A 115343-nucleotide genomic window follows, 5' to 3' on the forward strand; every position below is an offset into this window, starting at 1 on the left:
ATAACTTTGATAGAGAAAAATCTAACTTGATCATTGCCCATCCCTTGATGGTCTTTAATATTAACAATGTCAGATTTGCCGAGAGCAATCCGATATGCTTCTTCCAAGAGAAGAGCAGGATCCATAGCCTTTTCTAAGAAAACTGGATTTTTAGATAGTATTATATCTTTTAGTTTGATAAGTTCTTCCGTAACATTTGCATCGTTGTATTGCATGAGGTTGGCTTCATGTTTACAGCACGTGCATGTTTTTAGCGCATTAACTAACGGTTTAAACAACCCTTCGTGAATCATTTTTATAGTGAACGCTTGTTGTTTTTCCAGGGCGATATCAGCTTCTCTTAATTGTTTTGATGCTTCTTCTTTGCCATTGGCCTTACTTATTGGGATGTTGTTAAAATAAGGAAGCAAGAACTCAACCATCTGACGCTGACGTCGAACATACGCTATTTTGAGAGGAGCGTCAGCATAGAACACTTGCCATGTTTTTTGGCTTTGTACGGCTTTGGATGTTACATTCACTTGCACATGTTGAGGCAACAACAAAGTAGGATTGGCATCTAATATTTTTTTGGCGGACTCTATGTCATTGTCGATTACAGCTTGAACAAGATTAAGATAGCCAATTTCATTAGACTCCGCTCTAAAAAGCCCAAATGACGTGCTGGTCAGTGCTAGGCCAGCTAAGCTTTTGGCGTCATGGAGGTGACTACGTATGTATAATTTCATTTCATCGGGTAGTTGACTGAACTTATCTTCTGATCTTGATGGCTTTCTTCTTTTCATCTTATTTGGCTAATGTGATTCAATTTGATTTTGCATTTTATATTAACTACTACAGTAATTACTAGACTTATGGTGCAAATATTGATCATTTCTTGATTTTCGCATCATTTCTGTAAGGCCGGCATAATACTTTAATATCAAAATCCACCTTCAACTCCTCCACCCCGTCCTCCTATTTGCACCTATGGGGGTCAGGCCTTGAATCGTGAATCAACTTTTAATTGAAAATTCACAATTCAAGGCCTGACCCTCTAAGTCATTGCGAAATCTGGTGCTGCTTTTAAAAAATATAATTGATGACTTTGATTCACTATATATGAATAACATTTCCTAATGTTTGCTGATATTCTTAAAAATAAATCCAGTTTTGTATTAGCCGATTTCTTTGACCATGATAAGATGAAAGCCTTCTTGAAAGTGTCAATAGCCGTTAGGTTATCTCTTCTAATTTTTATCAGGAGCCATGATGATTCTGGATCATGTTGGAATAACTGTTTCTAATTATGAGAAATCCAAACAATTTTATACTCGGATTTTAACGCCTCTTGGCATCAAGGTTATTACTGAACAGGATGGATGGGTTGGATTGGGCAAAAATGGGAAACCTGAGTTTTGGTTTGGTCCAGGCAAAGATACAAAGTATTTTTCACATGTTGCGTTTATAGCGGAAACAAAAGCTGCTGTTGATCTTTTTTACAAAATAGCGATTGACGAAGGTGCCGTATGTAACGGAAAACCAAGCCTAAGACATGATTATTATCCTGGATATTATGGTGCTTTTATTATTGATCCTGATGGTCATTATATAGGTGCTATTATTCATAATTCATAACTTGGTTTTCGTAAAAATGTTGGGCTTGACCCATCATTAGGCCAAGCAAGCTGTGAAAATATCCGCCATTAATTTATCGTTGCTTTTTAGTCAACAATATTGGCTCTATACACCAAGGTATCCGCAGGTTGACGGTATAAGTAATTGCAAATCGCATCAAAATAGCACATGCACCAATGGGGTCAGGCCTTGAATTATGAATCAACTTTTAATTGAAAATTCACAATTTAAGGCCTGACCCTCAAAGTCGTGCTCAAAGTCGTGTAGTTTTTGTTCACTGAAACAACAAACTTCATTTTGAGTTCACTTCAATTAGGAAACATATTTGGTACCAAGTAGTTGGGCAATAACATGCAGCGAGTTATTAAAAAAATAATATTTTGTGAGTCTGCAAATAGTTCCTAAAGTAAATGGAAAACGTATAAATACTAATTTGAACTATACTCTAACTCAAGCATTGAATTTATAGGGAACTATTGATTTGAATAAATTTAAAATAATTAATAATGATGAATTGGAGAATTTCAAAAATATATGCAGTGATGAAGGTTATGACCCGGACGAATTTGAATTTAATGAACATAGTATTCAAATTCCTGACACATTCGGCTCAATTCATGGAAAAGTAACGATATCCAGAAAAGGTAAAAGCAAAACCTATGAAACAGGAAATGACAGTAGTTGGCACGCTGACTTTGAAAAGGATTTAAAAAATAATTTATTTAATTGAACAGAATTTGATGCGAGCAAAAAATTATAAAGAGAAATTATGGACAATCCAGAATATAAGATTCTTCTTAAAGAAAATTCTGAGAAAAAAAATGGATATTTTTGGTCATTACAAGAAGAAAATAAAGGAAAAACCATTGAGGGGTTAACTCCTTGGAAAGTTTATTTAAGCTTTTCTCTGAAAGAACTTCTCCTTTATAATTGGATAGATATATGCACTTCTTTTGATGAAGAAACCAGTATAGATAAGGAAGAAACCGAAGAAAGTGGCGTTATTCATGCAACATTGAATCTCGAGGATTGTATTAGTATCGAACCTTTTAAAAGTGGACGCAAACTTTTAATGTTTGGTACTAACAGCAAAATAAATGATTTTTACCTTCGTATAAATATAACTAAAAACTCAAATGAAATTGCGATAGGTACTGTTGAAGGATCTACAAGGGATTCAGAAGCATCTAAAGATTTTAGTGGCTCTATTAGTATTCGTCTTTTTTTAAAACCAAAACAATTTAATTATATATCTGATCTTATAAAAAATAATCGTTTGGAAAGGTTAGAATTAGTATTAGATGAACCGCAAGGGTTCTATTCATCAGCAAATTCAGATTTCATTAAGGTATTAACTAATTCAAAAGAGCATGAAATAATTATTCCAGACAATTGTAAAATAAACCCTCCACGATTGAGTAAAACTTATTTTTCAATAAGGGCTATCCGTCAGGATAAGATAACGGAAGAGCATGAAGAAAACAACCTACTTGATGATAGAAATGAGAATATCCAAGAATACAAACAGATTATTGAAAAAATATTGAAGAAGCTAGATCGAATTGAAAATGTATTGGCGTTCCCACTATGGATGATTTTTGTATTTTTAGGTTTTCTTCTATTCTTCAAGTAAAAATCGACTCTCTAAAGTCGAATTCGTTGGCCGAGAGAGTGGGATAGAACAGTTAAGAAAACCCCCGTTTTATCTACATGCCAAAACTACGTCATTGACTTACTTTTATTTAAGTTATATACTTTATTCATCAAAGAAAAATAAGAATAGCAATGATTTTTATTGAAACTCCAATTTTTACAGAAGACGTGAAAGAATTATTATCTGATGACGAGTATGCTGAGTTTCAAGAGTATCTTGCTGATAATCCTTTAGCTGGCGACGTGATTCAGCAAACCGGCGGACTACGGAAAGTTCGATGGTCATCTCAAGGCAAAGGAAAGCGAGGCGGTGTTAGAATTATTTATTATTATGTAACTCCTGCTTCACAAATAAGACTCTTACTTATTTATAAAAAAGGTATTCAAGATGATCTGACTGCAGATCAAAAGAAAATTTTACGACAATTAAATGAACGGTGGTAATCATGGATAAAAAATTATTTGAACGATTGTACGAAAGTATGATTCAGATGAACGAAATTATTGATGGTGAGCGCGTTCCTTCACGAGAGTTTGTTGTAGATGCTCTTCATGTAAAAGAGATAAGAAAAAAAACGGGATTAACTCAAGAAAAATTTTGTCATTTAATTGATGTGAATATTGGAACTTTAAGAAATTGGGAGCAAGGAAGGAGGGAGCCAACAGGTCCCGCAAAAGCACTTCTTCGCGCAATAAATAAAGATCCTGAGCATGTATTGGCGGCATTAGCTAGTTGAAAATGTATTTTACACCAATGGGGTCAGGCCTTGAATTGTGAATTTCAATTGAAGTTTGATGAATCTATTGACGCTTGGAATGGAATGAATTAAAAACATGTCAAGGAAAAGATAATTAATAGTCCAACATGGCAAGATCGCTACGAATAGAGTTTCCAGGAGCGTTGTATCATATCACCTCAAGAGGAGATGGTCAGGAACGTATCTACATTTCAGAGGAAGATAGGAATTTATTTTTAAACACATTTTCTGAGGTATGTTTCAGATGTACTTGGGTTTGTTACGCATACTGTCTCATGGATAATCATTACCATCTGTTAATAGAGACTCCAGCTGGAAATTTAAGTAAAGGGATGCAATTACTTAATGGTCTGTATACTCAAAGATTTAATCGAACCCACAATCGTGTGGGGCACGTTTTTCAAGGGCGATTCAAAGCAATATTAGTTGATAAAGAGAGTTATTTGCTTGAGTTAGCAAGATACATTGTATTAAATCCTGTACGCGCAAACATGGTTACTTCACCCCATGAATGGAAATGGAGTAGCTATCTCGCTACGACGTTAAAAGAGTCGAACCCCAATTGGTTGCATACAGATAAAATTCTTTGTTTATTTAGTGACGATGTGGCCGTGGCCATTGATAAATATCGAGAATTTGTAATTGAAGGAATAACGCGTAAGTCACCATGGAGTGATTTAAAAAAACAAATTTACCTGGGAAATGATGAGTTTATTAATGAGATGTTGAAGAAAATCGACCCTCAAATGAATCTAATAGATATCCCGAAAACCCAGTATGAAGCAGAAAGTTACACTTTAAAAGAGATAGAGCAAAAGACCAGTACAAGAAATGAAGGAATTCAAGTTGCGTACAAAAGTGGTCAATTTAGTTTAAAAGAAATTGGGGACTATTTTTGCTTGCATTATTCCAGTGTGAGTAAAATAGTCAAAAAATTACGACCATAGTTTTGAAAATTCACAATTCAAGGCCTGACCCTCTGAATATTACGGACTTCGCAGCGCATTTTAATCAAAAAATGAACTAGTTGCTGATAAATAGTGTATAATTTTACTATTTGATTCTAGAGAATAAGCACTAATGTTAGAGAAAGATTTACAAAACGCCCTAAAAAGACCCGAGGAATTTGAGCGAATTATAACGTCCATCCGTGACCTACGATGCGCCGCAGAACAATTTCCAAATTATGCTGATGAGTTAATTCGCCATGTGATACATGATCCTGAAGAATTTAATCGACTTATAGAAAATAACTATCAGCTCCGAGAGATTGCAAGACAATTTCCAAACCATGCTGATGAGTTAATCCGCCATGTATTAAATAGCCCTGAAGGATATAGACGACTTATAGAGCATAATATTGGATTTCGACTGGTCGCAGAACAGTTTCCACACCATGCAGAAGAGTTAATTAGTCGCGTTTTAAACGACTCTGACGAATTTAAGCGACTTATAGAGAACAACTCTGACCTCCGAGAAACTGCGGAACAATTCCCGAACCACGCTGAGGAATTAATTGAGCGAGTATTAAATGACCCTGAAGAATTTAAGCGGCTTATAGTGAATAACTATTGCCTTCAATTAACTGCGGAACAATTCCCGAACCATGCTGAAATATTAGGAAAAGAATCTCTGGAAGAAGCGCTATTGGCTTTAATCGAAGTATTAAGACAAAAGGACTTAAAGGAGTTGGGAAAAAATGCAAGAATCATGGGGCTTTTTAGAAGCAGGGAGACCACTACATTGCAAGAATTACCCCCGGAAATTGCTCAAAAGATTATCAAGGATACCAGAAGTTCAAGTCATATAAGTGATGAAGAGGCAGAAAAGAAAATTGAGGAAGAATATAATAACGGAGCTAGCAAAGCGTTGACGAAATGACAGATGTACTTTCTCTTCATTTGAATCAAGCTAAAAAAAATCCTTTGCTCCTCTGGGGCAGGTCTTGAACTTTGAATATAAAAATTTTTATTTGAGTTGAGTGCAATTCAAAATTCAAGGCCTGACCCCGAGGTACTGTGACCCCGAGGTACTGATAACCAGTTACCGTATTTTATCAAAATTATTAAATGCTTGTTTAACAGCATCAAGGCAATTGAGTATTTTGGGTTGACCGACATAAAGCGTCAGGAGCATTAGCATTTCAATGATTTCGGCTTTAGTCACACCTTGTAGCAAACAGTTTTCGGTATGCAAAGCAACTTCAAATTGAACCGTGTTGTCCGTTATAATCGATGCCAAAACCATAAGCTCTTTTTCACGCAGACTAAGTGTTGGTGTTTTTTTCCTGCCAAATTTCATGGATACCTTGACGTACAATAATATCGGCTAAATCGGGTGAGAAACTCTCAATATCCTTGAGCAAATCCATTGCTTTAGGAAGATAACGCTTCTTAATCGCCTCAATACCGCTCTCATAATCCTTTGACAAAGATTCCTTTTTCATACGGATATTCCTTTTAAAGATTGAAGGTAATATGTTACTGCTTTATTGAACTTCAAACTATAGTTGATTAAATTTAACAGGATAGGGCACTAAATAGGACCATTTAAATTTAATCAATGGTGGCAGATTTTTTGCTTCATTCCAAATTCACATTGCCGCTCCGCAATAAGGATTATGGGTGTCACATAACAAAGGACTCGTGAAATTTATATATTTAGTAATTTAGCAGCATTTAAGTAACTTATTTTCATTTTATCTTCATCAGCCAATTGTAGTGAATCCAACCATTGGCTTGCCTTCAAGTTATCTTCATAAGGATAGTCAACTGAGAACATGATTCTATCTACGCTAACTGTAGCAATTGCATGCATCAAAGATGGGGTATCAAAAAAACCACTTGTTGTTAAGAATATATTAGAATTCAGGTACTCTGTAATTGTCTTATTGCATTGCAATTTTTCAAGCCAACCTTCTTCTTCTAGTCGATGATCGAGTCGCCAAGCCCAAAATGCTAACATTTCCCCCATGTGTCCAATGATGATTTTAAGGTTTTGATACCTATCAAAAAGCCCTGACAGCATTAAGCGCAAAACATGTTCGGCCGTTTCAATATGAAATCCCCATGTTGAGCCATGTAATGCTTGATATGGTGAATAAGTAGCTACTCTTCCCTCAGGAATCCCTCTGGGGTGAATATAAACTGGGATGTTGTTATCATTAATGTAGCCCCAAAATTCGTCATAAGCATTGTCATCCAGGTATTTTGCAGAGGTATAGCCACTGCTATCATATCCATTAATTAGGCAGCCAACGATTTCTTGAACACCTTTGAGGCGTTCAAGCTCATTGATTGCAAGCTCTGGGGCGTAAGTAGGTATGCAGGCAAAGGCACGAAATCTACTTGGGGATTGAGTGACACAGTCTATTAAATAGTCATTCCACTTTTGGGCGCAAGATTCCAGTTGTGATGCTAGAGCTAATGATTGTAGCCCTGGAGTTGTTACGGAGAGTACTGATAAATCAATCCCTGCTTCATCCATACTATCAATTCTTAGCTTATGTATATCTTTTAGACGAACTAAGTTTTGACTAAACTCGGGATGGCTTTTGTGTTCTAAAATGAAGTCTCGTCCAGGAACAACAATAGCTTCTTCTAATGCAATTTTTTTCATCGCGAACCTAGTTCATCCATTAATATAGATAAGTCTAGTATATTATTTCTCGAAATGTTTGGCGTGCCAAAACTCTACACACCATTTGGATCAGGCCTACGCTTGCTTCATGATGGTGGGGTAAACTTAAGTTACACCATTTGTCTTATAATCAGTTGTCCTGTCTTTATTCTTGGGGAATTACTTTTTGTTTCGCTCGTTTCTCTGATAACAAAATTGCAAAAAATATCATTAAAGCACCAATGAAAAATTGGACAGTTAATTGCTCATGCAAATAAATTGCGGCAGTTATTGTTGCAAATACAGGTTCAAGAGAAAAAATAATTGCTGCTTTAGTCGAGCTAACATATTTTTGGAATTGGAGTTGCAGCAAAAAAGCAAAAATTGAAGCAAAGATACTGCAAAATAAAATAGCAACCCAAACATTACTTTGTAAGGGAATAGCAAGTTTTGTAGTAAATAAGCTGGCCACTCCTGCTAAGATACAAACAAAAATTGCTTGAATGAAAGTTAAGGAGATTGGTTGGTGAATCCGAGAGGCTTTGCCAGCGAATAAGATATAACCTGCAAAACAAAAGGCACACAATAAAACCCAGAGATCACCTTGATTAAATGTAAATCCATCAGCAAGCGTAATGAACCCAACACCAACCAAGGCAATTAAAGCGGCACTAATTACATAGATGGAAGGCCATTGTTTATTAAGGAACGACTCGAAAAGGGCAACTAATATAACTGACAGTCCAGTGATAAAACTCGCAGTCGAGGCAGCGGTGTAGCGTAAGCCGATGGTCTGGAATATCACTGTGCCAGCCAATAAGAGACCTAAAAATGTGCCATAAAATAGAGTTTGCTGATTGAACTTTATTTTTTGCCAAAAAATAAGGAGTAATAAGACGCTAGCAATACCAAAACGCCAAAACAAAAAATTAAATGGGGTTAGTGTTGCAACCGCATCCTTAATAAATGCAAAGGTCATTCCCCAAAACATTGTGGCTAAAAAGATTGCTCCAGTACCCAAGATAGATTTATTTGTATTCATAGTATTTAATACTCTTTTGTATGCTCGCAAATGCCGATGGGTATAAATTGGATCATTTTGACTTTTGTTGCAGTGAGTGGGCTGAAATACTGCTATTTTAATGATGGAATCAAAATGAAAAATTACCTATCGCTTTTTTTATTTTCTCACTATTCCCAATAATATCGAATGCTTTAACCATTGATCAGGTATCAATGGGGGCAGGCCCTTGAATTATGAATCAACTTTTAATTGAAAATTCACAATTCAAGGCCTGACCCTACATGTGTGATAGACACACCCGTTAATAGCAGGAATAATACGCTCAGCCAGTGCGGCATCATGACACACTGCCTGCTCTGGTGATTTTTCTTATTATCGTCAAAGCAACCATAATAGCCACACTAAGCGCCGCTGTCTGCAGGATCTCAAACGGCCATAAATTGTGTGAAGTGGGATCTGCTGAGACATCGATGAGAAGCCGCAACACGACAAATGCCATGAGTGCTGCCGGTACAAACGCAGCAATACGCCACCCTCCCTTCCATTTCCATATACCCAGTAAGGGTGTAATAATTCCCAGAATACCAATTGCTAACGTACTGAGCATGAAAATAAAGGCCAGCACCATGTCACCAAAAGATACCGGTGTATTCATCAGCCTCTTATAATTTTCTTTCTGCGCTGCAGCATCGAGTGCTCTCAATTGTGTTACCCAATCAGGCTTGATTTGAACTGTATTTTGTTGGTCGCTGCCGGTGACTTGTACGGGATAGGTAGCGACAACGGGAGTTTCTCCTAAAGAACCATCCCCTGCAAGGATTCTAACCTCGTCTACCTGCTCCCCAGGTTTGAACAGGAAAAACCAGCCAAGTGCCTCTCCGCTGCCCGGTGGGTAGAGACGGGAAGGATTACTCCCTGCAGATACCTCTTTACCCTGAAAATAGGGTCTGACCCAAATTTTAACGGGTTGGTCGGACTCATAGTGCAAGTGGAGATAAAAGTTCTGGTCTTTACCCAAGGTAACCACATTTCCAGGCGGATCAGTATCGATTACTTCTACCGTAGTTTTAGCAAACACATGAGTAGAAAAAGTCAGCCAAAATCCTAGAAATAAAAATAGAATCCCGACTAGCCTGTTGATACCAAATTCTCTTGCAATTCGTCGTTTCATCACACTCAGCTCTCCTACTGATAGGACTAGTCAAAAAACTCCATTTAAGGGCAGGGTGTAAAATGAATAAAATTTATGAGCATTACACCTCCACATTGGACAGTTGAATTGAGTCCCGGCTAAATCCTTGGTCTGCAAAACAAATGTTTCTGAACAAGCTTAAACTAAATTAACCTCCTTTTTCTATAGTGCATATAGGGTCATCACAAAGGTCAGGCCTTGAATTATGAATCAACTTTTAATTGAAAATTCACAATTCAAGGCCTGACCCTCTAAGTCCTAATTGAAAATTCACAATTCAAGGCCTGACCCTCTAAGTCCTAAGTCTTTAAGTCTTTAAATTTCTTTCCTAAGTCGAGACAGATTCAGTAATGCCCACTCTGCGCAACCAGCGTATTGTTCTAATCCAATGTTGAGCGATATAAGCTTGGTGTACTCAGTTAAAACTCCATTGATGCGAGATGTTTAGGCAGTATTAGCGTTTGACTAAACGGTGCTTTGGAGGCCTCATTTGCTTTTTGGGCCTCGAATGCTTCTCTTTGCACCTGGATATCCTGTTTAATATAATTAATTGGCTGTTCGTCACTATCATAGTTTACTTTAATTTCAGAATAGTCCAGCTCTAATTTTTCTTGGATTACGAACAAGATACGATATAGATCGCCGTCTTCGGCAAGATGTTTCTTACCCAAATTTTTTTTAAGTTTCTGCAGTAAATCGATTACCTTTGCCTTAGGTGAGGGTTCAAAGTCTACTTGAAGTATAGATCCATAGCATTCATCAAAGCTTTGGTTGTGCACACTAGCCAGCGCATTTTGTACTTCATCGCCATGGTTAGTTGCCCATCTGAATGAAAAAAAAACGTCCTATGGAGCCGCCCCAGACATAGGGTCGGCAAAATATTGATGAATATGCTCCAGAGTATTTAAATAGCAATTTTTTGGCTATCTCAAACGCGTCATTTTCTTTTTCTAATCTCTTCCATACAGTGCGCCAATATTGAATCGATTGACCTGACATTTTTCACCTTGACTATCAATTTTGAGCACAAATTGTACGGTTAAATTAAAAAATTGTCAAATGTGGCCGCGCGGGGCGAATTGCATTATGTTAATGGGGTCAGGCCTTGAATTGAAATTTAAGACCTGACCCCCTAATTCCTCCTTCAATCAATCAATTGGTAAACCTTCAAACTTAGCTAGAAGCTAATTTTGAAGTGACACAACACTATTACTAATGGTTTCGGAGGAGATCTCACTCGCGGTTTTATCTTTTAAAAACATTAACCGGTCTATTTGAGATCCTGGGTGTACAAAAGAGAGTAAATGTGCTTCTACCTCCTCTGGCTTAACCTTTAAGAGAGGGCTTCGAAATAATTGAAAGAAACCTTCTCTGGTATTTGCTACAGAGGAAGCATGTAGCATTAAGGATTTAAATTCTGGGCTCATTACCTCGGTTTTACCATCGTTTAGAATTAAGCATAGAGGATGAGTAGGATTGTTTCTTAAATCTTTTAAATAGCGAAGACTAGTGCCTTGAGGAGTCTCTTGTAAACGAGTAAGAACTTTACCTTTGCAGTAGGCACTTAGAATGCCAATAGTTAGAGAGGAGAAAGATTGCCCTGTAATTAGGTCATCCCAAAGTAATTCCATTAACTCTTCAGCTATTTTTTTCGAATCAATAGAGCTAAGCTTTTTCTCAATTACAGGATCTGATTTCCCACATCTTTTTGCCTTTTCATAAACCGAAATCGCTTTTGCTAAATTGAAAATCCCCCATTTTGTTTGAGAGTATATCTCAGCAGCTCTCAACATGGCTTGTGGATTTCCTAATTGAATTGCTTTTTCCAGAAGTATAAGTGCCTCTGAAAGCAACATATCAAATTGAGGTTTATTATTTTTGTACTTATTGTTGGCTGTATTTATGTTTATAATAGCTTTCATAAACATCGCATCTGCATCTTCTAATTCAATCGCTTGTTCTAAAAGCTTAAAACCATCAAGCTGATCAGCCTTGCTTACCTCAGTATTGGAGTCTTCTAGGAGCATGGTAGCGTACATAACCATCGCTTTTGTATTGCCAAGTTCGATAGCTTCAACAAGAAGAGTCAGCCTAATATCTGGATCAGGGGTACATAAAGCAGATAAATATTTAGCATTGGGATTGCTACTCGCTTGCAGCTCCATTTTACTAAAATTTTTTGGCACGTCATCATCAAAGAGTAACTCTAAAAACAAATCATGATTTGTATAATCTCCTTCTAATATTTGGCTAATAATAAGTTCCCATAATTGATCTGAGTTATAGTCAGATTTTTTCAGTATCATATCGATTCTCAGTGATTAATAAAAAGGAATGTAATTTAAATTTTCTGAATTACTTTTGTAAAGATAAATGTTAACTGAGATGGTATTTTAATTTGGCCTGGAAAAAACATAACATAAAACAAATTGGAATATAGGTGTCACAAAGAGGCCTAGTGTGAGAGATAATTAAATATTATTTTAATCATGTGGTTAGCCTGAGTCGCCTCGATTTTCGGACGAGATCTTTGAATTCCCAGAAGACCAATTGAGCGAGTGTAGCCTGTATTGGACGAAGTCGTAATACAGGATCTACTCCATCAAGCAATCTTCTTTCATGTAAATCTGAAATAATCATCTCGCTTAAGGAAGCAAAGCAAAATTCAAGACCTGACCCTATTGTTTTAATTTATAAATTTTAAGGTTTTTTTAAGCTTTACTTGTTATATTTGGTCCTGTTTTTATTCTATAACTAAGCCAAGGGACTAAGTAATGACCATTATAAAAAAAACAGCCGTATACCTTATGTGTTTCTGTTCTATGCCAGCCTTGGCCAGCTCCACAAATACAAGCTTATATGAAAAGATATACCAACTGTCCGCTAAGTTATGGTACGTTGAAACCTCATTAAATGAGGAACAAAAAAGAATGGTAGATACCTTGGCTAATCAAATTGATATGATCATCACTCTGCCTAATGAAGCAAGTTGTGGTACGCAACTCGAAGTATTTCAAGAAGCGAACAAATGGGCCTATAGCTCTAATGGTTTAGATTTGACTGCTTCAGAGGCAGAACAATTTGCTGGCCAGGTAAGCCAAAAATTTTGTCCTGCAGCATACCTTAAGGTATTTAAATCATCCTTTGAATTTGCTTACAAATCGACGGGACTTGATAAAACAAGATCTGAAGCACGCAAATTCGCGACGACAATGAGCGATTATGAAGCATCAAAATATTACTCCAAAAACAGCTTACAATGCTTTATTGACAATTATAACTATGCATACTCCAGCAGCGGCATGAATAAAACACGTACTGAGGCGATTAATTTTGCTAATCAGCAATGCCTCATCTAGAAAATATCTGACCACCAGTTTCGCTCTACGTTACTGGATTGTAGCGTTTAAAAAGGGTTACAGTTGCTGCCCTCCTACTCTGACAGGTTTCATTATTTCGTCCATTGCAGGGTTGGCCGTCAGGGCGGCACGGATTTTTTGAAAATCGCAACAGCTTGCTTTGGCAAATGCCTTGATGATGTCATCAGCATTCTGATTGTAATTATTGTCCTTGTTTTCAGCTATTTTTCTTTTGATTTCAATAATGGCATTGCTGATGTTTTCTTCTTTTGAAGGGTCGATATTCATCACAATGTCTCGTATGGTCTTGATCATCGCTGGAACGGATCTATCGGGATTTCTCAGCAATTCATCATTCTTTAATACCGTGTAGACCGCGAAGATATTTTCTTCTCTTTCATTCACAGGTATCTTCATGATACTGATAGTCACTTTATTTTTACTGGGTATAGTAAGGCTTTCTTGTTTGCTATCTTTGGGTTCAAACTGGACTATTCTTTCTGGTTTCCCTTTTTTTGTTTCAGCAACTTGTTTTGCCGCTTGTTCACGGTGTTCAATTGCTTTTTTGTCCTCATTTTTACCGCTTGCGAAAAAATCCCCCGATATTTTCTTAGCGGGTAAAGCATTTTCATCATAGGAAACCTTGCTTTTAGTATTATGTAACCAAGTTTTATCGCACTTTATTGTCACTTCACAACCAGCTAATTTAACTGCTTCCTCGTAATCGCCTGGTGCTTGAATGGTTTTAACATTAGCTGCGAAATTCGATTTAGTTAATTTTTCAGGAGAAAATGCCGCAAGTTCCTCATCAGTATAAGGAGAGGCCCATTAGGTTCTTTATGAACTAAAAAGGCTTCAATAGCTTCACAAAAAGAATTAATACTGGCTTCACAGGTATTATGTCTTCTTTTATTTCGATCGTTGGTGTCTTTAATGGCAAATGGATACCTTTTCGCATCCATTTCTGTTGCACCCTCATATCCTAAGTTATAGGTTTCTTGATGTATTTTAATTTCTTCCTGGACGTATTTAATTAACTTTTTACTTAATTGTTTAATATCTTCATCAGTAAAATTGTCGATTTTTAATTGCCTGGTATATTCAGCAATTAAATCTTCAATTGAAAGTAGTGTTTTTTGTTTCTCTTTTGCCACACTGCTAGGCGTACGATGAGAAGAATGTTTTAATTCCATTTCATTAAAATTTACATGATCCAATAATCGTAACTCAAGACATTGATTCAAAAGCGATTTTATAAATTCAGTTTGAGTTGCTTTATCCTTTTTTAACTGAGATACAAAGTTTCTTTCAAAAGGAGTGAGAACGCCTTTTATTGTATTTCCAATTTTTTCGGCACTAATGTCTTTTAATATGATTGGTTCAACATCTTGCTTAGCATAGGCGGCAAGCATCTTTTGGATAGCTACTCGTAAAATGGGATGACGGGGAACAACCCCAAAAGCATCATTATTTCCATCCACTTCTAAAGGTAATGGCAGTTTCATCAAATTAGCCAGATAGATCCTCTCTTTCGGGAAATTTTGTTGTCGGATATGGCCAATCATACCTAACGGCGGTTTGTCTGGCACAAGTCTTGTATCCCTATCAATCGCAGGAAGTAAATCAGTATCCAGGTAGTATCCTCCATAGTAATACAGGCTACAATATCGAATTAAATCACTAACGGCAGCCAAATTGCGATTTCCAATTGACTCTCTTAATAAGTTATATAAATAGGCATTTGTCTCTTTATCAGGGAAAATAGGGTCATTTTTAAGCTTGTCCAGCAATTCATTGATATTTTTTATTTTAATATGGAAGTTTCTCGCCTGCATGTGGATATCTAAAGTTTCTGCAGACAGAGGCACTTTTGAATCGGATTGGTGAGCTGATTGCTGATGTTCATTTTCAACTGTATTATTTTTTTTCCTGCTCGAATTATATTTATTCGGAAGCGACTTTAAATCTGCACGTCTTAGTGGTTTATTAATGTATTCTTCATTATCGGTCCAAATAATGGTTTCTTCAAAACCACTGCGAAAAGCAGCTGCCGATATCCCTAGTACGGTTGACAAATACTCAGGCTTAATTTCACCACCCACCCAGACATATTGAAACATCGGTGGAATGCTATTTGATGAAGTTATATTCCTGTCATGCTCTTTTTTCATAACAAATGATCTAAAACTATACATTTAGTAAGTATAATATATTTCTCAAGAAGCAAAGTGTTTCTCTTAATATCGGTAAATTTAGAATAAAATTTTTCTCGGAAACTTTATTTCTTTTCCAAAGCACATTTAAATCAACTTAAAAGCTTGTTCTGCAAATAAAATCTATGAACGTTATAAAAAAATGGGTTGAATAATATCTCGGTTCTTCCTAAATTCAAAAACTATGAAACCGTGCCTATCTTGGTGAATTTTATGCCGTACAACATAAACGAGTTATCATCAATGGGGACAGACTCGATTGGTTATTTCAGAATTTATTTAGGGTCTGGTGACATGTCAACAAACCCTGCAATGTATCCGATTTAAAGTATCAATGAATCGAGTCTGACGAGCGAGTACCTCATAAGTCAATCAGATATCTGTAGCATCAGTTTGACCCTAGAAATTCTCTCAATCTGCACACCCTATATTCAATATCAATATTGTGATTCAAATTTGGCGAACTGCTCTTCCAATTTCCATTGAAGTTTCGCTTTGGGGTTAAGATTAAGAAAGTTCTGGCACGTGGGCGTTGGCTGATCTGTTACTGATTTAATCAGGGTACATTCCCCATTCATTAAGGTGTATTGAGAATTTTGCCAAAGATTATCGCCGGGTAAAAAAGCAAAATACAGACTGTTTCGTGCTAACTTTTTTAGAGTGAGATAAGAAAGCTGTTGCTCTTCCGCAGCACGCTCGAATTGACGCGTTAAAGGTTCACGGCTTATTCCTTCATCATCAGTTGATAAACTTACAGGCACACCATTTTTTAAATATAAAGCCAAGGGATGATCTTTCCCTTTGATGCCTAAAATATAATCGTTACTGCTTAAATTGACTTCAACCATCACTTCTTTTTGTGCCATTTTATTTATTAATTCGGATGCATGATGTTCATATTCAATATCCACACCATGTCCAATTCGTTCTGCAGAAGCAGTTTCTACCGCTTCATAAATATGAAATGTAAGTCCTTCTGGTGCTACTAATTCAGGATTAAGTTCACCAGCATGTAGCGAAATATGGACATTAGGATAGAGTTGATGCAAAAAAGCCACCATTTGCATATGTAATCGATAGTCGCGCATTGCAATCGTACCATCTTCTGCTTGAACCAAATTAATGCCTACAATACGTGAATCTTGTGAAGCCGCTTCAAATCCCGCGAGTAATTGTGCAAAAACCATCTCTGGAGGTTGTTCCCTACGAACTTGATACAAATAACGAACTGTGATCTGACAACCTGCTTGTTCGTTATTCGTGCCGCATTGTTGTAATTCATTCTTTTTCGCTTCGTCCTTGTCCAAATTCTGGGAAATATGAGTCACTATTTGGTCAAAATTAGCACTTAATAATTGATTGCGCAGATTTTCTAAATTAGGATCCCACCCCTGTCGCTTCCCGAGTGCACTGGCTTCATTCCCATCGGGTGTCGTCATGATTTCTAAATAGAGTTCGTTTTGGGCCGCCGCGCGCTCAGTCATTTCAGCTAAAATTTCCCCTCCGTGCATTTTGGTAATGAGGCTAAATTTTCCAAAAGCATTAAAAAAATGATCATGTCCTGATTCATTGTTTATTTTGTCGAAATCGCACATCGACCATGCGTCAATCAAAGAATGGTATAATTTTTTATTCGCTATGGCGGTCATTAAATAATCTTCTGTATTGCATGAAGGATTGATAGACACCGACAAATTGTTTGTATCAATACATAAATTATCCATCTCTGCATAATGAATTAAATTTTCAGCGAATGATGAGCCGCTCGCGTGCATATGCAGATCTCCCCCTTTAGGCATATTCGTTAAAAATTTTTTTAATGTACTGGGAGTTGCTTTAATGGAGTCAAAATAAGCTTGAGTATTTTCTTCAGGGCTTGCGTACGCAATTTGGATTATTAATAAACAGAACAAACAAAGAAACTTATTCATATTAAGGTCAATATGTTTAAAATGAGGCCTATTTTTGCATGATAAAATCATTTGGTCAAATAAATTTGTTTAAAAAGGAAATAGGAAAATACACTGGGGTTGCTGTAGGGCCTCATGAGTTTACTTCACCAGCAAATGCTCTGATGAATCGATTGAGACTTGAGTTAATATTATGTTTTTAATTATTAATCAATTTCTAGGTAACGCTCAAGATGAGACGCTGGGTTTTGCAGCACAGCCCACACTCATCTCTTGAAATTTACTCAAGATTATCATTACATAGGCCTCTTGCGTCACAGCAGATTTTGTTGGAGTGCAAGGCATAAGTGTGCTGGGTACGATTCCCTTAGCGCAAAGCTTAACATAGAGCCAGTTTGTAACCTAAGGATGTATATCGCATGAAAGTAAGGAAATTGAACTACCCGCAATTTAAGCTTGAAAAACAAAAAATATTATCGCTCATGCGTGAGTGGCAAAAAACGGCCAACGAGTTTTTTGAGCAAAATTACTCTAGACTATCCAACTCAGATTTACATTACCATTGGCGTGAATCTGTGCGCGATATGATAATTTTTTTAGAAAAGGATATTCCAGAGAACGATGAGCGTAATTTTGAAAAAAATGATTTCGCATTTTTTATCGCCGAGGATGATGACATACAAGGTATTGCATTAGGAAGTGGCCCCCACACCTATCGAAGCAACTCTAACGAATTCTTTGGAATCAGGGGCACATTTTTTGAAATTGAAGAGATGATCATTTCTGCACCCTCTATGCTTTCTCGATGTTATTCTATAGAGGGGGAGGGAGCTCATAAAAGAATTGGAAAAGAATTGTTGAAAGCAGTAGTTGATCACGTCAGTACTCTAGATAATCCATATCCTATTTCAGCAAGACCGCATTATAATAATCGGACTGCACATGATTTCTTTGAAAAAAATCTTTTTGAGTTAGAATGCGGTTCTATCGGCCATAGTTATAGATTAAAAGTAGCCAATTTTGTAAATATCGATAAAAATATTCATCAAGAACTTATGGCGAATAAGAGTACGGTAGTTATCGAGGACTATGAGTCCCTATCATTAGTTCCTTTTTGAGAGAAAATTATCCAGCAGCCAGCCTGTACGCTGTATTGATTAATCAATGGTCCAAAATTAATACCAAAATAATTAACTCATGGTTGGGCATCTGGTGTTTTCGTCGGCTTGAGATGTGATAAAAAGCGCAATTAATTCTGATGACTTATAAATGGCTATGGTGAATTGTGTTCCGAGGAGGGCAGACCACATCCTTGTGGCAGTGCATCGTCCTTGATGCGTTCAAATTATCCTTATTAAGACATCCGCTGTCCTTCCTCGTACTGATTCAAGCATAGCGAATAATTTTAATGAGTCATACTCCAAATAGCGCATAATCATGTAAGAAATCTCTTAATTTGAGTTTGATGCCCTCAAATGGGCCCGAATTTCTTGCAAAAGAAATTGTTAAAAACCTCACAGTGATTGCCCAATATGCTCCGCATACTTTATCAAAGGCATTGAATGCAGCGATGAAAGCACCCAATGGTTCCACACTTATCAAAGAGGCACTGTTCGCTAAGAATAAGATGGGGTTAAAAATAATAGAACGTCATGCACCCCAATGCCTGACTCAGGTACATTAAATGATTCAAGATAATCCAGACAAACCTGTCGAAGGTCAGCAACCTCCCAGCATTGTCCCTACAAAAATGAGCTTCTGGGAACGGAACCGAATTTCGACCACTGGGCTGACTGCAACAGTGGTTGGAGTCACCTCATGGTTTGCGACCAAAAAATAAGCAAGTACTGCTTTTTTATTGAAATGAGAAAGGATTTCAATAAAAAATGAAATAGCTTATCGCCTCAATTCAACTGGCTAATGCAACTTACTGAATTTAAGTGTGATGGCCAAATAACCTATTCGGCGTTTTCCCTTTCTGGTATGGTTCTTTCGTTCAGCGTGATAATTAGCCCAGATTGAAGTACAACTCTTGGCGCTTTTGGACAGGGCTGTCTTTTTTTTATATTATTAACATCATATTGACCCATAAGTTCGAACGTGAAATTATTTCTAGACCAAATTTATACAATTCTTGCCGCGATGCGGGATGTTGCGACCGCACAAGGAAAGCAATCTCTAACGGACATACAAGCCAGATCAATTAAAGCACTATATAAATATGTTTTTTCCCACCAGGATATATTAGCTTTAAATAGCCTCCCTTCAATTAAACCGGAACAATTTCCCAATTATTTTTCTTCAGAAGTGATTGCTGAATATGCATTACGTTTTCTTACCATGGCGTCATTAATGGATGGGGAAATTGATCATGAAAAAATTAAAACCTTGTTCCAATATGCCAAAGCTGTCGATATTTATCCCCATTATTTACTGCAATTACAAAAAACTTTAGAGAATGATATCAATTGGTTAATCAGAGACATAACCCTTAAAAATCTTGAAAGCTTCGATTTATTTCCTAATTTACAAAGAGAGGAGGATATTGACAAATGGCTCTTTCCCTATCGTGAGCACCATGATCCTGCTTTAGTAGCCAGGTATGAGCGTTTACAGAAATTACCGAAGGATTCTTTTGGTTATGGGATTTGGAAGCAATTTAAAGACAATAAGTACTTCTTTCCAGGGGAAGCAGAGGGGGCAAATTATGCCTTTATTATGCCTCATGATTCACTGCATGTTTTAAGCGGATATGATACTACTCCTTTCGGCGAATTATTAGTTTCTACCTTTACATCAACCATGCTTGAAAAGAATGCGATGGAAGGACATATCATCCCTGTATTTTATTCTTTTTATTTGGGTATTAAAATTAATAATCTTGCCGGGGCATCACAATGCAAAATGAACCCGGAAGCGTTTTGGGAGGCCTGGTATCGAGGTTCGCAAATGCAAATTAATCTCTTTGCGCATGACTGGTCTTTATGGGAAGTTGCTGAAATACCATTAAGTACGCTTCGCCAAAAATATTGTGTATTACCCAAAACTATTGAATAAGGGTAGGGTAAGTAAGGTTGCAACATCACAAAATAAACGTCTGCATTGAACCAGTCTGTTTCAATAAATACTTATTAAGTCTGATTACTGGTCTTATCGTATCTTTGGTTTAGGAGCCTTTTGATCGTAGTGGTTTTGTTGGCGTGAGCTGATAAAAAGGGCAATAAATTCTGATGAATTTTAATGCCATGTTGAATTGTGTTCCGAGGAGGCAGACCACATCCTTGTGGTAGTGCATCGTCCTTGATGCGTTCAAATTATCCTTATTAAGACATCCGCTGTCCTTCCTCGTACTGATTCAAGCATAGCGAATAATTTTAATGAGTCATACTCAAAATAGCGCATAATCATGTAAGAAATCTCTTAATTTGAGTTCGAGGCTCTCAAATGGACTGCTCATTTTAATTAAGCTGAGGAGTGTTAAAGCAAGCGAGGCTGGGCTGAAAAGCCAGCAAATGCCTCTGATAACTAGCCTCATACTAATGCTCAGGATTGTGGGCTGGGCTTTTCAGACCAGCCTACGCTCGCAGTCTTCAATTAAAAATTGCAGACCGTTGCTACGCTTGCTTTGTTTAAATCAAAATCTTAGACATTTTGGCAAAAAACAAGCATTGATATTCAAGAATATCTGTAGTTACGCTACGCAGTCGTTTTAAATTGGAACAAGATGGATGGGTTCTGTGAAGAAGCCGCGAAACGTAGAAGTCATGCTTTTTTTCGTGGGTATGCCCTGGGTGCGATGCTCTTTAAGTTTTTTTTGCTATCAATTAGATTTATGATGTCATAAATGGCTACTGGCGGTGAAAAATAAAACCCTTGCATTTCATCGCATCCCTCGTCGAGTAAAAATCGTAATTGCTGGGCATTTTCGACCCCTTCAGCAACTACTTTTATATTTAAGCTCTTACATAATGCAATAATCGATTTAACAATGCCTGCATTTTCGCGGTCCTGAGGCAAACCATCAATAAAAAATTTATCTATTTTTATTTTATTAGGTTTGAATTGCTTTAAATATTGAAAGGAACTATAACCAATACCAAAATCATCAATAGCGAATGATAGACCCATTTTTCGCAGTGATTCTAGAACGTTTGTGGTATGCTTAAGATCGTTCATCAGCTGCGTTTCAGTTAATTCGATTTCCAGTAGAGTAGGATCCAAAGATAATTTCTCTAAAAGTAGTTGAACAAATTTTACAATATCGTATTCAATTAGAAATTGCCGAGCGGAGAAGTTAATCGACACAGGAACGTGCAAATGCTCAAATGGGAAATTTCGACAAACTTCAAGTAAAACCCATTCACCAATGTAAACAATCAAATCCGATTGCTCAGCTAATGGAAGAAACGATCCTGGTAACATCAATCCTTCATCAGGATTTTGCCATCGTAGCAATGCCTCCACTCCGACAATATTTCCTGATTTTAAATCTACCTTAGGCTGATAATAGAGTCTGAAATCGTTTTCAGTCAGAGACTTGCGTAACTTATTCTCAATCTCAATGGAGTGTGTGACAATTTTCTGCAATTTTGTAGAAAAATATTCCACAGAGTTGCCTCCTGAGGCTTTAGCATGATTAAGTGCTATATCTGCATTTTGCAAGAGCGATAAACAATCAGTTCCATCATAAGGATAAATACTTATTCCCATGCTAATTGTTAATACAATGGTTTGATGATTAATAAGCAAGGGTGTTTTAACAATCGCCCTTATTCGTTCAACCACTGGTGAAATATCTTCGGGTTGTTTCATGTTGCTTAATGCAAAAACGAACTGATCTCCACCAATATTTGCAATAATAGAGCATGAATCACTTAAGTATTCATTAAACTTGGCAGCGATATTCTTAATGACCGCGTCTCCAACATCAAATCCCATGGATTCATTGATTTTTTTGAATCGATCAAAATCAACCATGATGAGCGCAATTAACGATTTTCTATTTCTATTAATTTCAGTTTCTAGAAACTCTTCTAAACCTGAGCGATTGACTAATCCAGTCAATTTTTCATGGTGAATAAAATAGATCATTTGGTCTTTATTGAATTTATTCTGAATGAGGCTTCCCAGGACATTGGATACTTTTTCTAAAGCAAGAATTTGTTCATGAGTCAGTTTTTTTACTTTTTTTGAAAAAAACATCAGCACGCCAAGGGTTTGACCTTGATATGCCAGGGGCAAGCCAAATGCGCAATTTAATCCAGCTTTTACAGCAAGATCATCTCGAATATATTTTTTATGTTCAACATAATCTGTCACGAGAATTGGCAGATTATCTCTTATCACCTCTCCTTGAAGCCCTTCGTTGATATCAATTTTTAACTGATAAGATTTTTCATAAAATTCCCTGACTTCATCATGAAAACTATGCCAAATTTTAATGCAATATAATGAACTCGTTGATTGGTCGATTAACCAAACTTCACCTTCATCCCATTCAAATGATAAGCAGCTTATTCTTAATATTGCTTCGACAGCAACTTCTATACTTTTTTCATTATGAGCCACGCTCAAGATTTGATCATAAAGTAAGAGTTCTCGCTTTGCATTAAAAAAACCAGACAAATCAGTAATAAAACCCATAATACAATTTTTATTACCTTGTTTGTCATAAATCAGACTGGGTCTATCAGCGACGTAGACAATTGTTCCGTCAGGCATTTTAACCCTGTATTCGAATAATTTTTCATTTTCTTTCTTGTTCACGGTATCTCGTAATGCTTGAATTACATTTGCTTTGTCGTCTTCATGAATCGATTGAAACCATAAATTCGGATTTTGGTAGATCTCTTGACGAGAACGACCGAACAATTTTTCTGCTGCTGGATTAATATAGGTAATTTTTGCTAGATCAACGGAAAATTGATAGAAGGGAGTAGAAATCATTTCGATGTATTGAAGTATTAATTCAGGCGAACCCTTTAGTAGCTTCTCATACTCGTTAATTTTAGAAATTAACTCATCTCGCTCTGCAGCAATCTTCTCGAGTTGAGAGGACACTTCCTTTTTAAATAAGGCGGGTTTCATTTATGGAAACTCCTTTTAGCCATTGCTCAAAGATCATTATATAAATTAACCATAGCACAAAGAGTCAGCACGCTGTAAATTATTGACTATTCTTAAGCTTATCCTTTGATTAGATTGACAATTAATTTAACCATAACCTATCCAAGATACATCATCAGGCTCTGTCAAAAATTTTATAAAAGACACAGGCGGTCTTTGTTTAGGGAGTCGCGATGCGACAAGCTCATAAAACTGCCTCCAAGCAGGCACATATCCCTCATTTGCCTTTGCCTCAATCAATAAATGCGAGTCTATAGATAAATCACAGGTTATTGATACATCCCCGCGCTGCTGTATTGGAAATTTCTTAATTATTTTTTAGAAAAACTTCAATTAGAGTAGTACTCGATGAATTTCATTGAAATGCTTGACTGGGTGTTTAATTTGATGACACAATGTTTTTATCTTTGATATTTCTGTTATCTGAAATGCAACAAACACGCTTACAACAAATGATGATGATGCGCTGCCTGGACACTGTTGTCGAGGTTGGGCGGAATTATTTGTAAACGGCGCTATCAAACTAATCCTCTCAATACCAGTGTCCAGGTTTCGAGACACTCACTCTCAATCTTATAAAGCGCTCAAATTGAAATTTGGTGGTAAAAATTCAACTTAATATTTTTTGCTGCTGAATTTAAGCCCAAAAAACATCCATAAATCAACGCGGGTTAATTTGGGGAAAAATGAGGCAATTATCATGATCATAGAGGATATTCAGTCAAAAATTTTTAACGTAGAGTTTGTATTAAAATCATATATTCAACGTCATGTCAAAGGAGTCGCACCTAAATATACTTATGCTGGGGAGGTAGGGATAAATCCAGCTTTTCAACGGATTGAAGAGGTTGACAGTTTCCTTAGGTCTAATGAAAAACGAATATTTGCTTTGCGCGGTGATTTTGTTCTAGCGACTGGAGTGAAAAACGCAGAACAGCAACATGGTTATCAGGGGTTAAAAGAAACCTTTGAAGAATCACAATATTCCTATTTAAATTGGAGCGATCGATACGGACATCCTTCCCTTGCCATAGCAGATAATCATTACGATGGTACTGTTTTGTATGCGGGATTTATTTGTCAACGTCACGGGCACCTGGAAGTTTTTTTATCGTCGGGAAGATATAATCGTTGTAATCGAATTAACGAGGGAATCTTACCACTAACAGAAGAACAGATTTATGTTGTTGAGTCCTATTTAGCATTAAAATTTCAAAAAGCGTATGGAATTCAGAAGGTTGTATTTTTTGATACAACGCCAGAAGAGGATGATGTTGACTCATCTTTATTCTTTACAAATACGCCATACCCTAATGACAAAAAACCTAGGACATACACTCCATCATCAATCGCTAAAGCGGTTAAGATTTCACATGATGATTCATATTATCTAAAGGCCCAAAACTACATCAAACACAATATTCCTTCGATTAAACCCAAATACAGTTATCCTGGTGAAGGTTGCATCAATCCAGGGTATCAAGATATTACCAGTATTCAATATCCCTTACTTCCACAAGAAAAGCGAATCTGGGCTTTACGAAGTGATTTTATTTTGGCAACTGGTGTAAAAAATGCTTATGAGAAAGAATATGGATACACTGGTTTTAAGGACAGCTTTAATGAATCACTTCATTCATTTATCAATTGGAAGGATCGCTATGGACATCCCTCACTCACATTACCTGAAGGCAAGTATGACGGCTCTGCATTTTATGCAGGTTATATTTGTCAACGAGAGGGTTATTTGCAAGTCTACCTTGTATCTGGACGATTTGAACGCACGGATTTGAATGAGGAGCAAACTCGTATACTGGAGGCCTATATCGCAGCTCAGTTTCAGACAGCCTATGGCGAGCAAGATATTGTTTTTGATTATGGGGACTCAGAGATTCCAAGCTATCATGCTACTTTTTTTAGCGGAGGAACATTTGACAAAACTAATCCTCAACGACGTTACAATCAATCATTGATAAGGGATATTTTGCAGAATATCCCTGTGGCAGCAAATGATGATGAAGATAGATTGGAAGAGAACAAAGTATTTTCAGTTTAAGATAATTGAAAGTGCAGTGAAGCAGCTTGGAGAGTACTATTGATTTTGTCGGGCTAATTGTAGCCCGACGTTTTGGTCATAGGGCTGTCATTTTTTTGCAGTGAATGATCCTAGACCAAATGCACTTGCTAGCATTTCATCAGGACTTATATCTTCGGTTAGATCAGCGCTTCTTTCAAAAAATCCCAGTTTACGTGAGAGATTTGCATCAGATTTTTTAGTATGGCTACTTTCTTGATCGTGGTTCATCATTTTTGACTCAAATAATGCGAGCATTTTTCTGGAGTTGACATCATAGGGGTTCTTATTATTTTTTACAGGATAATCAAAGTTCTTATGCTGAGGATTGAGCTCAATAATTTTCTTAATTACCGCTACTGAAGGATGGTCCGGATCAGCTCCATGCTTAATTAAGGCGTCGATGAGTCTTGAATCACCGCCACGTAATAATAAATAAGCAATAGGGTTAACCGAGCAATACACTGGGACACCTAAGTAAGTTTTAAGGTAAAAGGTACTGTTGAAATCAACATGATGCTTTTTTAGTAGTTCCAGATTACTCAAGGTATTTTGATGAGTATAACTTCCCTGGATGGCATTAAAAATAAGCGACCAACCTTTGAATTTTGTAATTGAAAAGGGCAAAGTTACTGATCCTTGTACCATTTTTTTTAGACCATGCGTATTTCCTGAAAGCAATAACCTTCGAAATTTTTCATATTCTCTACAATATTGTATGTGTTCTCCTATGAGTTTTTCTGCTGCTTCAAAATGTTGGGCTCGAGCAAAAAGAATAGGTTTTTGGAAGCTGGTATTTTGAGTATTTACTCTATTTTGGAGTAGGCATTGAACAACAGCTGCTGCCGGCAAAGAATCACGGTTAGAAGCGGACAGTTGATTATCTATAGCGCGGTGCAATGGTGTTTTTTTCATATGGTGATCCGGTGCATCCAAATGGGCACCCAAATCAATCAGTTTTTGGACTACCCCAATATCTTTGCCATATTCACAGGCCAAACCTAGCATGGTATAGCCATGGTGATCAAAAGCATTAGCAGCCAGATAAACTAGTTTAGAAGAGTATTTTTCAGGTTGAAATGACATAAATTTTTCTGGCCAATTTTCCTTATCTTTGTAAGGAAAAAAAGACATAATTTCCCTCAGTTGATCGAGTTGTTCTGCGGAAAGTTTCTCGCGAGTGTCGATATAATTTCTTGAATTATTAAAATAATAACGCATGATAAAGTCCCTGTTCTTGTTTTTATTAGTTTGCGGGCATTATATACACAATTTTCATATTTTTTAATTTTTTTACTTCAAAGTTCGACCTTCGTCTGCTTATCTTTAAGTCTGCACGCTCAAAAAAAGAAACTGCTTTTTTGCTGTTTACGCAAAAAAACCTTATAAAACAGGGCTCTTTTCCCTCAAATAACAGCTATTTATCTGATGTTCAGAACCTGAATGTTGATGGGTCGAAGGATAGAAGCCGATAATCTCGGAAAAATTTCCCTAAAGATAAGTTAAATCATCGGGAGAGTAATGTTTTCAGCATCCATCTTTAGTCATTTGATTAACCCGAGTGATAGCTTCTAAAACTTACTGGCAAAGGGGCTACATGCGAAGAACTCGCTGACAGATTAAACGCCTAGTTCAGCTCAGAATGTTCGCAGTCCAGTAACCCTTGCAATTCAGCTAAAGCGGTTTTATCGTCAATTCGAATTAAAGTAACCCATGCGGCTTTAATCTTATTGTAAGTTAAGATGCGTTTGAGTAATTGTTTCTCTTTTTTCCTTTTTAGCAATAATGTCCTGTAATTGCTGTTGTTTTTTGTCGAGGGATTGATAGTAATTTATCGCATAAACCAACGTTGGATTATTTTGTTTTTCAGCCCATTGTTTGATAATGGCTAACCTGTTTTTTTGATAATCTACTAAGTCCTTATCATTGTTCTTTGCAGATAAATACTGCAGATAATACATATCCAGCTGGAAGGGATGTTTATATAATCCTTGCTTCATAATGGCTTGATAGAATTCTTGTTCAAATTGATAGATCTTGGAATTTAAATTGGTCATTTGATGCTGTTTTAAGCTTTGATTCCATGGCGCATTGATTACATTATTATAAAGATTCATCATACCATCCCAAGTTGACTCTAACTCATCTCCTTGTTCTTTAATTTGCTGTTCTAATTCAGAGATTTTCTTAGTTTGCCGCTCTATAGAAAGCCCCACAAATTTTTTCGCTTCTGGAAGAAGGGAAAGAATTTTAGTTTCATTGGCTTTGCTTAAACCAACAAATTGATCTAAATCTGGATTCTGGATTGATTGAAGTTCATTCTGATATTGGTTAAATATTTTTTGGATGGCTAGTTGATTAAAATTCGCAATACGCGAAGAAAACTGGTCCTTCATAAAATAATCGGCCCATAGCAATAGATAATAATCAGAAGTACTGATAGGGACATTTACGGTCATGTCGTCTAATATTGCTTGCTGATGCGCAGTAAATACATCGTTTGAGGGTTCTTTCAGTGGCTCACCAGTTAAGATGCTAATTCCCGTATACGCTTCCGTAAACGAACGTTCATAACCTTGATAAGTAGCTCCATCAGCATCGGCTGTGCACCCTGAAGCATAATGGTCTGGAGTTGCGGCAGTAAACCCACAAATTTTAGGGTTAGCACTGGGATAGCCATTTTTTAATTTAACCGATAATTGATGAAAGCCTCCGGAATAACATTGCGACATAGCAAACACAACGTGACGGCTTGGAACCTGTTCGAGCAGTGAGCGGAGTTCGTTTTTAGAGAGGCAGGCTTTATTAAAATCGTTCTCGTTAGTAAAGTTATTGATAAACGGTTTTTTATAGTGCCATAAATCGATGCAATTATTACTGTAGGGATTGGTACTTTTATCTTCAAAAAAACCATAAGGCATTCCATGGTCGCTAACAAAAAGGAATAAGTCCTCATTGGGTTTTAAGGAGCGGATTTTTGGGGATAAAAAATAAGTACTGACTTGTCCTTTTGTGGCACTCTGGTTGTTGGTAATGATACCCGTCAGCATGAGATCCGTTATATCGTATTTATCCTGCTTTGTATTCATTTTTTTATGAACATCTAAAGGTAGGGGCTGATGCAGTTCATTGTTTCCTGCTCCAAAAAAAAGGCTCACTCTGTCCTGACCATATTGATGCGCTAGGAACTCATAAAGAGTTTTTGTTTGTAGGTATTGTGAATAATGATTAAGCCCAGGATTATCACCACCAGAAAGAACCAGAATTTGACTGGCAGTATTTCCAACAATGACGTGCAAATAAAAAAAGGTAAAGAGTAAGGAGCGTTTCATTAAATTCTCAAACAAGATCGCTGGGACAATTTTTAAATACTAGCATGAGTAGGGTGGGGTAAGCATTTATTTAAAAGAATACCCTTCTTTTCACCAATAGTACTCTCTTCTTCTAAAAGGTATAATGGATGAACCCCTATCAACGGTAAATGAAAATCTGATGAAACAGTCTTTAAAGGTATGTTCGATTTGTGAGAAGTCTTTTCCTCTAAATAGACTGATTTCTGGCGAATTAATTCGCCCAGAGATTAGCAAAGAGATTATGCATCTCTGCCCCGATTGGAATGATCAACACTTCATATGTCATGAAGATCTAGCGGTAATGCGCTCACGCTATGTCCGCCATTTGCTCACATCTGATAAAAATGAACTGACAACCTTAAAGAATAAAGTTCTAGCTCGGCTGGATGACAAAGAATTATTATCTATAGATATGGAGCCTCATCTTAATCAAAAATTATCACTAGGCGATCGCCTTGCAGACCGCATGGCCAACTTTGGTGGCAGCTGGAAGTTTTTAATCTCTTTTTCGATTTTTATGGCATTTTGGCTAGGGGCAAATTCATTGATTTATTGGTGGCAACCTACTGATCCATATCCCTTTATTTTTCTAAATTTAATTCTATCATGCCTTTCTGCAATTCAAGCACCAGTCATTATGATGAGTCAAAATCGAAAAGAGGCAAAAGATCGCATTCGCGCACAACATGATTATCAAATTAATTTGAAAGCGGAACTTGAAATTCGTATCTTGCATGAAAAAATCGATCATCTTTTATCATACCAATGGGAAAAAATGATGGAAATAGAAAAAATACAACTCGAGTTATTATCTGAATTACGCGCAAACTAAATTAATTTTCATTTCCGCCTATTGTATTGATGGTTCTGACGAACGTTTTATCAGGCATAACTATTAGCTATGCTGGTTTTTTCTCTTGCATTAACCATAGGGCCGGAAGAGTCAACAAAGCCATCGCGATCAAATAAATGGAAAAGGCAAAATTTATGAAAATATAACTTAAGAGTAAAATAATCAGCGGCGCTGTACCGCCAAATAAAGAATTGCTTAGGTTAAAAAATAAAGTAAAACCAATGGCTCGTTCTTCTAGTGGTAATAGTTCAAGACTCGCGGTAAATACACTGCCAATAAAAAGAGAGATAATCATCGCCAAAGCACTGCAAGCCAAAGTAATCTGTATTAAGGTTCCTGCATTAATTAAATAATTGATCAGGAGACTGGCAAAAACAGTTGCAATCAAACTGACTGCTAACGGGAATTGTCTTCCTAGAGTATCCGAGATAAATCCTGAGAGAAGTAAGCCTATGCTGTAACAAATCATTGCCACCATAATTACATCCATCGCTACGGTTATTGCTAATCCGCGTTGTTGTAAATACGATGGCATATAAACAAAAAGAGTATAAAAACTGGCATTGCAAAAAATTGCTAGAAGAAAAATAGCAATAATTGCTTTTTGCCGATAATGCCAGGCACTTATTAATGGATGATGTTGTCTTTTGGTCATTACTTTTGAAAAATTGGTCACTTCTCTGGTCTTACTTCGCAAATAAACTCCAGCAAAACCAACGAATATTCCCATTAAAAAAGGGAAACGCCAAAGGTAAAGGAGTTCCTGTTTGGAAAAAAATGACAAGGTTATTTTGCTGATGATGATTGCCAGTAACAACCCACAAATAGAACCCAGAGTGACAAAGCTAACGGCGAACCCTTTATGACGCATACTGACATTTTCATAGATGTAAATACTTGCTAAGGTCATTTCCCCGGCTACGGAAACTCCTTGGGCTAATCGACAGATAGTTAGCAATATGGGGGCGATAATGCCTGCGGTTTTATACGTAGGTAATAAACCAATAAAGCTTGATGAAAACGTCATGACTAAGAGAGTGAGCGTCAATGTTTTTTTCCGACCAATAGAGTCACCTAGATTCCCTAACCAGTAGGCGGCCAATGGTCGAATTAAAAAGCCTGCTGCAAAAATAGCAAATGTTGCAATTAACGCAACGTGTTGATTGGCAATAGGAAAAAAAAGAGACGCTAAAATTGGCGCCATAAACCCATAAATTGCGTAATCATACATTTCAAGCAGAGTGCCTAAGGATGCTGCAGCAATAATTTTTTTATTCATAATCCAAACGATGGTGTTTTTTTTGCGTGATAACCCAGCAAGCTAGATTGGGAAAAATGCCCCAACCTATCTGCCAGGAGTTAGTCTAGGTCTTAGGACACACAGGATACTAAACCATCCTTAATCTGTTTTACTCCTTGCGCTACTTTTTCCATACTCAACGCATAACAAAAACGTAAGACATGTTTTCCTTTATCCGGATTTAAATAAAATGAACGTCCAGGAACCACGGCAACTTTGGCTTGATCTAATAATACGCGCGTCATGGTCGCATCATCTTTAAAGCCCATGCGGGAAAAATCAGCCATAATATAATAAGCTCCTTGAGGAACGGTCACATCAAAACCAATCTCACGTAATTCTCGAACTGTATGATCTCGTTTTTCCAAATAGGTTTGACACATTTTTTGATAATAACTGTCTTGTAATTTAAACGCGTCAATCGCCGCATGTTGTAAGGGGGTTGCCGGACACACATATACTAGGTCCTGAACCAGGGCCATTTTCGCAATGACATGGGCCGGACCACTGGCATAACCTAAACGCCATCCCGTCATATTATACGTTTTTGAACATCCTGAAATCGTGATCGTGCGTTCTTTAAAATTTTTCAAACTAGCAAAAGACACATGTTTATAGCCAGGATAAGTAATATATTCATAAATTTCATCCGTGATTACTGCTAAATCATAGTGTTCTGCAATGTCACCGATGGCTAATAATTCCTGCTCAGAAAACACTTTGCCGCAAGGATTACATGGCGTGCAAATGATAATTGCCCGGGTTTTAGGGGTAATCGCTTGTTCAAGGTCCTCCATTTGAACGCTTAAGTCATGCAGATTAATGGGGACCGCTTTAACTTGAACTTGATACAGCTCTAAAATATTTTTGTGGTAGCCATAGAAGGGTTCAAACAAAATAACTTCATCCCCTGGATTAAACAAAGAAATCGTCGCACAAATAAAAGCACCGGTGGAACCATGAGTTACCAGAACTTCTGTTTCGGCCTGAACTGGAATTTTATTAAAAGTTTGAATTTTATGAGCAATGGCATGACGTAAATTAAATACCCCTTCACACGCAGAGTACACATTTTTTTCTTGCTCAATCGCACGTATCGCAGCCTGTTTAATGACCTCAGGAGTAGGTAAATCACAAATACCCTGGCCTAAATTAATGCCGCCAATTTTTTCACACTCCGTGCTTGCCGCACGAATACCAGATTGCCGCAAAGTTTCACTCACTTGACTCGTTTTCAGCATGTTGCCTTTCCTCTTTTGATTCTTAATCCTGTATTAGAAAACTCTCTCTTCGATTACCATTAAAAATCGTTGCACTATCTCAAGACGCTCATCCGCAAAATTTCCTTTCAAAAATAGAGGCATATAGGCAGGAAAGAATATCATTTAAAACTCCTTCACCCAAGAAACACCTACTCTTAGCACTAGGTATTTTATAGTGGGCAAAAACTGGGTGTCTCTTTGCATCATGACTTATAACAATAAAATCGTCCAGTTGAAATCGTTAAATATGCATATTGTATTAACTGTGATCAATTGGTAATATATTGAGCACTTTGGAAGAGGGGAATGATAATTTACCCAATCTTCTGTTCTGAGGTGGATATCCACTATTTTTAATGATCAAGAGGTCATGATATGAAACGGTTTTTTGAGAAAGCAATAGACGCGAGTTCTCCTAAAGTAAATGCTCCTAATGAACATAAAGTTCATGGAGTTTATTGCCGGGCGAAAGATTTGATTCATAAAAATAAAAAGTTTATTGAAGAATTACAACATGATCATGGCAAAGTTAAAGGGGGATGTATCGCCGTTTTAACCTTACCCGCTGTAATGAATGTTGGGCGTTATGCGAAATGCGGTGGAATATGCTGAAGAAGTAGTTGAGACTGTTGCTCGTTCAATAGTCTAAGCGTTTCATTCAGATTTTTATAGCGAGCATACACAAAGTGGAATTGAACGACCTTATGTTCCCTATGCAATTTTGACACAGCAGCTGATTCAAGACAGTTGCTGCGTTGCTTTGCTGTTGAGCTGAAGGAATTAAGCCCTGAATCTAAATGACCATTCCTATATTGGGAATTTCTTTATCTAATTCATCAAAGATACCATTATTAGAAAAAAGATTTTGTTCAAAGGTTTCTAATTTTCTGAGCGAGTCTGTTTTAGTATTAAAAAAAGTTCCGATATAGCCTTGTTCAGAATAGATTTCTGTCAACAACCCTGGAACCACAGTAAGACCAGCAATAATTCCGGCTATTGCTTTGACACACACGATAAGTGCTTTCAATAGGGGATTCAGTTCATTATACCACTTTCCTTTGCCGCGAAAGTTGGCAAAATCAATTTTTGCGCTTGTTATTGATCCCTGACACTTTTGTTTGAAATCCTCAAAGCTTTTTTGTGAAATTGGATTATTGAAAAAATCGGCACCACTTTCGATTAAGGTAGCTTCTAATTGTTGAGCAATTGGAGCGACACTCAAGTAATTAGGATCAAAATTATCATTCGAAACAGGTGGTTCATCGAGATAAGGAGATGCATAAGCTATCGTTCCTTTATGAGCCAACTCGTGTAATTTATGTTTGAGCTCCCGGAGCAATTGATTATATTTATATTCTTCTCTTTTAATGGCCAACATCGCTGCGAATTTCTTTTCTACTTTAGGTAATGCCTGATGAACTATAGGTAGGTCATAGTGCTCTGATATATGGGTTTTGACTCTTATGAGTAATCTATCTACCAGGTCTGAGAGATTATTATCAGCAATTTTATAGAGATTAAGGTTCTTTCTTAGGAGAAGAAGTGATTCTAAATCAAATTCTGATAAGTTACCGGCTGCTAAAAAGAGAGAAGAGGATTGGATCGCATTTTTAATATGTTGGTCGGGAATAATAACTGCGCTGAATGTATTATAATGATTATAAAATTGACGTTCCCCATCAACAACACTCCCTGGAAATTTATCTGCAATCGCATGGGCAATTTGAGAAAAATTAATTTGCTCTTCTTCGCTTATAGAAGCTTCGTTCATTTTAACACCGAACTCAAGAGCTGAGACTTTTTGACTCACGGGAAAAAAAATAGTGCTTTTATGACCTGGACGAAAGACACATTTAAGCGGCTTCCCTTGTAGCAAAGGCAATACGCCTGCTGATTCAAACAGCATATATTCGATTATATCTAGTTGATTTAGTTGCTCTTCTTCATAATGAAAACCTGCGGGCCTAAGTTGGCGATTAATAAGCTGATATAAGGACATAATTTGTTACACCAAAATGAATAACACAAAAAATTGGCCAACTGTAACACGAGATCAAGCGAATTTCATTCTAATTTAATTATTTATCATCGAGTTACCTACTGTCCTGGAATAATTACAAATTATTCCTTGGAAAAATAATATTTTCTTAATAATTAAAAAGTATAATTTCGGTACAATTTGTCCTTTATAAGAGCTTATATGAGAGCAAAATCGGAACTTGAAAACAATACCAATCCAGCTGATGAGTCAGTGATAATCATTAATCCTACTCAGTTGAGTCAAGAGCAGATCCCCTTCCTAATCGATTTTTTGGAGGGTGATGATAATCCCGAAGTGTTTTTAAAAGATACGGTTTATACACATGAGTCCATCCGATTTAAATTAACCCATGAACTGAATTGGCGCTTGGGAAAAGACGGCATCAGTGAATGTTTTGAGGTAATGAGAGACGGCCAAGCAGCCAGCGGAAAATTTGGACGTATTGACCTTATCGAAGGGAAGTTGGTTTTTAACGAAAGGGGGCTTGAATTTATACCCATATCTTTAAAACCACATAAAGAGAGAGTGAGAAAATTCATTTTATTTAAACAAGAGAAAGAAGAAGCAATATGGCGTAAAAGCATTAACGAAGAATATAAACGAACCAAACAAGCGGGTCATTTAAAAGTAAGAAAACCTGTCTTTTTTAGAGATCATGATGGATCACTTGGTGCGTATTTTATCATTAAAAAAGCCCCTGGGATTACTTTACATGATCTTTTGTATGGGACGCCGCAAGAACCACTGGACACGGCTACCCGAAAAGCAATTTCCCTTGCCATTCTCGATGCATATATAGAACAAGTAAAAAGGAGAGGTTTAGTGCACAATGATATTTCTCTTAGAAATATAATGGTGGATCTTTCTAACCCCAAGCAGCCAATTGTTACTTTTATAGATTTCGCTTTTGCCAAGAAAATAAAGGTTAACGATTCTGGTTCTTTAATAAGGGGTACTCCAGTGTATATGGCTCCCGAGCGATTCGAGGGAGATGGGAGCAGTACAGCAAGCGATGTGTTTGCTTTAGGACATATTCTCGCTGAGATTTGGGGAGAACAAAGAATGATCCCTAATCCTAAATTAGGCATCAAAGGGGTTTACCTTGAAAGCAAAAAGGGTTTATTTGACAGCGATCTTATCCACCTTGAGGAGTGCGAACTCAGTGAGAACGAAAAAGAGAGTATAATGTATGTGTTACTCCCAACGTTAGCTCCGAAACCTGAACTTCGGCCTAGTCCTGAGGAAATAAAAGAAGTTTTTACAAGGGATTATGAGTATCTTGAGGAACTAGTAGACGTTCATTCCAAAAATTCGCTACCCTGAAAAGTTGAATCAAGTCGCCTAGCTGCCAAGCTCAGAATAGAAATGGCTGCCCTCACCCTAGCCCTCTCCCCAAGGGGAGAGGGGATTTTTGGGGGAGGCTGTGAATACCTTTCTCGCCTTGAATGGTGTTACCTATCATATCGGTTGCTCATGACACTAAATTCATTCTAATAGCTGAAAGTACTCTGTCCGGGACGAGGAAATTGATTAAAAATAGGGGGATTACATTTCTGCATTCAAGGTTTACTATAAAGTCACTTGAATCAAGCTGCTGATTTTCTACTCTATAAAATCTCTGATTGCAGCAAGTCTGAATTACTATATTATTTTACACAATTACCCGAAGCCTTTAAGGAAGCCTGCATGCGTCAATTATTGATTACGATTTTGATTTTTTTGTTGTCAGACGCAGCATCTTGCGCACCTGTTTTCGAGATTATTCCTCTTGGAGTCTATGGCGGTTTGAAAGATGGGAATTTATCCGCTTATTTATTAAAAACAATCGAGAGCGAAAATTATACGGCCCTTGATGGGGGTACTTTGATGCGTGGGCTTGAAGTTAGCCTCCAGAAGCAATCGGTATTAAATAAAAATATTGACGATTTGCTGCAAAAACATATTCCGGCTTACCTCATTTCTCATGCACATCTTGATCATCTGATGGGGCTTGTAATGGCTCAACCCGAATTACGAGCGCAGCAGACAATTATGGCACGCGAAGAAACCATGCAGGCATTGCAGAAAAATATTTTTAATTGGTCTGTTTGGGGAAATTTTGGTGATGGGGGTGAAATTCCGCACTTGAATTATCAGCATTATCAAACCATACCATTGCTGCAATGGACTGCTATTCCTAATACCGATCTACAGGTAAAAACGTTCCCTTTAAGTCATGGTGGAATGGCATCAAGCGCCTTTTTAATACGTTATAAGACTGAATATCTCTTATACTTGGGGGATACGGGGGCTGATCGCATTGAAAAATCGACAAATTTGGAAACTATTTGGAAGGAAATTGCGCCACTCATAAGAAATAAGCAGCTTCATGCCATCATGCTCGAGTGTTCCTTTTTAAACTCACAGCCAGATGACAAATTATTTGGGCATTTAAAACCAAGTTTATTTATGTTTGAGTTGCGCCAACTGGGGTCAATTGTTGATCCTTTCGATTTAAAAAACGCACTGCGGGGATTGCCAGTTATTGTTACTCACATCAAACCCAGATTAGTGGATTTTTCAAATTCGAAAGAGGATACACGAAAGCAGGTTATCGATGAATTGTCGCAGGAAAATGATATCGGTGTCGCATTAATTAAACCTGAGCAAGGTTCAATGTTAAGTTTATAATAGATATGATTGAAGTGAGTTGAAAGTCTTAAGAAATCATAGTCTGAAACTTAATCCAGCAAGCTTGGGTGAAACCAAGTGAAGCCTGGGTTAAGGTCCTATGGACTTGCGCCTCAACCCATATTTCTTTTGAATTATTCTATACTCTTAGATAGGCAAATTAGAGGAATGAACTATGACACAGGGAAGACCCGAGTCTGAAACAATGGATGATGCCATCATAAAAACGCTAAATAAATTATTAGAGCTTGAGATGGCGGGGGTTGTGCGCTATACCCACTACTCTTTTATGATATTTGGTTTTAATCGTATTCCTATCTGTAAATGGATGCGGGATCAGGCTCAAGAGAGCTTAAATCACGCTCATTTAATAGGGGAGCTCATCACCCATTTTTCCTATCACCCTACACTTAAAATTGGCACATTATTAGAGACTCATCAGCATAATATTAGAACTATTTTGGAGGAGTCTCTTGAGCATGAGAAACAAGGTTTGAATTTATATTATCAACTCTTACACCATTCAGAAAAAAAGTCAGTGTTAGTTGAAGAGTTTGCCAGAAAAATGATTCAAGAAGAAGAAATGCATGTTGGCGAAATCTATAAAATGCTTATGTCGCCTGAAACGTTGAAAGATTAGGAGGATCTATTGAATAATAAAGACGTCCCTGTATGCAACAATTTTTAATGCGGTGCAGTAAATCAAGCAAACCTGGTCTGAGCAATGCAGGGGGCGTATGAATCTGCGCACAGCCTAAGTTTGCTCGTCTGGCCGTCATTACGTTAATAACGGACTCTCGATTGCGAGTTCCCAGAATAAAAGTGCTGTCGTTCTTGAATTTACCCAAGCAATAAAGTCCAGTCAGGCTCTTGATTCAATGGTTGTTCTTGTCTTGTTTTTAGCAAATTATCATTTTAATATACCATTGGTTTATCTTCATGCCTTAGTGTTTTTAAATGAATCATTGCGCATGAGCAGAGTAGGTGGAAACCGCAGAACCATTCTACATGTTGATTATTTAAGAAATCTCAATAGTTTCTAATCTCCGGGGGGCACATGGGTTTTGATTTTCAAAAATTTAGAGTAATTGAACTCACCTTAAATCGTGGTGTCGGTAAGACCAAAGAGACCATACAGCGATTTAAAGACTTAGTAAAACCGATTCACTCAGTTTCTTGTGTCAGGCATATCTTTATCTTCAATGAGGTTGAAGATCAAAAAGCTTTTGCTGAATTATTAGAAGAACTCAAAGATAAAAATAAAGCCTGCAAACTGATGACGGGCTTGGAGGCCTATAATTTTTTATTAAGCTGGATTGTAGGGGGCGAATATCGAGTTGCTAAGCCGGGGTCTAAATTACCTTTGTATAACGACAATCATGTATTAGGGAAATTCAAAACAAATTGGGCTTACTTTTTATCTACTCAAACAGATACTCAGCTCAAGCGGGAGTACACCAAAATTGTCTCCCAATTGTTAGAAGAAGCTCATGAAATTCGAAAACGTATCGAGCTGGGCCTTTATGGTGCTGATACACAACTTAGAACGACGCTCGATAGGGTGATCGATAATATTTGCTTTTCAAAAAAAAATGCACTTCCTGTTGCTTATGAGCAAATGCACGAAAGCAGAAAAAAATATGTATTGTCAGTGATGCAAATATTGCATAAAAAAATCAGAGTCATTAGCAATATTCTGCAAAAAGAGGCGTCTCCATCTCAAAATGAGACGTTGGCAAAAACAGGACATAGCAAACAAATGGCTTGTTCAAATCAACTCGCCATTACTTAAAACAAATGTAAAAACCGCAGTCAGCGAGGGTTTATTAAAATCCTCTAATAAAACAAACCGACAAATTCATCATTTTTTCAAAAAAGAGGGTTTGTTTTGTTCTGAGGAATTTAGAAAACAATCTTACAAAAAAGCGTGTGAGGAAAGCCAGGGAGATTATAAAGAATATTTATCAACTCAATACAGCAAAACGCTTTGAATCACTTTTAAGAAATCCTTGCTCTAAAAGATACACAGATAATTGAAATAAAACAAAATGTGATAAGGATAAGGTTGCACATTTTGAAGAAAAAAGGAAAATAATAAAAAATGCTACAAACCTTTATAAAAGGCCATCGAGCGATGTTAATTATTTTTGGTGGGTTGCCAGGCACAGGAAAAACTACGATTTCTAAAATCATAGCCCAGCGTATAAAGGCAGTTTATCTGAGAGTAGACACCATTGAGCAGGCTTTACTTAACGTAGATGGCTATCCTGATTCATTGATAGTAGGTTCAGAGGGGTACTTTATCAGTTATGCAGTCGCTCGAGAGAATTTGGCCTTAGGCTTAAACGTGGTCACCGACTCGGTTAATCCGATTGCAATCACACGCCAACATTGGCAGCAAGTAGCCAAACAAGCGGGAGCAGATTTCATCGAGATTGAACTCATTTGTTCCGATGCAACAGTTCACCAAAATCGGGTAGAAGGACGTATTGCCGATTTAGAGGGGCATAAACTGCCTACATGGCAAGATGTTTTGGATCGCCACTATGAACTTTGGCAAAGCAAACAAATGGTGATTGATACGTCCCAATATTCAATCGATGAGTCCGTGGAGCTAATTATGAATTTTATAGTGAACCTTTGCGGGAAAAAGTAGCAACTGTCCAGGCCTTTTGTTTAAGACGGTTGGCTACGATGAAACATAGTCGCTATGCAGACACTTGGAATCAGTTATAGTCAGATGAAATAGTGTAAATAGGTAAGTCTTGAATTTTTTATTAAGCTGTTACTAATAAAACAGTCTAACTTTCTAATTTTCCTATCTGGATGGCGGAGGGAACGGTGGCGTCTAAGTGTAGATAAAACCGATCAGTATTGCAAAGAGCCAGATTAGAGCCACGATTTTTCATATACCATTGCAGTTCTTCATTATCTTCTTTACTTAAATGATTTGATTGTTGAAATTCTGTTATTAATTCATTGAGTTGCTCTTTTAACAAAATGATATGTTTCCGTTGAGACGCAGTTAATGGATTTTTAAAAAAAGCAAATAGATTATCTGCAGTGGCGTGTCGTTGAGTGTATTCCTTTGAATGAATTATTTTTTCATAACATGCCTCAAGAAAATCAAGTTTTTCGGTTATTGATGAGAACCTACCAATTGAAGTTGCCAATTCATTTTTTGAAAAAGAGCCCTCCTGATAAGTACTTTTGAATTGCTTGGAGATTTTTTCCAGTTCTATTTTTACTTTTTCTGGATTCTTTTCTCCGAATTTAGAAATAAGCTGCATGTTCACCAGCATTGGAATTATTTCTTTTACTGAATTTTCATCAATTAATACTTCTTTGCCAAAATTTTTAAATTTAAGTATGGTTAAATTCTTATCCGTTCCATCAGTATATTTTCCAAATATCAATTTTTGAACGTGGTCAGTGATTTTATCTTTTTCAGGAATTAACTGATCTTCAAGAGTATCAATTAGCTTGCAAATTTTTTTAAACTCAGTGGTAGAAGTTTTACCAAACAAACGATACTTCAGTGTAAGCAACTCGGTGTGCTTGTGATGGCTGCCCTCCTTGTCCTTATAAATACTATTAAGCGTTTTTTGGAAGGCCTTCATCTGTTTAATCAACATATCATATGGATAGCCCAAACGATTAATATCAACGTGATAGAGTTTTTTCCAAACATCACTTTGATTCACCATATGCCAAACTATGGCAAATCCATCATCACTTAACAGTGGAGGATCGTAACTCCTGAATAAACGCACTTGATCCATATCATTACGATGAAGCATTTCAATGAAACGCTCTTCACCACTTTTCAATTTCATCCCTTTTGTGGGATGTACAAAAGCAAGAAACTCACGGTCTATTATTTCCCACATGGTTTTTGACCATTTTAGTTTGGTATGTTGAGAAATAATCTGATGCATATGATTTAACATCAGATTGAAATCTGGTCTGAGAGTGCCTTGTATTTTTGCATGATACACATCATGCTCTGTTACTACAGGCATGGGACTGTCAGCATACCCATGGATATCTTTTGTAGGTGTTTCAACGCCACTATCCTGCACACTAATTGCAGTCGGTCTATAGTTATATTCAACGGCCTCTTTTACTGCATCAATTCCTACCTTTCCTATTTTGGCACGATTTGCAGCAGCGCCATTAACTCCATACCGTGCAATTTGCAGTGCTTCAATAACACCGAAAGATAAGTAAAGATCATATTCCTCTCCTTGATATGTTGCCCTATGCCAAGAACTATTTCTCAGCAGAGCATTTCCGAGTTGGAAAGGCTTGTTTCGTGGAGCAATAATTTTCGGATTATTTTTTGAAATAAAAAAAACTTGTTCTGATTTGGGTGCAGCTAAAATAAGGTACAGTAATCGTTCATACTGCTCCCCAGTCAGTGTTTCACCATAGATACTTTTTGCAATCGCTGGAAAGAGTAGTTCAATAGCCTCTTGGGTAAGTTTCCCATGTTTATCAAAAATAGAAAACGTTTTCACCAAAGGATATTCTTTAGGAATTTGGGCTCTGGCGAGTATCGTAGTTATTTGTTGGCGCGTGATTTTGTTCTGTTTGAAAAGCCACAACGCGTAAAAAGTATGTTCTTCTTTATTTAAGGCTGGGTTTTCAAAATCACCACTTGCAATTGCGTTTGCAACTCGTTCCAAGCCCTCAGCATCAAGAGTGATATGTGCCGGAATGGTAATTTTATTGCCATTTAAAAAGTCATCAAAATCATCAGAATGTAGGGTTCTTTCTGGATCTACAGGAAACTTTTTTGTTTTAGGGTCTATGAACCCAGGATGTTTGTATTTAGCATTTTTATTTTCTCTAGGAGCAAACACGGGTAATTTTGGATCAAAAGTGACATCAACACCTGGTGGAATTTCCGGCGAGAAAAAACGACCAAAAAAAGATTGCCACGCAGCAGTGGCATCTTCAATAGTACTAATTTCAGCGAAACCAAAATTATCAGGCATAAAATTTAATTAAAAAAGAACACTTGGGTTAATTATTATACCAGATAATTATTAGGATATGATTAACAAAACGTGAATTTGCAACTGGATCTTAAGGTATTGTCAATTTTTTAACAATGATATGGATTTTAATGGATAAGTTGCTTCAATAAAGTCTTGTGAAGGCGGAAATTTTTCCATTGATCCAAGGGTAAAGGCTGCCGCAGAACCGGCAGTAGTTGCAGCAAATGCACTTAATAAACAGTGAATGGTTTAATCTGAACTATGGTCTTCCCCATAATCTATGGAAAAATACCTTTAGATCAATGAAGTGAAGCACATAGAAAATCTAAATATTATTTTGAGTTGTCCTAACGGTCAAGATTGTCGCATCCTCAGGCGATTCACTCTTAACAAAATTAAGCTCTTTGGTTAAAAAGTCAAGGCAATTATACGAAGTAGGGCCAGATGTTCGATGCTTGGCGATACTTAGTTGCATTCTTGCTATTTCAAAATCAGGTGGATTTTCATTTAAAGCAGCAGTAACAAGATCTAATTGTTTATCAATAATTTTTTTATTTTGGCTACCCATTCGAAACGTAGAAAACCATTGCCCCTTTATGTGGGCTGCATAGGCTTCTTTTATACCTAGAACGGCTTCTTTCAGCATGTTCAAATCCCTTTGAGCTTGATTGATTCCACCTACTTCTAAATCTTGTACGGGGTCAGGAATAACTTCTCTCATTGCCCTCAAAGGATGGGCTGCAAATCTGTTTTTATCGGTGCAAAAAGAAAAGGTGTTTCCATAATATCGTGGAGTGGGTAATCTACCTAAATTTTCTGCAACGGGTAGCCCACTGACAATATCCATGTCCAGTCTGTAATTACAAAATTGAGCAAGAAGATCGGGGCGCTTTTCAGTTAATGATCGGCCATGGAGTGAATCGATAGAGGCTGTATTGAATGTTCTCACATGTAATTTTCTTGAGTCTCGCAAGTCTTTATCTGTGGCATAGGCTCGAGCTCCGACATATTGAGCCAGGTGTCCTCCTAGAGAATGTCCGACGATAATTATTTCCCTATTGGGAAACCGTTTTTTTGCCTGCTCATAAAAATCATAAGCTTCTTCCTGTAATTTTTTTCCTACGGTACCCGTTAAGGTTAGATTAATATTGGAAGACACGTCCTTAATCGACGCTGTTCCTCTGTACGAGATGATAATAGGGGAAGGGGATTTGTCATCTATTGGTTTAAGACAAACAGCCGCTAAAGCGTCAGAAGCATCTGCTTCGGGATTGGTTTTAGCCTGGATCTCGTATTCAGCTTTAGTGATACCCTCTATTAATGTCTTGGTTTTGATGTAGCCTTCACTCGTTTCGTTTTCGTCTTCGCGCAACTTATTCTCTTTTCCTTCAATACGATACGCGAGCTGTGCTGCATCGAGTAATAATCTAATAGTACATTTTGGCATAACAAATTCTCTCAGACATGGGATACTTAGTTATGTGGGTAAAAAAAAACTAAGTGCTCTTAAGGAATTCTATCACGGCTATTCATTTTTGTAAAAATATTATACTTTTACTATATTTATTGTATCGCTTTGTAAATCGAATTTAAGAATGCTTCGAAATATTGCTCAGTTAGCAACCGCAGTGGTTAAAGGTGATTGGAATCAAAAAAAGCTTTTGTGTATGAGCAAATCAATGTCCCTCTTTTGCGTTTGTCTGTTCTATTTAAGAAAAAGGTAACTCCAGAAGAACACCAATTTATTGTCGTCTTAAGAAAAGAAGAAGAGTTATTAGGTTTAGTTGTAGACGCGCTGCTCAGCACAGAAGAAATTATTACTCAACCGATTAATCCAATCATTCGAGGGAGTAAGTTGTTCTCTGGGGCGGCATTATTAGGATCAGGTGACACGATTTTCATTATGGATGTCGAAGAGCTTTTCCTATGTTTAAAGCAAAAACATACAGGATAAATCATGATGAAGATAGAGAAACGATTCAATGAATTAATGAGTTTCGCAGCAACAGAAGCGACCTTTGCCTTATCAAAATTATTAAGCCAACAGATGACGTTAACAAGTGCCAATGTCAGTGTCAAAGTCACTGAGGTACAAAGCATCATCAAAGAGAGTATGAAAGAGGAGATCGCCCATATTAATCCTAACTTGGGAGGAGCGATAATAATGACTACTCCTTTGCTTGGTACTTTAGAGGGCTTTGGTACCTATATCTTACCAAGAATTTCCGCTTTAAGAATCTGTGATGTTCTGTTACATCGGACACTTGGTTCAACAAGACAAATAGGGTGTCTCGAAGAATCAGCCCTCTTGGAGACGGGGAATATCGTTGTTGGTTGTTTTTTAAATGCATTAGGCTATGTATCAGTGCTTGATAATATTTTGCATGAAAAAATGACTCTGACGGTGAGCAACCATAATGAGCTTCCTAATTTTAATGAGATAAGTTCAAATGGTCTATCTAGAGTTCGTATTAACTTTTATATGAAACATATTGTTGAGAATGAACATCAGCGTATTGATATTAATGGAATATGTGATTTTTTCTTTGACAGTGCTCAAGTTACCGAACTATTAAATATACCGCACGATCCTGAAAAAAGTTGTTGAAATCGGAGTCGATTTTACTGCTTTTTTGATAGTTCTTTGTCAGACATTTCTTTGAAATAAATTGCTTTGTAAAACCCGTCTATTGCTTATTCACTACGAATTTACCAAGGAAAGAAAAAAATAAAAGCAGTTAATAATAAATTAAGATTAAAATGGTACTATATTGTTGTAGCGGTATTAAGTCTCCTAGGTTATAAATCACATTTCTATCGCTACATAACTTCTTCAAGAATTCTACTGCCGCCAATTCAATTCAACAAACCATTGCGACTTTATATCAGAAAACCATAACAGTAGGCAGTGCGGATTAGCGCAGGGTTACCCGGCCTCAGATTTAAGTTGCTATTAACTTTTGGTGCACGTCTGGGTTCCACTGTCTTTTCCGGATTGAGATATCCAGCTGCCTTGCAAAGACCCGTCTGGCTTTATTGCCAGAGATAATACACCTAAAATGGTATTATCGGTGACGCCCCAAAAAGAAGTCGTCAAAAAATTAGTGATATTCGAACTCATTAATCCCGTACCATACAGTACTGGATTACCGGTACTATCATCCCATTCCGAGTTATAAGTATCGCCAGTCTGCGATATAGTAAGGGTAAAGTTTTTATTAGCCAATAAAGAGCCATTCCATTGGCATTGATAACTCCCAACAAGAGATGGAGAGGTGCTGGCAGTCTTATTGTCTGCATAAACTGTTGGGATAATGAAATATAATATGGCTGTTAAAGAGATACCTGCCAATGCTGCTTTCATAACAAACTCCTTTTGTTAATTCACCCCAATACATCAGTCACTTTATGATGATTTTTTACAACTAAATGTAGCGGCTTGATTCTTATTATTTTGTACCCATTTACCCTCCAGAGTACCATCAGGTTTGATGAGGATGTATTGGGTAAAAGTAGTGGTGAGATCTTTAGACCACCAAAATATAAATGAGAATGCATTATTTATATCTTTATTTTGCAAACCAACCCCAACAATACTTGGTGTAGTGTCATGTATTCCTTTTTTGGACATTCTATAATTATTGTCACTGCTTTTTTTAATGGTAAGTACTTCTGTGCCATCTGTCGGGTTAGAAAAAGGATCACGAAAATTGCATAAATAGGTGCCTGCAATATCGGGAGTTGAAGTTTGAGTAGCAGGTGCATCTGCAAAGGCAGTAGGTAAAAATGAGAGACAACTTAATGTTCCAAGTATTATTTTGAAAGAAACCCTGTTCATAGAAATCATAAAAAACTCCTTTTAAATAATCTGTCCAACATCCCTGCATTTAGAAAATTGAGTCGTAAAATATTATAGATGATCTTGCATCAACTTGCTGAGTTATAATTACAGTCAACCCCTTCTTTTCTGTAACTTCGATTTAAAGCAGCTGAGTTAGTTCGCTGCAGCCATTAAGCCTATGGAGTCTCAACTGTTTCATCTAATCTCAAGACCTCTTGTTACTCATGATTTTTAACATAACCCCATCAATTATTGATCTTTTATTATGACAATTAATAATCACTTAATCATTATTTACTATAATTAAACAAAAAACATTAATACTTCAAAAGGTAAAGCGATGAAATACAAAATTGCAGGTGAAGTTAATGGACTTGGTTTTGATGTACTACTGCATACCATTTTGCAGGAATTAAAAAGTGAGAATAAAGAATTCAAAATTGATGTTTTTGACGAACATGATGTTCAAATAGCCACAGCAATCATCGACATCTCCGGTACAACGATTGAGCTTGACGAACTGTCTCTTACAGAACAATTTAAACAGGCTAACAAAGATACCCCTGATATAATTGTTCGACAAAAAGGTATAATTCTCAATGAGTTGCAACAATCACTATTACAACTTAATTTAGAAATTAAAAAGCAAGCCAAACTGGTAGCTGAGCAGCTTACTAGGTACAGCGAGCTTTTTATGTACTATCCCATTGAAGTATCGGAACCGCATCAATTTATCCATGAAAATAAAGAATATAAAAAAGTCTTTGATGCTTTTTTGCCTGTATTTTCTCAACGGAACACAATCGAATTTCAAGCGGTGCTAAGAGGTCTTTATGAAAAACTCCTTGAGCAAGACAAAGCACGGGCGTCAAGCCTAATCGATGAAAAGCAAAGAGAAGCAATTATTAGTCAATATGATGAGAGCATTGCTGGTGAACAAGAAAAAATCGTCGCTTTTCTTTCTAAACAGCAAAATTTACCTATGCTTGTTTTTTTGGCTAGTGAATTACCAAAATTTGCACCGGTTGCCGAAGCATGGGAGGGTCATAAGAACAACTCTGCGGCAGAGAGCGCCATAAAAACAAAAGTAAGTGATGAAGCATTTAATAAGAGAAAGCAAAAAGAATTAGATGAAATATCTAATGATAATGAGCGATTGCAAGCGTTCGCACGAAATACCTTAGGTTCCTATATTAAACAGTTCCCAGAACAATACAAAGAAGGCACTAGGCTTGAAATCCCTGACCAGTTTTTAAAACATACAGGAATGAGGCAAAGAATTATTAAACTATTATTCCAGACCGAACTGAATATAAATATTCTCGAGCCTATCAAACAGCCTACTTTACAGCAAGTTGTTGCATTAATTAATAATGAATCTCTTATAAATGATCCAGTATTGATGGATTTATATGCCCATGAAGAAATGGCTCAGTATTCTCGAATTAAACGTAATCAAGATTTCAAAGGTAATAACCTATCCTATCTAGTTTTAGATAAATTTCATTTGAATGAGAGTACATTTGAAAATGCTAATCTTGCCAATTCAACTTTAACTCATTGCCACTTTTTCAATACAAGTTTTAAGAATGCGGCCTTAATCAATGCTGACTTACGCGAATCTAAGTTCAATTTTGCCGATTTTTCTGGTGCAGACTTGAGCGGAGCAAATTTACAAGGAGCCGAATTATATAATGTCAAATGGGGACGTGCGGTACTTTCTGAGAAAACCGTTATTGATTGGAATGAATATGGTGCAGATATTATCTTAAGTCAGTTAAAAGCGATTGGCAAAGCAACCGATTTAAATACAGCGCAACAAAAAGCGAAAGCCAAAGAATGCATCAATTTAATTTTACCTAAGATTAATTCGAATAAATCCTTACTAAAATTGGTTGAGCTCATTGAGGGTAAACACAAAGATTTTGCTTACCTTAGAGAGGAGCAAGCGATGTGGCGTTTTAATCAATATGGAAATACTAAAACGTGGTCAACCATCATTGGTCAAATCAAGGGGCAGTTCGACCGTAATGTAGATGCAGAAAGCAAAAAGAAACCAGAGGATAGGGAAACGTATACAGGCGAAGAGTACAAAAGCTTTCTTAAGATTATGGATGAACATCGAGGTCGAGGATTTGGGACAGTTTCTCATTCTAAATTATATGAGCATTTTTCTGAACAAGAGCTAAACGATAAAGACTCAATAAGCATTTCTAAAAAATAGTTCTTGAAGTGTACTTATATATTTACAAAATTCAATTGAACACACTCAATCTTAACTTAGACCTATAATTAGTCATTATGAGCAAAAGAGATTGAATATGCCCTACACAACAAAGCTATTAAATGCAAAAAACGAAGAATTGGCGTTTCAAACGGTAGTAAAACCTTCACAACGAGGGAGAAAGCATCAGGTTTTAGAAGTTTATATTGGCGAAGGTAAAGATCGTAAACTCGTGGGGGCGATGGATTATAATGTGAGACCTCACTGCATTCATATTAATCGCATGGATAATTTTCAAAATGGATTTCCACCCACAGATACTGGCTTTATCAAACACATGGGCTATCTATTCCTTGAGCATGCATTTCGTGAGAGTTTTGCCAGAGGATTTCAGGGGAAATTGGAGTTAGAAGCCATTGAGAAATCTCCTATTGTCTATTTCAAATTTGGAATGAGAAAAGACAGTCGCATGGCCTGTGAAATGACTGATTTATTCAATGCTATCAATATGATAGAACATTTTAATGAATCAATTCCTCTGGATCAACGAAAGTCATTCCGCAGTGAACTTTTTGATAGATTGTGTTTTGGAAATCTCTTATTTGGCAAAGAGGATCTTGAAACCAAGAAAGCAATTGAAAATGCAATGGATAAAATGCTCGCAGGCGAAACGAAAGGGCCGATATTCGAAGCCAAAGAAGAATTACTTCAATTGATTGAGAAGCGAATGAAATTAATGAAGGAAACTTTGTGGGGTGTGCCTTATCAATTATTACTTGATAGTGCCGCGTTACACTTAGGGATTCCAAAAGATCAAAGTGATACCCTAACTTTTAAACAAGTGATCGAGTATGGTACTCAGGATCCTGATAATATAGAATTTTCTAATTGGTTAACAAACCCTGAAACCGCTAAATTATCTGCAGAAGAATTTGCTTCTCAATATTTATTGCAAATTAGAAAGCATAGGATGCAAAGCTCAATGCATCTTCCTGAAGCATGGAGGCAAAAAAAGATGGTTGAACTCCAGATTGACCCGCAAAAACCATTTCATGGAATCGAACATTATGAAGATAAACGTATTCCACTAATCGAAAAAATGATTGGAAAACTAAGCAAAGTACCTTCGTCAAGTCAATTAAATTATCTGTTAGATGCGCTTAAAAACAAACTGCTTTCAGGCAAAGATGAGGATTCTGAGTCTTTAATACGCGACATTGAATTAATAAAAACCAAAATAGAGCAGAAAAAAAAGATTGCCCCCCAAGTCGATAAAGAGGAAGAATCTGAGGCGAGCCCATTTTCTTTTTGGTCAAAGCCGACTGACGTTTATGATGAATTGATGGACTTGGTAGGGCAGCTTGAGCAGATTGCAAAAACCTCATCAAATTTGACGCCACACCAAGCAAAAAATTAATAAAAGAGGCTTGTTCTTCTCAAGGTGTGCAAATAGAGATATAATTGCACAACGATTAAATATATTCTGCAATAGATATTCGTCTATTATCTCGATTTTAAGAAGAAGTCATCATGCCAGCCACCAAATTTCAGTTACCGCTCGTAACTCTCATTGTTATCTCCCTATTAGGTTGTTGTATGGAAATCGATATTTCCTTACCCAGCTTTCCCAGCATTATGACTTTTTTCGGTAGTACAGAAGCTCAAGTCCAAAACACATTAAGCCTTAATTTTTTAGCATTCTGTCTCTCGGGTTTGTTGTACGGACCCTTATCTGTAACTTTGGGGCGACGTGGTTTGATGATTTTTGGAGCAACCTGTTTCTTAATTGGAGCAGTGGGGTGCGTGTTTTCCTTTTCTATATACCAACTCATGTTTTGGCGTTTTATTCAAGGTTTAGGTGCCAGTAGTACTTTAGTGATGGGCTTTGCGATGATCTCTGATCGGTATAGTGGCGAAGTGGCAGCCCGTTATATTGGTAAAATTAACGCATATGTTACCATTTTTATGGCAGCAGCCCCTATTTTAGGCAGTGCCATTATCAACTATTTTACTTGGCGAGCGAATTTTTTCTTCATCGCGATTATTGCCCTGATTTCATGGTTTTTTCTGATTTGGCAATTACCAGAAACCAAATCGGAAAAGCAACCTCTAGAGATTTCGAAAATATTTAAAGACTATTGGACCGTTTCCACTCATGGAAAGTTTTTAATCTATGCCAGCATGCCCAATATGTTAGTGACAGCGTATTTAACTTTTGTTGGTAGTGCGTCGTTTTATTATATAAATACGTGTCAATTATCTTATTTCCAATTTGCCGTCCAGCAAGGGGTCATTGTATTGCTGTTTTCGCTGACCAGTTTTTATGCTGAAAAAGTGATCTCAAGAATTGGTAGTCGCAAAGCAGTCCATTTGGGGATGGTGTGTTGTGCAATATCCATTGTGCTGTTTACTTATTTTGCGTTCCAATATCCCGATTCACCCCGTTTGATTACCTTTTCAATGTGTTGGATGGCGGTAGGTTGTGCATTTCCCATGAGCGTGACTTTTGCACAATCTTTAGAAATTTTACCTCATCACAAGGGGGCCTGCTCTTCATTCATTATGTCAACACGTTTGTTTATTTCATCCGGAGCCGTAGCTTTAACTGGCCTTTTCTTCGATGGTTCGATGCGTCCTGTTGCCCTTGTCATTGATGGGGCGATCATTCTAGGGATTGGTATGTATTTTATTATTGAGCGAATGATGCTCCCTAAGGAACGCGTATTGGAAGTAGCTTGAGATTAGTTGTATAGGCTGCACCATTTACATGTTGGGTCTTAGCCTATAGCCGCCAAGCTCAGGAAAAATGTACCAAAACCCTCACTCTCTCCCGCGATTTAACGTTTATTTTTAATAAATTCCTCCGGCGGGAGAGGAGATATTCTGAGCTATCTGATTTATTTCTTAGCTTGGCGGCCATAGGCAAGGCCCACCCTTAAAAGAGTGACCACTTGAATTTTTCATCCTGAGCTTGTTTGTTTTTATGAGATGATTGTGTTAAAAAATCATCTACCTAAGGACGCAATAAAATTGCGAATATCCTTTATTATCAAGAGATTTTCATGGACGAAAATAATAGTAAATCCCTAACTCTCCATGTTTGGATAGTTTGTGCGCTGGGTTTGTTCATTGATGGTTATGACTTATATATTGCTTCGGTAGCTGAGCCGTTTATTAATGCGCAATACCATCCTTCCTCCCTGATGATTGGTCTCACCCAGGCAGCAGCACCTCTTGGCGCCGTTTTCGGTGCAGTCATTGTGGGTCGATTGGCGGATATGTTGGGTAGGAAAAGCATGCTCATTATCAATCTTATTTTTTTTGTTTTCATTGCCATTTGTTCTGCTTTTGCCTGGAGTATCACCTCTTTGTGTGTATTGCGATTTTTACTGGGCTTTGGTGTTGGTGCTGATTATCCCATTTGTGCCGCCTACTTGGCTGAAATGATACCGGCTCGTAAAAGTGCCCAATTTATTGCAACGGCGATGTTTATTAATTGTCTTGCTTCCCCCATCGGCGTCATTGTTGCCTGGTTTTTATTTAAATTGCATCCCCAACTCGATGTTTGGCGGTGGATATTTGCTTCAGGAGCAATTCCTGCACTCATTGGGTTATTATTCAGAGCCAAGTTACCCGAAAGCTTTTTATGGAAAGTGCATCAAGGTTTAAAACACCAATCAAGGCGTTCAGTCGTTAAACATTATCAATTGGTTTTTTCTCCGCGCATGATAAGAATCACTGTTTGTCTCTGTTCTTGCTGGTTTTTATTAGATATCTCTTATTATGGAATAGGACTATTCACTCCTTACGTCTTACAAGCGTTTAATCTATCGCATGAGGCCAATTTTTTAAGTGCGCAAACCGAAGTACTGAAAAGTACTTTAGTGGTTAATGTCTTTGTGTCCTTAGGTGCTTTTGCAGTGATTTTTTTTGTTAATCAGGTATCGCTGATTAAACTTCAGATGATAGGATTTATATTTTCTTTTTTGGGATTATTAATCCTTAGCATGAGCTATTTGTTTCCAAGCCTTGGCCTTATTTTTACCGGGTTCATCCTCTTCAACTTTTTTATTAATTTTGGTCCAGGAATTACCACCTATCTTTTGCCCGCAAAGCTCTATAATCCCGAATTCAAAGCTACAGGACATGGATTAGCAGCGGGTACAGGCAAATTGGGTGCGTTTATTGGAACTGTATTCTTGCCAATGTTCCAAGCTCAGTTAGGGATCCATCTGACCTTAGCCATTCTTGCGAGTACTCTTTTGCTTGGCGGGTTGTTAACAAGATGGTTAGAACAAGAAGAGAATAAATTGGCTAAGCTACCGGATTCTATTTCCGAAAGTACCTTGGTATCAGCGTCTTGAAAGGAGAAGTTATGGATTATCAGTTGCGCGAACAACAACACTGTTTTTGGAAAGAACAAGGATTTGTCATCTTGCCCGATTTTCTCTTTTTGGATATGAAACAACATCTGCAAACGTGGTGTGATGAATTAACTTCTTGGCCTGAAACACCCGGAAAGTGGATGAAGTATTTTGAAAAGAATGCTCTGGGGGAGCGCCAGCTTTGTCGTGTTGAAAATTTTATTGATTACCATAAGGGGATGTATGAGGTTGCCAACAGCGCGCGTACTTTAAACTTGATTTCTACCTTAATGGGAGAAAAAGCTGCCATTTTCAAAGAAAAAATTAACTATAAATTTCCCGGTGGTGGCGGATTTAAACCGCATCAAGATGCCCCCGCATTTATTAGCTTTAATCAGCGATTTCACATCACCATGATGGTCGCTATAGATGACTGCACTTTAGAAAACGGTTGTTTGCAAGTGGTTCAAGGTGGTGCTAATCAGCCTACAATTCTTCCTCAAGAAGTGGATGGTTCAATAAAAAAAGAGCTGGCTGCACAGTTTCAATGGTCGCCAATTGAGTGTAAAACTGGAGACGTTATTTTATTTGACTCCTATTTGCCCCATTACTCTGAGGCGAATCGCAGTAATAAACCCCGCCGTGCGATTTTTATTACCTTTAGCAAGTTTTCTGAGGGTGGAATTATGCGCGAGGCATATTATCAGGACAAGAGAGAAAAGTTTCCTCCAGATTGTGAGCGCGATCCCAATAAAGATTATTCTGCTGGCGCTGCAATTTATAATGTTGCTAATCCTATTTCCGAAATGATGCTATGAACACTATGAATGATATTGACCAAAAAATTAATAGGGCTTTCCAGTATTTGAATTTTGCTCATGACATGGAATACATAGGAGAGCCTATTTCACAATTTGAACATGCGTTACAGTGTGCTTATTTTGCAGAACAAGCAGGACACAATCAGGAAGTGATTCTTGCTTGCTTATTTCATGATATCGGCCACTTTGCTGTGGATACCCAACAAAATAAGATGGCAGATTTAGGTGTAGTGCATCATGAATGGATAGGTGCAAATGTAGCTTATGAGCTCGGATTCTCTGCAAAAATTGCTTTGCTCATCGGCAATCATGTGAATGCCAAACGTTATCTGGCGGGAAAGAAAAAGGATTATTTTGCACGTTTATCTGAAGCAAGTAAGAAAACTCTTTTCTTTCAGGGCGGAGTCATGTCTGAAGAAGAGATGCTTCTTTTTGAAACCCATATCCATTTTAAAGACATCCTAAGAGTGCGCGTTAATGATGAAAAAGCCAAGGAAATAGGTATGGATGTTCCCGACCTTGCTTATTATCGTCCTTATTTATATCAACATTTTGAGAAAACAATGGAGTCAACTGCACATAGAAGGTTGATTGATTATGTTGATGAGGCATGGGTTGAGCAGCTTAAAGTGTTTCTTGAGAATGAATGCAATGAGAATGGATAGTTTCGCAGGTGCAAGGGGTTCCCGCCTGCGCGGGAATGGTAAATCGAGATTAAAATGCCCCGTTCTCATTATTGCAACAGAGGATTTATCACTTGGGTTGCAACAGGCGGCGCTGGAGTTAAGAAATAAATAATCAGTAATATCAGAAAAAGAACTGTCGCAACATAAAATACAATTTTTGCATGATATATTGATGAAGGATCCGTTCCTTTATATGTGATGTATCCTGAAATGATTGCAATAATTAAAAAAATAAAAGCTCCAGTCAACATTTTATCTTTCCTTCTTCAGAGTACTTTTCATTGATCCGCATGGATTAACAACATGGAGCCATAATTTTATTTACTTTAAAAATCACAACTCATTACAATGATTATAGCATCTCCAATTTCAGAATAAGTTTATTGGAGGTTTATAAGTCAAATGAAGGTGTATCTGTTTGAGGTGATATATTTTCTTTATTTACACCTTGCTCCTCTTGATGTTGAAAGAAGAAATTCTTGTTGTATTGATTAATTAAGTAAGCCCATTTATTTAATTTTTTTACGGCGACGCTATGGTTTTTCGCATTCCGTATCGCTTCGCCAAATTTCTCTGATGCAGCCCAATATTGCATTCGATTAGGTAAATCTTTAAAGCTTTTGAGCATGCATCCTGAAGCCATATTTTCTGCATTCTTAGGATATTGAGTAGAGTATTTATTGAGATAATAAGCATATTCACTTGCATTGATTTTGTTGGTTATTTTCTCCATATAAACTTGATATGTTTTTAATTGTTCTCCAGTTGGCGGTTCATTAAATTGAGAAAAAAATGAAATCAAATTATCAATAAATAAATGGATTGCTTCATCCGTTGCGCGCATGCCCTCATGTCCCTGAATCGCGCGCATTTGTTTAAAATCCATATCCAATATGTTTTGAAGGTTTTGAAAATGAGGCATGGTAAACTTCTAGTGATTAAAAATGTGAATTATTCTACCGAATTTTTTGTTGTTTTTCGCTTTATTTTTTGCATAGTGTATTTTTTTGAGATAGATTCTCACCTATCCTTCTCCCACGTGTGAGAGGGGATTACATTGTTTCAATCTAGGAAGTTTCCCTTTCCTCCCCAGTGGGGGGAAGGTGCAAGTCAGGACGGATGAGGCATTAATTCAATAATTGCTCTTTATGAAAAAATATCGCCCTATCGAAAAAAATGTTAAAATGCCTGCTGATCTTTTAAATCGGTTGCCCGTTGATCCAACAAGGGCCAAGAATAAAAATGCACATGCAAACAACTCATGAAAAAAGACAACTGTGGATTATTTTACTCATTGTCTTAATCAGTTTTATCGGTTCATCCATTGCTTATCCCATTCTTCCGCCTCTTTTTTTACAATCTACCGATCAGTTGATTATTTCTCCCGAATGGGGTGAAACTGGCAGACGTATTTTGCTGGGGCTTACCCTTGCAATTTTTCCTCTGGGGCAATTCATTGGTTCTCCTATTTTGGGTAGAAATTCGGATCTGTATGGGCGCAAAAAAATACTGATCTTCAGTCTGGCTGGAAGCATGCTCGGTTATGTATTGACCGTTATCTCGTTTGAGATAAACAGTTTCTGGCTTTTATTATTCAGCCGCTTTTTAACCGGATTCATGGAGGGGACTTTTGCTGTGGCCAGGGCATTCGCATCAGAACTGACGACCATTAACAAGTATGTAAGTTTTGGTAGGATCAACAGTATGGCCGGTATTGGTTACATCATTGGGCCGATAATTGGTGGCTTATTGTCCAATGCACGTATGATTCCTTGGTTTTCCTGGTCATTCCCTTTTGCTGTTGCCGCACTCGCATCAGTGATTACCCTAGGGCTTGCCTGGTGGAAATTGCCGGAGCATAAAACCCTGGGGACCCCTCAGAAAGAATCCATTTTGAAACAACTCAATATTATTCGCCAATTCAAGCTTTTATTTCAGCATCACCCCCATTTGAAACCTTTGCTCATCATCAGTACACTGTTTACCTTTGCAGTAGATATGTTTTATGAGTTTGGTCCGGTGTATTTGGCTGGAAAATGGCTTATGTCTCCCAGCATGATTGCAGTTTATAATGGTGCTTTATCAGCATCGCTTGCTCTAGGTGCATCCTGGCTTCCCCACCACCTTTCAAAACACCTGCCTATTCATAAAATAATTATTTTGGCGATGCTGACTACTACTTTGATTTTTGCTGCCATGATCACCTTTCAAAATCCCATAGCGATGTTTTTATTTTTTGCACTCATTGGGTTTAGCATCACCAGTGTAGTAACGACTCTGACGATTCATATCTCTAATAGCTCTCAAGCCACCATGCAAGGCGAAGTCATGGGGGCGCAATTAAGTTTGCGTACACTGGGTGATGCCATTATTTGCTTTGCAGGCGGTTTAATGATTGTTTTATCAATTATCTTGCCCATTGTACTCTGTTGCCTTACTGCATTGACCGCGAGTATTCTTTGTTTGTTTTTTTTAAAACCGAAGTCCTAAATAATCAGGATCATTGATTTTTTACAAACTAATTGAATATAGGACTTATTTCTGTCTCGGTACGGTTGCTTTCAGTAGGTAAACGACTCGATAAAAAACCATAATGAAGCATGCTTGATATCGGCCATTGCAATTGCTGATGCTCAATTATTTGACCATGGCACGAACTCAAAATGAGTTGCCCCTGATTGTTGAATATAGAAAAATTTCGTTCATCGGGTAAATTTTTTATCGCCTCCATTGATAAGGAGGTCATTCTAGGGTTTGTGATGAGCGCCGCATATAAAGAGTCCATACGACTTTCCAGTGGGCCCTGCATTAATTTAAAATATTTTTGCGCGCAAAGCGATAATGAGGCTGCGCTGCCTGCAAGGGTTTTTACCAAACCTTTTTCCCCAGTGGGCAGTTTTCCTTCTTTCATCAGAAAATGGCCTTCACTATCTGCCAAATAGAAACTATCCAGTTCTTTACGAATATCCAAAGAACCTAATTTATAGGCTCCATCTTTGCACCCTGTGGGGCCTAACGCATCGGTTACAAGAATAATTTTGTTTTTAACCGCATTGTCTATTAACGAAATAAATGAGTCGGATAAGTGTACCCCATCCGCAATGAGTTCCACACCACCAGGGCAACGATTAGGGTTTTCAAGTATCCATTGAACAACATGACTTTGGGCATCATTTACAGTAAGTTGGCGTGTTTCTCTACTGCACGATTCTTGACACGCATTCCCAAGATGCGTGAATCCGCACGCACCTGCTGCAACAGCACGGCCAATAGTCTCCTTATCTTCCGGATTGCAGTGGCCAATAAATACTTTTACAAAAATACCTTCTTGCTCAAGATCTTTGCTCTGTTGAATAAATTCTTCAGCTCCTGGCAAATCAGGGGCAATGGTTATTTTCCAGTGTTTAATATTGGGTGCAACGCGAATAATATCCCTAAATTGTTCCATACTAATATTCTCTTGAAGTGCCTCTTGTGCGTGAGCTCCCTTGCAACTCTTTGAAATAAAGGGGCCCTCTAGATGCACACCAACAATCTGAGTACAGCCAGGGGTAGGACTTTGTCCTTGTTGCGCTATAAAATTATTAATTTGTATCAATGATTTCTTTAAGGAGGGTATTGGCATAGAGACTAGGGTCGCTAATGCATAAGACAGACCAGTATTTCCCAGCGCTCGGACAATGCGCTCTAAGTTCTCAGAACTCATTTCTTCGCTTAAATCAGCGAAATCAACACCACCTTGGCCATGAACATGAGAATCGAGCATGCCTGGCATTAAGAAATAACAGCCCTTGGAATCAATAATTTTTTGTTCTTGCAGAGACGATAAATCATCACCAAGATTATAGATTTTCCTTAAGCCATCATCAGAAACGTACACATGTTTTAGATCTTTAATCCCAGCATCGTTATAAACATAAATATTTTTAATAAGCATATTCAAATCCTTTTAGGGAACAATACTGGAAATATTAATCTACTGACACTCAAGCTCTAATACCTGTTTAGAGCTGACTCTCAGGAAATGTCCTAGAGTTTCACTGATAAATTAGCTAAAATCGCAAGCCTATAAATCAATTTTTCTTTATTATTCAGTGGCATCCTGCACAAAGTTCATTGTAACAAAATATGCAAAAGAGATGAATGAGGAAGTGCATCCTGACCCTCTTTATTCTGAATTCTTGTTTATGTGGATATAACCTTTGATGGAGAAAATTTTATGTTTGAGCGCATTTTTGTTAGGGAAACACCTGAAGGTATGGCAAGTAGAGCCGCGCGAGCAATTCAAAAAAAAATCATGGAGAATAATGAGAAAAAAATACCCACTGTTTTGGGACTTGCAACAGGCAGTACCCCTGAACCCGTATATAAAGAATTAGTGCGTCTGCATAAAGAGGAAAATTTGGATTTTTCATTAGTCATTACGTTTAACTTAGATGAATATTTAGGCTTAGAACCAACTCATATACAATCTTATAATTACTACATGCATCATCATTTTTTTGATCACGTTAATATCAAAAAGGAAAATATTCATTTGTTGGATGGAACCGTACCACTTGAACAAATTGAACAGCATGCGAAAAAATATGAAGAATTGATGCAAGAGGTCGGTGGGATAGACATTCAAATTTTAGGATTGGGAGTGAATGGCCATATTGGTTTTAATGAACCCGGTTCTGCATTGGATTCTAGAACACGAGTGATTCAATTGGATGATAAAACTCGCGAAGCCAATAAACGTTTTTTCAATGCAAAAGATGAGGTACCGACTCATGCAATAACGATGGGAATTGGAACCATTTTGCAATACAGCAAAGAGTGTTATTTGTTAGCATCAGGTTCCACAAAAGCAGAGATAATTGCTGCTGTGAATGCCGCTTCCTCACCGAATCAAGATATTCCTGCAACGGCTTTATACGCACATAAAAACGTTACCATTATGCTTGATGAAAAAGCGGCGTCCAAGTTACCGTCATCGGTGAAACCAATAAAATCACCCTTATTATCTCGAAGTATCTATATTCCCAAGACTTCTGAGGAAACAGAATTACATCCTGTTTTAAATTCAGGTTGTAAGTTTCAGCCACAAAAGTTATTTCAATAATTCCTATTTATAGAGTAAACCTATTTGGGGGGCTAAATTACTGTCATTCCCCTATGCGAATGACAGTATAAACAATAGGCCTATTAAAAGTTCGGCAAATGATTCAGGAAAGGTGATGATATCTCAAGGCAAAAAACACATACGCTTAAAAAAGTATCTTCATGTATTGAGGATAAGGTGCTTTAAAATTCATACCTAATGTTCCAAACTGATCTAATATTTATATAAAGTAGTGATACTCGGAGAAAAGAATGCCTACTGCTGCCGAAAAAAATTTAGAGGAAGCAATTAAAAAGCGAGATAAACTGCAAAAAATCTATGAAAATCAAGTTGTTAAGAATTCTCATGAGCAAAAAATGATTCTAGATCTTTATGCTACTTTAAGCCCCTCTTCTAAACGTGAAAATATAGAGAAGTTTAGACAAGAAATGGAGCTTTCCAATACCGCTGCTCATGACACGTATTTGGCTAAATTGGAGTTAAATGAAGCTAAAATGAATGTAGCCGAGGCAGAATATAAAAAAGCGGCAGAAGACTTGGATATTCAAAGAGATCAGCTGGCGAAAGAAGGCAAGCTTACTGATGAAAAATCGAATGAATTGAATCAAAAGCGTGAAGAGGCTCATCAAAAATATAAGGACACAAAAGAACTCCTCGAGGCAGACAGTCAAAAAGCCTATGATTCATATGCACAGATTCATAAAGATAATACGGAAAAATATACTGCTCTTATCAATCCCGAACCCGAAATGACTTTATCCGCACCGGGCAAAACGCAGACAGTACCAACAGTAACTACCCCATTACCGTCTACTCCCAAGAAGGATGTGACAGTGGCAAGTCCGTTAAGTGAGGCGATTTTTAAGAAATTTCAGGATATCTTTAAAGACGATCCATGGTACAAAAATAATCCATCGAAACAAGGTGAAGATGGCAAACTTAATTTATCCTTTAAATCCGAATCGGATATGAACTCATTTTTTCAGAAAATGGCTGCAGAGCAGAAGGATTCTAGCTTTCTTATCGTTGATTCAAAAACCAACCAAGTGATGGGATATGGAGATAAAGGAAAACTTTATCATGCCAACGGAGAGGAATTTAAGTCTGGAGACAAAATGAAACCTGGAGGTACAGCCCTTGATTCGTTTAAAATACCGGAGCCGAAAGAACCCACACAAAGCCAGACATTATCCTAGTCAACAAAAGATAAAAGTAGTTTTTTAATTCATTTTATTGCTAATGAGCATGTTTATTTAAGGAAGTGAATAAATATCATGGATGAAGAAGTAACAACAACCTCATGGTCTTCTCGATTAAAAGATTCTTTGGGTGATATTCTTATTGGAATTGTATTGATTATCGGCGCAATTGTTCTGGTGTTTTGGAATGAGCGACACGCTCTACACACGGCACAGTCCTTGGCACAAGCAGAACATATTCTAATTTCCATACCTAATGCTCCGATCAATCAGCAAAATAATCTTAAAGTAGTGTATTTGAGCGGTTTAGCAACAACCAAAGAGAATTTGGTCGATGCTTTGTTAGGGATAACCATCAATGCTATTTGCCTTAATCGTAAAGTTGAAATGTATCAATGGCAGGAAAAAACAGAAACAAAAACGGAATCACTTTTAGGTGGCTCTGAAAAAAAAACAAAAACCTATACCTATGATCAAACCTGGTCGGAAAGCTTAATTGACAGCTCTCATTTTGAAAACCCCACAGGACATCAAAACCCAGCGTCCATGGCGGTTCAGTCGCAAGTACAGTATGCGAAAAAGGTAACTGTAGGTGATTTTTTACTCCCTGATGATTTGATGAAACAGATTCAGGTCAGTCGACCGGTTAATTTATCCCAGGTCAATAAAGAAAGGCTAAAGGACCAATTAAATAAGCCAGTTGAGCTAAGCAACGACAATGAATTATATGTGGGACAAGACTCCCAGCATCCCCAGTTGGGTGATCTACGAATTACGCTAGCCGTTGTTGAGCCCCAAACAGTCAGTATTATTGCGCAACAAACTGGAAATACTCTTCAAGCATATCGTGCACCCGCAGGGCAAACAGTCATGTTATTATCCACAGGCCAACATTCATCAGAGGAAATGATTCATCAGGCTCAAGCAGAAAACACGTCACTTGCCTGGGGGTTGCGTTTCGTTTCCTTGTTTATATTGATCTGGGGATTTTCTAAGATTCTGACCCCATTGGTCATTTTAGCCGATGTATTGCCCTTTTTAGGCTCCATTGTCAGATCCAGTAGTGGATTTGCGGCCTTTCTATTAGGGACGAGCGTGTGGCTCATGATGACGGCAATCGCTTGGTTTGCTACACGACCGCTTATGTCGGTTAGTTTGATTGTGATTGCAGTCGTTGGTGGCTATATCATGATCCAATTAAAAACAAAAAGGTCTTCAGTTCCTTTGACAAAAACGCCCCATAATTAGCTTATTTATCAGTTGATGAAGCGAATGAACTAGGAAAATCGTTACCTCGAGACATTGTGTCATCATGCTTTGTGTCCTTATCCACGGTAACGTGAGCTTTTCGATGAAATAACGGAACACTATCCACCGCAGTCAAAGGCAACAGGAGTATCGTCAATAAAACAGTCAATGCGCGTTTCATCTCGTTTACCCCCCCCTAACAACATGTGTTTAATTTTATCACGTTGAGGTTAAGTGGCGCTTAAGTGTTGCATGATGAAAAAAAAGTATTTTTTTGTTTTTCCTTAAGCGTTTAAAAGAGGAGGGGAGGAAGAAATGCTAAGCCAAAGTCCAACCTTAAGGTAGCAATAGCTTTTTTTGAACACCATTTGGCGTCCATTCTTTCCATTGCGTATCCATTGTCATCCCTGCGAAGGCAGGGATTCATTCATGAAGGTGGCTGAGTGCACCAAAGAATAATGCATTTGTGTTTAGCGCACCAACGCCCCCCAAAAGCGCTCGATTCCTTAAGGCCCAGCCAAAGAGCGTGTGCTTTTTCAGTTAGACTTCAACAAGCTCGGTCTGTTTATCAGATTCTACATTCATTGAGTTCTTAGCCGTTTTCTGAATTAAATAAACCAATAGTGCGCCCAAAAGAGCACAGGTTGGTATCAGCAGTAGGGCATGATGGTAGGATTGAAGGCTGTATTGTCTTAATCCATTTGCGCCAACGCCACCCTCCCAGTAAGAGTCCATAATTTTACCGATTAAAGTGTGGAAAAATGACCCACCGAACATATTGATACAATTTAGAAAAGCGATGGTTATTCCTAAATGTGTCTTGGACACAAGGGTAGAGCCTGCTGCAAAGACAATTACTTGATAACAGCACATTAGTCCAACCGTAAAGAAAAGCGCACTCAGTATCCACCAATTGCTTAAATTCTCAGTAAGAAGTATCAAAAAAGCCAGGGCTAAACCGAAGCCACACATTCTTATTACAGTGTAATTCCCTAATTTTTTGCTAAGCACAGCAAGTATTGGTCCGCCAAATAACATACCCACGAAAATAAAAGAGACGAGTAGGGCCGCATCCGATTTTGTAAAACCATAGGCGGTAATTAAATAGGGGACTCCCCACACATCAGCAAAACCTTCCAGCGCACCAACCATTAACAAATTAACCAAGGCAAGAACCCATAATCTTTTTAAAGTGAATAAAACAGATAAATGGGACCGGCTTATGTTGCTCGATTTTATTGTTTTAAGATTTTTTGGAGTACGCAAGATTAAGAACGTTGAAAATCCTACACCTATGGAGCATAGAGCTAAGATTAATCCAATATGCTGGCCACCGTAGGTTGAGATCAATTGATTTAATGGCTTTCCACCATAGATCGCTCCTAAAAGTCCCACACTAAAAGAAAAACCGATCATGTGCGAATATTGATTGCTACTAAACCATTCAGAAACCACTTTGGATACCCCTAAAAAACCAACAGCCGAAGCAGCTCCAATTAAAAATCTGCTGAATAAAGCTAAGTGAAAATTATTGGTAGAGGTAAAGAGTAGGGCGCCTAGGCCGCAAAGGAGGGCAAAGATAAAAACTATGATTCTGGCACCAAATTTATCTAACAACAGCGCCATAGGGATTTGCATTCCCGCATATCCATAATAATAAAATGCTGCCAAGAAACCGAAACTGGATGCATCGATTGAAAATTGAGCCATTATTTCTTGCATCATTAATCCCGGCCATAAACGCAATATAAATTGAAGAGCAAAAAAAGAAAGTGGGAAAAGCCACATAACAAAAGGCAATAAATTGTTTGTTAAGCTAAAAGAATTGGTTTGAGTCACAGTACCCTCCAGTTTTCAAAATCAGTTATTTCTTAAATCCCGATATTTCCTCCCTAGAGAGGTTAGGGACAATAAATAGCTGACCGCTCTAGGGTAAAGAGGGCAAAATAATAATAATAATAGTTTCGAAAGAGATTGCTGAGGGTAACGAATCAGGGCATAGCAGCGCTTTTGCAGTGAAAACTGCAGGGAGCGTATTGTGGTTACTATGGCGATGATTCATATTGAGTAAGATTGGTTAAATTTTATCTATTATTTGCTTAACATATCAAATTAGACTTGATGCTGTCAATTTAATTTTTTGCGGCTGTACTGTTCCCACCTCATGAAACGAGGCAATCTCTTTATTTCCTTGTTTCCGTCATTCCCCGTTGCCCTGGGAATGACGGAAATGGAGGACAAGGTATCTTGAGGGAGGATGAGTATATTGATTAGGGCTAAATGAACCCTAACCCCAGCTCTTCTTCCGCTGGCGACAGCGGGGAGTTTTTTTAATGACAGCCAAGGTTAACCCACATTCCAAATTAAGTACTAAAATTAGCATATGGAGATAAAAAACTGACTGATATGGATATAAATTACAAACTCGCAAGGACTTCAATTGTCTTTAAAGATTACGTGAATAAGTATGCTTATATAGGATTATGCATTTCGGTGAGTAGCATAATTATTGCATCACTTGTTGTGTCATACCAAATAACAGGATTTATCAATCTAAATGGTTTTGTTCGTGCTCAAACAACAAATCCTGCCATTTGGGTTCTTGATCTGAGCCCATTTCTTTTCGCTTATTGGGGGCAGTCGTTTTGCTATGGATTGGCCAATACGGCAGAAACACTGGTTGCAGATAAAACTCAGGAACTTCTTTATAAAAGTGGCGATCTGGAAGCAAAACTAAAATATGAAAGTGAGCATGATTTTTTTACTCAGCTCCCTAATTCCCTACTTTTTCACGAGCAAATTAAGCAAGCCATTCATAAGATTGAAACCCCGAATGAGTTGGCAGTTATTTTATTAAAATTGAATGATTTTAAATCGATTCACAACAATTTTGGTAATTTTAATGCCAATAGTGTCTTAATCCAGTTCGTAAAAAAATTAAAAGATATGTTGCTTTCTCCTTTTATGCTCCAGGCTACCATGGGTATTAATAGTGTGGCGCGAATGGAGGGTGATGAGTTTGCATTATTATTACCCCGATTGAATAAAGAGGTTAATTGGAACAAACTGCTGAATGCCATTATAGAAGCAACTACGCTCGATATTATAGTGGATAATATTCATATAAACATCTCCACCACGGCAGGTGCTGCCGTTTATCCCCATGATGGCAATAATGAAGTCACATTAGTGAATCATGCTCGGACAGCAGTTTTTCATGCAAGAAAAAGGACAAACCTTTCGCTCTTTATCATCCCGATATGGAAGAGGATTTCACTACCAACCGAATGGTGATGAATGGCTTAAAAAAATCAATAGAAAATCAAGAAATGAAGATCTATTTTCAACCCATAGTGGAACTGGCAACAGGTAAAATTATAGGTGCTGAGGCTATGGTCAGCTTTGTACATGAAAAATATGGATTAATTAGTTTGGAAAAATTTAGCTCCCTAATTGAGGGCTCTAGTTTAAACCAACAATTAACCTCGTTTATGTTAACCCATGTCACCAAACAATTGGCACTTTGGCATAATGCTGGACATAAAATTTTTGCATCAGTTAATTTATCCGTTCAAGACGCGATTGATAAAAAATTACCTGTTTTTATAAAGCAGTTGCTTCATGAAAATAAAATTTCATCCGAGTATTTAATCCTCGAATTTAATGAACGTGCTTGTTTGGCAGATCAAGAAAAATCTATACATGTATTAAACCAAATAAGTCACTTAGGCGTTAAAATAGCGATACATGATTTCTGCAGTGGTTATGCTTCCTTTGTTTATCTGGTCAATTTTCCTATCTATGAAATAAAAATTGAGAAATCTCTTATTTTGAACATGGTGAAAGATAAGAAGAAGGCTAAAATTGTCGAAGCGATTATTAATCTGGCTAAAACCTTTGAGTTAGAGGTTTTGGCCGATGGGGTAGAAAATCGGGAAATTAGAGAGCAACTCAAGCAATATGGCTGTAAGTATGGGCAAGGACTTTATTTTTCTCGTCAAATGAGTCCTTATGAATTTATGGCCTTGTTAAATTCAGGTGTTACAAAATAAACTAAATTGTAGAGCCCGTGGGCTCAATATTTCTTAATTAGTAAGGCCAGGTGTTTCTTCTGTGCCTTCTTGATCTTGTTTTTTAGTTGGAGCCGAAGTGGTTTCAGCGCTTGCAGGACTAAAACTGCCAAATTTTCCCAGGGCATCAGATAAAACATGGGGATCTTGAACCGTAACACTGGATTGTGCCAGTTCAGATGTTTTTGGTTTTGGAACGGATACATCCATTTCACGCTCTTGTTTCGGGTAGGTTTTAGAGAGTTCTTGTTCTTTTGGAGTCCCACTTTTAGTTTGAATCACTGCGCCGGTAAATCCTATTCTATCTGCGAAATCTATTGCACCCTCTACATATTCTTTATTGGCTGACTCTAAAATTAACTGCACCTCTTTTCCAGCAAAAAAGCGATTAATTGTGCCATCAAATAAATAAGGTGCCAAATCTTCTTTGCGCTTGGTACAGAGGTTTAAATCACCTCTATAGGTCACTCTATTATAATCTAGACCCTGATCGGTAATGCCTTTCAATAAATCAAGCAGTTTCTGTTTTACAATCACATCATCGTATGATGCAGGAAGATCTCCCTCTAAACTTTGCAAATCTGTTGATTTTAAACCTTCCTGTGTAGCGACAATTAAAATTGCGTTTTTTCGGAAGCAAAAATACCCCCTTAAAATTCCCTTTTCTGCTGGTTAGTCAAAAGTTCTATTAGTCACCTATTATTAGTTGATTAGATTGTCTTTTTTAAAAATCGACAAAGGGACTTCTTGGCGAATGACAATAACCAATCAGCAGGTAAAATTACTCATGAAAAAACTAAAAAAACATAACCAGGAAGTATCTGCCGCAAAATCAGGAATGTCAGCTAATACAGCAAGGAAATATATTAAGAGTGGTCAACTGCCGTCAGAGATGAGCAAGCCACATACTTGGAAAACCCGAGTTGATGCGTTTCTCTGATGTTTGGGATGAGCTTGCAAAAATGCTGGAGGGTGCACCAGGGCTAGAAGCCAAGACACTGCTAATTATCTTATGGCAACGTGCCCCAGAACAATATAATCAAAAGCCATTTACGTACATTGCAACGACGGGTTCGCGATTGGCGGCTGGCCTTTGGAGCCGAACAAGCGGTTATTTTCAGGCAACATATTCAACCAGGTAAGCAAAGCCAGTCTGATTTTACGTGCATGAACTCACTTAACATCACCATTAATGGCCAACCATTTAAGCACCTCCTTTTTCATTTTATCCTGACGTATTCACGCTGGGAGTCGATTAAAGTATGTTTCAGCGAAAGCTTTGAAAGTTTAGTCAGTGGTTTTGAAAAGGCAGTATGGGAACTAGGTTATGTCGCCGGTGAGCATCGTACAGATAACCTCACTGCAGCAACTAAAGCGATGGGGAGTAGGCGCGAGTTCACCGAGCGTTGGCAAATGGTTATGGCTCATTACCAAATCAAACCAACTACTAATAATCCTGGAGTAAGCCATGAAAATGGCTCTATAGAAAAAAGCCATGATTTGTTGAAAAACGCGATTGACCAGACCTTGATGGTGCGTGGCTCTCGTGATTTCCTAACTCAAAAAGATTATATTGAGTTTTTGCAGAAAATAGTTGATGGGCGCAACAAATACCGGATGGCTCAGTTTGAGCAAGAAGAGGAGCTACTGCAAGAGCTTCCTGATAGAAAATGGAATTCACCTGAAATTGTTACTGCACGCGTGAGCTCAGGCAGCATTATCCAGCTTCTGGATAAGCCTTATAGCGTCCCCAGCAGGCTAATTCACTATACATTAAAAGCTTATATTTATCCTGAAGAAATCATCTTGTTCTATGGCAACAAACAACTGCAGGTCATGCCAAGAAACTATGGTGATGGGCTTGAAGGGATTAACTACAGACACCTTATTGATGCTTTAGTTCGAAAGCCATCTGCTTTTGCTAATTATCGTTACCAAGGAGCCTTTTTCCCCAGGAGCTGCTTTCGTAAGGCTTATGATGAGCTTTGCAACAAGCGGCCAGCTAGTGCTGATAGAGTCTATTTAAAGATTCTGCAGTTAGCAAAAATTCAATCAGAACAGCAAGTTGCTCTTGCCCTTGAGTTATTGCTTGAGGCACGCGAAATCCCTCTTCTGGAACGGGTTAAGGAGTTAATCGATGTCTACCAAAAAGAGAAAAGAGCTGTTCACGTCATGGAGCCAAACCTGGCTGATTATGACAACTTATTGACCTCCTACAGGAGTCACTAAGCATGAACATCAATTTGAATTTAACTCATAATTTAAATCAACTGCTGTCCAATTTAAAATTACCTATTTGCCTTAAAGATTATCTGGAGGTGGCACAGCGTTTGTGAGAAAGAAAAACTGTCTCATGTTGAATTCTTTTATGAAATTCTGCAAAGAGAAAGCGATTATCGCATGCAAAAAAAGATAGATAAGCTCGTCAAATCAGCTCAATTACCGCGCGACAAGTTACTGTCTGATTTTGATATGACTCGTATTCCTGGGCTTGCGCCAAGCCAAATTATTCAATTGGCCGAAGGGGAGTTTATTGACCGATACGGCAATGTATTAATTTTTGGAAACCCAGGTACTGGAAAAACCCACTTAAGTATAGGGCTTGCACGTGAATGGTGTTTGTCCGGAAGACGAGTTTGTTTTTACACTGCAGCGAGTCTTGTCCAGCAACTGCTGCAAGCGAAGCAGGTATTGAAGTTAGAGCAGTTCATCAAAAAGTTAGACCGATTTGAGTTGCTCATTATTGATGATATCTCTTATGTCCCTTTTGAGCGTCATGAAACCGATGTACTATTCACGCTGATGGCCGCACGTTATGAGATGCGCAGTTTATTGATTACCAGTAATTTGCCATTCTCAAAATGGAACTCCATCTTTAAAGATGAAATGACTACGAATGCCGCCATTGATAGGCTTGTGCATCATGCAGTGATCCTTGAACTCAATACATCGAGTTACCGTAGTGAGTGCGCCAAGAGGAATAAAGTAGAGCCCATCAACGCCGACTGACGCGCCTTCTGTGAAGGCTTGTCAACCTAAGGCCAACTCTTCCCTATAGATCAGGAAAGAGTTGGCCTTAGGTCCTATAAAATTAAATCCTGAAAATCCCCAATTATTACTCCCCATCACTAATAAATTAATAACGAAAAATAGAGACAAATTTAGTTTAATTGATGTACACTTCTGTTCCTGCAGAAAGGCTTATTTTAGCTTAATTTATTGCTGTCCTCTAAACGCAAAAATAATTGTCGCTACACACTTCCGTTTTAACGAGGGTAAAAGCATTAAGTTTGGACTGGACTTTTTCATGATAACTTGAGATAACCAGTGCTCCGCTGGGAGTGGCTGCATAGGTGATATAAATTTTGGGCATAATATCCTCTTTCTTATTCGAAAAATAAGATCAAATGAATTAATTATAATATAGACTATTTGTTTTATTTTTGATTAATTATTGGGGCGGTACACGAGTTGTTTGAACGGGTTCAAGTAACGCATCATATTGATTCATAAAAAAATCTTTTGCTTGGGACGGAGATTCAAATCCTAGAGAATTACTGTATTTAAGGCCTAGTCCCATACTTGCATTTTGTATGCTGTACTGGCTGTCCTTTAAAATGAGCTGGGCATAATCCAGCGACTCTAAAACAAGAATATAGATTTCCTGGGCTTTTTCCAGTTCATGATTCTGGAGTAACCAGAAACAGTAATGAGCCATTGCCTCGGCGAAAACCATGTATCCGTAACTGCCATAATGGGGAAGCATGAGCTTGCTATTGGAGATCAGTTCTTGGTAAAGCGTTTCCGACTTTTTATTGTTTTCATGTTGAAGTTTTGAGTAAATGTATTCATTATAACGCTGAGTTGCATGAACAGAACCGTATCGAATCGCCATCTTAATCGCTTCCATCTCAGAGAATCCAAAATCAATTTTCATTTCTTTTCTTACTTCTTGAGAGAGATAATAAAAATAGGTGCCTCGGACTAGATTAAACTGATTTAATTGAGGATGAGAGAAAAACAAAATTAAAGGGAGATTTTTTTGCTGAGATAAGACCACACCAGCGGCAGACCAAATTTTTTCCCAGTAATCTTTGAGTTCCTCACGATTACAAAAGGCTTCAAAAGTACGGTCGTGATGAGCTATTCGAGCAATCGCTTCAATTTTTTGGTTTTTAATTAATGCCAGTTTTCTATTATCATTTGCCTGATTAAAAACATAAATAAATAATCGGTCTTGTGCTGTTAATTTTAATGCCGTATTGAACGTCTTAAAATTAAAAAATGAGTACATACTTTTTATGCCTTTTCTCTAAATTTTTAACCTATGGTTTAACACTGGTTTCAATTTCGTAGGTTGGGCCTTGGCCCAACATGATGATGCATTGCTTCTCAACATCGGCGATTATAAAAGAAATGTTGGGCCAAGGCCCAACCTACGATTGATAAAAGTGAACAAATTATTTGCATTATACAACTGAAAAATACCAGTTTCTATCTGTTTAGACCTAAAAATAGCAATTTAGGGCTAAAGCGCCAGTGACGAATTCAGCCGCATGGGGTCCTGTGACAGAAAACCAAACACCGCCAATAAGACCCAGATTGGAGGTAAAATTATATTCAATGGCCGGAGCCAACGAAACCTGTTCATTTGCTCTTCCCCCTATACCGGCAACTGTCCCGCCTGGGGTAAATCCGGGATTACCCTCAAAATTACTTCCTGGACTGTGTACATATAACACTTCGAAAACAGGAACCCAGTTTTGTGTGAGTGTGTACTCAAATGCCAAGTCAGCAGAATAACTGTTATCAAGCTTTACCCTACCTACGGTATCGGGAGCACCGCCAAAAACGTTCACTCCATGCACGGTTACATCACCAAATTTGGCACCCACCAGACTTAAACGGGTGCGTAAATAATGTTGGTTAGGCAATAGAACCAATTTTTGAAAGTTAAAACCAAGATAGGTTTGGAATGAACCTAAACCTGTTTGATCGGTACCCAATTTTTTGGGATCTAAATTTTCATAGCGTCCGGTGGGAAAAACTTCTTGGATTACGACACGAAGATCGGGAATCCAGGTGTTTTCTTTTGCACGCAAAACTTGCACCCCTGCAGCTAAGCTATAATCTCCGATGCCGTTTCCATGTTGGTTTTTATCCCAACTGTAATCATAAGGCAAAGCAGTTTGTAAATCTAAAAAGCTGAGCACCCCTAAACTCACAATAGGCGTCACTTCAAAATTTCTAAATCCATGGGGGTAGCCGCTAAAAAACGCATACGGTTCAAAATTAATATGGCCCGAGGGTATTGTTTTTCCAGCAGGGGCAAGTAAAGGTCCTGTGAACCATGGATCTGCACATGCTGCATTGACAAAAAATAATAATAAAAATAAGAGTTTTGATTTCATAATGAATGGATTAGGGTAAAAATTAAAATTTAAAACTTTTTTCTTATTAAGGGAATTTATTTTTAACGTATGGCTATGCTTTTTATAAAAAATCGTGTTGCCAAGGATGTTTTTGTAAAGATTATATGCAATTTGATTTTTTAATGCATTTCGAGAAAGTAGGGATAGGATGTGCGGATGTAAGTCGACTTATGGGGCGTTATCAAGAGACTCTAGTTAAAATACTTTGTAGTCTCGGAGCACTTGGCTCCGAGTGGACTATTTATTTTGCAGGAACTTCTTTCCACCAATTTGTTTGGGTTTCTGTTGCCCAGTGTCCTTCACGCATACGAGCAACAAAGGCTTCTGCCTTTTCAGGAGTTGATGTTTTTTGATCTAATTTTATGCACCAATCCCAGTCACCTGATGTAGACCACATTTTTTCTACGCCATCCCATTTTGCCATTGCATTCATGTCAGACATAGATTTATTACTTTTCATAAAAATTACACTGTTCCATGCATTCATTATTTATATCCTTATAAAAAAATTTAAATAGTTGCTTGAATCGATGACTCAAGTTTTTTAAGAATAGAATAGTTTCAGAATTCTTTCCAATTTATCCAATGGATTTTTATTGTCGATTTTGATTCTAATTTCTGAGGCGAGAGCCGAGATCGGCAAGGTACGTTGTCTAGGGAGGCTTAACCAATTAATTTATTTCCGAATTGATTTGCGGCATGGGTCGGACAGTAAATTGTCCGACCTATGTGTAACCCAAAGAAGAATATTATTCTAAAGGAAGTTCCATTGGATCTTGGCTCCCAAAATTCTTTGGGTCTTAATTTTTAAGCAGCAGGAGCGGCAAGTAAAGGAATCTCATTTTCATCCTTCGGTGTTAGCTGTTGGTAGTCGCAAAGCCATTGATTTTTTAACTCAAGTTCTCTATCTGTTTTTGCACTGCTAAAAAAGAAAGTCTTTCCTGCGGCTAAACGCGCGAATCCTGCAAAAAGTCCTATACCCGTAATTATCATCGCAATATCAGCAATCAGTCGGCGCGTATCGTGGCGATGACTAAATTCATCTTTGGCCGCCTTCATTAAATCATGTGCTTGTTTTTGTATGGGGAGGCCTGATAAGCGTATGTTCAATGCTTTTTCATAAAATTGATTGATGGATTGATCATATTCATTTCCATATCCTTTCTCTTTGCTGAGCTTTATTTTTTTATCGCGAAACGTCTTTAGAGTGAGCAAATCATGGATCACTACAGAGGAGAGTTTTTTATTTTCTATTTTTGTCAGAATTACTTGTTTAAAAATGGCATCATGGAGCGCCGCTCCTATGAGTTGGCTTTGAAGAGAGGAGGCAATTTTGTCTAGAATTGGCTCGAACTGCGTTAAAAGTAAATCTATAGGTTTAACTTGGGACTCTTGGCTAATGATCTGAGTTTCAAGAAGCTGTTCATAAATTCTCTGGTCGCGTATTAATTGTTTATGAGTTTTTTGTGCATCCTCAGCGGTTAAAGTACTACTTAAACTTTCAAAATTCTCGATGGTATTCGAAAAAGTACGATCATCGAATACTCTTTTCTTATCGGCGACTGAGGTGGCTTTTTTTAAGCGGTCATATAGCCCATACAAAATATCTTCTATTTGTCGGGTTTGATGTTCCACCTGGAATTGTTTTTGTAGATCCAGAGGCAGTTTTACAAATAATTGATTTAAGATAAGAAATATTGTTTTTCTCTCTTCAATATTTTGCGATAAATTGATTTGTCCCAGATAAAATTGATACATCTCTTTTTTTACTTGAGACAATTGAGAGGCATAGTGATTTCGCTCATGTTCTGGAAGCTTATTATATTTTTCTTCCAATAAGTCCAGTGCAGAGGGTTTATTTTCCTCTGTTGCTACATTAAGTCCTTGCTGCAGGTATTCCTGCAGTTGTTGCAGCTCAATTTGCGCATGTTCAATCGTTTCGGCAGCGCCAAATATGGAAGTAGATTCTGTCGCTGCGCTCTGCATTTTAGCAAAAAGGTCCTTCTTTGCTTCCAGATCAGAATGTTCTTTAAATTGCTGGACTAATTCCCAAAAATGCCGGATTTGACGCAAGGTGATGATTTTATTCTCGACATCTTTACGGTTTGTCAATGTTTCATTTTGCAACGCTTGGTCTATAGTTTGCCACAGTGCTTGATTCTTCATGATGCGGTTCACCAAAATACTAGGTGAGGCCGCATTCAGTTCTTCCAGGCATATAGTAGCAAGTTGCACCCCATTCATTTGTTGCAGTGTTTCATCATTAATGGAGTAGAAAAAAGGGCTTTCAAAAACTTCAACGGAAGATTTCTGGAGCGTGCTGCGGAAACGTTGTAGCTCGTCATTCGCTTTTTTAAATCGCAGTACAGCCTCTTGAAACAAAGTTACTGTAGCGTTCATACCTTCCCAGGAAGACTTAGTCGTCTGTTGTATTTTTAAAGCGCGGAGCATAAGTATTACATCAGAACCCGCTGTAAGAAGTTCGTTGACTTGGCACCAGTATGAATTAGGGTGATGTTTCTTATATTCGGTATTAAGCTCTGCATAGGGTTTAAAACCTGCTGAACCAAGGTCGGTAAGGTCTAAAGAAAATAAGTGTTTTAGGAGCGTGCTTTCGCGGTATTGTCCCACAAGAGTTTGCCCGAGTTCAAATTCGGATTGTTTCATGAAAAAGTCAGCGAGGATATTCGTTGTTTGATCGGGCTGATGTTCCCACAAGTTAAATAGCTCGGATTCTTGGGCTAAAGTGTGCACATAATCATTAAATTGTTGCGCCAAATCGTTCAGGTTTAATTCTGTATAATCAATTAGATTGATTTGAGCAAAAGGTAGGAGTTGTTCTTCCCAGCCTAGTACGAGTTCAGGGAAAGCAATTGCGTCTTTGCCTGTTAATGCGATGGGTTTGGTAAATAATTCAGCGCGTTCTATGATTTTTTTTAATTGCTCAATAGAGTCCATGGAGATGGAAACAGGATAATCACACATGACCCAACTTGAAGATAAATCAATCTCTACTGAAAAAGTGGGGAATGATTTTTGCAGCTCCTTAATGTGTATGTCAATTTGCTGGAGAAAGTGGGTTATCGACTCTTTCTCTTTTTCATTAGATAGCTCTTGGAAATGCTTTTGAATTCTCAACAGTTTTTCCAGGAGAAGTTTACTTTCTTCCTGTAAATCATCGTAAAGATTTTTTAATAAAAGTTCCTCATGGGTTTGCTTCAGTTTTGGATCAATTTTAAGTTGCAATTCAAATAATTTTTGAATACGAAGAATAGCCTGCTGGTACTCAGGTGGCGTATTTTTTGTTTGAATGATTTGTGTCATTTGCTCTTTAAAGGCCTCATAATGCTCAATATGTCCTTGTTGCAACTTTTTAATCGTAGCTAATAATTGAGATTGTAAATTAAAGAGAGTTAATTGATTTTCAGCATCCAATTGACTTTCAGTAATAAAAACTTGATACACACGTTTCAAATAACTATCGAAATCAAGTGCAATATAACTTAGGTACTCTCCCTGAGCAGGAGTTGCTGTTTTAGGTTTGTTTAATAGTAAATCCAACAGGTGCTTTTGATGACTTTCCTCTTCAAGACTTGCTTTTTTTAATTGATCTAAGAATTGTGTGATATATGGCCAATTTTCGTCAGTAATCGTGACTCGCATTGCGCCATATTTATCCGGTGGAAAAACGCCTTTTTCCAATAGAAGTTTTGCTTGATAAACAGGGTCGCTAAAATACAAAGAACCGGCAGCAGTATAGGTGTCAGAAGCTCCTTTTAAGGAATGACCTTGGCCAAATTGATCGTGGTTTTGTTGTACCTCATCAGGATCTTTTTTAGTTCCTAAGAGGAATTCCAGGGCGGAGGCTGCAGGTGCTGTTTGTTCCAATCCAAGCAGAAGCAAGCTCTGGTTGTCATTACGGTGAAAATAAAAATGGCCGCTGCATCCATTGTTGGCTATTTTTTTTCCATAAAAATTGGTTTTTCCCATGCCACCCATGGCAATATTAATACCAAAATCCAGGGGTGTTTTAATCATTACGGGTAATTGCCCCATAATTCCCAGAAGAACTCCTTTACCTTCAATGACTGTACCATCAATACCGCGAGTCACATTATGAGTGGCTGAGCGGGAAAAAACAGTATTTTCTGATCCTGGAGCAGGGAAATAATTTAATAATTCTTTCCTATTCGTTCCATTGAGCTCTTGATAGTCAAGAATAACGCGGCTTGCATGGGATACATAATCAGCGATGGTTAATTGATCGGAGGGTGCTTGCAAATTAGATGACTTGGATAGATAAGAACGAGTCTTGAAGTCACCGCAAGCCAAACAAGCCAGTAAGAACTGAGTCATATTGATTGCAACATCATCTTTTGCATTATATATAAAGGTATCAGCCCATTGTTTTGCAACGACCATTTGATCCTGATCAATAGTGCACGACAGAATATCGAATTTCATATCAGACATTTTTTTTAAGACTTCAATTAAATTGCCACTATGGTAACAAACAAGACTCTCTTGTTGCAAAAATAAATACATAGTTGTTTTTTTAATCACCTATGTTTCGATCTAAGGCAAGAACTTTAACCCGCAAAACATGAGTTTTTGATATCAATGAAAAATTGAGCCAAGGTCTATACTTATAAATGTAAGAGCTGAGTTGAAAATCACGGGTTGTATATCGCATACTCCGTACTACATCAATTAACGAAGACTGTTATGAATAACCATCAAAAAATTATCTGTCCTAAGTGCGGGAAACAAAATACCTGGTATCCAGAAAACCCGTTTAAGCCATTTTGTTCCGATCGATGTAAACTCATTGATTTAGGTGAATGGGCTAGTGAAAATCGAACAATTCCTGGAAAACCAATGGACATGGAGTTTATCAATTCAACCAATGAGGATGGTGGCAACGACTATACTTAAATTCTTAAAGAAAAAATTTAGGAGTTAATTTTAAAATATGGGATAAGGAGCTGCTATGAGAAATCAAAAGTGTTCTGCCTCGAATAGCATTACGATGCGAGTTCGCATGAAAAATGCTCCTGGCACTTTTGGCAAGTTAGCAGCTGCTATCGAAAAAGAAGGCGGGCAAATTGGTGCGATTGATATCGTTCGTGTTGAAACAGATGCCCAGATACGTGATATTACCATTTACACCTGTGGCACCAAACACGCAGAAATAATTGTCGAACAACTGCGTACTATCCCTAATTTAGAAGTCATTCACGTATCTGATCGAACTTTCCTGGCTCATCTAGGCGGAAAAATTGAAATTAAAAGTCGTATTCCATTAAAGACACGAGATGATCTCTCCATTGCCTATACCCCGGGGGTGGCGCGAATTTGCTCTGCGATTTATAAAAAGCCGGAAGATGTCTTTAATCTAACAATTAAAAAAAATACTGTCGCGGTAGTCTCTGACGGGACTGCGGTATTAGGTTTGGGAAATATAGGGCCCTATGCTGCCATTCCTGTCATGGAAGGGAAGGCCTTATTATTTAAAGAATTTGCAAATGTCGATGCGTTTCCTATTTGTTTGAATACCCAAAATGTGGATGAAATCGTTGCTACGATTAAGAATATTGCTCCAGTATTTGGTGGAATTAATTTAGAAGATATTTCTGCACCTCGTTGTTTTGAAGTGGAGGAGCGACTCAAGAAAGAATTGAATATCCCGGTATTTCATGATGATCAACATGGCACAGCAGTAGTGCTGGCTGCTGCAATGATTAATTCACTCAAATTGGTTAAGAAGCAATTGGAACAGATTAAAGTGGTTGTCGTAGGTATTGGAGCTGCAGGGACGGCATGTACCAAAATGTTACTCAACTTGGGAGTAAAAAATATTATTGGTTGTGATTGTGAAGGGGTGCTCTATGCCGGGAAGCCAGGGTTAAGTCCGGTCCATCGGTGGTATGCGGAACATACAAATCCTAATCTTGAGAAAGGTACCGTACATGATGCGATAAAGGGCGCAGATGTTTTTATTGGTGTTTCAAAACCTGGTGTGATTGATGCGAAAGACATAAAAAAAATGAATCAAGATGCAATTGTTTTTGCAATGGCTAATCCCATACCCGAAATAATGCCTGAAGATGCAAAAAAATACGCGGCCATTGTCGCAACAGGGCGAAGTGATTATCCGAATCAAATAAATAATGTACTCTGCTTTCCTGGTATTTTTAGGGGAGCGTTGGATTGTATGGCTACAGAGATTAATGAGGAAATGAAGCTCGCTGCGGCATATGCTATAGCAAACTCTATCGAGGAACAGTATTTAAGCTGTAGTTATATTGTTCCTAGTGTGTTTGATACGACGGTGGTAAAGAGGGTGGCTCAAGCAGTGAAACAGGCAGCCATTAAAACCGGAGTGGCGCGTAAAATTAAAACATAAATTGGCAACTATTTATAAAGCACAGCACTAAAAAGGTTTCTATGATTTTAAATTTCATTTTCTTCTTCTTCCTGCAAGTCTGCATCAACACTTGGTAAGAGTGCAGTTTTTACGGCATTTTATTTCAATAGATACAATACGAGTCCCCAAATCTTTGGGGACTTAGAGATATATATTAAGGCTTCGCAATCGTTGCTTTTTGGTACATACCGGCTTCAAAATGCCCCGGGATATTACAGGCAAATACAACATCATGTTTGGGATTCGATTTAAATTTCCAGGTTAATGTTTTCGTTTCACCAGGATTAATGGTAATTGTATTACCGTCTTCATGGACCATGCCTGGCATTGCACGCATCATTTCTTGATGTGCTTTTTGTTCCTTTTCATCACCAATCGAGAATTCATGAGGTACTTTTCCAATATTGGTTACTTTAAAGGTTACCATGTCACCATCATGAAGGTTAAGTTTTTGTGAAAAGTTAAATCGCATGTCATCCGAAGCAGTCACTTGAATCGTTTTTGTGGCTTTTGCCGCATTCCCTGGACTGCCTACTGAGCTTGTTTCATGATGAGCGTGTGCAAATGCTGGTTTGCTTAATATCCCTGAGCACAGCAGAGTCAAAATAATTGTTCCTGGTAATGTACGTATCATATTTGAAAACCTATGTTAATCGACTTCTAATGAGTGGGTGTAGATTAAACGAACAGCTCAATTAATGCTACTGCTTTGGTAAAGTAAAAATAAATCAAGCACAGGCATCATGAGATTAACTTTGTTGAAACAATGCTACTGACTTGAGGTGATTCACAAGCTGGCACAAAATCAAGCGGGTTCATTCAAGACAGTAGCGGGAATACTCCGGTCATAAATCAGATTAATTTTTATCAGCTCAGCTAACGATTTTACCTGCATTTTTCTCATGACATTAGCGCGATGAACTTCAACTGTGGATATCGATATATTAAGTTCATAAGCAATCTGTTTATTAAGGTTGCCTTCAACAACCAAATGCATGACCTGTTTTTCACGTTTGGTTAAGCTATTCATTCGCTCCCGAAAATCAGTTTGAGACAGCGTCATATTACTTTTAATTTTTTTAAGGCATCTTTGTGTTATATCCAATAAATTCTGATGATTAACTGGTTTAAGAATGAAATCTTCTGCTCCTGCTTTCATAGCGCGTATGGCCATTGTAATATCACCATAACCTGTAATAATGATTATGGGCAATTGGTTTTTTGACTCATTCAATTGCTCTAGTAATTCTAAACCGCTCATTACAGGCATACGTACATCGATGATCAAGCATCCGCTTTGATTATTATAATTATCGAGGAAATCTTTCGCAGTTTCATAAGTTTGAACTTGAAGGTTTATTGATTCAAATAACCAACGAAATGATTTGCAAATCTCGGGATCATCATCGACGATAAAAACGGTTGTATTTGTATAAGGCTTATCCATTACCTGTCCTGATGTATAATTATTTGAAAACAAATGCCATTGGCTAATAATTCAGCCATTTTCATGAAATAAGGAGTGGTTTTATGAAAATCCATGATTAATCCAATGTTATAATATTCCATTTCATAGGAATACAATGAGGTAATTTCTGTGACCAGAACGTTCATACTGCGTATGTCGGTAAAGTTATCTTGCTTTATAAGGTCTGGCATGGAATAAATTTTGTTTTGCAATGACTCAGCGTATTTAATGTTTTGCAACGCATTAGCCATTGGCTCGGGGCTTAAGTCATTTTTTTGTAATCTAAGTTCGCGACCACCAAAATAGGCTTTAATTGCTGTTAAAGGCTGATTTATTTCATGGATTGGTTTTGACATTTTGCACGTTTGAGAATTATTTATCATTATTTTCCATCAATTAGATCTCAATACGCTGTCTAACTCGAACAACAATCAGACTTCTCATTTTGAGCCGTATTTCAATACAGAAATTCTTTTGTTTTTATTGTATGCGAAAAAAATAATCTGTACTTTATTGTTTTCTTTTATATGAAAGATAGCTCATGTTAATTCAGATGCACTCTATAGTTTATTCTGGTTAACCTTAGTATTAAGTTAAAGGGAGAAATGAAGTGGTTGTAAATCAATCTTAGTACATTTAACAAACATAACAGTCATCTGAATTCACCCTGCAAACAAAATTTGCTCAAAAATGAAGTATTCAATCGCATTAAACAATGGATGCATATCGCTATAAATTGTATTTACTACCCTTTTCAGGGTAATTTATTATTTAATACAGTCTCTTATCAACGGGCGATGTTATGGTTAATTTGATTGTTTTGGCAATGCGCAATGACACATTGACTTTTTTGATACTGGGTTTGATATGTTCTCTTCTAGAATGGTTATTCTGCTCAAGACCGAAGAAAAAAGCGAAGGTTATTGAAATCATTTTTTCTTGGTTTTTGCTGTTTAATATCGGATTAGCGTATTTATTTAACTTTATAATGCATGTCTTCCTGGGGGATTTTACCGCCCAGTTTATTGGTTGGCCGCAAAGTCCATTTCAAATGGAAGTCGGCTTTGCCAGCTTAGGAATTGCTGTGAATGGAATAATCAGCTTTAGAGGTTCAATTGCTTTTCGTGCCGCAACGATTATAGTTCCTGCCCTGTTCTTATGGGGGGCTGCGGGCGTGCATCTTTATCAAATGATAGTTACTCATAATTTTGAGCCTGGCAACGCAGGTAGCGTCTTTTGGACGGATATCTTCATGCCGGTTATTGCCTTTTTATTACTCTGGATGCAATACCGAAACCCGGAAAGACACGCGATGCAGAAGGTGATTGTCCGTTAAGTTAACGTGTTTGGATTGGGCAAAGTCATATCTGAGTCAGTCTCGCACATACCCTTGTCCCAGCGCAAGGATGACAGGGGGCGTGCATGGATTGCAATGTATCGGTGTGACGGAATGCGCTGGGGCTTTGTAGATGTTGGGATGGGCGAGGATAATATAGAGCATCAGGGGTGTATTAAATTGCGCAATTTGATTGATTATTGGCTTTTTGGAGGTGACCAATTCAAAAATGAACCAAATGAGCCTTCATTTGACAAAACTGGGTTATGTACCAAAATTTGATTAGATGCCATAGATCATATGGAGGTATATCATGAGCAAAGTAACGCAATTTAAGAAAGGAACTCCCAGCAAAGGATCGACAAGCAAGGGGTCTTCCATTCAAATTAATCGTTCACAAAATCCATTTTTAAGTCTGCAAAATGAGGTGGATAGATTATTTAGTGACTTTAATGATTTCTTTTCACCAACTAAATTTAATTGGGGACAATTTGAAAAACTGGCTCTTGCTCCCTCAATGGATGTTGTTGAAGATAAAGATCATTTCTGTGTTCAGCTAGAAATGCCAGGTATCGATGAAAAAGACATTAAGGTTTCCATATTGGATAATGTACTCACAATTAGTGGTGAAAAGTCCAGTTCGAAAAAAAATGAAGGTAAACGATATATTTCCCGAGAAATCAGCTTTGGGAAATATGAACGATCCATTTCTTTACCCACTAGCGTTGATTTGACTAAAGCGAAAGCGACGTTTAAAAAAGGAATGCTTTGGGTTGATTTACCTAAAAAAACGGAATCTAAAACTGGAACTCGAGATATAAAAGTGGAACAAGCTAAATAGCTCTATAAATTGTCTTATCATGATCACCATGGGACATTATTTGAGCATGGAATAGTTCCCTCTACTGCTTGTAAGGTAGGGAGAAAGGCTGGGTGAGGGTGTCGGCGACACCTTCATACCTAAGCTCTTATCCAAAAAATACGCACCAATACATACAAAATCGTCATCCCTAGAATAGGAATAATGAGAAAAGCAAGGAAATTATAAAATCCTATTCGATTTTCAGCTGAGGCATTATAAAATGCTTTAAATTTTTTCCATAGGGACATTATGAAATGGCCTCCCTTTTTGATTGACCCTTATTTTATAAGATTTTGGACCTTAATAGAAAGTGATTTATCGTTTCAATCAGCGTGTTGTCCTATAAAATAACTTCAAATTTTAAAAAAATGAGTACCATACTTAACCAGTTTGGATTCGATCAAATCGATGACCAGCATGAGTTTACTTGCAATGAGGATGTAACATGTTACTTTTTAGCACTGCATTATTTAAACATAAATTGGATTTTGCTCCATTATCTGAGTGTATGGAGTATTTACCATTGGTTGCCGCTTGGGCAGAAAACGAGTGGGGCTATATTCGTAACAAAGGGGTTGAATACCGTCAGCAACTTCTTGGCTCCTTGAAGGAGCATGTCTATCTGGGAACATTTAATGGCCAGCCTGTGGCTTTATTTGCTTTATTTCCCAAAGAAATGGCCCCTGAGTTTAATGAAAAGAAGTTCAAAGCACCCACTGTAAGTGAATTGATGTACGTTTATGTAGATAAACCCTACCGTGGATTAAATTTTGGCAAGCAAATTATCGAAAAAGCAAAGGAAATAGCAAAATCCAAAGAAGCTGAGTTTGTCATGCTGGATACATTAAAACCTTCATTAAATCGATTTTATCAAAATTCAGGAGCACAAATTATCGCGGAAAATCAATTGTTCTCTCATCCTACCGATGTGTTAACAATTAAATTATAGAGATGATTCTGCATGTTGGGCCTTGGCCCAACCTAAGTCAGCACGAGCAAAGCTTCTACATAACAAAGTTTATAGTTTAGCAGACCCTGGCTTACAATTTAAAAAATCAAAATCACCTAGGTTGGCGCCAAATCGTGCACTTGCTTGAACTAAGGTATCTGTAGTAACGGCCTCAATAAGTTCTGCGAGAGGGGTTTCTTTGTAGTGTCTCATGCAGCGAACGCGTTTTTCCAGATTCTGACCGGCGAGAGTAAGGCGATTGGAATGATTCAATTGAAATTGTCCTAAACCGATTTCACTGGTTATTTTGTCCAGTGCTTGTTGATGTGAGGCACTCATACCGGATTGAATCGCTTGTACCACCAAATCAACAGTAGAGCCTTGTTCCAGTATCTGCGCACAGGCATCTGCTAATTGGTTGATTTCATTAATATAGCCTGGTTGATTACCTAACATCAGTATTTTCATAGCAGAAGCCGCTGTAGATTGGATTAGGGGTAAATCTACAGTTTCCCTGGTATTTTCTTCAAAAAGAGCATCTAAAGATAATGCCGCTTGATTTGTTGTTGGCTCTTGTTTACTTTGCATTGCGGACTCCAAACTAGGATTAAGAAGAATAATTAGGGTTGGATTGAAACCATTTAGTGAATAAATAATTGGCCATTATGTAATGATTTTATTCATGTGTAAAGGGGTTTGCCAATAGAGATTTTAGAGGATATTTTTTTGATTTAGTCATTCTTTTCTTTGCGTGAATGCCAACCACTCATTGGGACTATGTCAGTCAAAAACAAAAAATGCCCAAACCCGACCTTAAATTCCTATGGTATAATGAGCTCTATTTTAAAATGTTTTTTAGTGAGTCGTGCAATTGATTACCCATCATGTTGATCTTCGCTCCTACCATACTGAAAGCTGCAGTCACACTCATGATTTTGCGCAATTGGTTTTACCTCTTGCTGGCTCTATGGAGTTGGAAGCAGGTCATTATTCTGGAATTGTTAATCATCAGGTTGGTGTTTTTATTGCCCCCAATGAACGGCATTGTTTTTCGGGAAGTCAGGAGAATCTTTTTTTAGTGGTTGATGTAGCAAACCAAAATAATCTCTATAGGGAACAGAGCTCTCATGCCTTTAATTTAACGACGAGCATTAAAAAACTCATACATTTCGCACATGATTATTTAGCGGCGAATGAAGGTGATTTTTTGACTGATTCTTTAATTAATCAATTACTCGTGCATTTTGCTACAAAATCGTTCTCACCAGAGTTGGACCGAACGGTGATTAAGGCAAAAAATTGGATTGATTTTTATTTTGCCGATGCTGTAAATGTAAGCAAAGTGGCTCAGCATTGTCATTTAAGTGTCAGTCAATTACAGCGTCGGTTCAAGCAATCTTTAGGTTGTAGTATTGCGGAGTATTGGCGATTTAAAAAATTAAATCAGGCCAAACAATTGCTTTGTGCACAGCATCTTTCTATTGAAGCCATAGCCTTTGCTGTGGGTTATGAAAATTTACCAGCATTTAGTCGACGATTCAGTAAAGTATTTGGTGAGTCGCCTTCTCAGTGGAGAACAAAAGCATTATCAGCAAAGAAAATGCGTGAAATGGATAACTCATACTGATCGCAAAATTGATAAACTGCAGATTGTTTTCACGTTGCAATTCGGCTTTGTTAAAAAACAGTTTGCAAGGTTAGGAATTACCAAACTGCATCTCGTGGGAGTGATATATTTTTTCAATAAAGCCTTGCGATTCAGAGAAGTATTTATATGCAAAAATCTAATGTTTATTTACAGGGTATGTTCTTCCTTATCTTGGCTCAAATTATGGTAGGTGTGAACATTGTTTTTTCCAAGTATTTGCTTTCTTCAATTCCGGTTCTATTTATCTTGGCTCTGCGCTTTACGTTGGCCGCTATTATTTTATTACCCTTACACTGGTTTACTCCTGCTAAAAATAAGCCGTTGAGTTATTATTTTTCGCAATTAAAACGACGCGATTGGTTTTTTATTGGGGCTCAGGCAGTTTCTGCGGGGGTATTGTTCAATTTCCTAATATTATGGGGATTAAATTACACTGATGCGAATGTGGCGGGTATTATTACCAGTGCTTTACCTGCGATCATTGCCCTTATGTCTTGGATCATTCTTGGTGAAAAGATTTCCGGTACGAAGGCTATTTGTGTGGGGTTTGCCACCCTTGGATTAATCGTGATTGCGTGCGATAAGCTCGTGGGTTTGCACGTGAGCCATTCTTTTAAGGGAGATGCACTTGTTTTAATTTCTCTTTTACCTGAAGCGACTTACTATATTTTAAGTAAGATGCATGCGAATTCGCTTCCAGTATTTCTAATTTCCTCTTTACTCAATGCAATTAATGCCATTTTGTTATTGATTTGTTTGGGCTTTAACTCCTGGGGTGGGCTAACCATCCAATTTTTAGATTGGATGATTTTGATTATTTTAGGCTTAAGCTCAGGTCTTTTTTATGTTTTTTGGAATTTTGGTTGTCAGAAAGTGGATGGGGTAATGGCTTCATTATCAACAGCAGTGATGCCATTAGCTACGGTGCTCATTGCCTGGGTACTGTTGGGTGAGCGACTGACTTTCGGACAAGCAATAGGCATGGGCATGGTGATTCTCTCAATTACTGTCTATGCAAAACGGTAAGCAGATGGTTTTGCAAAATCAAAATTATGTGAGATAAAGTATTTTCTAAATTTTTATCGAATACAGGTTATGCTCCATGAATGCAAAAAAAAGGTGGGAACATTTTTCGCATGAAGCAGATATCGGAGTCAGAGGTTATGGAGCAACGGTGTCGGAGGCATTTGCAATGGGGGCGCTTGCCTTGACGAATGTCATCACTCGCTCGCAATCAGTCCATCCCCACAAGAAAATACATATAACCTGTGAGGCGCCCAATCAGGAGATTTTATTTGTCGATTGGTTAAATGCCATTATTTATAATATGGCAATCCACAACATGCTGTTTCGTGACTTTGATGTCGCCATTAAGGGGCTGAAGTTAAATGCTATAATTGCAGGTGAACACGTAGATATCAGCCGACATCAACCTGCAGTAGAGGTCAAAGGGGCTACGTTTACTGAATTAAAAGTGTACCCAAGCAATAACATTTGGGTGGCACAATGTGTTGTTGATGTGTAAGGCGGTTAAGGTGGAAAATCAATGGACTTGAACCTATTAGAAAAAATCAGTGATTTTGAATGGCGAATTCCCCAACATGGGAAGATGCGTGTACCGGGGATTATTTTTGCCTCAGAAGAGTTAATTCTCAATATGGATATGAAAGTCTATGAACAAGTTACGAATGTAGCTACTTTACCCGGAATTGTTCGCGGCTCCTATGCGATGCCTGATGCACATTGGGGATATGGGTTTCCCATTGGGGGAGTTGCAGCATTTGATCCCGATAATGAGGGTGTTGTCTCAGCAGGGGGTGTTGGTTTTGATATTTCTTGTGGGGTCAGGCTCTTATCTACCGGGTTTAAGCGCGAAGAGTTTGAACCCTATAAAGAGCAACTTGCAGATGCTCTATTTGCCCATATTCCAGCGGGTGTAGGCAGTAAAAGTCGTATTAATCTCACCATGAATCAAATGGATGACATGTTGCATGGCGGTGCAGTTTGGGCAGTAAAGCAGGGCTATGGCGAAAAAGAGGATTTAGAACGAATTGAAGATTATGGTCGCGTAGAAGGTGCCTTGCCTGAGTATGTTTCAGAACATGCAAAAAAACGTCAAAAAAATGAAATGGGTACCTTGGGCTCTGGTAATCACTACTTGGAGATTCAGGAGGTACGCAAAATATATTGCGAACAGACTGCTGCAGCATTCGGTTTATCCCGAGGGGATGTGGTTGTAAGTATCCATTGTGGCTCACGTGGCCTTGGTCATCAAATAGGAACTGATTTTCTACGTTCTATGTTCATACACGCAGAACAGCATGGCATCCAACTCGTTGACCGTGAATTAGCTTGTGCTCCCATTCGCTCCTCTATGGGGGAACATTATTTAGGCGCTATGCGTTCAGGAATTAATTGTGCGCTGGCTAATCGTGAAATAATTACTCATTTTATGCGTGAAGTATTTCAGAATGAAATGCCAGGAACGCAAATAAGACTGATTTATGATGTATCCCATAACACCTGTAAGGAAGAAACCCATCAGATCGAAGGAAAATCCAAGCGCTTATTTGTTCACCGCAAAGGGGCGACGCGAGCTTTTGGACCAGGCCATCCTGAATTAACAAAGGCGTTTCGTCATGTAGGACAACCTGTAATTATTGGTGGCAGCATGGGAACGGCATCTTATGTCTTAGTCGGTACAGAAAATTCTGAAAACAAATCATTTGGTTCAGCTTGCCATGGGGCAGGGCGGGCAATGAGCCGGCATCAGGCAAGCAAAAAATGGCGTGGGAGTGAGATCATTGAGCAATTGGCGCAACAAGGAATTTTAATTCGCAGCAGCTCTTATCGTGGTGTAGCAGAAGAAGCGCCCGAGGCATATAAGAATGTCGATCTCGTTGTTGATGCCGCACAAGCGTCTGGTTTAACTAAAAAAGTTGCCCGACTGGTACCTATCGTTTGTGTTAAAGGATAGTCTATTGAGTCATTGATTATTCTTTATTAATGAAATATACGCCCACCGCAATAATCCTTTTGTTTTCTATCCTTCAAATTAAGGGAGTATTGGATAAATAAATATACTACACTTTGGGATGGTGTTTTCAAAAGTAAACCATTCACGACCCTCGTTATCTTGAAGAATTCACGACTATGGCACCCCTAACTTGAGCATTTTAGATTCTTCTATATCACCCCGAAAGATAATTTTCCTTCCTCTCGCAGGAAAAATTCTTTGTATGAAATGACTCATCAAAACACTTGAAGCGTCTAGGTGAGTGCAATGATTGGCACCATGATGGCGTCTAGCGCGCCTAGAACAATCGAACTGCCCATTGTGAGCAAAGGTTTACAAAAATGGTACATTCAAAATCGCTTTCGACAATCCTCAAGAGGCATTACAGTTTCTTAAACAAAAATTTAATGATGAGAGTAAAGTCGCGAGCTTAGTTGAGAAAATGGCGATTTGAACGACCTAGTCCCAGTCAATCACTGCAGCCATAATAATAAGTGTTCACATCATGGTTTCTATTATAAGGATTTGTGGCCGGAGCCCGAGTTCGGACTAAAATCCTGATTCATCAGAGACGATTTAATTGTCCTACACTATATAGCAAGGTTGATTCAACAAAAAGGTAATTGGAGATGGAGACTTTTTTTACCTTACATCCAGTAGCCCCGTTTCGGTTGGATTATACTGCTTTAGCTTTACGGAGAAGATGTAAAAATAATGTCGATCTTTGGGATGGCCAACGTTACACAAGACTATTGGTTATGGAGAACGTGCCCGTTAAAGTAGTGGTTGAACAAAATAAAAATTTCAACGAATCCGAGCTGGTATTATCGATTAAAGGTGAGGGCTTAGAAGTCTATCAAAATCAAATTGTAAATGAAGTAGAGACCATACTCGGGTTGAAACGTGAGTTGCATGATTTTTATCATATCGCACAGCGCGATGCCCAATTAAACCCTCTTGTCCTGCAATTTAAAGGGCTCAAACCACCTCGATTTCCTTCTGTTTTTGAGGCGCTTGTTAATGCAATTTCTTGTCAACAAATCTCTTTGGACGCCGGATTGCAAATTCAAAATCGATTGGCTGAATTTCTGAGCCTAAGGATTAAAGAAGAAGAGCAGCTATTTTATGCGTTTCCAAGACCCAACGAAGTGGCAAACTGCTCGGTTCCTGAATTAAAGAAAATAGGCTATAGCACTTCTAAAAGTGAGACCCTTATACGATTAGCAACAGCAATCATGCAAGATGAGTTTATTTTTGGAACCCTGGAAAACAAATCAAATGATGCGATCATCGATTTTTTATGTGATTTTAAAGGCATAGGTCGCTGGACTGCGGAATACGTTTTATTACGTGGTTTAGGACGAATTGATATTTTCCCTGGTGATGATCTTGGCGCACAGAATAATTTATATCAATTTTTGCATCTTGATCAGAAACCGGATTATAAGAAAATCGCAGAAATCACCGCAAAATGGCATCCCTACGCAGGTTTGATTTATTTCCATTTGTTATTAAAGCGCATGCATGAAAAGCAACTCTAGCTAAAGTCCAGAAAATTTCTGAGTAATCCCTTTCCCACATTTGGAGAAGGAGGTTTGTGGTTATTATTATAAAAGTAAATTCCCCTCTTGTGGGAGTGGGGTAGGGGGGAGGGAGCATTCCCCATGATCAAGCTCTTCATCAACCCCTGAGGGGCGCCTTCTTTTCTTCCTGCATCATCCCGAGCATAGCGAGGATCTCCTCATTGTAACACCGTGCGACAGTAGGGAGCGCCCGGGATGGCGGAAACAAAAGGTAAGGGGAGCTTCTTCTTAATTTACTGACACCGAGGATCTATTTTTTGCGATAATTCTTCTATAAAATTAAGCGCTTATTTTAAAATTTAAACCCAAAATGTTCACACAAGGAACGTGCCGAATGGATAGTACACCCCAAAATGTTGTTACTGAGCATCTAGGCTCTGATAAAGTAGCAAACGTGTTAAAATGGATTCTTCTAATTACCGCAATTATCTGTTTTATAGTATTGATTTGGGGTACTTATAAAACTTATCAGCTTGCCCCTCCTTTACCGCAGCAATTTCTATCTCCTTCTGGCCAAATCGTCATGACTGCAGAGGATATCATTGAGGGCAAGGCCGGTTTTCAACGCGCCGATCTTATGGATTATGGGAGTCTTTATGGAATGGGCTCTTATTTTGGCGAAGATTACACCGCAAAATATTTAGTAAGCCTAGGCAGAATTATAGAGGATAAAATCGCCCAACAACGTTTCGGCAAACCCTTTATGAAGTTGGATGTTGGGGAGCAATATGTCGTGCGGCAAACAATGCAACAGGATCTACAACGTACCGATTTGAGCCAGCAAACCAGTATTTTGTCACAGCCAGTCGCTGATGCAATTGCACAATTACGGAATCAAATTGCAGAAACTTTACTAAATCATGATGCCGAGCGAGGTTGGACTAAGGCGTACAGTTTGGATCAGCAAAGTGCGCTACACACGGCAGATTTTCTTATTTATTCTTCACTCACTACGATTGCGCATCGGCCAGGACAAAATAGTTCATATACCAATAATTGGCCCTATGAGCCTACTATGGGCAATAATCCAACGCCCCATACTTTTTACTGGACCTGGGTATCATTTTGTTTTGTATTTCTGGGTTTTGGTGCCGTACTTTTTATTTATCATCGATATTTGAGTGCTCCGGATGATGCGTTTAAAACACCTGTATTTCTGGGGTTTGAAGCACTGACCCCCAGTCAACGTAAGGCAGGGCAATATTTTGTGGTCGTAGCACTCGTTCTCTTGATCCAGATTGCTGTGGGGGCAATTATGGCACATTACTATACAGAGCGTACGGGATTTTATGGGATTAATATTAATGAATTTTTACCCTTTAATTTTCTGCGGGATGTACACATTCAAACGCCAATTGTTTGGATTGCTCTTTCTTGGGTAAGTTCTGCTGTTTTTATGGCTCCTCTTATCAGTGGAAAGGAAGCAAAAAGACAAGGCTTTTTTGTTGATCTCTTATTTTGGGTCACTTTGTTTATTGTAGGCGGTGCAATTCTTGGTAATTATTTAGGAATTATGGGCTATGTAAATGAATCCTGGTTTTGGATTGGCAATCAGGGGTTATCTTATCTGCAGCTCGGTCGTTTATGGCAAATTGGATTTTGTATCGGGCTTTTCCTTTGGAGTTTTATTGTTTTTCGTGGCATGTGGCCTACCTGGATTGGTTTAAAGAGTGCTGCGGTTGAGTTTTGGACTGGGCGTATTCGCTTAGAGCATCTTTTTTGGGCAAGTACTATAAATATTGCGGTATTGTATTGTTTTGGGATGATCCCGTTAACAGGGATTGAAAAATCGTTCACGATTACTGATTTTTGGCGTTGGTGGGTAGTCCATCTTTGGGTGGAGCAGTCTTTTGAGTTTTTTGCTGCATGTGCCACAGCGTATCTTTTAATGGGAACTGGGTTAATTTCACGTTCTCTAGCAGAGCGAACAATGTACTTTGAAACAATTCTTGTATTCTTAGGAGGTATCATCGGTACAGGACATCATTGGTATTGGACCGGTACGCCGGATCTCTGGGTTCCACTAGGATCCATGTTTTCATTTATTGAGGTATTACCTTTAGTTCTGCTTATTATTGATGCAATCGAGAATTATCAGTTAATTAAACGCCAATACACATTTACTTATAATCTGGCTTTTCTTTATATTTTGGGGGCTTCTTTTTGGAACTTTGTGGGGGCAGGAGTATTTGGCGGAGGAACACTCAATGCGCCACTTGTAAATTATTATGAGCATGGGACATTTCTTACTTTAAACCATGCACACACAGCATTATTTGGCGCATTTGGTTTACTGGGGCTGGGCTTAATTTATTTTTGCTTACGTTATGCCGCAGGTGATCGTTTTCCTTGGAGTGACCGTTTGGGAACTTGGGCATTTTGGCTTTATAACTTAGGCTTGGTTTTATGGATTGTGTTGAATTTCTTCCCTGTGGGTTGGTCCCAGTTAATGGATGTATACGAGCATGGGTTTGCTCATTCAAGAAGCCTTGAGTTTTATAATACAACGTTGTTATGGCAGTGGTTACGATTACCTGGAGATGTATTATTTGCTCTTGGTGCGTTATTTATGGCCTATGATTTTATTAAAAAGTTAGGTCCTTTTTTTCCAAGATGGGTAAAAGTGAAGAGTTTAGAACAACAGTCTGCCCATGAAGTTTAGGGCTACTATACCCAAGGAAAGGCATTATTATGCCTGAGCTTTTTACGATCGGACATTCAACGCATTCTTTGCAAGAATTTCTTGAAATCGTTCACGCACATCAAATTTCTCACCTTGTTGATGTGCGAACTATTCCTAGATCGCGTACCGTTCCCTGGTTTAATAGAGAAGAGTTTAGAAAATCACTCGAAAAAGAAAAAATTGCATACATACACGTACCTAATTTAGGTGGTTTACGAAAGGTTAATAAAAACTCCATCAATATCGGATGGCGAAATGCAAGTTTTCGAGGCTATGCCGATTACATGCAAACAAATGAATTTCTTGCAGGACTTGATGAATTAAATGACATAATAAAAAAAGGGCATAAAGTGGTAATCATGTGTGCAGAAGCAGTGCCATGGCGATGCCATCGCTCACTTATTGCTGATGCAGAACTGATTCGCAATTACGTTGTTTGGCACATAATGAATAAAACCACTGCCAATCCTCATCAACTCACTTCTTTTGCAGTGGTGAATAAAGAGAAGAATCCAGTGCAAATTTATTATCCATAATGATTCATATTTTTTTTGGCCTGGTGCAGGATACTATTTTTCGAGTTGCGCTATCGAGAAAAATTATAATTGATATAATGGCTTGCTGATTTATTGTTTAAGAAGCGAATTTCATTAACCACTTTCTAGGAAATAAAAATGTTAAGGAAGATTTATTGGGGAGCTGTGGTTTCTTTAGTGCTAGCTAATCCTTCGTTTGCTGGATTTTATCTGGGGGCTGGGATTGGACCTGAATATGCCCAATTTACGCAAAAATCTCATGTTTTTGATAATCATGGTAACTTTAATGTGATAGATGAACAGAATTTTTCAGGCGCTGGTATTTTCGGCACTTTTTTTGGAGGTTATTCCTGGATACGCAATCGGTTTTATTTGGCAGCTGAAGCCAATTTTAATCCAAGCTCAGTTCAATATCGATTGGTTAATAAAGAGTACATTAATCATGATTTCAAGAAAACGTCATTCACCATTCACTATAGTGAGGGAGTAAGCGCATTGCCAGGTTTCTTGCTAACAGAGGATGCTGTAGTTTATGGACGAATTGGTTATGCGAATGGTCATGTTGCACTTCATAACTCAGATAACACGGTACGTAGTTCAGTAGCAAATCGTAGTGGCATTCGTTACGGTGTTGGAGTTCGCTATAATCTTACCACGCAATGGATGTTGATGGCGGATTATAGTCAAACCAATTACGAGAAATTCAGCAGTCACGTTTTTGAGCCTTTTGGTGGGGTTACCAAAAATACTCGCATTTATCCAGTTTCTGCACAATTTGCTTTTGGGGTTATTTATAATTTTGAAAAACCGAAACCAGTTTTTGTTAAGTAATATAAGTCTCATCACTCAGCGGATGCAAGTTGGTATGCTTGGTGTTCGCTGTGCTGTGTCTAGACTACAGAAATAGATGGTTCTAATCGAGGCTGATTGTGCTTTGATCCATATCCTCGTCCTTCTTATCTATTTTTCCATTTGAAGTGAGTGGTGAAGGATCAATGCCAAACAGTGATATGTTTTTAAAGAGTTTCAGGAAATTAGTTAATTTATAGGTTGATGAAGAAGTTGTTTCTTCTTTTTTAAAAACAGTCTCAATAGACTGACAAGTTTCTTCAGAGTATTCATCAAAATTGCCTACGCCAATAACTAACAAAATAAAATCTTGGGGGATTACTTCGAGCCAGTGATAAAATGATAATTCACATTTGAAATATTGTTCATCAAGCGGATAAACACAATTCCCTTGATTATAGTTTTTCTCCGTTAATAGAATCACCTGTCTCACTCCAAAAGCGCTTAATTGATTCCATGAAGGTAATTTTTCAACATCAATTTCAGTGAACCCATGATTGGGTTCCAGTATTAATCCTAATGATGACTCATGTAATGCAGATGCGCGTGAGAGCAATTCATCGCGCGGTAAAGAATCTTGTAATTGATCCATAATCCGTGTTTGCGACGTTTCATCACACACGATGGAAAGCTGCCAAATGCAATCAATTCCATTACTATACAATGCACTTGCAACAGGGGCTTCATGACCCGTAAAGTTAATGAACAGTGTATTATCCAGTCGATCTAGGGCATCTAATTCAGCCAGTACCCTATTTGTCGTGTCTTTAATACTTTTATCAATGCTTTTGGTGATAAAGTGCCGTCCTTTGGGGACCACCTCGTGTGAACTATTGAAACGAATATAATGCATTGGCTGCCCCAGCTTTGAGAGCAACTCTTCGGAGGGATTTAAAGTTTGTAATAACGTCTTCAAGTTGCGATGAGGTGTTCTGTTGAACTCATCATTGGGGATTGATTTGGTGTTGCGAACGGCGGGATTTTGTAATCGATTGATTTTATCGATAATAATCTTACACTGGCTTAATTCATCGACTGAGACTAAGAAGGCATATTCCCCTTCCAAGTTGATAGGTGTAACCCCTAAATATTTTTTAAAAAAATTATCGCGTAGTGCATATTTGTTCGTTCTGCTTGTCTTACTATCTCCAGTGACAATTTGAGTCAAAATCAACAAGCGATTTTCGTCTTTTAAAAACTCTATTTTATCTAAATAACAATTAAAATCTTCCGTCTCGTCGATAATCGCTTTCAAAGCATCTATAACAAGTCGTGCATCGGGTTTCATAGTGATTTCACTATCGCAAGATCGAGTGGTTGAAGCTCAAATAAAGAAACATGATTCGCGCACTCTTTGGATAATAATTACAATTATAGGCTATAGAAGAATCAGAATCCTTAGCAAGGCTTAATTAAAAAATTCATCACAGGACAGCAGGGAGATTACCATCCCCCTTCATACGGTCGATGTTTTTTCATTTGGCTTTCATTATCACCCCGATGGTAATGTAATCTCCACGAGGGTTGTTTGGTCTTATTATCCCAAAAGGGATGATAGTCAATGGCAAAACAACGTTTTAGTTTGCCATTTGCCTGCTCCTTATAAAGATTCAAACCCCCTCCGCCTTTTTCATATAAAAGAAAAGCGGCGCGGAAATTGCCTTTGCGAAGCAGTGCATACATCGCGATAGAGGTTGATAAAAAACCAACCGCTAAATTAATACTTTTTTGAGCTTCTGGGGAAATTTGTTCGTGTTTCTCTTCCATTTCGGGGCTATATGTCAGGTTGCAGACTGGTTTAACACCAGGCTATCAAATTATTATTGGGCGAGATTTTATATTATTTTCAGGCAACATGCCTCTTTTTTAAAAGCATATAAAATCATAAAGTTAAATTAACAATTCACTGAACCAATATTTTGATATACTTTTAAGATAAGCCCTATGATCTCTATCGCAAATGTACATCGAATCGAGCCATTTAGTCTTCTCACCCTCCGATCTGACTCAGTTTATGGAAAGTCCTTTTGTATCCTGGATAGAGCATCTTGCAGTGGTGCATCCTGATTTATTACCCTCACCTGATGCGAAAAATGAATTAGTGGATGTACTGCAACATTTGGGAAATCAACACGAGTTGGATCTCTTGACCCAATTTAAACAACAAGGATTATCCGTTGTTAATTTACATCAACAGGCTGACACCTATGATTCAACTTTAATTGCAATGAAAAGCGGCGCTGATGTGATTTATCAAGCGCATTTACAATTGCTTCCATTTCAGGGATATGCTGATTTCTTAATAAAAATACCAGGTAAGAGTCGATTTGGGGATTATTGTTATGAGGTTTGGGACACCAAGCTCGCCAAATCAGTGAAACCTAGTTTTCTGTTGCAATTATGTTGTTATGCAGAAATGCTCGAAGCCATGCAAGGCGGGGGAGCTGAATTCATCACTGTGGTTTTGGGAAATCAGGAACAGAGACGCTTTCGTACGGCAGATTATTTGTATTTCTACCAAAATTTGAAGCAGCAGTTTTTATCGGCGCATCAGAATTTTGATTTCACAGAGTGTCCCGATCCGGCTGCATCTAAAAATTGGGGAAGATGGAGTAATTATGCCGAGGAGCTATTAACAAGAGCGGATCATTTAATTCAGGTAGCAACCATTACCTCAGGACAAGTCAAAAAGTTGCAGCAAGCGGACATTAATACGATGACCGAATTAGCTCATACCACATGTTCTTGGGTAAAAGGGATAAAGCCAGAGCGTTTTGTGCGTTTGCAAGCACAAGCCAAAATTCAAAAAGCAAGCAGAGGTAAGGAAATCCCCTTATATCAATTAATGCCTCATGTTCCAGGACAAAAGCAGGGCTTGGCGCTTTTACCACCTGCATCACCGCATGATATTTTTTTCGATATTGAAGGTTTTCCTCTTGAAGAAGGGGGCTTGGAGTATCTATGGGGAGTGACTTATTTTGATGAAAAAGCCCAACGTCAATATAAAGATTTTTGGGCACATAACGCGGAACAGGAAAAAGAAGCTTTTCAAGGGTTTGTGATGTGGGCCTATCAACGTTGGCAAGAAGATCCAAAAATGCATATTTATCATTATGCCAATTATGAAATTTCTGCATGTCGACGACTCATGGGGCGATATGGTGTTTGTGAAGATGAAGTCGATCAGCTCTTGCGTAATGAAGTATTTGTTGATTTATATAAGATTGTCAAAAACTCACTGATTGTTGGGGAGCCGCGCTATTCAATTAAAAATATAGAGCATTTATACCGCGGTAAACGAAATACTGAGGTAGGTTCAGGAGGCGACTCCGTCGTTGTTTATGAGCATTGGCGAGAAAAACCAGATGGGGAAAATTGGCAAACATCAAAAATATTAAATGATATTCGCGCTTACAATATTGATGATTGCAATTCTACTCAGGAATTAGTTGATTGGCTGAGGGAACGGCAATTAGAGCAAGGTATTTGTTACTTAGGTAAAACCGAACCTGTTGCGCTTGAAGTGAAGACAGAATTGAGTGAGCGTATTCAATTACGCGATCGATTGTTGATGGAAGCAGAACGCTTGAAGGCAGAGGGGGATTTGCAACGCGCTAAAATCAACCTGATTTTTGCATGGTCTATTGAGTTCCACCGACGTGAAGCCAAGCCAGTGTTTTGGCGTATGTTTGATCGATTGGGACTCACTGGAGAGGAGCTACTCGATGATATTGATTGTTTGGCCTTTTGCCGGCGAACTGCTAAGCCACCGTACAAGACCTCCCCAAGATCACGCAATTTGGCCTATGAATATTTTTTTGATCCGGAACAGGAATTTAAAGGGAATGCGAAACAGTATTTTATTTTAGGCGAGGAAACCGAAGACGGTAAGGCTGTTGCGGCCAATTATTGTGAAGAGGGTAGTGATCTGGAACATGGAATTATTGTATTACAAATGAAAAATGAACCCGATGATCCGATTACTTTAGTTCCCAATGAATATGTTGATCCACATTCAATTCCTGAAGCGATTGCGAAGCAGGCTGCGTCATTTGAACAGGGGTTACTAGAGAATACTGCGATACTCGATTTTCTGAGCAAATCCTATCCGCGCATCAACGATCATCAACGAGGATTCGCCATCGCACCAAGTCATGATCCTAAGAAGCGATTAGAGGAGATCATTCATGCGGTTTTAAATTTAAATAACAGCTATCTTACCCTGCAAGGTCCTCCGGGTGCAGGTAAAACCTATACTGGAAAACATTTAATCGCAGCGCTTGTGCAAAAAGGAAAAAAAATAGGAATTTCCTCAAACAGCCACAAGGCGATTAATAACTTATTGTTGAATACTGTTGCCTATTGCCATGAGGAGGGAATAAAAGGACATTTTGCTTGTACACGTAATACAGAGGAACAAATTGAAGCGTTAAATATCGCCGTCTTGGAGAATAAACAGATCATCGATTTTATTCAGCCTGGATGTGTAGTAGGTACTACTGTTTGGGGGTTTGCTCGAGAAGAATTAGCTGATGCTTTTGATTATTTATTTATTGATGAGGCAGGGCAAGTCAGTGTTGCCAATTTGATTGCGATGAGCCGCTCAACACGCAATATTATTTTAATGGGTGATCAAATGCAGTTGGGTCAGCCTTCCCAAGGAAGTCATCCCGAAGAAAGTGGTTTATCCATATTGGATTACTTAGTACATACAACCCCTACTATCCCTGATTCTATGGGGGTTTTTTTAGGAACTACCTATAGAATGCATCCGGCAGTGAATCAATTCATTAGCGAGGCGATTTATGAAGGCAAGCTGGAAACTGACCCTCAAAATGCTCAGCAAATAATAAAGGTTCCCGAGGGTTATAAGGGGGTTCTAAATAAAGAGGCTGGTATTATTCCTATATCGGTTTTTCATGAGGGAAATACACAAGCCAGTGATGAGGAAGTGGAGCAGATTGTGTTATTAACCCAAAAGCTCTTGGGGAGAACCTTTAAGGAAAAAAAAGGCTTACTAAGAACGATTGGTTGGAAGGATATTCTTTTTGTTGCTCCCTACAATCATCAAGTAAGCAAATTAAAAGCAGCACTGGGTGAGCAGGCTAAAGTGGGTAGTGTGGATAAGTTTCAAGGACAAGAGGCTCCAATTGTTTTTTTGAGTATGTGTGCCAGTAATGTGGATGAATCACCCCGAGGACTTAGTTTTCTCTTTGATAAAAACAGAATCAATGTTGCGATATCAAGAGCGCAGTGTTTGGCGATCGTGGTATATTCCCCAACTTTACTCGAGGCGACTCCAACAAACATCGAGCAGATTGCGATGATGAATGTATTTTGCCGATTGGTGAAACATTAGTAAACGCGGCGGGGTCTTAATTTATGGGCAATAATGGCAAGTATACTTACAATAGGCAATATAATTGGAAATATCATAAACTCAACCAATTTCATCAGATATTTTTTTACTCCAGTTGCTAAAGCATACCGTTCACTAAATTTTTTAACAATCGGCCAATTACTAATCAAAAAACCAGTTGGCTCTTTAAACCCCAGGAAAAAATATCCTGTAAAATACCCATAAATATGCAGTATTTTTTGAGGATAAAAAATATAGCACGCGGAAGAAGACGGCTCGAGATATTCAGTATAATGCCAACAATTTCTTGGCATAAACAACATATCTCCTTTTTCAAGGGTCACTCTATACCCTTCAGCTTGTTTTGATCTTGGATACTCTTGATTTATTTCTTCCAAAGGTCGGCTAAAGTCAATCAAGCTATCGCTCACAAAAGGAAGTTTATACAGCGCTTCACTCTGATCTTGAGTGAATAATAAAAATCTCTTTCTACCGCTTAAACATACATGAAGGTTGCTGCAATGCTCTCTGTCATAATGCATATAGGTATGGGTGTTTTGGCCACCAAAAAAATAGATTACTTTTAAAGTCTTATTGAAGTATCTTGGCCTTAAGGGAATATGTTGCCAAAGGGGGATATGTTTTTCAATCTCAGCTGACTGTTTTTCGGTAAGAATTTGACCGAATATTCGGTAGGGCATATTTTGTTTTATTTTAGCGATTATTGTCCCAAAATCAGCGGGTTGATGTGCAACGCGACGATTATTTTCAAAAGTAGCATAGGTTGTGTCGGCTTGAATGTGTTTTTCGAAATAATCTAAATCAAAGTTACCCTCAAAGTTTTTTATTTTTATGAGCAGAGGCTCCTTAGACTTATAGAGAATATTCTTGATTTTCTCTTCGTCGCCATAAAAATAATCTATGGTTTTCACATCCATAATTTTCATCGATTAACCTTTTGAACTAAATAATAAAAATAATATTTTTTTCCATAAATAAGGTTTCTTTTGCGCTCTTTTTTTGCCATCTGGCGGAGAGCTGATTTTTTAAACAAAAAAAACCACCAAGGAAGAAATGCTAACCCCATAGAGCTAACGAAATCTTGAAGTTCTTCATCATCACCCATCATCGAATCAATGTAAGGTAATATTTTTTTCTCATTTACAACTAAGCGGTTATAAATGGCCGATTGAACCATTCGAGTTATGTTTACCTTTTGAATTACTTTTAAAGAGTTACTTGTCTCAAGATATTCTTCAAATTTTTTTGCCTGTAATTTGTCTTTAATACTCAGATCTGAATAACAAAAAAAACCATTAGGGGACAAAATGCGCTCAACTTCTGAAAAAAATAGCTCAATTCGCGGATAAAGATGAGAGCTCTCAAGGTTTGTTATAATATCAAAACTGTTATTTTCAAAAGGCAAACATTCTGCATCAGATTGAATATAATTGATCTTATTTTCGGTGTAGAAATTATGCTTTGCATGGTTTACTAATTCTTTCGTTAAATCAACACCTAAAGCATATTTTGTTTTGAGTAATTCGGAACTCACCTTTAAACCAATACCATTTCCACAGCCAATTTCAAGCAGTTTTTTATCAAAAAATTGCATCTTTACCAATGGTCTTATTAGAAAAAAGACAAGTAAGGGCGAATATATATCTTGTATCGTACATATTTTTGAAAAATCAAAGTTCAATGCAGCATATTCACTATATACTTGTCTATTCCATAATCCCCAGTTCAAAAAGGACTTATCAAAAATAATATGTGCAAAGCTTTTATAGCTCTCTTGAATTTGATTTTTAATTAACTTTACTTCTGAGGGATGAACCGTCACTCGTCTCAATAAGGAACGAATTTGCTTTAAAGCCTGGCCATAAGTTTTAATGTTATTTTCCGTGATTAAATCATTCATTAAATAAATAACCTATCATGGAGCGTTGTATTAATCAAATACAACTCCCCGTCAACACTGCGACAAAGAAGTATTCTTGTTCTGTTTTTTTGTTCTATTGAATCTTTTGTGCTATTAAATAAGTATGAGTGTCATAAAGTCCCTTTTCAAGGAACTTTTTGAATAAATTTTTGAACCTTGATGTTATTTTTTTCAGATAAAATTAAGGTAATGGGGATATGTTAAATAAGCATATAAAAGAAACTGATATTCAGCAAGAAACAAAATCAAAGTATCTTTGTCCGATCACGCAAAAATTCAGTGTCTTGTTATAAGTCCTTATTATTGCTATTTTTTATTTTTATTTTGTGCACTGCCTCAGGTGTTACTCGCCATGAAACTTAATGGCATTGTCTCTGGTGGTATGGGAGTATTTTAAAGTGGTGAAAAAAAACCAGGAATTGAATCTAAAAGACATTCTCAATGAACCTCTTGCAATCGTTGGAATGAATTGCCAATTTCCTGGAGTTGATTCCGATGTAGAAGATGTCGAGGCATTTTATGCGATGCTGCTCAAGGGGCTGTCGCCTATTAAAGAAATGCCAAAAGATCGTTGGGATGTTGATGAGTATTATGATCCTGATCGTGAGAAACCCGATAAAATAATTAGTCGTAAAGGAGGTTTTCTTAATAATCCTCAGTTGTTCGATGCAACTTTTTTTAAAATATCTGCAATCGAAGCCAAACAAATGGATCCCCAACATCGTCTTTTTTTAGAAGTAGCGATTCGTGCTTTAAATCATGCCAACATTCCACTGGACTCATTAAATAATTCAAATGCCGGAGTATTCTATGGTTGTTCCACGCAGGATTACAGCCAACTCAATTATAAAGACAATATCGAGTTTAATGCGTATACCCAGATTGGTGCAGCCAGCAGTGCTGCTGCAGGAAGACTTTCGCACTTTCTCAATTTAAAAGGCCCCAGCATGGCTGTAGATACAGCCTGTTCCTCTTCATTGGCAGCGCTTTATGTTGCTGCAACCTCGTTGAGAACGAAGCAATGTTCTATGGCAATTGTGGGTGGTATTCATCTTAGCCTTTGTCCTGAAAGTTTTATCAGTGTGACTAAAGCAAACATGTTATCTGCGCGGGATCAATGCAGCAGTTTTGATATAAATGCTGATGGTTATGTACGAAGCGAAGGGTGTGGCGTTGTTGTAGTAAAACGCTTAAGTGATGCGATCCAAGATCAAGACACAATCCATGCGGTACTTAAAAGTATTGTCATGAATCAGGATGGTGATGATGGGACGATTTTGGTTGCTCCAAATATTAAGTCACAAATTGCCCTTCACCACGAAGTGCTGGCACAAGCTCATTTAACGCCAAGTGATATTGATTATATTGAAGCGCACGGAACGGGTACCATTGTTGGTGATTCAGTTGAGTTTAATGCAATACAACAGATCCATAAAGGGCATCATAGCCAAGATAAACCTCTGATTATTGGTGCAGTAAAAAGTAATATAGGTCACAGTATTTCATCATCAGGGGTTGCATCACTGATTAAAGCAATTGGCGCATTAAAGCATGAAACAATTCCAGCCAATTTACATTATACGAAACCGAACAAAACTATAGATCCTGAGAGTATACCTGCACTTTTACCGGTAGAAGCCACTGCATTTAAGAAGCAAAAAAATAAAAAGAGGCATGTGCAGATATCGAACTATGGATTTAGTGGAACCAATGTAAGTGCCATCATTGAAGAAGCAACTCATGATTACTTGCCATCTGCATCATTAGATGATGGACAAGCAAAATGTTTTGTTGTTTCAGCAAATAGTGAGTATTCATTAAGGCACATGTTGGCACGTTATGCACTCTATCTTCGAGAGACGCCGACGAGTTTGCATGATATTTGTTTTACACTCATCAACTGTCGCGATCATTTTAAATATCGTTGTGCCATTGTTACTCGAGATAAAGAAACCTTGATCCAAAAGATTGAGTCTGGCGATTTTGAGTTGCGCAAGATCTCTGTAAAAAAAGAGATACAAAATGTAGCTTCTGATGCACATCAGATTTATGAGGCGTATTTTGCAGGATTTAATATAAAAATCGATCCGGATCATGTTCCATTTAATAAAACAGATTTACCACTTTATTATTTTGATAGAAAGCCCTATTGGCATGAGCCAAGAACCAGGAATGGGTTAAATAATTTATGTCTCCAACCCAAAGAACAACAAGTAGAAACGATTAAAGAAAAACTTGCTGCTCAAATACACACTCTTTTAAAAAAAGAACACATTGAGGAACATCAGGATTTTGGCTCTTTAGGGTTCAACCAGGAGTTACTAGCTGAACTCGAGCAGAGTGTTTATGCGCTTTTCTCCTATAAAATGGCAATTCCTGCTTTTCTAACTTTGGATAAGTTGGCCAGACACATCCAGCAAATCCAGATGCCAGAGCCAGTTTATCGACAACCCACTGTCAATGTACTCAATAATGAACCTATTGCGATCATTGGAATGAGTTGCCGTTTTCCCAAAGCAGAAAATATTGATGCGTTTTTATCCTTATTAGAACGCGGCGAAAGTGGTATGGCTGATATCCCGTTGGAACGATGGGATAATGAAAAATTTTACGATCCTGATGTCAATGCTTTGGGGCGACTTTATATCAAGCAACTTGGCCTAATTGAACACATCAAAAAATTTGATGCAGATTTTTTTAATATCAGCCCACGTGAAGCCAAGCTCATGTCTCCCCAATTACGGGTATTCATGGAGACGAGCTATCACGCTTTGGAGAACGCCAATTTATCCCTGGCTGCGATTAAAGACAGTAAAACAGGGGTTTTTGTTGGTTGCGGTACCAATGAGTATCCCCGATTATTGGCGGGGCTTGGCGTCGGTTTGGACGATCTTAATATTTATTTTGCAACCGGAAATGTTTTAAATGCGATGCCCGGTCGAGTGGCTTATGCATTTGATTTTCATGGCCCCATACAAGCAATTGATACCGCATGTTCTTCATCGATGACTGCGATTCATGATGCTTGTTTGAGTTTGCAAAATGGCGATTGTGATATGGCCCTTGCGGGTGGAGTGAATATCTTACTGGCCCCGGATTCTAACATTACCCTGTCAAAAGCCAGAATGTTATCTCCTGAAAGCCGTTGTAAAACCTTCAGTGAGGATGCAGATGGATATGCGCGTAGTGAGGGGTGTGGTGTTATTGTTTTAAAACGATTAAGTACTGCTTTAAAAGAAAATGATACGATTCTTGCAGTAATTAAAGGAACCTCGATTAATAGTGACGGTAAAAGTGGAGGTTTTACTGTTCCTAATGGTATCGCTCAGGAAGAGGTAATTCGGAGTGCGCTTGCCAAAGCAAAACTCTCGCCTGCAGATATCGATTACATCGAAGCACATGGTACGGGTACGCCGCTGGCGGATCCTATCGAAGCAAATGCCTTGAGTAAAATTTTTAGTGAGTACCATAGCGAAGAGAAACCGCTTTATATTAGTTCGGTAAAAACGAATATAGGCCATTCCGAAAGTGCCTCAGGTGTAGCTGGTGTGATTAAAGCCATTTTGAGTTTACAAACGCATCAATTATTTAAACACCTTAACTTTAAAAAATTGAATCCTGCCATTGAGCTTAAAAATACAGTGATTCCGTTGAGTACTATGGATTGGCCCAAGGAGGAGGGTTTACGGTGTGCCGGCGTGAGTTCATTTGGGTTTAGTGGCGCCAATGCGCATATCGTGATGCAAGAAGCTCCTGTAAGAACAATAGAATCGCGCATACTTCCCCAAGAGTCTCTATTAGTACTTTCAGCAAAAAGTAAAACGGCACTTGAATTACTTTTAGCAAGTTATCGAAAATATTTAGCCAATACCCATGAGGAATTTGCGGATATTTGCTACACCGCAGCCACGTGTCGAAACCATTTTTTATTTCGAGTCGCAATTCAAGCCAGCACCGCAAAAGAAGCGGCTGCGCTTATTGAAAAAAATGAATACACGATCCATTCGATCAAAAAAGAAAAAACCAATCCCTTCTCCTTACAACAACCACGGTCACTGGCGCAATTACAGGCTGATTATCAAGCCGGTTTTATGATCAATTGGACTGATTTTTATCAGTCGCTGAATACCCAATTGATCAAAGTCAAACTTCCTTTATACGAGTTTGATCGTGAAGAACATTGGTTTGAAACAAAAGACAAAATAAAAGATGTCCCTATGCCTCAAGATTGGTGTTTTCAATTGCAATGGCAACAACAACTATGTACTCGCACTCATCGCAAAATGCAGGGTAATAACTGGCTTCTTATTGGTGCCCGACAGCTTGCTCCTCGTCTTGGCGCGCAGGGATTAGACATTATTCTAGAGGAAGAGAATCATTCGTTAGAACACTTGGATGGAATTATTTTTGCGATGGGATTGGATGCTCCCAAGACAGCAGATATTGAATCCAGTATTGATTTTCAAAAGAACACGATAAAAAAACTATTAGCATTAGTTAAAGAGCTCAATAACAAAAGCATTCCATTGCAATTAATCGTCCTCACCACGAATGCAATCCCTGAACTTGCAGCGGGTGCGCTTAATCTGAATGATAGTCCACTGATTGGCTTCTGCCGAACTTTGGTTTTAGAGTTACCTCAATTCAATACCATTTTAATTGATGCTGAAAAAACGGAAGATGAAGATTATGCTGGGCAAATCGTCGATGAAATCAGGCATAATTTTGATCAATGGTATGAGCATGTTGTGGCATATCGTGAAGGGAAACGGTTCATAACGCGCCTGAAAAAAACCAAATTATTGGACAGAAGGCCCTCTTTATATGGTGAAGGCCGTTATCTGATCACCGGTGGTTGTGGCGGTTTAGGTCTGATCACGGCACAAGCATTGCTTTCTGCAGGAGCGAGAGAGGTTATCCTGACCTCAAGAAATCCGGATAAACCTGCAGTAAAAGAAGCAATAAAAAAAATTCAATACAATTATACAGGCCGAACCATTCGTACGGTCAGTGTCGATGTGACTGACAAAGAAAAAATGCGTCACTTACTTTTAGAGTTGAATGCCGATGGGCTGCTCAAAGGCATTATTCATGCTGCCGGAGCAGCAATTAAGGCGCCATTACTCGAGCATAAAGATGAGGATGTCGATTATTTATTTGCTGCCAAAGTACAAGGCAGCTGGTATTTGCATGAGTTGAGTAAAAACCTCGATTTGGATTTCTTTGTTGTCTATTCTTCAATTTCCTCGGTATTCGGTAGTAATAAAGAATCCGTTTACAGCGGCACCAACAGTTTCATCGATGCCTTGATTGCTGAACGTCAACGTTTGGGCATGGTCGGAACTGCGATTGAATGGGGACCTTGGGGCGAAGTAGGTATGGCAAAAAAACGCTCCCAAGATCAAGGTTTGAAGCAATCTTTAATAAGCAACGAACAAGGTCATACCTTCATTAAAATTCTCATCAATGATCAGTTAAGCCACGCAGCCATTATTTCACCGGAATACCTCAAGTTCATGCTGGACTTTGTTCCCAAGCCGGTACCTGCTTTTCATAAACATTTAGCTGATGAGCTGAATGCAGCAGAGCAGTTTGCTCATAAAAATTTATCTTTATGGCTAAATGATTATCTTGAAACGAGGGAAGAAAGTCGCTTCCAAGCTTGCAAAGAGATGATATGTGCTCTTTGTAATGAGATTCTTGAAATAACCAATGCAGACGAGTTGGATGAGGATGAAGGCTTTTTTGAGCTGGGTTTTGATTCATTGATGATTACAGAGCTGGCAAGCAAACTTAAGGAAAAACTGGCACCAACCCTTAAAGTAACGGCGACCATTGGTTTTGATTACCCATCCATAAACAAACTGGCCTTGCATATTGAATCAGAGCTCAATAAGTATTTAATTACTCAGCCAGCTTCCAAGCCTGTAGCTGCAAAAGAAGAGGATTCAATCGCGATCATTGGTATGAGTTGTACCTTTCCTAATGCTCCCAATATAGCAGCATTTGAAACTTTGCTTGACGAGGGAAAAAGTGGCATGAGAGATATTCCACTTGAGCGTTGGGATAATCAAAAATATTATGATCCCGATATGGATGCGCCAGGAAAATCCTATGTCAATAAACTCGGATTAATCGAAAATATTAAATGTTTTGATGCAAATTTCTTTGGTATTAGCCCTCGCGAAGCAAAATTAATGGAGCCTCAACAACGCATCTTTTTAGAATGCTCTTACAAGGCTTTAGAAAACGCAAATTATTTGCCTGAGTCACTACGTGGCAGTTTGACCGGAGTTTTTGCCGGTGTAGGGCCGAATGAATATTATGCGCAATTGGAAAAATCAGGTTTCTCCAATGAAGAATTAAGTGTCTATTCGATTACAGGGAATGTCTCCAATCTTATCCCAGGCCGAGTAGCATATACTTTTGATTTTAAAGGCCCATCAATCAGTGTGGACACTGCCTGCTCTTCCTCTTTAGTTGCCATTCATTATGCCTGTCAGAGTTTAAAAAATCGGGAAATTGATTACGCATTGGCTGGTGGGGTCAATGTGCTGTTATTACCTGAGTCGAATATCACTTTATGTAAAGCGAAAGCTTTAGCTCCTGATGGTTACTGTAAAACTTTTGATGAACTGGCCGATGGATATGCCCGTGCAGAAGGCTGTGGGGTACTTTTTCTTAAAAGACTATCGGATGCGCTCCGTGATAAAGACAATATTTTGGCGGTCATTAAAGCTTCCGCGGTAAATAGTGATGGGCGATCTGCGGGATTGACCGTCCCTAATGGTAAAAGCCAGGAAGAGGTCATGATGAAGGCTTTAAGTCAAACGGATTTATCCGCGAGTGACATTAGCTACATTGAGGCCCATGGAACGGGTACTTCTTTGGGGGATCCAATAGAAGTTCATGCAATCAACCAAGTGTATGGAAAAGAACATTCTCAGGATAATCCTTTGTATCTTGGTGCGGTTAAAACCAACATTGGCCATCTTGAAAGTGCTGCTGGCGTGGCGAGTGTGATTAAAACAGTGCTGAGCTTACAAAAGAAAAAAATTTATAAGTTGCTCCATTTTAAAAAATTAAACCCCCATATCCATTTGGGTGATACCCTCCTTGCTTTGCAAAAAATCGATTGGAATACGGGCTCTAAATTAAGATGTGCCGGGGTCAATGCTTTTGGTTTTAGTGGGACTAACGCGCATGTTATTTTACAAGAGTTTCCTAAACCCGCAGAACAAAAGCCAACTCAATCGGCCAAAGTCCAATTATTGATTCTTTCTGCCAATTCGCAAGCATCCCTGGAGCATTTAGCGCAAAGTTATCAGCAGTATTTGGCAACAACACAAGACGATTTTGGTGATATTTGTTTTACTGCAGCAACCTGTCGTGCTCAGCAGCCTTATCGATTGGCTTTAATAGCCCATAATGCTCAAGAGGCAAGTCACTTATTAGAAACAGGACAGTTTGCACTATCACACGGAAAAAAGAGCACCCTTAATGTGCAAAATGAGTCCATGCTTCAGTCTGTGCTGACAGCCTACATGCAGGGAACACAAGTTGACTGGGCTTTATACTATAAAGACAGCGGTTATCAATTTAACAAAGTGAACTTACCTAATTATGTATTTGATTCGGTTGAATTTTGGATTGATAAAAGCACTTCGAGTCGCCCCTCAGCTGATGCAGTACATCCTCTTTTAGGGCAGATGTTCTCGATGCCCGGTAATGAATTTTTATTCAGCAACACACTGGATTTAGAACATTTACCCTATATCAATCAAAATTTTATTTTTGATAAGGTCATTTTTCCAGCAACAGCATTTATTGAATTGGGTTTGTCGGCAGCCAGGTTTGTATTGAAGCATAATGCTTTTTCAATAGAACACTTTCATATCGAACGTCCATTGTATCCGAAACACGATCAAGAGTTTCAATTACATGTGAAACCGAAAAATGATGAACAATATAAAATCAATATTTTTGCCAAAGAAGAGGATAATTGGCAATTATTTTCTGAAATGGAAATCAATTCGCACATACCGACCATATCGGAGTCTCTTGATTTTTATGATTTAAAATCATCTTCTGAACGGCAATTTGATGCATCACAAATTTATGAACATTTTAAAAAGCATGCCTTATTTTATGGCGATGATTTACGTGTGCTCCAAGAGAGTTACATTCATGCCGATGGTGTTCTTTCTAAGGTAATAATGACTAAAAACAGTCAAAGCGTTAACTATTATTATCCCCCTATTTTGCTTGATGGCATGATGCAAAGTATTTTGTTATTCAAAATGAATCATGAGGAGCACACTGTTTATGTGCCTTATACATTTGCACGAATGACTACAATGCAGGAAGCCCCTCGCAGCGTGTGGCTCCATGTAGTTCAAAGAGTGTCTGAACATGAAAACGAATTGTGTTTTGATATCAAATTTTATGATAACTCAGGGGTACTGATTGGTGAAATTGAAAAGTTTAAACTGAGAAAAGTGACGCAAAGTCATTTCATTCCTTATGAATCCTATCTCCAGTACCTATATCAAATCCGATGGAGTCCCCTCAAATTCAACGTGTTGACTCAAATACAGCTTCCTGAGTTATTGGTCATTTCAAATGATCCCGATAAAGCAAAAGCAGTATTGGGTGATCTGGATTATCAGCTCATTCAGGATGCCAATGAGTTGGGACCTATTGAAAATAAAACCATTGTTTATTTATACAATCAAAGTCAATTCAATGATCTGTTTCATTGTTGTCAAAAGATGTTTAAGTCACGACCTAATCGCTTCATATTAGTCACTGAACATGCTTATTCGATTCATGAGACAGATAAGGTAAACCCTTATCACACCATGGCTTGTGCTTTTTGGAAAACTTTTAGTAACGAGCTTGAACTCGTTAATAATTATGCAATCGATTTAGGGACAACGAGTACTTTGCCCGAGATATTAAAGTATCTTTTTGTTGCTCCCAGCGCTGAAAATCAATTTGCAATCCGCGACACATTTTATATTCCTAGATTAAAAAAAGCGCCGCTCTCTGCACATGTGGCCCAACAGGAGATGTTATTTAAAAGTGATGCGACTTATTTGATCACCGGCGGTACAGGTGCTTTGGCAAAATCGTTAATTGAGTATCTCATGCGTCGAGGGGCTCATGATATTGTGATTACGAGTCGGTCTGAATGTTCCCCCGAAATCAGACTATTGATTGATCGTGCTCGTAAAAAACAAGTTTTTATTAAACATTATCAGGCAGATGCCAGTAACTATCAGCAAATGGAACACATTATTGCTGAGATTGAACAAAGTTCTAAACGACTGCAAGGTGTTTTTCATCTTGCCGGTATTGTGCAAGATGGTTTATTGGTTAATTTAAGCGATGAGGAGATGCAAAGTGTACTGAGTGCAAAAATGGACAGTGCATTGATTTTGCACCAGATAACTAAAGATATTCCACTGGATTTATTTGTTTTATTTTCATCTTCAGCGTCCATACTCGGTGCCAGAGGGCAAGCGAACTATGTCGCTGCCAATGGATTTTTGGATGGACTAGCTTATCTTAGACAACAACAAGGGTTGCCGGCGTTGACCATTAACTGGGGGCCGTTTCATTCGATGGGCATGAGTGCAAACTTAGGACAGGCTATGCAACAACGTGGCTTTACCTTGTTAGAGAAAGACAGTATCGATGTCCTTGATGTTTTATTAAAAAGCGAGTTAGCGCAAATTGCTGTATGTCCGATGAATTGGGATATTTACTTTAAATATTCGCCCAAGCAGGCATGGCTCTTAGAGCTGATGAAACAGAGTCGTCCAGCCGATCAGCATTTTTTAAATTCGCTCCGACAGCATTCCAAAGAAGAAAGCATCTCCATATTGAGCGAAGCTTTGCGTGAAATTGCTGCAGAGGTTCTCGGTTTGGACGATTTAGAACAGATTAAAGTCAATGATGGATTGTTCTCTTTGGGTTTGGACTCACTAATGGCAATTGAAATTCGCAATCGCATTCATGATAAATTGCAATGTCCCACCCTGAACTTATCCATTGAATATTTTATTAATGATCCCAGTGTGGGCAAAATTGCTAAAAATATAGCGAATGAATTGCAGAAAGTATTCGATTTTGAAAATAAAAAAGAACAGCAAGTGGCTGTAAATTCAGTCGGTGAAGAAGTTCCTTTATGTGATTTTCAATATGTTTTTTGGGTGCTCAATAGACTCGGTTATCCCTATAATATTGGCACACAGTTACAGATTCAAGGTAAGCTGAATAAGGATTATGTTGCTCAGGCATTTGAGGCAGTTGTAAAACAAAATAGCGCTTTTTGGTTGCAATTCGATAAGGAAGTGCCGATTCAAGTATTGAGAAAAAAAGGACAATTTGAATTAATCTATAAAGACATTTCCCTGAATAATGAAGAGACGGAGCTTAATCAGGAATTTCAAAATAATATGAGGGATGAAATCCCCTTAACCCAACAGCCACTCATTAGGGTCTATCTCTATAAAATCAACAGTGATTTGCACGAATTGCACATGATAATCCCTCATATCATCGTTGATGGACCCTCATGTGACTATGTATTGAATCAGTTTAAAAAATGCTATGAAGCGTTGGCCCATGGCCAGGAATTGATTCTGGAACCAGAAAAAGATTCCTACCTCAATTATGTCAAAAAAAGTAATCACCTGTATGCAGCAAATTTAAAACACAAAATTAATTTTTGGCAGAATTATAACAAGGGCTTTAAAATGCTGTACTTAGGACCTAAATACTTTATGCCTATAGACAGTCAGAAACAGTATTTATTCCATTATCCTATTGATTCGCATAAGGCCGAACAGTTTATTGAATGGCATAGGGCTCAAAATATGAATGTCAGTCTTGGGTTAATCGCTGCATGTCATATTGTTTTTTATAAGTTAAGTCAGCAAAAGAAAATACCTTTTATTCTGATCCATAGTGGTAGGGAGGGGAGCCAATACAAGTCTATTGTCGGCATGTTCTCAGAGTATAAACGACTAAATAGTACCCTGGATAAGCAACATAACTTTATTGAATTGGTTAAGTCGATTGAGGAACAACAATTAAAAACAGCTTCTTTTCAAAAATGCTCGCATATCATTAAAAACAGTGAATTTAAAGATTCGGGATTCACTATAAGCCATTATTTATTTTATAGATGGAATAGACTGCAATTAATGAAACAATTTAGTAAAACCAAGCTTAATTCATTGATGGTTGATTTTTATCTTAAGTACCTGAGCTGGGCTGAAGCCATTAGTTTCAATACGTCACTTAAAAGAAAATTCAGTAAATTATTGAACCGCAAAAGGCCTTTGCAAAAACCGGAGCGGTTAAGAGTTCTCATTAACATTACCCCTTCCTTTTTCAGTAAGGCAGTTCCTGAGAGTAGTGTGACGACTCTTAAATTTCAGTATGCGAATCATTTTGGAAGTGAGGATCGCCCTGTAAATAATCGTTCCTTATGGGTCTTATTTTCAAGAAATCAGGAAGGAGAGTATTTAATTTCAATTAATGGTCCTGTAACGCCTGAGTGCAAAGAATTAATTGCGCGGGAATTTAATCAAGTGATCGCAAAAGTCTTGCAACATGATGAATGGGCTATTGAGGATTTAATTCGATAATTGATACCCTTATCCGCCCTAACGGGCACCTTCTTCCCCAAGGGGAGAAGGGAGCTGCTAAACTTAATGCTAGAAAGATACCCCACATTACAATAATTGCCTCCCCGGTTTTCGGGAGAGGGCTAGGGGTGAGGGTTAGCCCACAAAACATGATACAAATTAAGGATCAGTGAAAGATGAAACATGGACATTGTGATCACGAACATCGTTCGGAACCAGTAAATACCCATCAGGGCTGTCACCAACACCATAGGATGCATGAGCAACATGGTCCAGATGAGCATGGGATTAAAACTGGAATCTATACCTGTCCTATGCATCCAGAGATTCGTCAACCCGGTCCCGGAAATTGTCCAATTTGTGGGATGGCATTAGAACCGGAAACAGTTTCGGCAGAACAACAAAACCCCGAATACAAAATCATGAAAAATCGATTTTGGCTGGCACTTATTTTGAGTATTCCGGTGGTTTTATTAGAAATGGGCGGGCATGTGTTTCAACATATTCTTACTGCCAATCACTCGGCCTGGATTCAATTTCTATTAGCGACACCTGTCGTTTTATGGTGTGGTTTACCTTTTTTTCAGCGTGCTCTCACTTCGCTAAAAACACGTCAATTGAATATGTTTACGCTCATTGCAATGGGGATAGGAGTTGCCTGGATTTACAGTACTATTGCTCTGGTATTTCCAGGTATTTTTCCCGTTGCTTTTCGTCATCACGGATTAATCAATGTTTATTTTGAAGCTGCTGCAGTGATTACCACTTTGGTGTTGCTTGGACAGGTATTGGAGTTAAAAGCACGAGAACAAACAGGCGGTGCAATTCGGGCTTTATTGAATTTAGCTCCCGAAAGTGCGCGGCGAATTGACTCAAATGGCAATGAAGAGGAAGTACCCCTTGCGCAAGTGCAGGTTGGGGATAAGCTTCGGGTTCGGCCTGGTGAAAAAATTCCCGTGGATGGAGAAGTACTCGAAGGGCATAGTTATGTGGATGAATCAATGGTGACCGGGGAATCGATGCCAATCAGCAAAGAGGTGGGATTCAAGGTGATTGGTGCGACCATAAACCAAAATGGCAGCTTCGTGATGAAGGCAGAACATATTGGCAGTGACACCATGCTATCACATATTGTACGTATGGTGAGTGAAGCACAACGCAGCCGTGCCCCCATTCAACGCTTAGCCGATATTGTTTCAGGTCGGTTTGTACCGGCAGTGATTTTGATTGCAGTATTGGCATTCTTCATTTGGTTGGTCTTTGGTCCACAACCCACATTGAGCTATGCTTTGCTTGCGGCTGTTTCAGTACTCATTATTGCTTGTCCTTGCGCGCTAGGTTTAGCAACACCTATGTCCATTATGGTTGCTGTGGGCAAAGGAGCGCAGAATGGAGTATTGGTCAAAAATGCCGAAGCACTGGAACAGATGGAAAAGGTTCAGGTACTTGTTGTGGACAAAACTGGTACGCTGACGTTGGGCCGTCCCAAACTAACCCAAATTATTACGGATAAAGAATTCGAAACCGATGAAATACTCACTTTAGCAGCCACAATGGAACATCATAGTGAGCATCCACTTGCTCATGCAATTATTGCTGCTGCAAAAGAAAAACAGTTGTCGCTGAGCACGGTAATGAATTTTGAATCGATCCCTGGGAAAGGGGTTATTGGAAAGGTCAATGAATCCCCTGTAGCACTTGGTAATCTGCAGTTGATGCAGGAATATGGAAGTGCTCAAACCTCACTTATTGAACGAGCTGATGAATTACGTGCTCAAGGAGCAACAGTAATTTTTATGGCTATCGCGGGTGAAACAGTCGCTATTTTGGCAGTTGAAGATCCAATAAAACCCAGTACACCTGAGGCTATCGATACGCTCCAAAAAAATGGGGTTGAGATCTACATGTTGACTGGGGATAGTCAAAAAACAGCACAATCTGTTGCGAAGCAATTAGGAATCAACAAGGTGATTGCTGAAATTATGCCTGAACATAAACGCCGTGTAGTCAGTGAGTTGAAAGACAATGGCCTTGTTGTCGCCATGGCCGGGGATGGGGTAAATGATGCCCCCGCTTTGGCAATCGCTGATGTTGGTATTGCAATGGGTACGGGGACCGACGTTGCAATTGAAAGTGCGGGCATTACTCTGCTGCATGGTGATTTGAGTGGTATCGTTAAAGCGCATCATCTATCCCGTGCTACCATGAGTAACATCAGGCAGAATTTATTTTTTGCTTTTATTTATAATGGATTAGGCGTTCCGTTGGCTGCTGGGGTGCTGTATCCGGTAACAGGACTATTACTTAATCCGATTATCGCCGCAAGCGCGATGGCATTAAGTTCTGTTTCTGTGATTTTTAATGCACTTAGGTTACGGAGACTCAAGCTATAAAAAAGCCTTCTTGATCGCCGCTGTCCTCTGATTTATGCACAGTACTTCGGGTATAAACGAGTGAGCGGACCTCAGGAACATGCCTGAAGTCAGAAGGGAGTTCACAATATATTGATTAAACAAGAGGTTTTTATGCCAAAAATACTGATGAGTGCTTGTCTTCTTGGCGAAAAAGTTCGTTATGACGGTAGTGACTGTTTGCAAAATCATCCGCTGTTGCAGCAATGGCTTAAAGAGGGAAACATCATCACAATTTGCCCGGAAATGGCCGGGGGATTACCCACACCAAGACCGCCAGCTGAGATTCAAGATAAACAATCGGGTAGTGATGTATTAAAGAAAAATGCTTTAGTAAAAACCAATAATAATCAGGATGTTACTGAATTTTTTCTCAGAGGGGCACAAAAAGCACTGGAGTTAGTAAAGAAACATCAGATACGTGTGGCCATTTTAAAGGCTCGGAGCCCTTCTTGTGGCTCGGGGATGATTTATGATGGGACATTTTCACGTACGTTGATGCAAGGGGATGGCGTTACTACAGCGCTCTTGATGGAACATGGTGTGCAAGTATTTGATGAACATCATATTGATGAGGCATTAAATGCCGCATTATTAGGGTAAACCACAAGTGACCTTCAGTATTAAAAGTTCATAATTTATCTCTGTACATCACAAGCGGTTTATTTTACTAGGAGGGTTGGTAATGGAGTACAAGTGCCATAAATGTGGAATGGGAGTTAAAAATTTAACCTGCAGTAAATGCAATACACCATTAGTGAGTGATATGGTTAAAACGGATAAAGGCCATGTTCAAGTAGCAAAATGTCCTAATGGATGTGGGCAAATTAAATCACCTATATGTTGTGGCCATGATATGGTATGTTCAGATTAGTAAGAAAATTTATAGTTAGGGCACTTTGTAGCCGGATTAACGCAGCGTAATCCGGGCTACGAAACCCATTACCTTAAGGCAAACTTGCAAACAGATGGATTTGTAAGTTAAGAATAAACCCATATTTCATGCAATATTCTGCAGCATATTCGTGATTACGTTGATTTTTTTCCAGATTTAAAAGACCAGGTTCCCAAAAACTAACTACTTCGTTGATTTCAGATCGCTCTGCTAAGGTCAGATCACGCCCTTTATCGCGAATCGCTTGCGCACGCTGAGGTTCTTTTAGGTATCTATTCATGGGACTGACAAAGACTTGTTTTTTTGTTTTTTCGGCCCATTCATGCGCCCATTTGGGTATTTCACTATAGGGTGTATATTGATTATCATCGGGGGCTGACACGACAAATTTCAAATAATCAGCTCGTTCCAACATTTTGCTGTGAGGCTTCAGATATCGAATTATTTTACCCTCTTTTTCCAGACACTTAGGACTAACGACCAGAGTCGTGCATCGAGGAAGATCAGGAAGAATGGAAATACCATTGGATTCAATTTGAGTATGTTGAAAATAGGGTTGAGCTTTTTCTAAAAATGCAGATAAATTCTGTTGTAATGAAGGTTCCCCCCCAGTAATTACCAGGATCATTTTTTTATCAAGTCCTTGCGCCCAAGAAGGGGTAGCAAGATTACGTTTTTGAAAAAAAGCATGTATGACTGTA

At 38.1% G+C, this 115343-nt stretch carries 91 protein-coding genes and 2 pseudogenes (2 of these 93 running past the window's edge); 53 read left to right on the forward strand and 40 right to left on the reverse strand.

Going from position 1 to position 115343, the window contains the following annotated elements; all coding sequences use genetic code 11:
• A protein-coding gene (locus tag EL022_RS06750) for a hypothetical protein (RefSeq protein WP_028381123.1) crosses the window boundary here: on the reverse strand, positions 1 to 785 show its 5' portion. It extends 397 nt beyond the left edge of the window; only the first 785 of its 1182 coding nucleotides appear in the window; it begins with the start codon at positions 783 to 785; its stop codon lies off the left edge, out of view.
• A gap of 463 nt (positions 786 to 1248) precedes the next feature.
• Here EL022_RS06750 and EL022_RS06755 point away from each other — a divergent pair, with 463 nt between their 5' ends.
• The 7 genes from EL022_RS06755 to EL022_RS06785 all read left to right on the forward strand — a co-directional run bounded on the left by EL022_RS06755 (position 1249) and on the right by EL022_RS06785 (position 5909).
• Entirely contained in the window at positions 1249 to 1617 is a 369-nt protein-coding gene (locus EL022_RS06755; protein ID WP_241972258.1) for a VOC family protein, read from the forward strand.
• Positions 1618 to 2098: 481 nt separating this feature from the next.
• Positions 2099 to 2347 carry a hypothetical protein gene (locus EL022_RS06760; RefSeq protein WP_241972259.1) on the forward strand — a complete coding sequence of 83 codons (249 nt, stop codon included), beginning with the start codon at positions 2099 to 2101 and terminating at the stop codon, positions 2345 to 2347.
• A 39-nt stretch (positions 2348 to 2386) separates the two neighbouring features.
• Positions 2387 to 3250: a hypothetical protein gene (locus EL022_RS06765; RefSeq protein WP_028381120.1), complete on the forward strand. Its 864-nt coding sequence runs from the start codon at positions 2387 to 2389 to the stop codon at positions 3248 to 3250.
• Between the two features lie 152 nt (positions 3251 to 3402).
• A complete protein-coding gene (locus EL022_RS06770; protein ID WP_028381119.1) occupies positions 3403 to 3714 on the forward strand; it encodes a hypothetical protein in 312 nt (103 codons plus the stop codon).
• Positions 3715 to 3716: 2 nt separating this feature from the next.
• Positions 3717 to 4007 (forward strand): helix-turn-helix domain-containing protein, encoded by a 291-nt coding sequence (locus EL022_RS06775; RefSeq protein ID WP_028381118.1) that lies wholly within the window; start codon positions 3717 to 3719, stop codon positions 4005 to 4007.
• 128 nt (positions 4008 to 4135) lie between these two features.
• Positions 4136 to 4975, forward strand: coding sequence for an REP-associated tyrosine transposase (locus tag EL022_RS06780; protein ID WP_028381117.1), 840 nt, complete (start codon positions 4136 to 4138; stop codon positions 4973 to 4975).
• Positions 4976 to 5108: 133 nt separating this feature from the next.
• A complete protein-coding gene (locus EL022_RS06785; RefSeq protein WP_028381116.1) occupies positions 5109 to 5909 on the forward strand; it encodes a nucleotidyl transferase family protein in 801 nt (266 codons plus the stop codon).
• A 162-nt stretch (positions 5910 to 6071) separates the two neighbouring features.
• Here the strand turns inward: EL022_RS06785 and EL022_RS06790 are convergent, their stop codons facing one another.
• The 7 genes from EL022_RS06790 to EL022_RS06820 form a co-directional block, all read right to left on the reverse strand.
• Positions 6072 to 6329 carry a carboxymuconolactone decarboxylase family protein gene (locus EL022_RS06790; RefSeq protein WP_126325128.1) on the reverse strand — a complete coding sequence of 86 codons (258 nt, stop codon included), beginning with the start codon at positions 6327 to 6329 and terminating at the stop codon, positions 6072 to 6074.
• Positions 6295 to 6474, reverse strand: coding sequence for a hypothetical protein (locus EL022_RS06795; RefSeq protein ID WP_126325130.1), 180 nt, complete (start codon positions 6472 to 6474; stop codon positions 6295 to 6297). The genes EL022_RS06790 and EL022_RS06795 overlap by 35 nt, the downstream gene beginning before the upstream one ends.
• A 206-nt stretch (positions 6475 to 6680) precedes the next feature.
• On the reverse strand, positions 6681 to 7646 hold the full coding sequence (locus tag EL022_RS06800; RefSeq protein WP_028381114.1) for an amidohydrolase family protein: 966 nt from the start codon (positions 7644 to 7646) through the stop codon (positions 6681 to 6683).
• A 166-nt stretch (positions 7647 to 7812) separates the two neighbouring features.
• Positions 7813 to 8688, reverse strand: a complete 876-nt coding sequence (locus tag EL022_RS06805; protein WP_028381113.1) for a DMT family transporter — start codon at positions 8686 to 8688, stop codon at positions 7813 to 7815.
• 319 nt (positions 8689 to 9007) lie between these two features.
• Positions 9008 to 9841: a hypothetical protein gene (locus EL022_RS06810; protein WP_028381112.1), complete on the reverse strand. Its 834-nt coding sequence runs from the start codon at positions 9839 to 9841 to the stop codon at positions 9008 to 9010.
• Positions 9842 to 10281: 440 nt separating this feature from the next.
• Positions 10282 to 10641: a hypothetical protein gene (locus tag EL022_RS06815; protein ID WP_126325132.1), complete on the reverse strand. Its 360-nt coding sequence runs from the start codon at positions 10639 to 10641 to the stop codon at positions 10282 to 10284.
• Between the two features lie 405 nt (positions 10642 to 11046).
• Positions 11047 to 12168, reverse strand: a complete 1122-nt coding sequence (locus EL022_RS06820) for a tetratricopeptide repeat protein (RefSeq protein ID WP_028381110.1) — start codon at positions 12166 to 12168, stop codon at positions 11047 to 11049.
• 468 nt (positions 12169 to 12636) lie between these two features.
• On the opposite strand from EL022_RS06820, the gene EL022_RS06825 reads away from it, so the two are divergent.
• Positions 12637 to 13221 carry a hypothetical protein gene (locus EL022_RS06825; protein ID WP_028381109.1) on the forward strand — a complete coding sequence of 195 codons (585 nt, stop codon included), beginning with the start codon at positions 12637 to 12639 and terminating at the stop codon, positions 13219 to 13221.
• 57 nt (positions 13222 to 13278) lie between these two features.
• Here the strand turns inward: EL022_RS06825 and EL022_RS16770 are convergent.
• The 3 genes and pseudogenes from EL022_RS16770 to EL022_RS06835 all read right to left on the reverse strand — a co-directional run.
• A pseudogene (locus EL022_RS16770) lies at positions 13279 to 13695 on the reverse strand (TcdA/TcdB catalytic glycosyltransferase domain-containing protein); the annotation flags it as partial.
• 299 nt (positions 13696 to 13994) lie between these two features.
• The gene (locus EL022_RS16325) at positions 13995 to 15392 is read right to left on the reverse strand and encodes a TcdA/TcdB catalytic glycosyltransferase domain-containing protein (protein WP_241972261.1); all 1398 of its coding nucleotides are present in this window, start codon (positions 15390 to 15392) and stop codon (positions 13995 to 13997) included.
• 479 nt (positions 15393 to 15871) lie between these two features.
• The gene (locus EL022_RS06835; RefSeq protein ID WP_028381108.1) at positions 15872 to 17365 is read right to left on the reverse strand and encodes an adenosine deaminase family protein; all 1494 of its coding nucleotides are present in this window, start codon (positions 17363 to 17365) and stop codon (positions 15872 to 15874) included.
• A 398-nt stretch (positions 17366 to 17763) separates the two neighbouring features.
• On the opposite strand from EL022_RS06835, the gene EL022_RS06840 reads away from it, so the two are divergent.
• The 3 genes from EL022_RS06840 to EL022_RS06850 all read left to right on the forward strand — a co-directional run bounded on the left by EL022_RS06840 (position 17764) and on the right by EL022_RS06850 (position 20401).
• Positions 17764 to 18462, forward strand: a complete 699-nt coding sequence (locus EL022_RS06840; RefSeq protein WP_028381107.1) for a hypothetical protein — start codon at positions 17764 to 17766, stop codon at positions 18460 to 18462.
• A gap of 347 nt (positions 18463 to 18809) precedes the next feature.
• Complete coding sequence (locus tag EL022_RS06845; RefSeq protein WP_028381106.1) at positions 18810 to 19028, forward strand: hypothetical protein; 219 nt, start codon at positions 18810 to 18812, stop codon at positions 19026 to 19028.
• A 416-nt stretch (positions 19029 to 19444) separates the two neighbouring features.
• On the forward strand, positions 19445 to 20401 hold the full coding sequence (locus EL022_RS06850) for a hypothetical protein (RefSeq protein ID WP_028381105.1): 957 nt from the start codon (positions 19445 to 19447) through the stop codon (positions 20399 to 20401).
• Positions 20402 to 21106: 705 nt separating this feature from the next.
• On the opposite strand, the gene EL022_RS06855 is transcribed toward EL022_RS06850, so the two are convergent.
• On the reverse strand, positions 21107 to 23431 hold the full coding sequence (locus EL022_RS06855) for an EAL domain-containing protein (protein ID WP_051544453.1): 2325 nt from the start codon (positions 23429 to 23431) through the stop codon (positions 21107 to 21109).
• 739 nt (positions 23432 to 24170) lie between these two features.
• Between EL022_RS06855 and EL022_RS06860 the strand changes: the two genes are divergently transcribed.
• Positions 24171 to 25526 (forward strand): hypothetical protein, encoded by a 1356-nt coding sequence (locus tag EL022_RS06860; RefSeq protein ID WP_035900840.1) that lies wholly within the window; start codon positions 24171 to 24173, stop codon positions 25524 to 25526.
• 87 nt (positions 25527 to 25613) lie between these two features.
• On the opposite strand, the gene EL022_RS06865 is transcribed toward EL022_RS06860, so the two are convergent.
• Positions 25614 to 26765, reverse strand: coding sequence for an ankyrin repeat domain-containing protein (locus EL022_RS06865; RefSeq protein WP_237761227.1), 1152 nt, complete (start codon positions 26763 to 26765; stop codon positions 25614 to 25616).
• A 506-nt stretch (positions 26766 to 27271) separates the two neighbouring features.
• A complete protein-coding gene (locus tag EL022_RS06870) occupies positions 27272 to 28876 on the reverse strand; it encodes a hypothetical protein (RefSeq protein ID WP_241972262.1) in 1605 nt (534 codons plus the stop codon).
• 160 nt (positions 28877 to 29036) lie between these two features.
• On the opposite strand from EL022_RS06870, the gene EL022_RS06875 reads away from it, so the two are divergent.
• Positions 29037 to 29729: a DUF1003 domain-containing protein gene (locus tag EL022_RS06875; protein WP_028381101.1), complete on the forward strand. Its 693-nt coding sequence runs from the start codon at positions 29037 to 29039 to the stop codon at positions 29727 to 29729.
• 67 nt (positions 29730 to 29796) lie between these two features.
• On the opposite strand, the gene EL022_RS06880 is transcribed toward EL022_RS06875, so the two are convergent.
• Positions 29797 to 31029, reverse strand: a complete 1233-nt coding sequence (locus EL022_RS06880) for an MFS transporter (protein ID WP_028381100.1) — start codon at positions 31027 to 31029, stop codon at positions 29797 to 29799.
• A 92-nt stretch (positions 31030 to 31121) separates the two neighbouring features.
• A complete protein-coding gene (locus EL022_RS06885) occupies positions 31122 to 32291 on the reverse strand; it encodes a pyridoxal phosphate-dependent aminotransferase (RefSeq protein ID WP_028381099.1) in 1170 nt (389 codons plus the stop codon).
• Between the two features lie 396 nt (positions 32292 to 32687).
• Between EL022_RS06885 and EL022_RS06890 the strand changes: the two genes are divergently transcribed.
• Complete coding sequence (locus tag EL022_RS06890) at positions 32688 to 32924, forward strand: hypothetical protein (RefSeq protein ID WP_126325134.1); 237 nt, start codon at positions 32688 to 32690, stop codon at positions 32922 to 32924.
• Positions 32925 to 33105: 181 nt separating this feature from the next.
• Here the strand turns inward: EL022_RS06890 and EL022_RS06895 are convergent, their stop codons facing one another.
• Complete coding sequence (locus tag EL022_RS06895) at positions 33106 to 34311, reverse strand: hypothetical protein (protein WP_028381097.1); 1206 nt, start codon at positions 34309 to 34311, stop codon at positions 33106 to 33108.
• A 201-nt stretch (positions 34312 to 34512) separates the two neighbouring features.
• On the opposite strand from EL022_RS06895, the gene EL022_RS06900 reads away from it, so the two are divergent.
• The 5 genes from EL022_RS06900 (at position 34513) to EL022_RS06920 (ending at position 39679) form a co-directional block, all read left to right on the forward strand.
• Positions 34513 to 35676 (forward strand): serine/threonine-protein kinase, encoded by a 1164-nt coding sequence (locus EL022_RS06900; protein ID WP_051544452.1) that lies wholly within the window; start codon positions 34513 to 34515, stop codon positions 35674 to 35676.
• A 363-nt stretch (positions 35677 to 36039) separates the two neighbouring features.
• Positions 36040 to 37023: an MBL fold metallo-hydrolase gene (locus EL022_RS06905; RefSeq protein WP_028381096.1), complete on the forward strand. Its 984-nt coding sequence runs from the start codon at positions 36040 to 36042 to the stop codon at positions 37021 to 37023.
• Positions 37024 to 37198: 175 nt separating this feature from the next.
• On the forward strand, positions 37199 to 37663 hold the full coding sequence (locus EL022_RS06910; RefSeq protein ID WP_028381095.1) for a ferritin-like domain-containing protein: 465 nt from the start codon (positions 37199 to 37201) through the stop codon (positions 37661 to 37663).
• A gap of 417 nt (positions 37664 to 38080) precedes the next feature.
• A complete protein-coding gene (locus EL022_RS06915; RefSeq protein WP_126325136.1) occupies positions 38081 to 38815 on the forward strand; it encodes a hypothetical protein in 735 nt (244 codons plus the stop codon).
• A 309-nt stretch (positions 38816 to 39124) separates the two neighbouring features.
• On the forward strand, positions 39125 to 39679 hold the full coding sequence (locus EL022_RS06920; protein WP_237761229.1) for a P-loop nucleotide/nucleoside kinase family protein: 555 nt from the start codon (positions 39125 to 39127) through the stop codon (positions 39677 to 39679).
• Positions 39680 to 39824: 145 nt separating this feature from the next.
• On the opposite strand, the gene EL022_RS06925 is transcribed toward EL022_RS06920, so the two are convergent.
• Both EL022_RS06925 and EL022_RS06930 read right to left on the reverse strand, forming a co-directional pair.
• Positions 39825 to 42023: a hypothetical protein gene (locus tag EL022_RS06925; protein ID WP_028381092.1), complete on the reverse strand. Its 2199-nt coding sequence runs from the start codon at positions 42021 to 42023 to the stop codon at positions 39825 to 39827.
• A gap of 328 nt (positions 42024 to 42351) precedes the next feature.
• On the reverse strand, positions 42352 to 43473 hold the full coding sequence (locus EL022_RS06930; RefSeq protein WP_051544451.1) for a lipase family protein: 1122 nt from the start codon (positions 43471 to 43473) through the stop codon (positions 42352 to 42354).
• A gap of 195 nt (positions 43474 to 43668) precedes the next feature.
• On the opposite strand from EL022_RS06930, the gene EL022_RS06935 reads away from it, so the two are divergent.
• Complete coding sequence (locus EL022_RS06935) at positions 43669 to 43980, forward strand: chemotaxis protein CheW (protein ID WP_028381091.1); 312 nt, start codon at positions 43669 to 43671, stop codon at positions 43978 to 43980.
• Between the two features lie 3 nt (positions 43981 to 43983).
• On the forward strand, positions 43984 to 44634 hold the full coding sequence (locus EL022_RS06940) for a hypothetical protein (RefSeq protein ID WP_028381090.1): 651 nt from the start codon (positions 43984 to 43986) through the stop codon (positions 44632 to 44634).
• Between the two features lie 345 nt (positions 44635 to 44979).
• Here the strand turns inward: EL022_RS06940 and EL022_RS06945 are convergent, their stop codons facing one another.
• Both EL022_RS06945 and EL022_RS06950 read right to left on the reverse strand, forming a co-directional pair.
• A complete protein-coding gene (locus EL022_RS06945; RefSeq protein ID WP_028381089.1) occupies positions 44980 to 45390 on the reverse strand; it encodes a hypothetical protein in 411 nt (136 codons plus the stop codon).
• 42 nt (positions 45391 to 45432) lie between these two features.
• Positions 45433 to 45873 (reverse strand): hypothetical protein, encoded by a 441-nt coding sequence (locus tag EL022_RS06950; RefSeq protein ID WP_241972263.1) that lies wholly within the window; start codon positions 45871 to 45873, stop codon positions 45433 to 45435.
• A gap of 334 nt (positions 45874 to 46207) precedes the next feature.
• Between EL022_RS06950 and EL022_RS06955 the strand changes: the two genes are divergently transcribed.
• The 6 genes from EL022_RS06955 to EL022_RS06980 all read left to right on the forward strand — a co-directional run bounded on the left by EL022_RS06955 (position 46208) and on the right by EL022_RS06980 (position 53941).
• Complete coding sequence (locus tag EL022_RS06955) at positions 46208 to 48091, forward strand: pentapeptide repeat-containing protein (RefSeq protein WP_028381087.1); 1884 nt, start codon at positions 46208 to 46210, stop codon at positions 48089 to 48091.
• 97 nt (positions 48092 to 48188) lie between these two features.
• Positions 48189 to 49508 (forward strand): hypothetical protein, encoded by a 1320-nt coding sequence (locus EL022_RS06960; protein WP_028381086.1) that lies wholly within the window; start codon positions 48189 to 48191, stop codon positions 49506 to 49508.
• Positions 49509 to 49621: 113 nt separating this feature from the next.
• A complete protein-coding gene (locus tag EL022_RS06965) occupies positions 49622 to 50830 on the forward strand; it encodes a multidrug effflux MFS transporter (protein ID WP_081776878.1) in 1209 nt (402 codons plus the stop codon).
• Between the two features lie 323 nt (positions 50831 to 51153).
• Positions 51154 to 52455, forward strand: coding sequence for an MFS transporter (locus tag EL022_RS06970; protein WP_028381084.1), 1302 nt, complete (start codon positions 51154 to 51156; stop codon positions 52453 to 52455).
• 11 nt (positions 52456 to 52466) lie between these two features.
• On the forward strand, positions 52467 to 53273 hold the full coding sequence (locus EL022_RS06975) for a phytanoyl-CoA dioxygenase family protein (RefSeq protein ID WP_028381083.1): 807 nt from the start codon (positions 52467 to 52469) through the stop codon (positions 53271 to 53273).
• A 5-nt stretch (positions 53274 to 53278) separates the two neighbouring features.
• Positions 53279 to 53941 (forward strand): HD domain-containing protein, encoded by a 663-nt coding sequence (locus tag EL022_RS06980; RefSeq protein ID WP_035900889.1) that lies wholly within the window; start codon positions 53279 to 53281, stop codon positions 53939 to 53941.
• Positions 53942 to 54009: 68 nt separating this feature from the next.
• On the opposite strand, the gene EL022_RS06985 is transcribed toward EL022_RS06980, so the two are convergent.
• Together EL022_RS06985 and EL022_RS06990 are read right to left on the reverse strand one after the other, a co-directional pair.
• On the reverse strand, positions 54010 to 54213 hold the full coding sequence (locus EL022_RS06985) for a DUF1328 family protein (RefSeq protein ID WP_028381081.1): 204 nt from the start codon (positions 54211 to 54213) through the stop codon (positions 54010 to 54012).
• Between the two features lie 140 nt (positions 54214 to 54353).
• Entirely contained in the window at positions 54354 to 54884 is a 531-nt protein-coding gene (locus EL022_RS06990) for a hypothetical protein (protein WP_028381080.1), read from the reverse strand.
• A gap of 320 nt (positions 54885 to 55204) precedes the next feature.
• On the opposite strand from EL022_RS06990, the gene EL022_RS06995 reads away from it, so the two are divergent.
• Positions 55205 to 56452, forward strand: a complete 1248-nt coding sequence (locus EL022_RS06995; RefSeq protein ID WP_028381079.1) for an MFS transporter — start codon at positions 55205 to 55207, stop codon at positions 56450 to 56452.
• A gap of 28 nt (positions 56453 to 56480) precedes the next feature.
• Here EL022_RS06995 and EL022_RS07000 read toward each other — a convergent pair whose 3' ends face one another.
• A complete protein-coding gene (locus tag EL022_RS07000; protein ID WP_028381078.1) occupies positions 56481 to 57899 on the reverse strand; it encodes an N-acetylglucosamine-6-phosphate deacetylase in 1419 nt (472 codons plus the stop codon).
• Positions 57900 to 58181: 282 nt separating this feature from the next.
• Here EL022_RS07000 and nagB point away from each other — a divergent pair, with 282 nt between their 5' ends.
• The 3 genes from nagB to EL022_RS07015 all read left to right on the forward strand — a co-directional run bounded on the left by nagB (position 58182) and on the right by EL022_RS07015 (position 61516).
• The gene (nagB, locus tag EL022_RS07005) at positions 58182 to 59069 is read left to right on the forward strand and encodes a glucosamine-6-phosphate deaminase (protein ID WP_028381077.1); all 888 of its coding nucleotides are present in this window, start codon (positions 58182 to 58184) and stop codon (positions 59067 to 59069) included.
• Positions 59070 to 59320: 251 nt separating this feature from the next.
• On the forward strand, positions 59321 to 60265 hold the full coding sequence (locus EL022_RS07010) for a hypothetical protein (RefSeq protein ID WP_028381076.1): 945 nt from the start codon (positions 59321 to 59323) through the stop codon (positions 60263 to 60265).
• A gap of 78 nt (positions 60266 to 60343) precedes the next feature.
• Positions 60344 to 61516, forward strand: coding sequence for a TMEM43 family protein (locus tag EL022_RS07015; RefSeq protein ID WP_051544450.1), 1173 nt, complete (start codon positions 60344 to 60346; stop codon positions 61514 to 61516).
• Position 61517: 1 nt separating this feature from the next.
• On the opposite strand, the gene EL022_RS07020 is transcribed toward EL022_RS07015, so the two are convergent.
• Positions 61518 to 61697, reverse strand: a complete 180-nt coding sequence (locus tag EL022_RS07020; RefSeq protein WP_126325138.1) for a hypothetical protein — start codon at positions 61695 to 61697, stop codon at positions 61518 to 61520.
• 359 nt (positions 61698 to 62056) lie between these two features.
• Positions 62057 to 63304 (reverse strand): MFS transporter, encoded by a 1248-nt coding sequence (locus EL022_RS07025; RefSeq protein WP_051544465.1) that lies wholly within the window; start codon positions 63302 to 63304, stop codon positions 62057 to 62059.
• Between the two features lie 618 nt (positions 63305 to 63922).
• On the opposite strand from EL022_RS07025, the pseudogene EL022_RS16685 reads away from it, so the two are divergent.
• A pseudogene (locus tag EL022_RS16685) lies at positions 63923 to 65568 on the forward strand (putative bifunctional diguanylate cyclase/phosphodiesterase).
• 33 nt (positions 65569 to 65601) lie between these two features.
• Here the strand turns inward: EL022_RS16685 and EL022_RS07035 are convergent.
• A complete protein-coding gene (locus EL022_RS07035; protein ID WP_051544449.1) occupies positions 65602 to 66165 on the reverse strand; it encodes a hypothetical protein in 564 nt (187 codons plus the stop codon).
• A gap of 175 nt (positions 66166 to 66340) precedes the next feature.
• On the opposite strand from EL022_RS07035, the gene EL022_RS07040 reads away from it, so the two are divergent.
• The 3 genes from EL022_RS07040 to istB all read left to right on the forward strand — a co-directional run bounded on the left by EL022_RS07040 (position 66341) and on the right by istB (position 68595).
• The gene (locus EL022_RS07040) at positions 66341 to 66526 is read left to right on the forward strand and encodes a hypothetical protein (protein ID WP_126325140.1); all 186 of its coding nucleotides are present in this window, start codon (positions 66341 to 66343) and stop codon (positions 66524 to 66526) included.
• An 80-nt stretch (positions 66527 to 66606) separates the two neighbouring features.
• Positions 66607 to 67815, forward strand: coding sequence for a Mu transposase domain-containing protein (locus EL022_RS07045; RefSeq protein ID WP_126325142.1), 1209 nt, complete (start codon positions 66607 to 66609; stop codon positions 67813 to 67815).
• Positions 67816 to 67962: 147 nt separating this feature from the next.
• Positions 67963 to 68595 (forward strand): IS21-like element helper ATPase IstB, encoded by a 633-nt coding sequence (istB, locus tag EL022_RS07050; RefSeq protein WP_241972276.1) that lies wholly within the window; start codon positions 67963 to 67965, stop codon positions 68593 to 68595.
• A 442-nt stretch (positions 68596 to 69037) separates the two neighbouring features.
• Here the strand turns inward: istB and EL022_RS07055 are convergent, their stop codons facing one another.
• The 4 genes from EL022_RS07055 to EL022_RS07070 all read right to left on the reverse strand — a co-directional run bounded on the left by EL022_RS07055 (position 69038) and on the right by EL022_RS07070 (position 75581).
• Positions 69038 to 69880 carry a DUF5630 domain-containing protein gene (locus EL022_RS07055; protein ID WP_028382373.1) on the reverse strand — a complete coding sequence of 281 codons (843 nt, stop codon included), beginning with the start codon at positions 69878 to 69880 and terminating at the stop codon, positions 69038 to 69040.
• A 214-nt stretch (positions 69881 to 70094) separates the two neighbouring features.
• Positions 70095 to 70997, reverse strand: coding sequence for a transporter (locus EL022_RS07060; RefSeq protein WP_028382372.1), 903 nt, complete (start codon positions 70995 to 70997; stop codon positions 70095 to 70097).
• A gap of 262 nt (positions 70998 to 71259) precedes the next feature.
• Positions 71260 to 71505: a hypothetical protein gene (locus tag EL022_RS07065; RefSeq protein ID WP_028382371.1), complete on the reverse strand. Its 246-nt coding sequence runs from the start codon at positions 71503 to 71505 to the stop codon at positions 71260 to 71262.
• Between the two features lie 320 nt (positions 71506 to 71825).
• Positions 71826 to 75581 (reverse strand): LepB GTPase-activating domain-containing protein, encoded by a 3756-nt coding sequence (locus EL022_RS07070; protein ID WP_241972266.1) that lies wholly within the window; start codon positions 75579 to 75581, stop codon positions 71826 to 71828.
• 162 nt (positions 75582 to 75743) lie between these two features.
• Here EL022_RS07070 and EL022_RS07075 point away from each other — a divergent pair, with 162 nt between their 5' ends.
• Both EL022_RS07075 and EL022_RS07080 read left to right on the forward strand, forming a co-directional pair.
• Positions 75744 to 75953, forward strand: a complete 210-nt coding sequence (locus EL022_RS07075) for a DNA gyrase inhibitor YacG (protein WP_028382369.1) — start codon at positions 75744 to 75746, stop codon at positions 75951 to 75953.
• 55 nt (positions 75954 to 76008) lie between these two features.
• Positions 76009 to 77424 (forward strand): NAD-dependent malic enzyme, encoded by a 1416-nt coding sequence (locus EL022_RS07080; protein ID WP_028382368.1) that lies wholly within the window; start codon positions 76009 to 76011, stop codon positions 77422 to 77424.
• Between the two features lie 175 nt (positions 77425 to 77599).
• Here EL022_RS07080 and EL022_RS07085 read toward each other — a convergent pair whose 3' ends face one another.
• From EL022_RS07085 to EL022_RS07095, 3 genes are all read right to left on the reverse strand, one after another.
• A complete protein-coding gene (locus EL022_RS07085; protein ID WP_028382367.1) occupies positions 77600 to 78079 on the reverse strand; it encodes a cupredoxin domain-containing protein in 480 nt (159 codons plus the stop codon).
• A gap of 171 nt (positions 78080 to 78250) precedes the next feature.
• The gene (locus EL022_RS07090; protein ID WP_028382366.1) at positions 78251 to 78892 is read right to left on the reverse strand and encodes a response regulator transcription factor; all 642 of its coding nucleotides are present in this window, start codon (positions 78890 to 78892) and stop codon (positions 78251 to 78253) included.
• Entirely contained in the window at positions 78892 to 79296 is a 405-nt protein-coding gene (locus EL022_RS07095; RefSeq protein WP_035901231.1) for a sensor histidine kinase, read from the reverse strand. The genes EL022_RS07090 and EL022_RS07095 overlap by 1 nt, the downstream gene beginning before the upstream one ends.
• A 419-nt stretch (positions 79297 to 79715) precedes the next feature.
• Between EL022_RS07095 and EL022_RS07100 the strand changes: the two genes are divergently transcribed.
• From EL022_RS07100 to EL022_RS07110, 3 genes are all read left to right on the forward strand, one after another.
• Positions 79716 to 80249, forward strand: coding sequence for a DUF6790 family protein (locus EL022_RS07100; protein WP_028382365.1), 534 nt, complete (start codon positions 79716 to 79718; stop codon positions 80247 to 80249).
• Between the two features lie 313 nt (positions 80250 to 80562).
• Positions 80563 to 81090 (forward strand): Hsp20/alpha crystallin family protein, encoded by a 528-nt coding sequence (locus tag EL022_RS07105; RefSeq protein ID WP_028382363.1) that lies wholly within the window; start codon positions 80563 to 80565, stop codon positions 81088 to 81090.
• Between the two features lie 466 nt (positions 81091 to 81556).
• Complete coding sequence (locus EL022_RS07110) at positions 81557 to 82060, forward strand: GNAT family N-acetyltransferase (protein WP_028382362.1); 504 nt, start codon at positions 81557 to 81559, stop codon at positions 82058 to 82060.
• Positions 82061 to 82129: 69 nt separating this feature from the next.
• Here EL022_RS07110 and EL022_RS07115 read toward each other — a convergent pair whose 3' ends face one another.
• A complete protein-coding gene (locus tag EL022_RS07115; RefSeq protein WP_028382361.1) occupies positions 82130 to 82648 on the reverse strand; it encodes a hypothetical protein in 519 nt (172 codons plus the stop codon).
• 283 nt (positions 82649 to 82931) lie between these two features.
• On the opposite strand from EL022_RS07115, the gene EL022_RS07120 reads away from it, so the two are divergent.
• From EL022_RS07120 to EL022_RS07155, 8 genes are all read left to right on the forward strand, one after another.
• The gene (locus EL022_RS07120; RefSeq protein WP_028382360.1) at positions 82932 to 83687 is read left to right on the forward strand and encodes an AraC family transcriptional regulator; all 756 of its coding nucleotides are present in this window, start codon (positions 82932 to 82934) and stop codon (positions 83685 to 83687) included.
• Positions 83688 to 83834: 147 nt separating this feature from the next.
• Positions 83835 to 84734, forward strand: a complete 900-nt coding sequence (locus EL022_RS07125; RefSeq protein ID WP_028382359.1) for a DMT family transporter — start codon at positions 83835 to 83837, stop codon at positions 84732 to 84734.
• Between the two features lie 76 nt (positions 84735 to 84810).
• Positions 84811 to 85233, forward strand: coding sequence for an archease (locus EL022_RS07130; RefSeq protein WP_035901228.1), 423 nt, complete (start codon positions 84811 to 84813; stop codon positions 85231 to 85233).
• A 21-nt stretch (positions 85234 to 85254) separates the two neighbouring features.
• On the forward strand, positions 85255 to 86685 hold the full coding sequence (locus EL022_RS07135; RefSeq protein ID WP_028382357.1) for an RtcB family protein: 1431 nt from the start codon (positions 85255 to 85257) through the stop codon (positions 86683 to 86685).
• Positions 86686 to 87353: 668 nt separating this feature from the next.
• Positions 87354 to 88265: a DNA-3-methyladenine glycosylase family protein gene (locus EL022_RS07140; protein WP_028382356.1), complete on the forward strand. Its 912-nt coding sequence runs from the start codon at positions 87354 to 87356 to the stop codon at positions 88263 to 88265.
• 376 nt (positions 88266 to 88641) lie between these two features.
• Positions 88642 to 90969: a nitric-oxide reductase large subunit gene (locus EL022_RS07145; protein ID WP_028382355.1), complete on the forward strand. Its 2328-nt coding sequence runs from the start codon at positions 88642 to 88644 to the stop codon at positions 90967 to 90969.
• Positions 90970 to 90998: 29 nt separating this feature from the next.
• Positions 90999 to 91526 (forward strand): DUF488 domain-containing protein, encoded by a 528-nt coding sequence (locus tag EL022_RS07150; RefSeq protein ID WP_028382354.1) that lies wholly within the window; start codon positions 90999 to 91001, stop codon positions 91524 to 91526.
• Between the two features lie 138 nt (positions 91527 to 91664).
• Positions 91665 to 92357 (forward strand): outer membrane protein, encoded by a 693-nt coding sequence (locus EL022_RS07155; protein WP_028382353.1) that lies wholly within the window; start codon positions 91665 to 91667, stop codon positions 92355 to 92357.
• Between the two features lie 82 nt (positions 92358 to 92439).
• Here EL022_RS07155 and EL022_RS07160 read toward each other — a convergent pair whose 3' ends face one another.
• Together EL022_RS07160 and EL022_RS07165 are read right to left on the reverse strand one after the other, a co-directional pair.
• Positions 92440 to 93663, reverse strand: a complete 1224-nt coding sequence (locus EL022_RS07160) for a hypothetical protein (RefSeq protein ID WP_028382352.1) — start codon at positions 93661 to 93663, stop codon at positions 92440 to 92442.
• A 155-nt stretch (positions 93664 to 93818) separates the two neighbouring features.
• Positions 93819 to 94142 (reverse strand): hypothetical protein, encoded by a 324-nt coding sequence (locus EL022_RS07165; RefSeq protein WP_028382351.1) that lies wholly within the window; start codon positions 94140 to 94142, stop codon positions 93819 to 93821.
• A gap of 193 nt (positions 94143 to 94335) precedes the next feature.
• Here EL022_RS07165 and EL022_RS07170 point away from each other — a divergent pair, with 193 nt between their 5' ends.
• Positions 94336 to 97734, forward strand: a complete 3399-nt coding sequence (locus EL022_RS07170) for a TM0106 family RecB-like putative nuclease (RefSeq protein ID WP_028382350.1) — start codon at positions 94336 to 94338, stop codon at positions 97732 to 97734.
• Here EL022_RS07170 and EL022_RS07175 read toward each other — a convergent pair.
• A complete protein-coding gene (locus EL022_RS07175; RefSeq protein WP_028382349.1) occupies positions 97731 to 98681 on the reverse strand; it encodes a cupin-like domain-containing protein in 951 nt (316 codons plus the stop codon). The two genes, EL022_RS07170 and EL022_RS07175, sit on opposite strands and share 4 nt — an antisense overlap.
• Positions 98678 to 99655 (reverse strand): class I SAM-dependent methyltransferase, encoded by a 978-nt coding sequence (locus tag EL022_RS07180; protein WP_028382348.1) that lies wholly within the window; start codon positions 99653 to 99655, stop codon positions 98678 to 98680. Before EL022_RS07180 ends, EL022_RS07175 begins: the two co-directional genes overlap by 4 nt.
• Positions 99656 to 100038: 383 nt before the next feature.
• Here EL022_RS07180 and EL022_RS07185 point away from each other — a divergent pair, with 383 nt between their 5' ends.
• From EL022_RS07185 to EL022_RS07200, 4 genes are all read left to right on the forward strand, one after another.
• The gene (locus EL022_RS07185; RefSeq protein ID WP_081776915.1) at positions 100039 to 111336 is read left to right on the forward strand and encodes an SDR family NAD(P)-dependent oxidoreductase; all 11298 of its coding nucleotides are present in this window, start codon (positions 100039 to 100041) and stop codon (positions 111334 to 111336) included.
• Between the two features lie 176 nt (positions 111337 to 111512).
• Positions 111513 to 113729 carry a copper-transporting P-type ATPase gene (locus tag EL022_RS07190; protein ID WP_028382346.1) on the forward strand — a complete coding sequence of 739 codons (2217 nt, stop codon included), beginning with the start codon at positions 111513 to 111515 and terminating at the stop codon, positions 113727 to 113729.
• 132 nt (positions 113730 to 113861) lie between these two features.
• Complete coding sequence (locus tag EL022_RS07195; protein ID WP_028382345.1) at positions 113862 to 114350, forward strand: 2-thiouracil desulfurase family protein; 489 nt, start codon at positions 113862 to 113864, stop codon at positions 114348 to 114350.
• 82 nt (positions 114351 to 114432) lie between these two features.
• Positions 114433 to 114621 carry a hypothetical protein gene (locus tag EL022_RS07200; RefSeq protein WP_028382344.1) on the forward strand — a complete coding sequence of 63 codons (189 nt, stop codon included), beginning with the start codon at positions 114433 to 114435 and terminating at the stop codon, positions 114619 to 114621.
• A gap of 73 nt (positions 114622 to 114694) precedes the next feature.
• On the opposite strand, the gene EL022_RS07205 is transcribed toward EL022_RS07200, so the two are convergent.
• Positions 114695 to 115343: the 3' portion of a 7-carboxy-7-deazaguanine synthase QueE gene (locus tag EL022_RS07205; protein WP_028382343.1), read on the reverse strand. Its footprint extends 227 nt past the window's final position; the window shows 649 of its 876 coding nt (coding positions 228–876); its start codon lies beyond the right edge, outside the window; it ends in the stop codon at positions 114695 to 114697.

The organism is Legionella cherrii (assembly GCF_900635815.1).
GTDB lineage: Bacteria > Pseudomonadota > Gammaproteobacteria > Legionellales > Legionellaceae > Legionella > Legionella cherrii.

Excerpts from the sequence above, each read along its gene's own strand:
- EL022_RS06755 (WP_241972258.1), top strand. The coding sequence starts at position 1,249 with ATGATGATTCTGGATCATGTTGGAATAACTGTTTCTAATTATGAGAAA.
- EL022_RS06765 (WP_028381120.1), top strand. The coding sequence starts at position 2,387 with ATGGACAATCCAGAATATAAGATTCTTCTTAAAGAAAATTCTGAGAAA.
- EL022_RS06770 (WP_028381119.1), top strand. The coding sequence starts at position 3,403 with ATGATTTTTATTGAAACTCCAATTTTTACAGAAGACGTGAAAGAATTA.
- EL022_RS06775 (WP_028381118.1), top strand. The coding sequence starts at position 3,717 with ATGGATAAAAAATTATTTGAACGATTGTACGAAAGTATGATTCAGATG.
- EL022_RS06780 (WP_028381117.1), top strand. The coding sequence starts at position 4,136 with ATGGCAAGATCGCTACGAATAGAGTTTCCAGGAGCGTTGTATCATATC.
- EL022_RS06785 (WP_028381116.1), top strand. The coding sequence starts at position 5,109 with ATGTTAGAGAAAGATTTACAAAACGCCCTAAAAAGACCCGAGGAATTT.
- EL022_RS06790 (WP_126325128.1), bottom strand. The coding sequence starts at position 6,329 with ATGAAATTTGGCAGGAAAAAAACACCAACACTTAGTCTGCGTGAAAAA.
- EL022_RS06795 (WP_126325130.1), bottom strand. The coding sequence starts at position 6,474 with ATGAAAAAGGAATCTTTGTCAAAGGATTATGAGAGCGGTATTGAGGCG.
- EL022_RS06800 (WP_028381114.1), bottom strand. The coding sequence starts at position 7,646 with ATGAAAAAAATTGCATTAGAAGAAGCTATTGTTGTTCCTGGACGAGAC.
- EL022_RS06805 (WP_028381113.1), bottom strand. The coding sequence starts at position 8,688 with ATGAATACAAATAAATCTATCTTGGGTACTGGAGCAATCTTTTTAGCC.
- EL022_RS06810 (WP_028381112.1), bottom strand. The coding sequence starts at position 9,841 with ATGAAACGACGAATTGCAAGAGAATTTGGTATCAACAGGCTAGTCGGG.
- EL022_RS06820 (WP_028381110.1), bottom strand. The coding sequence starts at position 12,168 with ATGATACTGAAAAAATCTGACTATAACTCAGATCAATTATGGGAACTT.
- EL022_RS06825 (WP_028381109.1), top strand. The coding sequence starts at position 12,637 with ATGACCATTATAAAAAAAACAGCCGTATACCTTATGTGTTTCTGTTCT.
- EL022_RS16325 (WP_241972261.1), bottom strand. The coding sequence starts at position 15,392 with ATGAAAAAAGAGCATGACAGGAATATAACTTCATCAAATAGCATTCCA.
- EL022_RS06835 (WP_028381108.1), bottom strand. The coding sequence starts at position 17,365 with ATGAATAAGTTTCTTTGTTTGTTCTGTTTATTAATAATCCAAATTGCG.
- EL022_RS06840 (WP_028381107.1), top strand. The coding sequence starts at position 17,764 with ATGAAAGTAAGGAAATTGAACTACCCGCAATTTAAGCTTGAAAAACAA.
- EL022_RS06845 (WP_028381106.1), top strand. The coding sequence starts at position 18,810 with ATGCCCTCAAATGGGCCCGAATTTCTTGCAAAAGAAATTGTTAAAAAC.
- EL022_RS06855 (WP_051544453.1), bottom strand. The coding sequence starts at position 23,431 with ATGAAACCCGCCTTATTTAAAAAGGAAGTGTCCTCTCAACTCGAGAAG.
- EL022_RS06860 (WP_035900840.1), top strand. The coding sequence starts at position 24,171 with ATGATCATAGAGGATATTCAGTCAAAAATTTTTAACGTAGAGTTTGTA.
- EL022_RS06865 (WP_237761227.1), bottom strand. The coding sequence starts at position 26,765 with ATGCGTTATTATTTTAATAATTCAAGAAATTATATCGACACTCGCGAG.
- EL022_RS06870 (WP_241972262.1), bottom strand. The coding sequence starts at position 28,876 with ATGAAACGCTCCTTACTCTTTACCTTTTTTTATTTGCACGTCATTGTT.
- EL022_RS06875 (WP_028381101.1), top strand. The coding sequence starts at position 29,037 with ATGAAACAGTCTTTAAAGGTATGTTCGATTTGTGAGAAGTCTTTTCCT.
- EL022_RS06880 (WP_028381100.1), bottom strand. The coding sequence starts at position 31,029 with ATGAATAAAAAAATTATTGCTGCAGCATCCTTAGGCACTCTGCTTGAA.
- EL022_RS06885 (WP_028381099.1), bottom strand. The coding sequence starts at position 32,291 with ATGCTGAAAACGAGTCAAGTGAGTGAAACTTTGCGGCAATCTGGTATT.
- EL022_RS06890 (WP_126325134.1), top strand. The coding sequence starts at position 32,688 with ATGAAACGGTTTTTTGAGAAAGCAATAGACGCGAGTTCTCCTAAAGTA.
- EL022_RS06895 (WP_028381097.1), bottom strand. The coding sequence starts at position 34,311 with ATGTCCTTATATCAGCTTATTAATCGCCAACTTAGGCCCGCAGGTTTT.
- EL022_RS06900 (WP_051544452.1), top strand. The coding sequence starts at position 34,513 with ATGAGAGCAAAATCGGAACTTGAAAACAATACCAATCCAGCTGATGAG.
- EL022_RS06905 (WP_028381096.1), top strand. The coding sequence starts at position 36,040 with ATGCGTCAATTATTGATTACGATTTTGATTTTTTTGTTGTCAGACGCA.
- EL022_RS06910 (WP_028381095.1), top strand. The coding sequence starts at position 37,199 with ATGACACAGGGAAGACCCGAGTCTGAAACAATGGATGATGCCATCATA.
- EL022_RS06915 (WP_126325136.1), top strand. The coding sequence starts at position 38,081 with ATGGGTTTTGATTTTCAAAAATTTAGAGTAATTGAACTCACCTTAAAT.
- EL022_RS06920 (WP_237761229.1), top strand. The coding sequence starts at position 39,125 with ATGCTACAAACCTTTATAAAAGGCCATCGAGCGATGTTAATTATTTTT.
- EL022_RS06925 (WP_028381092.1), bottom strand. The coding sequence starts at position 42,023 with ATGCCTGATAATTTTGGTTTCGCTGAAATTAGTACTATTGAAGATGCC.
- EL022_RS06930 (WP_051544451.1), bottom strand. The coding sequence starts at position 43,473 with ATGCCAAAATGTACTATTAGATTATTACTCGATGCAGCACAGCTCGCG.
- EL022_RS06940 (WP_028381090.1), top strand. The coding sequence starts at position 43,984 with ATGATGAAGATAGAGAAACGATTCAATGAATTAATGAGTTTCGCAGCA.
- EL022_RS06945 (WP_028381089.1), bottom strand. The coding sequence starts at position 45,390 with ATGAAAGCAGCATTGGCAGGTATCTCTTTAACAGCCATATTATATTTC.
- EL022_RS06950 (WP_241972263.1), bottom strand. The coding sequence starts at position 45,873 with ATGATTTCTATGAACAGGGTTTCTTTCAAAATAATACTTGGAACATTA.
- EL022_RS06955 (WP_028381087.1), top strand. The coding sequence starts at position 46,208 with ATGAAATACAAAATTGCAGGTGAAGTTAATGGACTTGGTTTTGATGTA.
- EL022_RS06960 (WP_028381086.1), top strand. The coding sequence starts at position 48,189 with ATGCCCTACACAACAAAGCTATTAAATGCAAAAAACGAAGAATTGGCG.
- EL022_RS06965 (WP_081776878.1), top strand. The coding sequence starts at position 49,622 with ATGCCAGCCACCAAATTTCAGTTACCGCTCGTAACTCTCATTGTTATC.
- EL022_RS06970 (WP_028381084.1), top strand. The coding sequence starts at position 51,154 with ATGGACGAAAATAATAGTAAATCCCTAACTCTCCATGTTTGGATAGTT.
- EL022_RS06975 (WP_028381083.1), top strand. The coding sequence starts at position 52,467 with ATGGATTATCAGTTGCGCGAACAACAACACTGTTTTTGGAAAGAACAA.
- EL022_RS06980 (WP_035900889.1), top strand. The coding sequence starts at position 53,279 with ATGAATGATATTGACCAAAAAATTAATAGGGCTTTCCAGTATTTGAAT.
- EL022_RS06985 (WP_028381081.1), bottom strand. The coding sequence starts at position 54,213 with ATGTTGACTGGAGCTTTTATTTTTTTAATTATTGCAATCATTTCAGGA.
- EL022_RS06990 (WP_028381080.1), bottom strand. The coding sequence starts at position 54,884 with ATGCCTCATTTTCAAAACCTTCAAAACATATTGGATATGGATTTTAAA.
- EL022_RS06995 (WP_028381079.1), top strand. The coding sequence starts at position 55,205 with ATGCACATGCAAACAACTCATGAAAAAAGACAACTGTGGATTATTTTA.
- EL022_RS07000 (WP_028381078.1), bottom strand. The coding sequence starts at position 57,899 with ATGCTTATTAAAAATATTTATGTTTATAACGATGCTGGGATTAAAGAT.
- nagB (WP_028381077.1), top strand. The coding sequence starts at position 58,182 with ATGTTTGAGCGCATTTTTGTTAGGGAAACACCTGAAGGTATGGCAAGT.
- EL022_RS07010 (WP_028381076.1), top strand. The coding sequence starts at position 59,321 with ATGCCTACTGCTGCCGAAAAAAATTTAGAGGAAGCAATTAAAAAGCGA.
- EL022_RS07015 (WP_051544450.1), top strand. The coding sequence starts at position 60,344 with ATGGATGAAGAAGTAACAACAACCTCATGGTCTTCTCGATTAAAAGAT.
- EL022_RS07020 (WP_126325138.1), bottom strand. The coding sequence starts at position 61,697 with ATGAAACGCGCATTGACTGTTTTATTGACGATACTCCTGTTGCCTTTG.
- EL022_RS07025 (WP_051544465.1), bottom strand. The coding sequence starts at position 63,304 with ATGTGGCTTTTCCCACTTTCTTTTTTTGCTCTTCAATTTATATTGCGT.
- EL022_RS07040 (WP_126325140.1), top strand. The coding sequence starts at position 66,341 with ATGACAATAACCAATCAGCAGGTAAAATTACTCATGAAAAAACTAAAA.
- EL022_RS07055 (WP_028382373.1), bottom strand. The coding sequence starts at position 69,880 with ATGTACTCATTTTTTAATTTTAAGACGTTCAATACGGCATTAAAATTA.
- EL022_RS07060 (WP_028382372.1), bottom strand. The coding sequence starts at position 70,997 with ATGAAATCAAAACTCTTATTTTTATTATTATTTTTTGTCAATGCAGCA.
- EL022_RS07065 (WP_028382371.1), bottom strand. The coding sequence starts at position 71,505 with ATGAATGCATGGAACAGTGTAATTTTTATGAAAAGTAATAAATCTATG.
- EL022_RS07075 (WP_028382369.1), top strand. The coding sequence starts at position 75,744 with ATGAATAACCATCAAAAAATTATCTGTCCTAAGTGCGGGAAACAAAAT.
- EL022_RS07080 (WP_028382368.1), top strand. The coding sequence starts at position 76,009 with ATGAGAAATCAAAAGTGTTCTGCCTCGAATAGCATTACGATGCGAGTT.
- EL022_RS07085 (WP_028382367.1), bottom strand. The coding sequence starts at position 78,079 with ATGATACGTACATTACCAGGAACAATTATTTTGACTCTGCTGTGCTCA.
- EL022_RS07090 (WP_028382366.1), bottom strand. The coding sequence starts at position 78,892 with ATGGATAAGCCTTATACAAATACAACCGTTTTTATCGTCGATGATGAT.
- EL022_RS07095 (WP_035901231.1), bottom strand. The coding sequence starts at position 79,296 with ATGATAAATAATTCTCAAACGTGCAAAATGTCAAAACCAATCCATGAA.
- EL022_RS07100 (WP_028382365.1), top strand. The coding sequence starts at position 79,716 with ATGGTTAATTTGATTGTTTTGGCAATGCGCAATGACACATTGACTTTT.
- EL022_RS07105 (WP_028382363.1), top strand. The coding sequence starts at position 80,563 with ATGAGCAAAGTAACGCAATTTAAGAAAGGAACTCCCAGCAAAGGATCG.
- EL022_RS07110 (WP_028382362.1), top strand. The coding sequence starts at position 81,557 with ATGTTACTTTTTAGCACTGCATTATTTAAACATAAATTGGATTTTGCT.
- EL022_RS07115 (WP_028382361.1), bottom strand. The coding sequence starts at position 82,648 with ATGCAAAGTAAACAAGAGCCAACAACAAATCAAGCGGCATTATCTTTA.
- EL022_RS07125 (WP_028382359.1), top strand. The coding sequence starts at position 83,835 with ATGCAAAAATCTAATGTTTATTTACAGGGTATGTTCTTCCTTATCTTG.
- EL022_RS07130 (WP_035901228.1), top strand. The coding sequence starts at position 84,811 with ATGAATGCAAAAAAAAGGTGGGAACATTTTTCGCATGAAGCAGATATC.
- EL022_RS07135 (WP_028382357.1), top strand. The coding sequence starts at position 85,255 with ATGGACTTGAACCTATTAGAAAAAATCAGTGATTTTGAATGGCGAATT.
- EL022_RS07140 (WP_028382356.1), top strand. The coding sequence starts at position 87,354 with ATGGAGACTTTTTTTACCTTACATCCAGTAGCCCCGTTTCGGTTGGAT.
- EL022_RS07145 (WP_028382355.1), top strand. The coding sequence starts at position 88,642 with ATGGATAGTACACCCCAAAATGTTGTTACTGAGCATCTAGGCTCTGAT.
- EL022_RS07150 (WP_028382354.1), top strand. The coding sequence starts at position 90,999 with ATGCCTGAGCTTTTTACGATCGGACATTCAACGCATTCTTTGCAAGAA.
- EL022_RS07155 (WP_028382353.1), top strand. The coding sequence starts at position 91,665 with ATGTTAAGGAAGATTTATTGGGGAGCTGTGGTTTCTTTAGTGCTAGCT.
- EL022_RS07160 (WP_028382352.1), bottom strand. The coding sequence starts at position 93,663 with ATGAAACCCGATGCACGACTTGTTATAGATGCTTTGAAAGCGATTATC.
- EL022_RS07165 (WP_028382351.1), bottom strand. The coding sequence starts at position 94,142 with ATGGAAGAGAAACACGAACAAATTTCCCCAGAAGCTCAAAAAAGTATT.
- EL022_RS07170 (WP_028382350.1), top strand. The coding sequence starts at position 94,336 with ATGTACATCGAATCGAGCCATTTAGTCTTCTCACCCTCCGATCTGACT.
- EL022_RS07175 (WP_028382349.1), bottom strand. The coding sequence starts at position 98,681 with ATGAAAATTATGGATGTGAAAACCATAGATTATTTTTATGGCGACGAA.
- EL022_RS07180 (WP_028382348.1), bottom strand. The coding sequence starts at position 99,655 with ATGAATGATTTAATCACGGAAAATAACATTAAAACTTATGGCCAGGCT.
- EL022_RS07185 (WP_081776915.1), top strand. The coding sequence starts at position 100,039 with ATGGCATTGTCTCTGGTGGTATGGGAGTATTTTAAAGTGGTGAAAAAA.
- EL022_RS07190 (WP_028382346.1), top strand. The coding sequence starts at position 111,513 with ATGAAACATGGACATTGTGATCACGAACATCGTTCGGAACCAGTAAAT.
- EL022_RS07195 (WP_028382345.1), top strand. The coding sequence starts at position 113,862 with ATGCCAAAAATACTGATGAGTGCTTGTCTTCTTGGCGAAAAAGTTCGT.
- EL022_RS07200 (WP_028382344.1), top strand. The coding sequence starts at position 114,433 with ATGGAGTACAAGTGCCATAAATGTGGAATGGGAGTTAAAAATTTAACC.